106 protein-coding genes, 1 pseudogene and 1 riboswitch (2 of these 108 cut by a window edge) are annotated in these 115,343 nt (G+C 70.2%); of the genes and pseudogenes, 36 read left to right on the forward strand and 71 right to left on the reverse strand.

Annotated elements, in window-relative coordinates; all coding sequences use genetic code 11:
- From Aco04nite_RS21570 to Aco04nite_RS21590, 5 genes are all read left to right on the forward strand, one after another.
- Positions 1–437, forward strand: partial view of a response regulator transcription factor gene (locus Aco04nite_RS21570; protein ID WP_203834652.1) — the 3' portion only. The gene continues 247 nt to the left of window position 1, outside the view; only the last 437 of its 684 coding nucleotides appear in the window; the start codon falls outside the window, past its left edge; it ends in the stop codon at positions 435–437.
- On the forward strand, positions 434–1,705 hold the full coding sequence (locus Aco04nite_RS21575) for a sensor histidine kinase (RefSeq protein ID WP_212999055.1): 1,272 nt from the start codon (positions 434–436) through the stop codon (positions 1,703–1,705). The genes Aco04nite_RS21570 and Aco04nite_RS21575 overlap by 4 nt, the downstream gene beginning before the upstream one ends.
- A gap of 77 nt (positions 1,706–1,782) precedes the next feature.
- Entirely contained in the window at positions 1,783–2,454 is a 672-nt protein-coding gene (locus tag Aco04nite_RS21580) for a PepSY domain-containing protein (protein ID WP_212999056.1), read from the forward strand.
- Between the two features lie 382 nt (positions 2,455–2,836).
- The gene (locus Aco04nite_RS21585; RefSeq protein ID WP_212999057.1) at positions 2,837–4,660 is read left to right on the forward strand and encodes an AMP-dependent synthetase/ligase; all 1,824 of its coding nucleotides are present in this window, start codon (positions 2,837–2,839) and stop codon (positions 4,658–4,660) included.
- A gap of 84 nt (positions 4,661–4,744) precedes the next feature.
- Positions 4,745–5,512 (forward strand): lipase family alpha/beta hydrolase, encoded by a 768-nt coding sequence (locus tag Aco04nite_RS21590; RefSeq protein ID WP_244876171.1) that lies wholly within the window; start codon positions 4,745–4,747, stop codon positions 5,510–5,512.
- Here the strand turns inward: Aco04nite_RS21590 and Aco04nite_RS21595 are convergent, their stop codons facing one another.
- From Aco04nite_RS21595 to yczR, 4 genes are all read right to left on the reverse strand, one after another.
- Positions 5,513–6,250: an oxidoreductase dimerization domain-containing protein gene (locus Aco04nite_RS21595; RefSeq protein WP_244876172.1), complete on the reverse strand. Its 738-nt coding sequence runs from the start codon at positions 6,248–6,250 to the stop codon at positions 5,513–5,515.
- Positions 6,251–6,511: 261 nt separating this feature from the next.
- Complete coding sequence (locus tag Aco04nite_RS21600; RefSeq protein WP_212999059.1) at positions 6,512–6,823, reverse strand: pyridoxamine 5'-phosphate oxidase family protein; 312 nt, start codon at positions 6,821–6,823, stop codon at positions 6,512–6,514.
- A gap of 12 nt (positions 6,824–6,835) precedes the next feature.
- The gene (locus Aco04nite_RS21605; RefSeq protein WP_212999060.1) at positions 6,836–7,600 is read right to left on the reverse strand and encodes an MBL fold metallo-hydrolase; all 765 of its coding nucleotides are present in this window, start codon (positions 7,598–7,600) and stop codon (positions 6,836–6,838) included.
- A complete protein-coding gene (yczR, locus tag Aco04nite_RS21610; RefSeq protein WP_212999061.1) occupies positions 7,600–9,060 on the reverse strand; it encodes a MocR-like transcription factor YczR in 1,461 nt (486 codons plus the stop codon). Before yczR ends, Aco04nite_RS21605 begins: the two co-directional genes overlap by 1 nt.
- Before the next feature lie 60 nt (positions 9,061–9,120).
- Between yczR and yczE the strand changes: the two genes are divergently transcribed.
- The 4 genes from yczE to Aco04nite_RS21630 all read left to right on the forward strand — a co-directional run bounded on the left by yczE (position 9,121) and on the right by Aco04nite_RS21630 (position 12,240).
- Positions 9,121–9,744, forward strand: a complete 624-nt coding sequence (yczE, locus tag Aco04nite_RS21615) for a membrane protein YczE (RefSeq protein ID WP_212999062.1) — start codon at positions 9,121–9,123, stop codon at positions 9,742–9,744.
- A gap of 126 nt (positions 9,745–9,870) precedes the next feature.
- Positions 9,871–10,299: a hypothetical protein gene (locus tag Aco04nite_RS21620; protein WP_212999063.1), complete on the forward strand. Its 429-nt coding sequence runs from the start codon at positions 9,871–9,873 to the stop codon at positions 10,297–10,299.
- Between the two features lie 68 nt (positions 10,300–10,367).
- Positions 10,368–11,768 carry a ferredoxin reductase family protein gene (locus Aco04nite_RS21625; RefSeq protein WP_212999064.1) on the forward strand — a complete coding sequence of 467 codons (1,401 nt, stop codon included), beginning with the start codon at positions 10,368–10,370 and terminating at the stop codon, positions 11,766–11,768.
- Positions 11,769–11,778: 10 nt separating this feature from the next.
- Positions 11,779–12,240: an FMN-binding protein gene (locus Aco04nite_RS21630; protein ID WP_212999065.1), complete on the forward strand. Its 462-nt coding sequence runs from the start codon at positions 11,779–11,781 to the stop codon at positions 12,238–12,240.
- 163 nt (positions 12,241–12,403) lie between these two features.
- Here Aco04nite_RS21630 and Aco04nite_RS21635 read toward each other — a convergent pair whose 3' ends face one another.
- Genes Aco04nite_RS21635 through hisD form a run of 9 tightly spaced genes read right to left on the reverse strand, consistent with a single transcriptional unit; the run spans position 12,404 to position 18,547 of the window.
- A complete protein-coding gene (locus Aco04nite_RS21635; protein WP_212999066.1) occupies positions 12,404–12,868 on the reverse strand; it encodes a hypothetical protein in 465 nt (154 codons plus the stop codon).
- 25 nt (positions 12,869–12,893) lie between these two features.
- The gene (gene hisF / locus Aco04nite_RS21640) at positions 12,894–13,655 is read right to left on the reverse strand and encodes an imidazole glycerol phosphate synthase subunit HisF (protein ID WP_212999067.1); all 762 of its coding nucleotides are present in this window, start codon (positions 13,653–13,655) and stop codon (positions 12,894–12,896) included.
- Entirely contained in the window at positions 13,652–14,380 is a 729-nt protein-coding gene (gene priA, locus Aco04nite_RS21645) for a bifunctional 1-(5-phosphoribosyl)-5-((5-phosphoribosylamino)methylideneamino)imidazole-4-carboxamide isomerase/phosphoribosylanthranilate isomerase PriA (protein ID WP_212999068.1), read from the reverse strand. The genes hisF and priA overlap by 4 nt, the downstream gene beginning before the upstream one ends.
- Before the next feature lie 24 nt (positions 14,381–14,404).
- Positions 14,405–14,719, reverse strand: coding sequence for a hypothetical protein (locus Aco04nite_RS21650; RefSeq protein ID WP_212999069.1), 315 nt, complete (start codon positions 14,717–14,719; stop codon positions 14,405–14,407).
- A gap of 10 nt (positions 14,720–14,729) precedes the next feature.
- Positions 14,730–15,350 carry an imidazole glycerol phosphate synthase subunit HisH gene (gene hisH, locus Aco04nite_RS21655; protein WP_212999070.1) on the reverse strand — a complete coding sequence of 207 codons (621 nt, stop codon included), beginning with the start codon at positions 15,348–15,350 and terminating at the stop codon, positions 14,730–14,732.
- On the reverse strand, positions 15,347–15,514 hold the full coding sequence (locus Aco04nite_RS21660; RefSeq protein WP_203834669.1) for a CG2302 family histidine operon protein: 168 nt from the start codon (positions 15,512–15,514) through the stop codon (positions 15,347–15,349). Before Aco04nite_RS21660 ends, hisH begins: the two co-directional genes overlap by 4 nt.
- Positions 15,511–16,122, reverse strand: a complete 612-nt coding sequence (gene hisB / locus Aco04nite_RS21665; RefSeq protein WP_203834670.1) for an imidazoleglycerol-phosphate dehydratase HisB — start codon at positions 16,120–16,122, stop codon at positions 15,511–15,513. Before hisB ends, Aco04nite_RS21660 begins: the two co-directional genes overlap by 4 nt.
- Positions 16,119–17,210, reverse strand: coding sequence for a histidinol-phosphate transaminase (locus Aco04nite_RS21670; RefSeq protein WP_212999071.1), 1,092 nt, complete (start codon positions 17,208–17,210; stop codon positions 16,119–16,121). The genes hisB and Aco04nite_RS21670 overlap by 4 nt, the downstream gene beginning before the upstream one ends.
- Positions 17,207–18,547 (reverse strand): histidinol dehydrogenase, encoded by a 1,341-nt coding sequence (gene hisD, locus Aco04nite_RS21675; RefSeq protein WP_212999072.1) that lies wholly within the window; start codon positions 18,545–18,547, stop codon positions 17,207–17,209. Before hisD ends, Aco04nite_RS21670 begins: the two co-directional genes overlap by 4 nt.
- A gap of 148 nt (positions 18,548–18,695) precedes the next feature.
- On the opposite strand from hisD, the gene Aco04nite_RS21680 reads away from it, so the two are divergent.
- Complete coding sequence (locus Aco04nite_RS21680) at positions 18,696–19,421, forward strand: LON peptidase substrate-binding domain-containing protein (RefSeq protein WP_212999073.1); 726 nt, start codon at positions 18,696–18,698, stop codon at positions 19,419–19,421.
- Here the strand turns inward: Aco04nite_RS21680 and Aco04nite_RS21685 are convergent.
- The 7 genes from Aco04nite_RS21685 to Aco04nite_RS21715 form a co-directional block, all read right to left on the reverse strand.
- Positions 19,336–20,115 (reverse strand): hypothetical protein, encoded by a 780-nt coding sequence (locus Aco04nite_RS21685; RefSeq protein ID WP_244876173.1) that lies wholly within the window; start codon positions 20,113–20,115, stop codon positions 19,336–19,338. The two genes, Aco04nite_RS21680 and Aco04nite_RS21685, sit on opposite strands and share 86 nt — an antisense overlap.
- A 64-nt stretch (positions 20,116–20,179) precedes the next feature.
- Positions 20,180–23,710, reverse strand: coding sequence for a DNA polymerase III subunit alpha (dnaE, locus tag Aco04nite_RS21690; protein WP_212999074.1), 3,531 nt, complete (start codon positions 23,708–23,710; stop codon positions 20,180–20,182).
- Between the two features lie 82 nt (positions 23,711–23,792).
- On the reverse strand, positions 23,793–25,025 hold the full coding sequence (locus Aco04nite_RS21695) for a MinD/ParA family ATP-binding protein (RefSeq protein WP_438874930.1): 1,233 nt from the start codon (positions 25,023–25,025) through the stop codon (positions 23,793–23,795).
- A 917-nt stretch (positions 25,026–25,942) separates the two neighbouring features.
- On the reverse strand, positions 25,943–26,968 hold the full coding sequence (locus Aco04nite_RS21700) for a RodZ family helix-turn-helix domain-containing protein (protein ID WP_212999076.1): 1,026 nt from the start codon (positions 26,966–26,968) through the stop codon (positions 25,943–25,945).
- A gap of 72 nt (positions 26,969–27,040) precedes the next feature.
- A complete protein-coding gene (locus Aco04nite_RS21705; protein WP_212999077.1) occupies positions 27,041–27,967 on the reverse strand; it encodes an RluA family pseudouridine synthase in 927 nt (308 codons plus the stop codon).
- Entirely contained in the window at positions 27,964–28,536 is a 573-nt protein-coding gene (gene lspA / locus Aco04nite_RS21710; RefSeq protein WP_244876174.1) for a signal peptidase II, read from the reverse strand. The genes Aco04nite_RS21705 and lspA overlap by 4 nt, the downstream gene beginning before the upstream one ends.
- Positions 28,537–28,553: 17 nt before the next feature.
- Positions 28,554–28,955 (reverse strand): TraR/DksA family transcriptional regulator, encoded by a 402-nt coding sequence (locus Aco04nite_RS21715; RefSeq protein ID WP_212999078.1) that lies wholly within the window; start codon positions 28,953–28,955, stop codon positions 28,554–28,556.
- 915 nt (positions 28,956–29,870) lie between these two features.
- Between Aco04nite_RS21715 and Aco04nite_RS21720 the strand changes: the two genes are divergently transcribed.
- Complete coding sequence (locus Aco04nite_RS21720) at positions 29,871–30,257, forward strand: MerR family transcriptional regulator (RefSeq protein WP_212999079.1); 387 nt, start codon at positions 29,871–29,873, stop codon at positions 30,255–30,257.
- Positions 30,258–30,364: 107 nt separating this feature from the next.
- A complete protein-coding gene (locus Aco04nite_RS21725) occupies positions 30,365–31,288 on the forward strand; it encodes an NADP-dependent oxidoreductase (RefSeq protein ID WP_212999080.1) in 924 nt (307 codons plus the stop codon).
- 8 nt (positions 31,289–31,296) lie between these two features.
- On the opposite strand, the gene Aco04nite_RS21730 is transcribed toward Aco04nite_RS21725, so the two are convergent.
- The 20 genes from Aco04nite_RS21730 to Aco04nite_RS21825 form a co-directional block, all read right to left on the reverse strand.
- Positions 31,297–32,808 carry a potassium/proton antiporter gene (locus Aco04nite_RS21730; protein WP_212999081.1) on the reverse strand — a complete coding sequence of 504 codons (1,512 nt, stop codon included), beginning with the start codon at positions 32,806–32,808 and terminating at the stop codon, positions 31,297–31,299.
- Positions 32,805–33,068 (reverse strand): DUF167 domain-containing protein, encoded by a 264-nt coding sequence (locus Aco04nite_RS21735; protein WP_244876175.1) that lies wholly within the window; start codon positions 33,066–33,068, stop codon positions 32,805–32,807. The genes Aco04nite_RS21730 and Aco04nite_RS21735 overlap by 4 nt, the downstream gene beginning before the upstream one ends.
- A 275-nt stretch (positions 33,069–33,343) precedes the next feature.
- Entirely contained in the window at positions 33,344–34,678 is a 1,335-nt protein-coding gene (locus tag Aco04nite_RS21740; protein WP_212999179.1) for a hypothetical protein, read from the reverse strand.
- 61 nt (positions 34,679–34,739) lie between these two features.
- The gene (locus Aco04nite_RS21745) at positions 34,740–35,558 is read right to left on the reverse strand and encodes a DivIVA domain-containing protein (protein WP_203834680.1); all 819 of its coding nucleotides are present in this window, start codon (positions 35,556–35,558) and stop codon (positions 34,740–34,742) included.
- Between the two features lie 58 nt (positions 35,559–35,616).
- Positions 35,617–35,922 carry a YggT family protein gene (locus tag Aco04nite_RS21750; protein WP_203834681.1) on the reverse strand — a complete coding sequence of 102 codons (306 nt, stop codon included), beginning with the start codon at positions 35,920–35,922 and terminating at the stop codon, positions 35,617–35,619.
- Between the two features lie 57 nt (positions 35,923–35,979).
- Positions 35,980–36,681, reverse strand: coding sequence for a cell division protein SepF (locus Aco04nite_RS21755; RefSeq protein ID WP_212999083.1), 702 nt, complete (start codon positions 36,679–36,681; stop codon positions 35,980–35,982).
- A 248-nt stretch (positions 36,682–36,929) separates the two neighbouring features.
- Complete coding sequence (locus Aco04nite_RS21760) at positions 36,930–37,640, reverse strand: YggS family pyridoxal phosphate-dependent enzyme (protein WP_212999084.1); 711 nt, start codon at positions 37,638–37,640, stop codon at positions 36,930–36,932.
- A 3-nt stretch (positions 37,641–37,643) separates the two neighbouring features.
- On the reverse strand, positions 37,644–38,783 hold the full coding sequence (gene ftsZ, locus Aco04nite_RS21765) for a cell division protein FtsZ (protein ID WP_203834684.1): 1,140 nt from the start codon (positions 38,781–38,783) through the stop codon (positions 37,644–37,646).
- A 308-nt stretch (positions 38,784–39,091) separates the two neighbouring features.
- A complete protein-coding gene (locus Aco04nite_RS21770) occupies positions 39,092–39,859 on the reverse strand; it encodes a cell division protein FtsQ/DivIB (RefSeq protein WP_212999085.1) in 768 nt (255 codons plus the stop codon).
- Between the two features lie 29 nt (positions 39,860–39,888).
- On the reverse strand, positions 39,889–41,307 hold the full coding sequence (gene murC / locus Aco04nite_RS21775; RefSeq protein ID WP_212999086.1) for a UDP-N-acetylmuramate--L-alanine ligase: 1,419 nt from the start codon (positions 41,305–41,307) through the stop codon (positions 39,889–39,891).
- Positions 41,308–41,341: 34 nt separating this feature from the next.
- Positions 41,342–42,448 (reverse strand): undecaprenyldiphospho-muramoylpentapeptide beta-N-acetylglucosaminyltransferase, encoded by a 1,107-nt coding sequence (murG, locus tag Aco04nite_RS21780; RefSeq protein WP_212999087.1) that lies wholly within the window; start codon positions 42,446–42,448, stop codon positions 41,342–41,344.
- A 59-nt stretch (positions 42,449–42,507) separates the two neighbouring features.
- On the reverse strand, positions 42,508–43,839 hold the full coding sequence (locus Aco04nite_RS21785) for an FtsW/RodA/SpoVE family cell cycle protein (RefSeq protein ID WP_244876192.1): 1,332 nt from the start codon (positions 43,837–43,839) through the stop codon (positions 42,508–42,510).
- A gap of 225 nt (positions 43,840–44,064) precedes the next feature.
- Entirely contained in the window at positions 44,065–45,162 is a 1,098-nt protein-coding gene (gene mraY / locus Aco04nite_RS21790) for a phospho-N-acetylmuramoyl-pentapeptide-transferase (protein WP_203834689.1), read from the reverse strand.
- On the reverse strand, positions 45,159–46,553 hold the full coding sequence (locus Aco04nite_RS21795; RefSeq protein WP_212999089.1) for a UDP-N-acetylmuramoyl-tripeptide--D-alanyl-D-alanine ligase: 1,395 nt from the start codon (positions 46,551–46,553) through the stop codon (positions 45,159–45,161). The genes mraY and Aco04nite_RS21795 overlap by 4 nt, the downstream gene beginning before the upstream one ends.
- Positions 46,550–48,052 (reverse strand): UDP-N-acetylmuramoyl-L-alanyl-D-glutamate--2,6-diaminopimelate ligase, encoded by a 1,503-nt coding sequence (locus Aco04nite_RS21800; protein ID WP_212999090.1) that lies wholly within the window; start codon positions 48,050–48,052, stop codon positions 46,550–46,552. Before Aco04nite_RS21800 ends, Aco04nite_RS21795 begins: the two co-directional genes overlap by 4 nt.
- 55 nt (positions 48,053–48,107) lie before the next feature.
- Positions 48,108–50,351, reverse strand: coding sequence for a peptidoglycan D,D-transpeptidase FtsI family protein (locus Aco04nite_RS21805; protein WP_438874931.1), 2,244 nt, complete (start codon positions 50,349–50,351; stop codon positions 48,108–48,110).
- A 264-nt stretch (positions 50,352–50,615) separates the two neighbouring features.
- Positions 50,616–51,200, reverse strand: coding sequence for a cell division protein FtsL (ftsL, locus tag Aco04nite_RS21810; protein ID WP_308161659.1), 585 nt, complete (start codon positions 51,198–51,200; stop codon positions 50,616–50,618).
- Positions 51,201–51,226: 26 nt separating this feature from the next.
- On the reverse strand, positions 51,227–52,276 hold the full coding sequence (gene rsmH / locus Aco04nite_RS21815) for a 16S rRNA (cytosine(1402)-N(4))-methyltransferase RsmH (protein WP_212999092.1): 1,050 nt from the start codon (positions 52,274–52,276) through the stop codon (positions 51,227–51,229).
- A 244-nt stretch (positions 52,277–52,520) separates the two neighbouring features.
- Positions 52,521–52,952 (reverse strand): division/cell wall cluster transcriptional repressor MraZ, encoded by a 432-nt coding sequence (gene mraZ / locus Aco04nite_RS21820; protein ID WP_203834695.1) that lies wholly within the window; start codon positions 52,950–52,952, stop codon positions 52,521–52,523.
- 513 nt (positions 52,953–53,465) lie between these two features.
- The gene (locus tag Aco04nite_RS21825; protein WP_244876177.1) at positions 53,466–54,173 is read right to left on the reverse strand and encodes a C40 family peptidase; all 708 of its coding nucleotides are present in this window, start codon (positions 54,171–54,173) and stop codon (positions 53,466–53,468) included.
- A 135-nt stretch (positions 54,174–54,308) separates the two neighbouring features.
- Positions 54,309–54,478, reverse strand: a riboswitch (cyclic di-AMP (ydaO/yuaA leader).
- Between the two features lie 469 nt (positions 54,479–54,947).
- On the opposite strand from Aco04nite_RS21825, the gene Aco04nite_RS21830 reads away from it, so the two are divergent.
- Genes Aco04nite_RS21830 through Aco04nite_RS21840 form a run of 3 tightly spaced genes read left to right on the forward strand, consistent with a single transcriptional unit; the run spans position 54,948 to position 57,683 of the window.
- Positions 54,948–56,168: a MurT ligase domain-containing protein gene (locus Aco04nite_RS21830; protein WP_212999169.1), complete on the forward strand. Its 1,221-nt coding sequence runs from the start codon at positions 54,948–54,950 to the stop codon at positions 56,166–56,168.
- Entirely contained in the window at positions 56,158–56,874 is a 717-nt protein-coding gene (locus Aco04nite_RS21835) for a type 1 glutamine amidotransferase (RefSeq protein ID WP_203834697.1), read from the forward strand. The genes Aco04nite_RS21830 and Aco04nite_RS21835 overlap by 11 nt, the downstream gene beginning before the upstream one ends.
- Before the next feature lie 38 nt (positions 56,875–56,912).
- Complete coding sequence (locus Aco04nite_RS21840) at positions 56,913–57,683, forward strand: TVP38/TMEM64 family protein (protein ID WP_212999094.1); 771 nt, start codon at positions 56,913–56,915, stop codon at positions 57,681–57,683.
- Positions 57,684–59,064: 1,381 nt separating this feature from the next.
- Here Aco04nite_RS21840 and aroA read toward each other — a convergent pair.
- Positions 59,065–60,321 (reverse strand): 3-phosphoshikimate 1-carboxyvinyltransferase, encoded by a 1,257-nt coding sequence (aroA, locus tag Aco04nite_RS21845; protein ID WP_244876178.1) that lies wholly within the window; start codon positions 60,319–60,321, stop codon positions 59,065–59,067.
- 61 nt (positions 60,322–60,382) lie between these two features.
- Complete coding sequence (leuS, locus tag Aco04nite_RS21850; RefSeq protein WP_212999095.1) at positions 60,383–63,196, reverse strand: leucine--tRNA ligase; 2,814 nt, start codon at positions 63,194–63,196, stop codon at positions 60,383–60,385.
- Positions 63,197–63,556: 360 nt separating this feature from the next.
- Here leuS and Aco04nite_RS21855 point away from each other — a divergent pair, with 360 nt between their 5' ends.
- From Aco04nite_RS21855 to Aco04nite_RS21865, 3 genes are read left to right on the forward strand one after another with little or no spacing between them, the layout of a single operon-like run.
- Positions 63,557–64,606, forward strand: coding sequence for an AAA family ATPase (locus Aco04nite_RS21855; RefSeq protein WP_203834708.1), 1,050 nt, complete (start codon positions 63,557–63,559; stop codon positions 64,604–64,606).
- 1 nt (position 64,607) lies between these two features.
- On the forward strand, positions 64,608–65,900 hold the full coding sequence (locus Aco04nite_RS21860) for a DUF58 domain-containing protein (RefSeq protein ID WP_212999096.1): 1,293 nt from the start codon (positions 64,608–64,610) through the stop codon (positions 65,898–65,900).
- A gap of 16 nt (positions 65,901–65,916) precedes the next feature.
- Complete coding sequence (locus tag Aco04nite_RS21865; protein WP_212999097.1) at positions 65,917–68,382, forward strand: transglutaminase TgpA family protein; 2,466 nt, start codon at positions 65,917–65,919, stop codon at positions 68,380–68,382.
- A 17-nt stretch (positions 68,383–68,399) separates the two neighbouring features.
- Here the strand turns inward: Aco04nite_RS21865 and Aco04nite_RS21870 are convergent, their stop codons facing one another.
- Positions 68,400–68,762 carry a MerR family transcriptional regulator gene (locus tag Aco04nite_RS21870; protein ID WP_212999098.1) on the reverse strand — a complete coding sequence of 121 codons (363 nt, stop codon included), beginning with the start codon at positions 68,760–68,762 and terminating at the stop codon, positions 68,400–68,402.
- Positions 68,763–68,802: 40 nt separating this feature from the next.
- Here Aco04nite_RS21870 and Aco04nite_RS21875 point away from each other — a divergent pair, with 40 nt between their 5' ends.
- Positions 68,803–69,852 (forward strand): alkene reductase, encoded by a 1,050-nt coding sequence (locus Aco04nite_RS21875; protein WP_212999099.1) that lies wholly within the window; start codon positions 68,803–68,805, stop codon positions 69,850–69,852.
- A gap of 373 nt (positions 69,853–70,225) precedes the next feature.
- Here the strand turns inward: Aco04nite_RS21875 and Aco04nite_RS21880 are convergent, their stop codons facing one another.
- From Aco04nite_RS21880 to Aco04nite_RS21930, 11 genes are all read right to left on the reverse strand, one after another.
- Positions 70,226–70,612, reverse strand: a complete 387-nt coding sequence (locus Aco04nite_RS21880) for an SCO2097 family morphological protein (protein WP_203834713.1) — start codon at positions 70,610–70,612, stop codon at positions 70,226–70,228.
- Between the two features lie 93 nt (positions 70,613–70,705).
- Positions 70,706–72,001, reverse strand: a complete 1,296-nt coding sequence (locus tag Aco04nite_RS21885; RefSeq protein WP_212999100.1) for a DNA polymerase IV — start codon at positions 71,999–72,001, stop codon at positions 70,706–70,708.
- Positions 72,002–72,064: 63 nt separating this feature from the next.
- A complete protein-coding gene (locus Aco04nite_RS21890) occupies positions 72,065–73,204 on the reverse strand; it encodes an alkaline phosphatase family protein (protein ID WP_212999101.1) in 1,140 nt (379 codons plus the stop codon).
- Positions 73,201–73,947, reverse strand: coding sequence for a methyltransferase domain-containing protein (locus Aco04nite_RS21895; RefSeq protein WP_212999102.1), 747 nt, complete (start codon positions 73,945–73,947; stop codon positions 73,201–73,203). Before Aco04nite_RS21895 ends, Aco04nite_RS21890 begins: the two co-directional genes overlap by 4 nt.
- Positions 73,948–74,032: 85 nt before the next feature.
- Positions 74,033–77,299, reverse strand: a complete 3,267-nt coding sequence (locus Aco04nite_RS21900; protein ID WP_212999103.1) for a S8 family serine peptidase — start codon at positions 77,297–77,299, stop codon at positions 74,033–74,035.
- 100 nt (positions 77,300–77,399) lie between these two features.
- Positions 77,400–77,798 carry an SSI family serine proteinase inhibitor gene (locus Aco04nite_RS21905; protein WP_212999104.1) on the reverse strand — a complete coding sequence of 133 codons (399 nt, stop codon included), beginning with the start codon at positions 77,796–77,798 and terminating at the stop codon, positions 77,400–77,402.
- Between the two features lie 42 nt (positions 77,799–77,840).
- Positions 77,841–81,179 (reverse strand): error-prone DNA polymerase, encoded by a 3,339-nt coding sequence (locus Aco04nite_RS21910; protein WP_212999105.1) that lies wholly within the window; start codon positions 81,177–81,179, stop codon positions 77,841–77,843.
- A gap of 9 nt (positions 81,180–81,188) precedes the next feature.
- The gene (locus tag Aco04nite_RS21915) at positions 81,189–82,808 is read right to left on the reverse strand and encodes a DNA polymerase Y family protein (protein WP_244876179.1); all 1,620 of its coding nucleotides are present in this window, start codon (positions 82,806–82,808) and stop codon (positions 81,189–81,191) included.
- Positions 82,805–83,737, reverse strand: a complete 933-nt coding sequence (gene imuA' / locus Aco04nite_RS21920) for a DnaE2-dependent mutagenesis accessory factor ImuA' (RefSeq protein ID WP_438874929.1) — start codon at positions 83,735–83,737, stop codon at positions 82,805–82,807. The genes Aco04nite_RS21915 and imuA' overlap by 4 nt, the downstream gene beginning before the upstream one ends.
- 139 nt (positions 83,738–83,876) lie before the next feature.
- Positions 83,877–84,335, reverse strand: a complete 459-nt coding sequence (locus Aco04nite_RS21925; RefSeq protein WP_212999106.1) for an SAV_6107 family HEPN domain-containing protein — start codon at positions 84,333–84,335, stop codon at positions 83,877–83,879.
- Positions 84,336–85,201: 866 nt separating this feature from the next.
- Complete coding sequence (locus tag Aco04nite_RS21930) at positions 85,202–85,816, reverse strand: TetR/AcrR family transcriptional regulator (protein ID WP_212999107.1); 615 nt, start codon at positions 85,814–85,816, stop codon at positions 85,202–85,204.
- 169 nt (positions 85,817–85,985) lie between these two features.
- Here Aco04nite_RS21930 and Aco04nite_RS21935 point away from each other — a divergent pair, with 169 nt between their 5' ends.
- A complete protein-coding gene (locus Aco04nite_RS21935) occupies positions 85,986–86,672 on the forward strand; it encodes an SDR family NAD(P)-dependent oxidoreductase (RefSeq protein WP_212999108.1) in 687 nt (228 codons plus the stop codon).
- Positions 86,673–86,682: 10 nt separating this feature from the next.
- On the opposite strand, the gene Aco04nite_RS21940 is transcribed toward Aco04nite_RS21935, so the two are convergent.
- The 4 genes and pseudogenes from Aco04nite_RS21940 to Aco04nite_RS48995 form a co-directional block, all read right to left on the reverse strand.
- Positions 86,683–87,084 carry an arsenate reductase ArsC gene (locus Aco04nite_RS21940; RefSeq protein WP_212999109.1) on the reverse strand — a complete coding sequence of 134 codons (402 nt, stop codon included), beginning with the start codon at positions 87,082–87,084 and terminating at the stop codon, positions 86,683–86,685.
- Positions 87,077–88,186 carry an ACR3 family arsenite efflux transporter gene (gene arsB, locus Aco04nite_RS21945; protein ID WP_212999110.1) on the reverse strand — a complete coding sequence of 370 codons (1,110 nt, stop codon included), beginning with the start codon at positions 88,184–88,186 and terminating at the stop codon, positions 87,077–87,079. Before arsB ends, Aco04nite_RS21940 begins: the two co-directional genes overlap by 8 nt.
- Positions 88,187–88,189: 3 nt before the next feature.
- Positions 88,190–88,585 carry an ArsR/SmtB family transcription factor gene (locus Aco04nite_RS48990; protein ID WP_308161660.1) on the reverse strand — a complete coding sequence of 132 codons (396 nt, stop codon included), beginning with the start codon at positions 88,583–88,585 and terminating at the stop codon, positions 88,190–88,192.
- Positions 88,586–88,942 (reverse strand): annotated as a pseudogene (locus Aco04nite_RS48995) (ArsR/SmtB family transcription factor); the annotation flags it as partial. It lies immediately after the preceding gene.
- A 114-nt stretch (positions 88,943–89,056) separates the two neighbouring features.
- On the opposite strand from Aco04nite_RS48995, the gene Aco04nite_RS21955 reads away from it, so the two are divergent.
- Together Aco04nite_RS21955 and Aco04nite_RS21960 are read left to right on the forward strand one after the other, a co-directional pair.
- On the forward strand, positions 89,057–90,328 hold the full coding sequence (locus Aco04nite_RS21955) for an NAD(P)-binding domain-containing protein (RefSeq protein ID WP_212999112.1): 1,272 nt from the start codon (positions 89,057–89,059) through the stop codon (positions 90,326–90,328).
- Positions 90,329–90,449: 121 nt separating this feature from the next.
- On the forward strand, positions 90,450–91,256 hold the full coding sequence (locus tag Aco04nite_RS21960) for a sulfite exporter TauE/SafE family protein (protein ID WP_212999113.1): 807 nt from the start codon (positions 90,450–90,452) through the stop codon (positions 91,254–91,256).
- A 53-nt stretch (positions 91,257–91,309) separates the two neighbouring features.
- On the opposite strand, the gene Aco04nite_RS21965 is transcribed toward Aco04nite_RS21960, so the two are convergent.
- A complete protein-coding gene (locus tag Aco04nite_RS21965; protein WP_212999114.1) occupies positions 91,310–92,266 on the reverse strand; it encodes an alpha/beta hydrolase in 957 nt (318 codons plus the stop codon).
- A gap of 131 nt (positions 92,267–92,397) precedes the next feature.
- Positions 92,398–93,159, reverse strand: a complete 762-nt coding sequence (gene budC / locus Aco04nite_RS21970) for a meso-2,3-butanediol dehydrogenase (protein ID WP_212999115.1) — start codon at positions 93,157–93,159, stop codon at positions 92,398–92,400.
- A 117-nt stretch (positions 93,160–93,276) separates the two neighbouring features.
- Between budC and Aco04nite_RS21975 the strand changes: the two genes are divergently transcribed.
- The gene (locus tag Aco04nite_RS21975) at positions 93,277–93,843 is read left to right on the forward strand and encodes a TetR/AcrR family transcriptional regulator (RefSeq protein ID WP_244876181.1); all 567 of its coding nucleotides are present in this window, start codon (positions 93,277–93,279) and stop codon (positions 93,841–93,843) included.
- Positions 93,844–93,865: 22 nt separating this feature from the next.
- Here the strand turns inward: Aco04nite_RS21975 and Aco04nite_RS21980 are convergent, their stop codons facing one another.
- From Aco04nite_RS21980 to Aco04nite_RS21990, 3 genes are all read right to left on the reverse strand, one after another.
- A complete protein-coding gene (locus tag Aco04nite_RS21980; RefSeq protein ID WP_212999116.1) occupies positions 93,866–95,137 on the reverse strand; it encodes an HNH endonuclease signature motif containing protein in 1,272 nt (423 codons plus the stop codon).
- A gap of 87 nt (positions 95,138–95,224) precedes the next feature.
- Positions 95,225–96,436 (reverse strand): hypothetical protein, encoded by a 1,212-nt coding sequence (locus Aco04nite_RS21985; RefSeq protein WP_212999117.1) that lies wholly within the window; start codon positions 96,434–96,436, stop codon positions 95,225–95,227.
- Entirely contained in the window at positions 96,433–96,948 is a 516-nt protein-coding gene (locus tag Aco04nite_RS21990; RefSeq protein WP_212999118.1) for a SigE family RNA polymerase sigma factor, read from the reverse strand. The genes Aco04nite_RS21985 and Aco04nite_RS21990 overlap by 4 nt, the downstream gene beginning before the upstream one ends.
- 216 nt (positions 96,949–97,164) lie before the next feature.
- Between Aco04nite_RS21990 and helR the strand changes: the two genes are divergently transcribed.
- From helR to Aco04nite_RS22025, 8 genes are read left to right on the forward strand one after another with little or no spacing between them, the layout of a single operon-like run.
- Complete coding sequence (gene helR / locus Aco04nite_RS21995) at positions 97,165–99,285, forward strand: RNA polymerase recycling motor ATPase HelR (protein ID WP_244876195.1); 2,121 nt, start codon at positions 97,165–97,167, stop codon at positions 99,283–99,285.
- Between the two features lie 17 nt (positions 99,286–99,302).
- Complete coding sequence (gene soxR / locus Aco04nite_RS22000) at positions 99,303–99,755, forward strand: redox-sensitive transcriptional activator SoxR (RefSeq protein ID WP_212999120.1); 453 nt, start codon at positions 99,303–99,305, stop codon at positions 99,753–99,755.
- 33 nt (positions 99,756–99,788) lie between these two features.
- Entirely contained in the window at positions 99,789–100,307 is a 519-nt protein-coding gene (locus Aco04nite_RS22005; RefSeq protein WP_244876182.1) for a flavin reductase family protein, read from the forward strand.
- Complete coding sequence (gene sodN / locus Aco04nite_RS22010; protein ID WP_212999121.1) at positions 100,307–100,711, forward strand: superoxide dismutase, Ni; 405 nt, start codon at positions 100,307–100,309, stop codon at positions 100,709–100,711. Before Aco04nite_RS22005 ends, sodN begins: the two co-directional genes overlap by 1 nt.
- Before the next feature lie 16 nt (positions 100,712–100,727).
- A complete protein-coding gene (locus tag Aco04nite_RS49000; RefSeq protein ID WP_244876183.1) occupies positions 100,728–100,961 on the forward strand; it encodes a hypothetical protein in 234 nt (77 codons plus the stop codon).
- A complete protein-coding gene (locus Aco04nite_RS22015) occupies positions 100,916–101,794 on the forward strand; it encodes a radical SAM protein (RefSeq protein WP_244876184.1) in 879 nt (292 codons plus the stop codon). The genes Aco04nite_RS49000 and Aco04nite_RS22015 overlap by 46 nt, the downstream gene beginning before the upstream one ends.
- Positions 101,795–101,813: 19 nt before the next feature.
- Positions 101,814–102,722 (forward strand): SCO6745 family protein, encoded by a 909-nt coding sequence (locus tag Aco04nite_RS22020; RefSeq protein WP_212999122.1) that lies wholly within the window; start codon positions 101,814–101,816, stop codon positions 102,720–102,722.
- Complete coding sequence (locus Aco04nite_RS22025; protein ID WP_212999123.1) at positions 102,719–103,342, forward strand: GNAT family N-acetyltransferase; 624 nt, start codon at positions 102,719–102,721, stop codon at positions 103,340–103,342. The genes Aco04nite_RS22020 and Aco04nite_RS22025 overlap by 4 nt, the downstream gene beginning before the upstream one ends.
- Here Aco04nite_RS22025 and Aco04nite_RS22030 read toward each other — a convergent pair.
- The 3 genes from Aco04nite_RS22030 to Aco04nite_RS22040 are packed head-to-tail and all read right to left on the reverse strand — an operon-like array spanning position 103,339 to position 105,886.
- A complete protein-coding gene (locus Aco04nite_RS22030; RefSeq protein ID WP_212999124.1) occupies positions 103,339–104,202 on the reverse strand; it encodes a hypothetical protein in 864 nt (287 codons plus the stop codon). The two genes, Aco04nite_RS22025 and Aco04nite_RS22030, sit on opposite strands and share 4 nt — an antisense overlap.
- An 18-nt stretch (positions 104,203–104,220) precedes the next feature.
- A complete protein-coding gene (locus Aco04nite_RS22035) occupies positions 104,221–105,045 on the reverse strand; it encodes a DUF72 domain-containing protein (protein ID WP_498370766.1) in 825 nt (274 codons plus the stop codon).
- A 10-nt stretch (positions 105,046–105,055) separates the two neighbouring features.
- Entirely contained in the window at positions 105,056–105,886 is an 831-nt protein-coding gene (locus tag Aco04nite_RS22040) for an alpha/beta hydrolase (RefSeq protein WP_212999125.1), read from the reverse strand.
- A gap of 62 nt (positions 105,887–105,948) precedes the next feature.
- Between Aco04nite_RS22040 and Aco04nite_RS22045 the strand changes: the two genes are divergently transcribed.
- A complete protein-coding gene (locus Aco04nite_RS22045) occupies positions 105,949–106,278 on the forward strand; it encodes a winged helix-turn-helix transcriptional regulator (protein ID WP_203834740.1) in 330 nt (109 codons plus the stop codon).
- A 7-nt stretch (positions 106,279–106,285) separates the two neighbouring features.
- Here Aco04nite_RS22045 and Aco04nite_RS22050 read toward each other — a convergent pair whose 3' ends face one another.
- Positions 106,286–106,879, reverse strand: a complete 594-nt coding sequence (locus Aco04nite_RS22050; RefSeq protein WP_212999126.1) for a hypothetical protein — start codon at positions 106,877–106,879, stop codon at positions 106,286–106,288.
- Between the two features lie 137 nt (positions 106,880–107,016).
- On the opposite strand from Aco04nite_RS22050, the gene Aco04nite_RS22055 reads away from it, so the two are divergent.
- Both Aco04nite_RS22055 and Aco04nite_RS22060 read left to right on the forward strand, forming a co-directional pair.
- Positions 107,017–107,616, forward strand: a complete 600-nt coding sequence (locus tag Aco04nite_RS22055; protein WP_212999127.1) for a TetR/AcrR family transcriptional regulator — start codon at positions 107,017–107,019, stop codon at positions 107,614–107,616.
- A 2-nt stretch (positions 107,617–107,618) separates the two neighbouring features.
- Complete coding sequence (locus Aco04nite_RS22060; RefSeq protein WP_212999128.1) at positions 107,619–108,776, forward strand: epoxide hydrolase family protein; 1,158 nt, start codon at positions 107,619–107,621, stop codon at positions 108,774–108,776.
- Here the strand turns inward: Aco04nite_RS22060 and Aco04nite_RS22065 are convergent.
- Genes Aco04nite_RS22065 through Aco04nite_RS22075 form a run of 3 tightly spaced genes read right to left on the reverse strand, consistent with a single transcriptional unit; the run spans position 108,760 to position 111,552 of the window.
- Complete coding sequence (locus Aco04nite_RS22065; protein WP_212999129.1) at positions 108,760–109,191, reverse strand: DUF5959 family protein; 432 nt, start codon at positions 109,189–109,191, stop codon at positions 108,760–108,762. The genes Aco04nite_RS22060 and Aco04nite_RS22065 overlap by 17 nt on opposite strands.
- Positions 109,192–109,239: 48 nt before the next feature.
- The gene (locus Aco04nite_RS22070; protein ID WP_212999130.1) at positions 109,240–109,527 is read right to left on the reverse strand and encodes a type II toxin-antitoxin system Phd/YefM family antitoxin; all 288 of its coding nucleotides are present in this window, start codon (positions 109,525–109,527) and stop codon (positions 109,240–109,242) included.
- 57 nt (positions 109,528–109,584) lie between these two features.
- Complete coding sequence (locus tag Aco04nite_RS22075; RefSeq protein ID WP_212999131.1) at positions 109,585–111,552, reverse strand: APC family permease; 1,968 nt, start codon at positions 111,550–111,552, stop codon at positions 109,585–109,587.
- Positions 111,553–111,611: 59 nt separating this feature from the next.
- Between Aco04nite_RS22075 and Aco04nite_RS22080 the strand changes: the two genes are divergently transcribed.
- A complete protein-coding gene (locus Aco04nite_RS22080; protein ID WP_244876185.1) occupies positions 111,612–112,421 on the forward strand; it encodes an SDR family NAD(P)-dependent oxidoreductase in 810 nt (269 codons plus the stop codon).
- 102 nt (positions 112,422–112,523) lie between these two features.
- Complete coding sequence (locus Aco04nite_RS22085) at positions 112,524–113,861, forward strand: ferredoxin reductase family protein (RefSeq protein WP_212999133.1); 1,338 nt, start codon at positions 112,524–112,526, stop codon at positions 113,859–113,861.
- Between the two features lie 61 nt (positions 113,862–113,922).
- Here the strand turns inward: Aco04nite_RS22085 and Aco04nite_RS22090 are convergent, their stop codons facing one another.
- Positions 113,923–115,343: the 3' portion of an AfsR/SARP family transcriptional regulator gene (locus tag Aco04nite_RS22090; RefSeq protein ID WP_212999134.1), read on the reverse strand. 1,309 nt of this gene lie beyond the right edge of the window; 1,421 of the gene's 2,730 nt are visible here — the last part of the coding sequence; its start codon lies beyond the right edge, outside the window; its stop codon occupies positions 113,923–113,925.

The following is a 115,343-nucleotide window of genomic DNA, read 5'->3' on the forward strand; positions in this document are numbered from 1 at the left end:
ACGAGGCTGAGATCGTGCGGGTGCTGGATGCCGGGGCGGACGACTATCTGGTGAAGCCGTTCACCGCTGCTCAGCTGGATGCGCGGGTGCGGGCGGTGCTGCGGCGAGGGGCATCCGGGGGTGCTGAGCCGGTCGCGCTGAGCGTGGGCGGGTTGCGGATCGATCAGGGGGCGCGGACGGCGAGCCTGGACGGGCGGTCGCTGGATCTGACCCCGCGGGAGTTCGACCTTCTCCATCATCTGGCGACGAGGGCTGGGCAGGTGGTGAGCAAGCGGGAGCTGCTGAGCGAGGTGTGGCAGGTTCCGTACGGCGGCGCCGACAAGACCGTCGACGTGCACCTGTCGTGGTTGCGGCGCAAGCTCGGGGAGACCGCGCAGGAGCCGCGCTATCTGCACACGGTGCGGGGTGTGGGCGTACGACTGAGTGAGCCGGCGTGAGACGGCGGCTGACCCTGCTGGTCGCCGCGACGACGGTGCTGGTGCTGATCGCGTTCCTGGTGCCGCTGGCAATCCTGGTCCGGCAGGCGGCCGCGGACAAGGCGGTGAGCCAGGCGACCGTCGTGCTGCAGACGATCGTGCCGCTGGTCGGCAACAACCCGGACGATCAGCTGTCCCTCTCATTGCAGGGCCAGCCCGTACCGGTCAGCGTTTTCACCCCGTCCGGCGCGGTCCTCGGCGAACCGGCCGAGCAGACCCCGGCGGTACGCCTCGCAGCATCGAACCTGCTCGCGTTCACGGTCGCGACCGGTTCCGGGCGGGAGATCGTCGCACCCGTAGCGATCAGCGGCCGGGGCGTCTACGTGGTCCGGACCGTCGTCCCGGACGCCGACCTGACCCGGGGCGTGGCACGGTCATGGCTGGTACTGGCCGGCCTGGGCCTGACGCTGGTACTACTCGGCCTCGCAGTCGCGGACCGGCTCGCCCGCACCCTCGTCGCCCCGATCGCCGACCTCTCCGCCGTCTCGCACCGCTTGGCCCGCGCCGAACTCTCCGCGAGGGCGTCTCCGTCCGGCCCGCCCGAGGTCCGCGAGGTCGCCGGCGCCCTGAACCATCTGGCCGGGCGGATCCAGGACCTGCTGCGTGAGGAACGGGAACAGGTCGCTGACATCTCGCACCGGCTGCGTACCCCGCTCACCGCCCTGCGGCTCGAGGTGGAATCGCTGCGCGACCCCGGCGAGGCAGGGCGGGTGGCAGCCGCGGCGGACAGCATCGAACGTGCCGTCACGCTGGTCATCCAGCAGGCCCGCCGCCGAGGCGGCGAACGAAAATCCTGCGACGCCACGACTGTGGTCGCCGACCGGGTCGCTTTCTGGACCGTCCTGGCCGAGGACACCGATCGATTGGTACGCCAGGAGCTGCCGGACAATCCCCTCCTGGTCGCCCTCCCCGCGGACGAACTGGCCGCCGCGCTCGACGCCCTGCTCGGCAACGTGTTCGCCCACACCCCCGACGGCACCGCCCTCGCAGTAACGCTGCGCCCACACCCCAGCGGCGGCGCAACCCTCACTGTGAGCGACGAGGGCCCCGGCTTCCCCGCGCAGGCCCTGCTCCGCGGCGCCTCAGGCAGCGGCTCGACGGGCCTCGGCCTGGACATCGCCCGCCGCGCCGCGGAAACGGGCGGCGGCTCCCTGCAGGTCCTCACGGCACCCACCGGAGGAGCCCTCGTACGCATGGACCTGGCCGCCGCACCCTTAACCGAGCCTTAGGGATCACACAGCGCGCCCATATCCTGAACAGCGCAATCCTTCTGGTTGTCAGCACAGGACGACACCCGGAGGACCACATGATCAAGCTCCGCACCGCTTCCGCCCTCGCCGTAGGCGCAGTCGCCGCCCTCGCCATCGGAGGCGCCGCCCTAGCCGCAGACGGAGCCGACGACAGCAACTCGGTCCCTCTCCTCCCCAACGGCGACGTCATCACCCCATCGCCCACCGTCACCGACGACTCAGCCTCGCCGTCGCCCTCCGTAATCGACGATTCCGCCTCGCCCTCACCTTCCGTCACGGATGACTCCACCAGCGCGTCACCGTCGGACTCAGCGTCACCTACGTCCTCGGCCTCGGCCTCGGCGTCGGCTTCGACTTCGACTTCGACTTCGGCCAGTTCCGCCGGGGCGATCAGCATCAACACGGCGAAGGCCATCGCGATCAAGGCCGCCGGCGGTGGCTACGTGGAAAGCGTCGAACGGGAGACCGAGCACGGCCGCGCAGTCTGGGACGTCGACGTCATCGTCGGCAACGTCGAACACGACATCGACGTCGACCGGACCACCGGCGCGGTCCTGCGCCACCGCACCTCCGGCTCCGGCAACGGTTCCGGCTCCGGCAACTCGGGCAAGAGCAGCTCCAGCAGCCACGACCATGGCCGCCACGGCTCGGACGACAACGGCTCGGACGACAAGAGCGGCCACGGGTCGGACGACAAGGGCGGCCACGGGCACGGCTCCGACGACTGACAGCCGGTAACCAGCCGGCTGACGACTGACGGCCGGGCAGCAAGCCGGCCGGCGGCGAGCGGGCTGGCGACTGATCGAGTGGCGGATGGCGGGTGCACGTCGGGCGTACTGCGGAAAAGACGATGCCCGGGCCGACCAGCCCGGGCATCGTCCTCTTTCTTGGGGGAGAAAGCTTGAGGTGTGGACGAGCGTAGGGCAACAGATCGACGCGTATCCATATCGGTTGATCCATATCGGCAACTGTTAAACAACTTTTCGGTTGGCGGGAACAGGTTCGGTAGAATTCAAGGAGGCGGGGTGGTCTGGTGGTCTGGACCACAGGGCAATACTCTGCGGTAACACGGCTGTTACTTCCCCCACAAGACGCAAAGAGGCGGCGCCGATGGCTCTCGAGGTTCCCTACCGCTCAATCCCGGACATGCTGCTCCGACGGGTCGGAGCGACGCCGGATGCCAGGGCGTTCGCCGTTCCGACCGCGGACGACACCGGCATCACGTGGCTGACGTGGGCGCAGATCGGGGACCGGGCCAAGGCTGTTGCCGCGGGGCTCGCCGGGCTCGGCGTCGGCCTTGAGGACCGCGTTTCCATTCTTTCCGGCACGCGCATCGAGTGGGTCCTCGCCGACCTGGGCGTCAACCTCGCCGGCGGGGCGACGACCACGGTCTACCCGACCACGGAGCCCGAGGATGCGGCGTACATCGTCGCCGACTCGGGTTCCAAGGTGCTCATCGCCGAGAACCCGAAGCAGGCGCTCAAGCTCTCCGGCGTCGAGACCTCGCTGACCCACATCGTGGTCATCGACGGGCTCGCCGACGCCTCGGCGCAGCCGCCCCAGCTCACCCTCGCCGAGCTCGAGGAGCGCGGCCGCGCGGCGCTGGCCGACAACCCCGGGCTGATCGAGGCGATCGCCGAGGGCATCGGCCCCGACAACATCGCCACGCTGATCTACACGTCGGGCACCACCGGGCGGCCCAAGGGTGTGGAGCTGACGCACGGTGGCTGGTGCTGGCAGGGCGTCGCGCAGGCCGGGGTGGGGCTGTTCGAGCCCACGGACCTGCAGTTCCTCTGGCTGCCGCTGTCCCACTCGTTCGGCAAGTCGCTGACCTGCGGCATCATCCATGTCGGCGTCCCGACCTACATCGACGGCCGGGTCGACAAGCTCGTCGACATGCTCGCGGTGGTCAAGCCGACCCTGATGTGCGGCGCCCCGCGCATCTTCGAGAAGGTCTACAACAAGACGGTCACCACGGCTACCGGCGACGGCGGCGTCAAGGCCAAGATCTTCCACTGGGCGGTCGCCACCGGCAAGCGCAAGGTCGCCCTGGAGCAGGAGGGCAAGCCGGTCCCGGCCGGCCTCAAGGCGCAGTATGCCGTCGCTGAGAAGCTCGTCTTCTCCAAGCTGCAACAGCGCCTCGGCGGCCGGATGCGCGCCCTGGTCTCCGGCTCGGCCCCGCTGAGCCGCGACATCGCCGAGTTCTTCGCCGCGGCCAACCTGGCGATCATGGAGGGCTACGGCCTCACCGAGGCCAGCGCCGCCGACTTCTGCAACCGGCACGGCAAAATCAAGATCGGCTCGGTCGGCCCCGGCCTCGGCGACCTCGAGTGCAAGATCGACACCGACGGCGAGATCCTGCTCCGCGGCAAACCGGTCATGCGCGGCTACCACAACCTGCCCAAGGAAACCGCCGAGGCCTTCACCGAGGACGGCTTCCTGCGCACCGGCGACATCGGCGAACTCGACTCAGACGGCTACCTGCGCGTTACCGACCGCAAGAAGGACCTGGTCAAGACGTCCGGCGGTAAGTACATCGCACCGTCGGCGATCGAGGGCATGTTCAAGGCGGTCTGCCCGTACACGTCGCAGGCGGTCGTGGTCGGCCAGGCCCGCAACTTCGTCACCATGCTGATCAGCCTCGACGAGGAAGCCATCGCCTCCTGGGCCACCGGCGGACCCCTCGCCGGCAAGCCCTACGAGGAGATCGTCACCGCCCCCGAGACCGAGAAGATGGTCGCGGCCTACATCGAAGAGCTGAACACCAAGCTCAACCGCTGGGAGACGGTGAAGAAGTTCGCCATCCTCCCCCGCGACCTCAGCATCGAACACGGCGAGGTCACCCCGTCGATGAAGGTCAAGCGTCGCAGCGTCGAGGCCAACTTCGCCGAGCACATCGAGAAGATGTACGCGGGCTCGCTCGCCCAGCTCTGAACGCTCACCTCCGATCGGCCGGCCCTCGTGGCCGGCCGATCGTCTTTCCCCGCCCGGCAAACGGGCCCGGCGCGATGATGAGGTGTGACTCGCGGGCGCTGGATCGGGATCGGCGCCGCTCTGGGTGTACTCATGGTGCTCGTGGGTCTGGTGGTGTCGGTGTTGTCCCGGACCGAAGACTCCTCGCCGCGGCCGGATCAGGCGGCTCCCGGCACCGTGTTGCTCGTTCCCGGCTACGGCGGTAGCACGAGTGCGCTGAGCCGGTTGGCCGTGACGTTGCGGGCCGCGGGCCGGGAGGCCAAGGTGGTGACGCTGCCCGGTGACGGGACCGGTGATCTGCTGGCTTCCGCTGACACCCTGGAGGTGGCCGTGCGGGCGGAGTTGAGTCACGGGTCGCCTTCCGTTGACGTGGTCGGGTATTCGGCCGGGGGCGTGGTAGCGCGTCTGTGGGTGCAACGGCACGAGGGCGCAACTGTGGCCCGCCGGATCGTCACGCTCGGGTCGCCGTTGCACGGGACGCGGCTCGCAAGACTCGGGGCGGCGCTGGCCCCGGGTTCGTGCCCCGCGGCGTGCCGTCAACTCGCCCCGGACAGCGACCTGCTCAAGGAGATCGACGGTGACGACCTCCCGTCCGGGCTGCCGTGGCTGTCCCTCTGGACCGAGAACGACGAGACAGTCCAGCCCCCGGACTCCGCGCGCCTCGACGGCGCGGTGAACCTGGCCGTGCAGAGCCTCTGTCCCGGCGTCGTGGTCTCCCACAGCGAGCTGCCGACCAACTCGATCGTGTCGGCCCTGGTCGTGCAGGCCCTGGAGGAAACCACGTTGATGACGCCGGAAGCGTGCCCGGCCTGATCAGCCCGGCCGCCCGTACTCCTCCAGCAGCCGCAGCCAGATCTCGCTGATCGTCGGATAGGCCGGCACGGCGTGCCACAACCGGGCGAGTGGCACCTCGCCCACGATCGCGACGGTCGCGGCCTGCAGCAACTCGGCGACATCCGGTCCGACGACGGTAAACCCGAGCAGCACCTGTCGGTCCTCGTCGACGACCATCCGGGCGTGGCCCTGGTAGCCGTCGGCGTGCAGGGCAGCTCCAGCAATCGAACCCACCTCGTAGTCGACCGACCGGATCCGGTGCCCGGCTTGCTCGGCCGCCGCCGCGGTCAGACCGACCGACGCCACCTCCGGGTCGGTGAACACCACCTGTGGCACCGCTTGGTGATCGGCCGTCGCCACGTGCGCGCCCCACGGCTCGTCCTGGACCGGCCTGCCCAATGCTCGCGCGACGATCACGTCGCCGGCCGCCCGCGCCTGGTATTTGCCCTGGTGCGTGAGCAGGGCGCGATGATTGACGTCGCCGGCCGCGTACAGCCATCCGTCCGGGACGTCAGAAACCCGCAAGGTGTCGTCGACCTCGAGCCACCCGCCAGGCTTCAACCCCGCGGTTTCCAGACCGAGATCCCCCGTGCGCGGAACCCGGCCAACCGCGACCAGCAACTCGTCCGTCTCGACCGTCTGCCCGTCGCCGAGGGTGATCCGCACAGCCCCCGCCCGCTCGACCGACACCACGTCGCGCTGACGACGTTCGACCACGACGACATCGTTCTCGCTGCCCTCCGTGCGGGCGCCAACGGTTTTCTGAGCAAGACCGTGAGCCCGGTGGAGCTTCTCAACGGGATCACCGAAGTGGTCGGTGGTGGTGGCACGGGCGTAACGCCGGGCCACGTGTCACGACAGCCAGCTGCCGTCGCGCATGACGGTGCGGCCGGGGATCTCGTCGGCCTCGCGCCAGGCCTGGATCCGGCGTGGTTCCAGAACCAGGAAGACGTAGGGGTCGCCGCTGCGGCGCGGATCCTAGTCGCCTGCGGCGACGTAGCCTTCGCCCACCCAGGCGGGCGCGGCCGTTACCGCGTGCATCGCCTGGAGCACCGCGTCGATCATCACGACGTCGCGAGTGCCGCCCAGGGCGAGCCTCGGGTTGTGCATCGCTCGGGCAGTGCGGGAGGTGCCTTCGGTCGCCAGGACGATGCGGTCACGGAGCCACGCCAGGGTGAGCGGCACCAGATGGGGACCGTGCTCGTCGGCGGTCGCCACCCAGGCGTCGGCGACCGGGGCCGTCAGCTTGGCGAGCACGTCGGCCTTGCGCTGGGAGAGCGTACGGATCATGCGGTGATTCTCCTACACCGCTCGAACCTCGCCGGGAAAACGACTTCCAGCCGCAGCGACAGCAATAGCGGCAGCGGTGACAGCGGTGTCGGTGGTGACAGCGGCCGCAGCGACGGCGGCCGCGGGGTCGGTGCCGGGCCAGAGGTGGGTGAGCAGGAGTTCACCCACGCCGGCTTCGGCGGCCTGCCGTCCAGCTTGGACGGCACTCGTCAGGTATGCCCGCGAGTCCAGCGGCACCTCGTCGACGTACGTGGCCTCGGCGATCAGGACGTCCGCGTCGCGGGCCAGCCGCACGACGTCCGAGGTCGGGCCGCTGTCCCCGGTGTAGGCGAGCGTGGTGCCGGCCGCGGTGAGCCGGATGCCCGCGTTCGGCACCCAGTGGGGCAGCAGCCGGGTTTCGGCCCGGAACGGTCCGACCTCGAAGTCGGCGGTGACGGCCCGCAGCTCGTACGAGTCGTCGAGCATGCCCGGCCGATCCAGCGCGAGCACCGCGTCGAGTGCTCCCGGCAGCGAATACACCGGCAGCGGGCGGGCGCGGGCGGTGCCGAGGGAGCGGGCTCGGAGCAGCGGGTTGAGGTCGGCGCAGTGATCGGGGTGGCTGTGGCTGATGAAGACCGCGTCGACGTCCTCGGCAGGTAGGAGTGCGAGCAACCGGGGCAGCGTCGCGTAGCCGAGGTCGAGCAGCAGCCGGAAACCGTCGTGCTCGACCAGGAACCCGCTGCATGCCTGGCCGGCGGCGGGCCAGGCACCGCACGCGCCGAGCGTGGTCAGCCGCATCAGACCGTGACGGCGGGTGTGCGCCAATCACGGCGTGGGGTCCGGTCGAGGTCGTAACGCACCGAGGCGATGCGGCGGATCGCTTCGGTGAGGTCGTCGGGGGCGATCGCGTAGGGAAGGCGGACGAAGCGTTCGAGCGTGCCGTCCAGACCGAAGCGTGGTCCGGGCGCGAGCCGGACGCCCACCTCTTCGGCTGCCCGGGCGAGGGCGCTGGAGATCGGGCCGTCGAGTTCGGCCCACAGCATGACGCCGCCCGAGGGCCGGAAGAACTGCCACTCCGGGAGGTGCTCGCGCACGGCCTCGATCAGGACGTCGCGGCGGATGGCCAGTTGCGCTCGGCGGGCCGCGACGATGGCGGGGGCGTCGCGCAGGAGGCGGACGGCGACGAGTTGTTCCAGCACCGGGCTGCCCATGTCGACGCCGACGCGCAGGGCGGCGAGGCGTTGCACGAGCGGGGCGGAGGCGCGCACCCAGCCGATCCGGATGCCACCCCAGTAGGCCTTGCTCATGCCGCCGATCGAGACGACGCGGGAGTGCCGGTCGAAGACGGCGACGGGTGGGGGCATCTCGGTGCCGTCCAGCGGGAGGTCCACGAAGGACTCGTCGACGACCAGTTCCGTGCCGGTCGTGTGGGCGGCCGCGACCAGGCGCTCGCGCAGGTCGGCAGGCATCAGGTGGCCGGTGGGATTCTGGAATTCCGGGATCAGGTACGCAAGCCGGGGCCGGGTCTGGCGCAGGGCCCCCAGCAGCAGGTCGGCGTCCCATCCGGTGCGCGGGTCGAGCCCGTGGGTGCTGATCCGGGCGCGCCGGGCTGCGAGGGCCGCCAGCGCGTTGGGGTAGGTCGGCGACTCGACCAGCACGGGTGCGCCCGCCGGGACCGAGAGGCGCAGGACGAGGTCGAGCGCCTGCTGCGTACCACTCGTGATCAGAACTTGCTCGGGGCTGGTCGGCACGCCGCGCGCGGTGTATCCCTCGGCGACGGCTTCGCGCAGCTCCCCCAGCCCGGCCGGGTGGTAGCCCGCGCTGCCCAGGAAGCGCGGCAGGTCCTCGGCGGCGGCACGGGCGGCGGGCACCAGCTCGACCGGTGCCGCCAGCGCTGCCACGCCCAGGTCGATCATGTCGATGCCGAGGTCGTCGACGGGGGTCCAGAGCCCGGAAGTGGCCACCCGGTGGCCGTTGGGCAGGGTGGTCCAGCTTCCGGCGCCGCGCCGGCTGGTCAGATGGCCGCTCTCCCGCAGGCTCCGGTAGGCGGCGGTGACGGTGGTGCGACTCACGCTCAGCGACTCGGCGAGCTCTCTTTCCGCAGGCAGGCGTACGCCCAGTGGTAAGCGCCCGTCGCTCAGCAGACCCCGGACGGCGCCCGCGAGCGCGGCGTAGTCGGGGCTGCGGTGCCGGCCGGGCAGCGAGTGCCACTGGCCGAGCAACCGGGCCAATTGGCCTCCCCGGACCGAGGTTGTCACAGCCACCTCCGGCGAATTGGCTCTATCCGAGACCCTGGATTGGCCCTCAGAGTGGCACTTATGAGGGATCTTGGCAACCACGTCCGGCGGGTCACGCAGCTCTTCACGGGCCTGGCCCTCTACGGGATGAGCATGGCCTTCATGGTGGAGTCCGGCCTCGGCCTCAACCCGTGGGACGTCTTCCACCAGGGGCTGTCGAAGACCACCGGGCTCAGCTTCGGCTGGGTGGTCCTGCTCACCGGCATCCCCGTGCTGCTGCTCTGGATCCCGCTGCGCCAGCGCCCCAGCTTCGGCACGATCGCCAACCTGGTCGTGATCGGCTTCGTGGCGGACGGCACGCTGGGCGTCCTGAACCCCGGCGAAGGCCTGGCGATGCGGATCACCTACCTCGTGGGCGGCATCCTGCTCAACGGCGCGGCGACCGCGATGTACATCGGTGCCCGGTTCGGCCCGGGGCCCCGCGACGGCCTGATGACCGGAATTGTGAACCGCTTCCCGCGCCTGTCGATCCGCCTCGTGCGGACCAGCATCGAGGTGCTGGTGCTCGGGGTCGGCTTCCTGCTCGGCGGCACGGCGGGGTTCGGGACCATCGCTTACGCCCTGGCGATCGGCCCGCTGGTGCAGCTCTTCATGCCGCTCTTCGCGATCAAGGAACGGCGCGCGGAGTCCGTACCAGTCTCCTGATTGGACGGTCCTCGCACAATCCCCCCGTCCCACCTCGGGCGAAATGTCCATCCCGCCGGACACAGCTCGGTGATCATCCCGACACAATCGCTTTCGGCTGCGCCGCACACGCGGCATCATGACGACATGGGGGCTGGCGGCTGGCACTGGAACGATGCATGGATCTTCGTGTCCACCGTCATCGCCGAACGCCTGGAACGAGATCGGGCGCTGCACGCCGCTCTGCCGGTCACCGGCGCGAGCCTGGCGGATGTCCTGGCCGCGGCCGACTTCCTGCATCACAGCATCCCCAGCCGCACCGAGCTCGAGGAAGCGCTGCGCCGTCTCGCCGGCGCGGGCCTGCTCACCATCGACGACGACATCGTCGAAGTCGCCCCGGCCGGCGAACAACTGTGGCGAACCAGGCCGTTCAGCGGCCTGTCCTCCGCCGTGGTCACGCTCCAGACTCAGCTGAACAGGGCCGCCACCCCGGGCGAGTCGGAATGGAAACTGGCCGAGGCCACCTACACGGCCGCCGTTCGCGAATACTCCCACCGCCTCGCCGACGGACGCTGACGATCTTCTTATCGAACGCTTAGGCAAGCACCCCTGGTCGTTTGTGAATGACGACCGATAGTGGATGCATGACCACCGATGCCGTTCGCTCGCACCGGCCGGCAGTGCAGGACCGGGCACCGGCACCTCCCTGGCGGGCGGACGCGGGCGGGCTCTCCGCGCTGACCAGCCTGCTGATCGTGGTGGCGCTGTGGGTGGGCAACCGCGGCATCCAGCAGACCGTGGCGGGCGGCCCGGACACCCTCACCGCGCTCGGCCGGCTCACCGGGCTGCTCGCCGCCGACCTGCTGCTCCTGCAGGTGCTGCTGATGGCCCGCGTCCCGCTGGTGGAACGGGCCTTCGGCCAGGACAGGCTCGCCCGCTGGCACCGCTGGACGGGCTTCACGTCGTTCCATCTGATGCTCGCCCACATCGTGCTGATCACGCTCGGCTACGCGGGCTCCGAGCACACCGGGATCCTGGGCGAGCTGTGGGACCTGATCGTCACCTATCCCGGGATGCTGCTGGCCCTGGCGGGCACGGCACTACTGATCATGGTGGTGGTCACGTCGATACGCGCGGCCCGGCGACGGTTGCGCTACGAGTCATGGCACCTTTTGCATCTGTACGCGTACCTCGGCGTCGGCCTGGCCCTGCCGCACCAGCTCTGGACCGGCGCCGATTTCCTCAGCTCACCCGTCGCGACGGCGTACTGGTGGACGCTGTACGCCGTGTCGGCCGGCGCGGTCGTCGTCTGCCGGCTGGGCCTGCCGGCGTGGCGCAACTGGCGGCACCGGCTGGTGGTGGTCCGGGTGGCGACGGAGGGTCCCGGTCTCACCTCGGTCTACCTGCACGGCCGTGACCTGCCGAAACTCCCGGCCCGCGCGGGTCAGTTCTTTCAGTGGCGCTTCCTCGACGGCCCCGGCTGGAGCCGCTCGCACCCGTACTCGCTGTCGGCCACCCCGCACGGCGACCTGCTGCGGATCACCGTGAAGGATCTCGGCGACGGAAGCGCACGCGTCGCCGCTCTGCGCCCCGGCACCCGGGCCCTGATCGAAGGCCCTTACGGCACACTCACCGGCGAGACGTACCACGGTGGTCAGGTCGTCCTGCTGGCCTGCGGCATCGGCATCACCCCGCTGCTGGCACTGCTGGGCGACCTTCCGTACGCGCCGGGCCAGGCCACCCTGCTGTACCGCGCCCGCACCGAGACCGACCTGGCGTTCCGCAGCGAACTGGACTGGTTCGCCGCGAACCGGGGAGTCCGGATCGTGCCACTGCTCGGCCCGCGCGCCGACCGGGTCTCCTGGCTGCCCGCCACCCTCGCCGACCACGAGGACGGCACGGCCCTCGCCACGATCGTCCCGGGCATCGCCACCGCCCACGTCTACGTCTGCGGCCCCGACGAATGGACCCACGCGGCACGCGCCGCCGCCCGCAGCGCCGGGGTGCCCGCCGAGCGCCTGCACACCGAACTCTTCTCCTGGTAAGGAACGCTCGATGCGACGGATAAGCCTGTGGTTGTTCTCGACGGTGGCCGCCCTGGTGCTGCTGTTCAGCTACCGCACCAGCACCGGCGACGCCGCCCCGGCCACCCCGGTCGCCGCCGCGGCCCCGGTCGTCCCCACCACGGCACCGGCACCCGAACCCAGCGGTACGAGCAGCGCTTCAGGCAGTGGTGCTTCCAAGACCTACACCGGTTCGGTCGCGCAGACCCAGTGGGGCCCGGTCCAGGTCGCCATCACCGTCGTCAACGGCAAGATCACCGACGTCCAGGTCCCCGTCTACCCCAACGGCAACCACCGCGACGAGGAGATCAACGCCCGCGCCCTCCCGGTCCTCACCCAGGAAACCCTGGCCGCCCAGAACGCCGCCATCGACACGGTCAGCGGCGCCACCGTCACCACCAACGGCTACCTGGAGTCACTCCAAGCCGCCCTCGACGCGGCACATCTGTCCTGAACTGCCAACCTGGCAACACGTCGCATAAGCAACTTGCGATCCCGCATCCGCAGGACTAACTTTGTTACTGCTCGACCATCTCTCGTCAGGAGAATTCAGATGGTCCTGCTGAACCACTGAACGGCCTGCGATGCTTCTGCATCACAGGCCGTTTCTGGTCTGGTCACACCTTCCGGCACCCGCAGACCCGCTCCCGGTCATGCAGGTGGTCCGGATACCAATCCCACATGAAGCTCCGATCCGGCTGCTGCGCCTGGTTCTGGAAAGCACAGTGCGCCGCGAGATCAGCAACCTGGATGAACTGGCTGACTGAGGAATCCTGCACCCAGCCGTCCTCCACGATGGCCCGGGTCTGCAACGGGAGACGCCGATGCTCCTCGCTGGCCGCCGGATCCGGGTTTCTCGGAGAGCCGTCCATCACCACGATGCCGACGTCCCCTTCTGCCGCCAGGGATCTGTCCAGGGTTTCGAGGTAGTGCCGGTAGGCATCACGCTTGTTCGCGGTCTCAGCAGCAACGGTGCATACCTGGATTCCGGGCATGCTTCCGATTGTCTGCAGGGCCTTACGAGCCCATTCGCGGCGATACCCCACCACATTGTTGATGCTGTCGCCACGGCCGTCCAGCACAGGATCCTGTGCTGGCTGACCCTTATCAGCGGACCGGGTTGCCGGCCTCGCGGAGGCTGTTCTTGACCTCGCCGATCGTGAGTTCGCCGAAGTGGAAAACGCTCGCCGCGAGCACAGCGTCCGCCCCCGCCGAGACCGCGGGAGCGAAGTGCTCGATTTTTCCCGCGCCGCCGCTGGCGATGACCGGGATGTCGACCACCGCGCGGACGGCGGTGATGAGTTCCAGGTCGAAGCCGGCCTTGGTGCCGTCGGCGTCCATGGAGTTGAGCAGGATCTCGCCCGCGCCCAGCTCGGCCACCTGCCGGGCCCATTCGACCGCGTCCAGCCCCGCGCTCTTGCGGCCGCCGTGGGTGGTGACTTCCCAGCCGCTGTCGTGGCCGGGTGAGCGGCGTACGTCGAGCGACAGCACGAGGACCTGGTTGCCGAAACGGTCGGCGATCTCCGAGATCAACGCAGGCCGGCTGATAGCCGCGGTGTTCACACCCACCTTGTCGGCGCCGGCGCGCAGCAGCGTGTCGACGTTCTCCACCGAGCGGACACCGCCACCCACGGTCAAGGGAATGAAGACCGATTCGGCCGTACGCCGGACGACGTCGAGCATCGTGCCGCGGTCGTCGGAGGAGGCGGTGACGTCGAGGAAGGTGAGTTCGTCGGCGCCGGCCGCGTCGTAGGCGGCGCCGAGCTCGACCGGGTCGCCCGCGTCGCGCAAGTTGAGGAAGTTGACGCCCTTGACGACCCGGCCGGCGTGGACGTCGAGGCAGGGGATCACGCGGACGGCGACCGTCATGACTGCTCCCGCAGCGCGGCCAGGGCCTCGGCGACCGTGAAGGCGCCCGCGTAGAGCGCCTTGCCCGCGATGACGCCCTCGACACCGGCCGATTCGAGGGTGGTCAGGGCGCGCAGGTCGTCCAGGGTGGAGACGCCGCCGCTGGCGATGACCGGGGCCGGGGTGTGGGCGCAGACCTCGCGGAGCAGGTCGAGGTTCGGGCCCTTCATGGTGCCGTCCTTGGTGATGTCCGTGACGACGTAGCGGGCCGCTCCGGCCTTGTCCAGACGCTCGAGCACCTCGTAGAGGTCGCCGCCGTCGCGGGTCCAGCCGCGGGCAGACAGGACCCGGCCGCGCACGTCGAGGCCGATCGCGACGCGGTCGCCGAACTCGCCGCAGATGCGGTCGCACCATTCCGGGTCCTCGAGCGCGGCCGTGCCGATGTTGACCCGGGCCGCGCCGGTGGCCAGGGCCGCGCGCAGGGATTCGTCGTCGCGGATGCCGCCGGAGAGCTCGACCTTCACGTCGAGGCGGGTGACCACCTCGGCGAGCAGGGCCGCGTTGGAGCCACGGCCGAACGCGGCGTCGAGGTCGACGAGGTGCACCCACTCCGCGCCGTCGTTCTGCCAGGCCAGCGCGGCCTCGAGCGGGTCGCCGTAGCTGGTCTCGGAACCGGCGGCGCCCTGGACGAGGCGTACCGCCTGGCCGTCCGCGACGTCGACGGCGGGCAGCAGGGAGAGGGTCACGAGAAAACTCCGATCAGCAACGGTTTACCGGCGGCCGAGAACGACGACGACCACGACCGGCAGGACTAGAACGATCAGGGCGATGAGAACGATCCGCAGGGCGATCTCCGGGACCAGGAACCAGATGAGTCCGGCCGCGACCAGCGGGATCACGACGATCCCGGCCCGCTGCGCCCGGCTGCGGCGGTAGAGCCGCCCCGATCCGCGGCGTTGCGGGGTGAGTTTGCGGACAAGGGCGCGGCGGCTCTGGCGGCGGGACACCCGGCGGGCCCGGGCTGCCTTCTCCCGTTCGAGAACGGCGACCCGCTCAGCCCGGCGCCGGGCCCGTTCCTTGCTCACAGTCCCGCTCTCAAAGCTTGGCGACCCAGTTACGCAGCAGTGCGTACCCGGCGTCGGCGGATTTCTCGGGGTGGAACTGGGCGGCGGACAACGACCCGTGCTCGACGACCGCAGCGAACGGCAGGTCGTGGGTCGCGGTGGTCACCTTGGCGCCGGCTTTCGAGAGCAGAGCCAGATCGGATGCGGCGTACGAGTGAACGAAGTAGAACCGCGTATCCGCCGCCGCCCCGTCGAGCAGCACCGAGCCGTCCGCCGGGGTGACGGTGTTCCACCCCATGTGCGGGATGCGCCGGGCGGTCAGCTTGGTGACCACCCCGGGAAGCAGGCCGATCCCCCGCGTCTCGACGCCGTGCTCGACGCCCGACTCGAACAGGATCTGCATGCCGACGCAGATGCCGAGCACCGGTTTGCCGGCCGCGACCCGGGCGGCGATGACCGGCGCCGCGCCGAGCTCGTCGATGCCGGCCATGCACGCCGCGTAGGCACCGACCCCGGGCACGACCAGGCCGTCCGCTGCCTCGGCCGCGGCCAGGTCGTCGGTCACGGTGACATTCACCCCGGTACGCGCGACAGCGCGCTCGGCCGACCGTAGGTTGCCCGATCCGTAGTCGAGAATCACCACGCCGGTCATGAGTCACCCGGGATCAGCCACAGCACGCCACCGGCCAGCGAGATCAGGGCGAGGACGGCGACGAGCCCGACGGAGAACTTGGTGGCGTCCTGGCGGACCAGGGTGACGACGCCGCCGACCAGCATGCCGGCGAGCCCGAGGAGCAGGACCGGGACGATGCTCACAGGACGCCCTTCGTCGACGGGAGCGCCCCGGCGTTGCGCGGGTCGATCTCGACGGCCTCACGCAGCGCGCGGGAGAACGCCTTGAACTGTGCCTCGACCACGTGGTGGGCGTCGGGGCGGCCGCCGGGGCGGGCCGCGCGCAGCACGTCGACGTGCAGGGTCACCTTGGCGGCGTGCCCGAACGACTCGAAGATGTGCCGGGTCATGCTGGTCGCGTAGACCGGGCCGATGTACGGCGTGAGCTCCGGCTCGTCGTGCACCACATAGGGCCGTCCGGACAGGTCGACGGCGGCCCGCACGAGGACCTCGTCCATCGGGATGGTCGCGGAGCCGTACCGCCGGATCCCGGCCTTGTCACCGAGCGCCCGCGCGAACGCCTCGCCCAGCGCCAGCGCCGTGTCCTCCATCGTGTGATGCGCGTCGATCTCCAGGTCGCCCTCGGTGCGGACGGTGAGGTCGAACCCGCCGTGCTTGGCGAGCTGGTTGAGCATGTGGTCGTAGAAGCCGACGCCGGTGGCGAGGTCACCCTTGCCCGTCCCGTCGAGGTCGATCTCGACGAGCACCTTGGTCTCGTTGGTGACGCGCTCGATACGCGCGGTGCGGCTCACGACTGGATCTCCTCGGCGAGAATCGATGCGGCGGCGGACAGAAAAGCGGTGGTCTCGACGGGGTCGCCGGCGGTGACGCGCAGCCAGCCGGGCAGCCCCACGTCCCGGATCAGCACCCCACGGTCGAGGAACGCCTGCCAGGCGGCCTTCTGGTCGGGCCCGGTGGCGAAGAGTACGAAGTTGGCGTCGCTGTCGGCCACGGCCGTGCCACGCTCGCGGAGCGTAGTGACGATGCGATCACGCTGCTCCTTGATCGCGTCGACGGTCGCGAGCAGAGCGTCACGCTGGGCCAGGGCGGCCCGCGCGGCGGCCTGCGTCAGCGACGACAGGTGATACGGCAGGCGTACGAGCTGAACCGCCTCGATCACCGCGGGGTCGGCGGCGAGATAGCCCAGCCGCCCACCCGCGAAGCCGAACGCCTTGCTCATCGTGCGGGTGACCACCAGGCGGGGGTGGCCGGGGAGCAGCGCGAGCGCCGTCGGGGTGCCGGGGCGGGCGAACTCCGCGTAGGCCTCGTCGACGATCACCATGCCGGGCGCGGTGTCGAGCACGGCGGTGATGACCTCGGGGTCGAGCGCCGTGCCGGTCGGGTTGTTGGGCGAGCAGAGGAACACCACGTCGGGGCGGTGCTCCTCGATCTCGGCGACGGCGGCGGCCGGGGTGAGCCCGAAGTCGGGGCCACGGAGCGCACCGATCCAGCGCGAGCCGACACCGGCGGCGAGCAGCGGGTGCATCGAATACGACGGGCCGAAGCCGAGCGCCGTGCGGCCGGGACCCGCGAACGCCTGGAGCAGCTGCTGCTGGACCTCGTTGGAGCCGTTGGCCGCCCACACTCCGGCGGCGGTGAGCCCGTGCCCGAGGTAGTCGGCGAGGTCGGTGCGCAGCGCCACCGCGTCCCGGTCGGGGTAGCGGTTGAGGTCACGCAGCTCGGCCTGCACCGCCTTGGCGATGGCGTCCACCACGGCGTCGGGCACCGGATACGAATTCTCGTTGGTGTTGAGCCGCACGGCGACGTCGAGCTGCGGGGCGCCGTAGGCGGACTTCCCCCGCAGATCGTCCCGCAGGGGAAGATCGTCGAGAGTCGTCACGACACGTCACCGGAGAATCGGGCGGTCACGGCCTGGCCGTGGCCGGGCAGGTCCTCGGCGTTGGCGAGCGCGACCACGTGCGGCGCCGACGCGCGCAGGGCAGCCTCGTCGTACTCGATGACGTGGATGCCGCGCAGGAAGGACTGCACCGACAGGCCGGACGAGTGCCGGGCGCAGCCGGCGGTGGGCAGCACGTGGTTGGAGCCGGCCGCATAGTCACCCAGCGAGACCGGCGAATAGGCGCCGACGAAGATGGCGCCGGCGTTGCGGACCCGCATGGCGAGCTCACGGGCGCCGCGGGTCTGGATCTCGAGGTGCTCGGCCGCGTAGTCGTCGACGACGGCGAGCCCCTGCTCGAGATCGTCGACCAGGACGATGCCGGACTGCTTGCCGGCGAGCGACTCGCGCACCCGGGACTCGTGCTTGGTCGCGGCGACCTGCACCACGAGCTGGGCGTCGACCGCGTCGGCGAGCGCCGGCGAGTCGGTGACCAGCACGCTCGCGGCGAGCGGGTCGTGCTCGGCCTGGCTGATCAGGTCGGCGGCGACGTGCACCGGCGAGGCGCTGTCGTCGGCCAGGATCGCGATCTCGGTCGGGCCGGCCTCGGCGTCGATGCCGACCGTGCCCTGCAGCAGCCGCTTCGCCGCGGTCACCCAGATGTTGCCCGGCCCGGTGATCACGTCGACCGGTGCGCAGTGCTCGAAGCCGTCGCCGGGGGTGTCGGCTGCGTCGCGGCCCCGGCTGCCGTAGCCGAGCATGGCGATGGCCTGGGCACCGCCGACGCCGTAGACCTCGGTGATGCCGAGCAGCGCGCAGGCGCCGAGGATCGTCGGGTCGGGCAGGCCGCCGTTCGACGGCTGCGGCGGGCTCGCCACGACCAGCGACGGCACGCCGGCCTCCTGGGCGGGCACGACGTTCATGACCACCGTGGAGGCGAGGGCCGCCAGGCCACCGGGGACGTAGAGCCCGACCCGGGACACCGGCACCCACCGCTCGGTGACCGTGCCACCGGGCACGACCTGGGTGGTGACGTCGGTGCGGCGCTGGTCGGCGTGCACCTTGCGGGCCCGCTCGATGGCGACCAGCAGCGCGGCGCGGACATCGGGGTCGAGGGTCTTCTCCGCCGCGGTGATGGCCTCGGCGGGAACGCGCAGGCGCTCCAGGCGTACCCCGTCGAATCTCTCGGTGGCCTCCCGGATCGCCGCGTAACCATGATCACGCACCGCCTCCACGACGGGCCTGATCTTCTCGACCGCCTGAGCGACGTCGAGCTGGGCGCGGGGCAGCAGACCGCGCGGGTCCCGGCGGGAACCGCGCAGGTCGATCCGGTTCAACACGCCGCCAAGTCTAGGCTGCGGGTCCGACAGCTTCCTGCCCCGGTCCAGGCAGTGGGAACCGCCACTATCCCGGCCAAAAGGCAGGCCGGGTAAAAGATCACCGTCCCGGAGCACGCGCGGAGGACAATCCTGCCGATACGCTCGACCCGTGGGCGCGATTCTCCCGGTTTTCCCGCTGGGCACGGTGCTCTTCCCCGGCCTGGTGCTGCCCTTGCACATCTTCGAGGAGCGGTATCGCACGCTCGTGCGCGACCTGGTCGCCACGACCGACGACGATCCGCACGAGTTCGGCGTGGTCACCATGCGCCAGGGGCTCGAGGTGCCGATCGGCTTCGAGTCCGAAAGCGGTGACGGCGACGGCGAGCCACCCGACGGGCCGCCGGTCGACGCCGCCCAGCTCTACGACGTGGGTTGCACGGCGGAGCTGCGCCAGGTGACCGAGCTGCCGGACGGGCGCTTCGACATCGTCACCGTGGGGCGGCGGCGGTTCCGGCTGCTGAGCATCGCGGCGGACACCCAGCCCTATCTCACGGCCGAGGTGGAGTGGCTGCCCGACGAGGAGCCCGGCGACCCGATCGCGGGGCTGCTCGCGCCGCGGGTGCTGGCGGCCTTCCGCACCTACCTGGACCTGCTGCGTCCCGACTCGGAGGTGCTCGACCAGGTGCCGGAGGACCCGACCGTGCTGTCGCACCTGATCGCGGCGACGGCCCAGCTCACCACCGACGAGCGGCACGACCTGCTGGCCGCGCCCGACACCGCCACCCGGCTGCGCGCCGAGCTGCGGCTGCTCAACCGCGAGGCGGGTCTGCTGGCGAGGGTGCGTGCGGTTCCGGTGCCGTTGTCGGATCTTGCCCGTCCGGTGAGCCCGAACTAGCCCCTTCCGAAGCCCGGAACTGCTCTTCCTGCTCCGCGGCCGCGGCCCGGTGATCCAGGTCGTGGCCGTAACCGGGCTTCGCGCCGGGCAGGTCGAGGTCGGGATCGTTGGACCAGCCGGCCAGCAGCGTCGTCACGATCACGGCGGCGAACGCCGTGACCAGCAACGCCCCGTGCGCGTGCAGGTCCGGCGGCTCGCCGTAGTGGTCGCCTGCGGCCGACGCCTGCTGCCAGTCGTTCCAGGCGCCGCGCCCGATCAGCCGGCCGACCTGCCACATGGCCAGCGACGACACGAGCCCGCCGAGGACCACGCCGACCAGGATCGCCGGTCCGCGGTCGCGGCGCAGCACCAGCCAGGCCGCGATCGACGCGACCAGGCCGAAGACGAAGCTGATGATCGTGAACCAGCCGTCGGAGGCGATGTACTCCTCCGGCGACGGGTCGTTGACCACGATGCCGTTGGTGCCCGCGTTGACCACCGGCACGGTCGGCGCGAGCCAGGACCAGAGCAGGCCGAGCAGCGCACCGAGCGCTGCCATGGCCACCACGATCAACACCGTGACCAGCACCGTACGCCGCCACGGCCGCCGCACCCGGGCAGGCTCCCGGGGCAGCGTCTCCGCGACGGGCTCTTCCGCGACCGGCGGCGGCCCGTAGAGATAGACGGGTTCCGGCTCCTGGTGGTTCGGGTTCACGCCCCGATCCTGCCAGGTCGTCCTGTGCCTTCGCTGCGGACCTGTTCCACGGGTGCGCCGGCCATCAGAGCACCGCCGACGGGCCGAGGATCATCTTCAGGTCGGCGCGCAGCGCGGGCGTCGGCGCGACCTTGAAGCCACCGAGCCGCATCACCGTCTTGCGGCTGCCGTTCAGCAGGTGGACGTGCACCTCGGCGTCGCCGGGATGGCTCACCAGGATCTCCTTGAGCTCGGAGACCAGCGGCGGCGTGCACCGGGTGATCGGCATGGTCAGCGTGACCGGCTTGGTGTCGGGGTTGTGGGTCACATCGGGCATCGACATGTCCATCGCCATGATCCGCGGGGTGTCGTCCCGGCGGTCGATGCGACCCTTGACCACGACGATTGCGTCCTCGGCGATGTACTGCCCGATGACCTCGTAGGTGTTGGGGAAGAACAGCGCCTCCACCCCGCCGGCGAGGTCCTCCAGGGTCGCGGACGCCCACGCCCGGCCCTGCTTGGTGATCCGTCGCTGCACCCCGGTGAGGATGCCCGCGAGCGTGACGACCTGCCCGTCCGGGACCGAGCCCTCCTCGTTGAGCGCCGCGATCGTGGTGTCGGCGGCCTGGTGGAGCATCTGCTCCAGCCCGGCGAGGGGGTGGTCGGAGACGTAGAGGCCGAGCATCTCGCGCTCGAAGGCGAGCTTGTCGCGCTTGTCCCACTCGCTGTCGCCGATGGTCGGCATCGCCACGGTCGCCGCGCTGTTGGTGTCGTCGCCCAGCGAGCCGAACAGGTCGAACTGACCCGCGGCCTCCTTGCGCTTCACGTCCGCGAACGCGTCGATGGCCTCAGCGTGCACCGCGAGCAGGGCCTTACGGGTGTGCCCCAACGAGTCGAACGCCCCGGCCTTGATCAGCGATTCGATGGTCCGCTTGTTGCAGACCACCGCGTCGACCTTGGACAGGAAGTCGTAGAAGTCCCTGTACTCGGTTTTCTCCACCCGGCAGCGGGCGATGGACTCCACGACGTTCGCGCCGACGTTACGCACCGCACCGAGCCCGAAGCGGATGTCGGTGCCGACCGGGGTGAACGGGCCGGAGGACTGGTTGACGTCGGGCGGCAGAACCTGGATGCCCATGCGCCGGCACTCGGCCAGATACATCGCCATCTTGTCCTTGTCGTCGCCGACGGACGTCAGCAGACCACCCATGTACTCGGCGGGGTAGTGCGCCTTGAGGTACGCCGTCCAGTACGACACCAGGCCGTACGCGGCGGAGTGTGCCTTGTTGAACGCGTAGCCGGCGAACGGGACCAGGACGTCCCACACCGCCTGGGTCGCCTCGTCGGAGTAGCCGTTGGCGCGGCAGCCGTCCCGGAACGGGATGAACTCCTTGTCGAGGATCTCCTTCTTCTTCTTACCCATGGCCCGGCGCAGCAGGTCGGCCTGGCCCAGCGAGTAGCCCGCGAGGATCTGCGCGGCACGCTGCACCTGCTCCTGATAGACGATCAGGCCGTACGTCGGGGCGAGGATCTCCTCGAGGGGTTTCTCCAGCTCCGGGTGGATCGGGCTGATCTCCTGGAGACCGTTCTTGCGCAGCGCGTAGTTGGTGTGCGAGTCGACACCCATCGGACCCGGCCGGTACAGCGCCAGGACCGCGGAGATGTCCTCGAAGTTGTCAGGCTTCATCAGGCGCAGCAGCGAGCGCATGGGGCCACCGTCGAGCTGGAACACGCCCAGGGTGTCGCCGCGGGCCAGCAGGTCGTACGCCTTCTGATCGCTCAGCGGCAGCCCGAGCAGATCCAGGTCGAGGCCGTGGTTGAGCTTGATGTTCTTGACCGCGTCATCGATGATCGTCAGGTTTCGCAGGCCCAGGAAGTCCATCTTGAGCAGGCCCAGACCCTCGCAGGTCGGGTAGTCGAACTGCGTGATGATCGCCCCGTCGGCGTCGCGGCGCGAGAGCGGGATGTGGTCGATGATCGGCTCGGCGCTCATGATGACGCCGGCCGCGTGCACACCCGTCTGGCGGATCAGGCCCTCGATGCCCCGCGCGGTGTCGATGACCTTCTTGACGTCGGGGTTCTGCTCGTAGAGGGTCCGGACCTCGCCGGCCTCGCCGTAGCGCTTGTCGTCCTTGTTGAAGATGCCGCCGAGCGTGATGCCCTTGCCCATGACGTCCGGGGGCATGGCCTTGGTGATCTGGTCGCCCACCGCGTAGGGGAAGCCGAGGACCCGGGCCGAGTCCTTGATCGCGGCCTTCGCCTTGATCGTGCCGAACGTCGCGATCTGCGCGACCTTGTCCTCGCCCCACCGGTCGGTGACGTAACGGATGACCTCGCCGCGCCGGCGCTCGTCGAAGTCGATGTCGACGTCGGGCATCGAGATGCGCTCGGGGTTGAGGAACCGTTCGAAGATCAGGCCGTGCGGCAGCGGATCAAGGTCGGTGATGCCCATGGCGTACGCGATGAGCGAACCCGCCGCCGAACCGCGGCCCGGTCCCACCGCGATGCCGTTGCGCTTCGACCACTGGATGAAGTCGGCGACCACGAGGAAGTACGACGGGAACCCCATCGAGACGATGATCCCGAGTTCGTACTCGGCCTGCTTGATGTGCAGCTCCGGGATGCCGTCCGGGTAGCGCCGGTGCAGCCCCTCGTAGGCGACGTGCCGGAAATACTCCTCCTCGGAGTAACCGTCCGGGATGGGGAAGCGGGGCATCAGGTTCTTGAACGTGAACATGCCCTCGATGTCGACCCGCTCCGCCACCAGCAGCGTGTTGCGGCAACCCTCGAGCCACGCGTCGGAGGAGTCGACCGCGCGCATCTGGTCGGCGGACTTCACGAAGTAGCCGGCGCCGTCGAAACGGAACCGGTTGGGGTCGGCGACGTTGCTGCCGGTCTGCACACAGAGCAGCACGTCGTGCGCCGCGGCCTGGGCCTCGTGGGTGTAGTGCGAGTCGTTGGTCACCAGCGGCGGGATGTCGAGGATCTGGCCGATCTTGAGCAGGTCGTCGCGGACCCGCTTCTCGATCGACAGGCCGTGGTCCATGATCTCGAGGAAGTAGTTCTCCTTGCCGAGAGCTTCCTGGTATTTCGCCGCCGACGCGAGCGCCTCGTCGAACTGGCCCAGCCGCAGCCGGGTCTGCACGGCGCCGGACGGGCAACCGGTCGTCCCCATGATGCCCTCGGCATGCTCCGCGATGATGTCGAAGTCCATCCGCGGGTACTTACCGAGCTGACCCTCGATCGACGCCCGTGAGTTGAGCCGGAACAGGTTCTTCAGCCCCACCGCGTTACGCGCCCACATGGTCATGTGGGTGTAGGCACCGCTGCCGGAGACGTCGTCGCTCTTCTGCTCCGGCCGACCCCACTTGACGCGCTTCTTGTGCAGCCGCGACTCGGGCGCCAGATAGGCCTCGACCCCGATCACCGGGGTCACCCCGGCGTCCTTGGCCTGCTGGTAGAAGTCGAACGCACCGTGCATGTTGCCGTGGTCGGTGATCGCCGCGGCGGGCATGCCGAGTCGTTTCGCTTCGGCCAGCACCTCCTTGATCCGGGCGGCTCCGTCGAGCATCGAATACTCGGTGTGCACGTGCAGGTGCACGAACGAGTCAGACACCCAGGGCCCCCTTACTCCCGCGGCTAAACCAACTTCGGCAGCCTAGTCCGGGAGGGCCACGGGTGGCACCGCTGACACCCGCCTATTCGGCGAATGGCTCGATCATCACAGATGCGGCGCGCAGCCATGCCTGTTTTGTCTCCGGCTGGAGCACTCCGTATTCGATCGATGACCCGACTTCCAGCGCCGGGTCGTAGGGCACGACAGCCACGGCACGCGTACGCGTAGCGAAGTGCTTTGCCAGATCATCGAGCAACGGCAGCTTCCCCGGCGACGGGCACGAGATCAGCGTCACCGCGTTGGCGACGAGCTCCTCCATCCCGGTCTCGTTCAGCACGTCGAGCATCCAGTCGGCGGTGAACGCGGCATCCTCGCGGGGCACCGTCGTCACCACGAGCTGGTCGGCACTCTGCATCACGGTCTGCCAGTTGACGCTCTCGACGTTGTTACCGGTGTCCACACAGATCACGTCATGCGTACGCCGCAGCAGATCCATCACCCGCCGCACCGTGCTCTGATCGAGGCGCTGCGCGAACCGGGGATTCTCCTCACCCGCCAGCACGTCGTAGGACCCGTCCGAGGCGTGCCGCAGATACCCGTCGAAGAACTGCATCAGGTCGTTGCCGTGCATGTTCTCGATCTCGATCAGGTCACCGACCAGATGCCGGATCGTCCGCGCATGCCGCGCACTGCCGGCGCGCAACCCGAGGGTCCCCCGCAGCTCGTTGTCGTCCCAGGCGAGCACACCCCGCCCGCGGACACTACCGATGGTCGCCGCCGCGAGCACCGTCGCCGTGGTCTTGTGCACGCCACCCTTGGGGTTCGCGAACGCCAGCACCCGCGGCTTGCCGAGCTTGCGGCGCAGCACGGAGACCGCACGGTCCTGCGGATCCGACCGGGTCTGCCGCCACTCGATGCGCGCCGGGGCCGGCGAGGTCGGGTTCGGAGCGGCCGGAGCCTGCTGAGGCATCTGCGGGGCCGGCATCGAGGGCTGAGGCCGCTGCACCGGTGCCACCGGCGGCTGGCCCGGCGGGCTCTGCAACGGCTGACCGGGCGGGCTCAGCAACGGCTGCGGAGGCGGAGCCAGCAGCGACTGCGCCTGCAACGGCGGCAACGCCGCAAACCCCTGCCCCTGACCCGGCAAACCCTGACCCGGCAAACCCTGACCCGGCGACCCATGACTCTGAGACGGGGGCTGCGATGACGGGCCCTGCGGCGAGGTAGGACTCTGCAGCGACGAGGGCGGCGGCATGACCGAGGCCGAGCCGACCGAAGCAGCACCCCGCGGCGGGGTGACCTCATCGGGACGACCCATCGGCGGCGGCACCGAGCGGGTGGCCGGGTTGAAGAAACTGTGCGGCTCGATCTCCGGCCGCGCCTGGAACCCCTCGCCGATCCGCGACTGCCGCCGCGCGTCGAGCGGACCGGCCGACGGACGCGCCTCGCCCCACTCCTGCCCGCGCTCCGGCAAACCGCCCCTGTCGGGCAAACCACCTCTGTCGGGCATGGTGCCCCGCTCAGGCATAGCGGTCCGCTCAGACAAAACGCCACGATCCGGCAAGCCGCCCCGCTCGGGCAGCCCGCCCCGCTCGGGCAAGCCGCCACGGTCCGGCATCAGCGGAGGCAGCGGCTGCCTGTCCCCGCGACGTTCCGGGGAAAGCCCCTGGCCCATCGGCTGACCCGGGCTCTGACCCAGCGACTCGGAAGCCCCCAGCCGTTCCCCGAGACTCGCGCGGCCGGGCCGGCGGTCCAGCGGGTTGACCGGCGGGAGCGGCGGCGGGTTGTACTGCTGAGGCTGCTCGCGCACGCGGGGATCGAGCGGGTTGAACGGCCGCCCGGGGCGGTTGGGCAGGGGCTGGGCGGCCTGACGGCGAGCCTCGGCCTCCTGCTCCTGTTCTTCCTCGCGGACTTCCTGGTCGGTTCGCGCGCCATGGCGAGCCCGGTCGAGCAGCGCCCGCCAACGCGGGGCTGGTTCCGCAGGCCGGCCCCAGCCGGTCTCGGTCCCGTCCACGGCTCGTCCTCCCCAACCCCAGTTCGACGATTGTCGATCTTGTCTCGTTCAGCGGGTCCCCGTCGCCCTGCAACAGGCTACGGACGCCAACCCTATTCGGGCCACACCTACGGTCGGCAAATACGCGCGCTGTTGATCACCTGTCGGCACAACGCGCCCGCACGTGCATCAGCCCGTCGCAAAGGCTCGGTCGCCGGCACAGCGGTGTGCCGACGGAAGTCCTAACGCCCGGAGGCTCCCCGGGATGCTCCTGAACTCGCGGACTGCTGGTCAGGGGCGGGACCGGTAGGCGACGCGGAGGTAACGGCAGCGCTCTCCTCCGGTGCCGCGGCAGAAGGGTCGGCCCCCGTGCCGGGACCGTCCGGTGAGGGCGATGTCACACGTGCCCCGGTCGATGAGGGTAGTGGCGCCGGGCTTTGCGGGGCAACAGCCGTTGAGCGTGAAGGTACCGGCCCGGACGGCTCGTCGTCATCGGGAACCGTCGTTGTCTGTTCGGGCAGCACCGGCCGGAATTCCGTCCGGTCGAGCTGCCTGACCTCGGGCGCCGGGTCGACGACGCGGACCTCGGCCCGGCCGGCGATGCGGTCCAGCACGGCGGGCCCCGCCCGCACCACGGCGGCGAAGACACAGGCACAGTGCGCGCGGAAGGCCGCGGCCTCGGCGGCGGCGATCTGAGCGGCATTGTCGTACGCCTGCCGCACCCGGAGCTCGTTCGTACCGTCGCCTTCGAGCTCGCCGCTGAGCTTGCGATAGTCGGCCTGCTCCTGGTCACGGGCGAGCGCGGCGTTGAGCATCCCGGCGACCACGTCCTGCGGCATCCGGTAGACGGGGATCTTGACGACCTGGGTACGCACACCGGGGAGCGGCGCCCGCGCGTACACCTGGGCCACCGCGGAGTCCCCGAGCACACCGAGCAGTTTGTCGGGCCCCAGATAGCCGGTGAGGCTCACCAGCGCCCAGGTGTCCCCGGCGGACGGCGGGCCGGCCGACGGGAACATCGCCCCGAGCTCACCCCGGCTCGACCGCAGGTAGCCGGAGACGGACTGACCGTCGACGACCCCGACCCGGACGACGTCGCCGACGGGGCTCTCCACCTCGGGGCCGCGGTCGGTGATCATGACAACGGTGACCAGGAGCGCGGCCGACGCGGCGAGGGCGAGCCCGGTCATCAGGCGCAGCCGCAGCGGCCCCGCACCGGCACGGCCGCGTGCGAGCGGTGGTGGCATCATGCGGTCCCCGGGCCACATGGAGCTTCCCCCTCAGCTTCCTCGCCGGATTCAGCGAGCCGCGTCAGCGGCGGCTGGACGCCGGCTGCGTCGTCAGCTCGCGTCGCTGAGCACGTCGAGCGCGTACTTAAGGTCGTCAGGGTAGTCGCTGACGAACCGCACCTCGGCCTGCGTCCGCGGGTGCAGGAACGCCAGCTCCTTGGCGTGCAGCCACTGCCGGCCGAGGTTCAGCCGGGCGGCGAGCGTAGGGTCCGCACCATACGTGAGATCGCCCACGCACGGGTGCCGCATGGCGGAGAAATGGACCCGGATCTGATGGGTACGCCCGGTCTCCAGCTTCACGTCGATCAGGCTCGCCGATCGGAACGCCTCGAGCGTGTCGTAGTGCGTCACGCTGGGCTTTCCGTCCGACATGACCGCGAACTTGTAGTCGGCGGTCGGGTGCCGGTCGATCGGCGCGTCGATCGTTCCGCGCAGCGGATCGAGATGTCCCTGAACGATCGCGTGGTAGCGCTTGTCGACCTCACGCTCCTTGAATGCCCGCTTCAGGGCGCTGTATGCCATTTCACTCTTGGCAACAACCATCAGCCCGGTGGTGCCGACGTCGAGCCGGTGCACGACGCCCTGCCGGTCGTCCGCGCCGCTGGTGGCGACGTTCTGCCCCATCGCGGCCAGACCACCGATCACGGTCGGCCCGGTCCACCCTGGGCTCGGGTGCGCGGCGACGCCGACGGGCTTGTCGACCACCACGATGTCGTCGTCGCTGTAGATGATCTTCATGCCGTGCACGGGCTCGGGCTTCACCACCACCGCGGTGACCGGCGCCGGGAGGGTGACCTCGAGCCACGCCCCCGCCGAGACCTTGTCGGACTTGGGCCGCGGGGAGCCGTCGACCAGCGCGTCGCCGGCCTCGACCAGGGACGCGGCCGCGGTGCGGGACAGGCCGAACAGCCGCGACACGGCCTGGTCGAGACGCATGCCGTCCAGACCGTCCGGTACGGGCAGCGAACGCGCGCTCATGATTCTGATTCCTGCTTCTTGTTCTTGGGGGCGGGCCGGGACCCGTCACGCTGGCGCCCGGTGAGCTCCAGCAACACGGCGAGCACAACCCCGACACTCAGACACGCGTCGGCGATGTTGAAGACGGCAAAATACTGGGCGTACGGCCCGAAGAGGCTGATCATGTCGACCACATGGCCCTGGAACACCCCGGGAGCCCGGAACAACCGGTCGCCGAGGTTACCGAGCGCGCCGCCGAGCACGAGCCCGAGTGCCAGCGCCCACGGCACCGAGCGCAGCCGGGTGCCCATCCAGCCGATCCAGCCGATGACGAGCAGGGTGACCAGCGGGAACACCCAGGTGTACCCACTGCCCAGGCTGAACGCCGCACCACTGTTACGCAGCAGCGACAGATACACCAGGCCGCCGAGGATCCGGACCGGCTCGCCCTCGGTGAGCCCCTCCGTGGACAGGTGCTTGACGAGCTGGTCGACCAGAACGGCGACCAGCGCGGTGATGCCGAGAACCGCAACGGCCCGGCCCGAGAACAGGGGCCGGGTTTTCTCCTCCCCCGCGGCTTCTTCGCGCACGGGAGCCTCGTCGGCGTTCAGCGTCGTTCCTCCAACTGCTTACAGGACACACAGCGGGTCGCGACGGGGAAAGCCGCCAGCCGCTCAACAGGGATGGCGTTACCGCACCGCTCACACCAACCGTAGTTGCCCTCACCGAGCCGCTCGATGGCGCGTTCCACCTGTGTGACCCGCTCCAGCAGATTGTTCGCCAGAGTGATCTCCTGCTCACGCTCGAGCGTCTTGGTGCCGGTATCCGCCTGATCGTCGCCCGCGGAATCCTCGAGCCGCTCCCGCTGCATCACGGTGAGCTCGGTGAGCGAGTGGTCGTACTCCGCCTGCAACTCGTCCCGGCGCTCGGTCAGCGCCAGCCGGATCTGCTCGGTCTCCTCCGCGCTGCGGGACCTTTCGGGTGCGGTCTTCCCCGGTGCCTTGGCCATTGCTCGCTCCCCTGGGCCGCGCCGGGGCGCGGCAAACTCGGCGGTCTTGAGGTCTGTCCCCCTGCGGCTGCGTGGTCGCGGTCCCCACCGCCCCCGCAGCTGTCCGGCCGCGCCCCCACGCGATCCGCGCACACCCCACGTGCACAAACGGCGCAGCAATCATCCGCCGCGCACTCCAGAGGCTCGCAAGGATACGGAACGTGAAGACCAGCGACAACACGGCACACCGCCCCCCGCCCCACCCAACCCCAACAAATCCCCCCACCCCACCGTCAAATACCCGACCCGCCCACCCAACCCCTCACCCCACCCAGCCACTCGCCCTGCCACTCACCCCACCCAGCCACTCGCCCCACCCGGTCACTCTGCCCGGCCAGTCACTCGCCCCACCCGGCCACTCGGCCCCGGCCAGTCACTCGGCCCCGGCCAGTCACTCATTCCACCCGGCCACTCGACCCCACCCGGCCACTCGGCCCTGGCCAGTCACTCGGCCCCGGCCGACACCACCCCGCCCCCACCCGGCTGCCAACCAACCCGATCACTCACCCCGCCGGGCACTCGCCCTGGCCGACACCCGCTCCTGGGCCGCCCGGCCGCCGGCCAACCCGGCCGCGCCCGCCCAGCCGCTCACCCTGCCCGGCCACTCACCCCATACCGACCACTCACCCGGGCCGACACCCGCCTCCCGCCCCACCCCGCCGCTCGGCCCCACCCCGCCGCTCGGCCCCGCAGGCTGCCGGGCTGCCGGGCTGCCGCCATTTAGGTTGTGTGCAATTAAGTTGCACACAACTTAATTGCACACAACCTAATTCCCCGCTCAGCCAGCGCAGGCGCGCTCTCCGAACGCCGCGGCTGCGTGCCCGTCCAGGAAAACCGCGGCCTGAGCCCCGAACCCCGCGGGCGTAGGCTTTTCGGATGCGGATCGGCGAGCTGTCCAGACGCACGGGCGTGAGTCCCCGCTCGCTGCGGTATTACGAGGAGCAGGGCCTGCTGGGCAGTTCACGCTCCGACGCCGGGCAGCGGCACTACTCCGATGCCGAGATCGAGCGTGTGACCCTGATCCGGCAGCTGTTCGACGCCGGTATGTCCAGCCGGGTGATCGCGTCCGTGCTGCCGTGTGTGGAGACCCCGAGCGACCCTGGCGTGACCGAGTCGGCGTTCGTGACGATGACGCGGGAGCGCGACCGGATCGATGCCGACATTGCGCACCTGGTCGAGACTCGGGCGGCGCTCAACGTGCTGATCGGGATCAACCGTGAGCACTGGGCGAAGATGACGAAGACCCCGGTGCCGTCCGCCTGATGCTGTGACCCGCGCCTCAGGCGGTTGCCCTTTACATCGGTGTCAGCGATGAGGATGGCCGCAGTGCCCGGAACGACCGGGTCGGTCACCCGGGAGGCGGCACGAAGATGGGACAAGCATGGGGTTTCGGCAGGTACGGCGGGCCTGAGGAGCAGGAGTTCTTCGATCGGCCGGATCCGGTGCCCGATCGCGGTGAGGTGCTGATCCGCGTCGACGTGGCCGGCGTGAATCCCCTTGACCACATGGTGCGCTCGGGTCTGGTCCCGGGGCTCGATGGCGGGCGGCCGTTTCCCCTGGTGCTGGGGATGGAGGCGGCGGGGACCGTGCTCGCCCTGGGTGAGGGCGTCGACGGGCTCGAGGTGGGTGACGCGGTCTTCGGCTTCGCGCTCACCGGGGGTGGCACCTATGCCGAGACGACGGTGCTGTCCGCGGCGAACACCGCTCGCATCCCGGACGGGCTGTCGGCGACCGTGGCGGCAACGCTGCCGGTGGCCGGGACGACCGCGGTGGACGCTCTCGACCAGCTCGGCCTCCCGGCCGGTGCCACGGTCCTGGTCAACGGGGTCGGGGGCGGGGTCGGCCTCCTCGTCGCCCGGCTGGCCGCCGGGCGCGAGTTGCGGGTGATCGGCACCGGGAGTGCCGCCAAGCGCGAGTCCGCCGAGGCTGTCGGGGTGCGGTTCATCGACTACACCGCCGGGGACGTCGTCGCCGCGGCACGCGAGCTGGTTCCGGACGGCTTCGACGGGATCGTCGACCTGGTCGGCGGCACCTCGCTGCGGGCGGTCGCCCCACTGGCCAAGGATCCGCGCAATGTCATCGCCGTGGGTGACATGTCTGTGCCCGATATCGGGGGGCGTTTCGTCGAGCGGCGCCTCGACCGCGAGAACCTCGAGCGGGCCGCCCGGCTGGCCCTCGACGGGGTCCTCACGCCCGTGATCACCGCGGTCCATCCCCTCTCCGACGCTCCGGCCGCCCTCGCCACCGTCGAGAGCGGTCACCCCTCGGGCAAGGTCATCATCAAGGTGACCTGAGTACGCGGTCAGGTGCGATCGGCGCCGTCCTCGCCGAACCAGCGGGCGAGGCGGCCCCGGCGGCTGACGGCGCGCAGCCTGCGTTCGGCGACGTCCCGGACGTCATTGGTGGCGACGATCAGGATGCTGTCACCCGTACGCAGCCGTGTGTCCGGACCTGGCACGAAGCCCGCGCCGTCCCGCACGACCAGGGTGACCGACGCTCCGACCGGCAGACGCAGCTCGTCGATGTGGACGCCGGCCAGCCGTGACCCCGGTGCGACGTCGATCTGCAGCAGGTCGGCGTGCATGCGTTCGAGCGGGGCGGCCTCGACGTGCACCTCGGCGGCCTCGGCGGGGGCGGTGATCCCCAGCCGGCGGGCGACCGGGGCCAGCGTGCCCGCCTGGACCAGGGTGAAGATGATCACGAGGACGAAGACGGCGTTGAACAGGCCGTCGGCGCCCGGGGTGGCGCTGGAGAGGGGGATGGTGGCCAGGACGATCGGTACGGCGCCGCGCAGCCCGGCCCACGACAGGAACGCCTGCCCCCGCCAGCCGAGGCCGCGGTCGGCGCGTACGGCGAGGGCCGAGATCCACACCGAGAGCGGGCGGGCCAGCAGCACCAGGACGACGCCGACGATCAGGGCCGGGCCGACCGCGGAGGCCAGTTCGCCCGGGGACACCAGCAGGCCGAGCAGCACGAACAGGCCGATCTGTGCGACCCAGGCGAGGCCGTCCGCGAATCCGAGGATCGCCCGGCGGTGCGGGAGGCGGCCGTTGCCCAGGACCACGCCCGCCGCGTAGACGGCCAGGAATCCGGAGGCGTGCAGGACCGCGCCCACGGCGTAGGCGAGGACTGTCAGCCCGACGGCGGCGATCGGGTACAGCCCCGCGGACGGTAACGCTGCGTGCTTCAGCAGCCAACGTCCTGCCGCACCGACGGCCAGGCCTACCAGGGCGCCCGCGCTCAGCTCGTACGAGACGATGAGCAGCTCGTACCACCAGGGGTGACCGGACGTGGTGGTGGCCGACAGCAGGACGACCAGCAGGACCACCGGGGCGTCGTTCATGCCGGACTCGGCCTCGAGCGTCGCGACCAGCCTCGGTGGCAGCCGCAGGCGGCGCAGCGTCGCGAAGACGGCAGCGGCGTCGGTCGAGGAGAGCACCGCGCCGTAGAGCAGGGCGAGCCGCCAGTCGAGCCCGAGCAGGAAGTGCACGACCGCGCCGACAACAGCGACGCTCACCGCCACCCCGAGCGTCGACAGGGTCGCGGAAAGGCCCAGGACCGGCCGCAGGGTGGTCCAGCGGGCGGTCAGCCCACCCTCGGCGATGATCATGATCAGGGCGCAGAAGCCGAGGGTACGCGTGAGCTCGGCATCGTCGAACCGGATACCGAGCCCGGACTCCCCGATGACCATGCCGATCAGCAGGTAGACGAGCAGACTGGGCAACCCGAGCCGGGTGGAGAGCCGCACCGCACCGACGGCGACCAGCAGCACACCCGCGCCGAGCAGCAGGGCGAGGTCGAGCCCACCGCTCACGAGGAGCCGTCTCGCAGCCCGGCAACCACCCGGTCGACGTCCCCGGTCACCGTGAAGACCTTGTCCCGGCTGGTCGCTCCGATCTTCAGCGTCACCGCGGCGGCCTTCACCCCCAGCGCGGCGGCCAATGCGCGCCGCACGGCTTCAGTGGCCTTCCCGTCGACCGCGGGAGCCCCGACCGCCACGATCAGCGCGGGCCCGTGCGGCCCCTCATAGAGCCCACCCACATGGGTACGCCCGGAGCCCGGCCGCACCCGCACAGCGACCGAAACCCCGGTCCGGCTCAGCTCAGCGGACCGGGACCGACCGGCAGATCGAGCCGGGCGGGCTGGTTCAGCGCGGGCGGGATCGGCGGTGGAGGGGGTCTCGGGGCGGGAGGGGCGCCTCTTGGCCATGACCCATTGTCCCGATCTTCGATTTTACGGCGCAGCGGGGCCGACCCACAACGGTGGGTTATCGGCCCCGCGAACACAGCGTCAAGAAGATGCCCGGACACTCAGTAACCACCACCGAACAGCGGGTGACACCGGGTGTGTCAGGGGCGGGCGGCAGCAGCGACCAGGTGGTCCACCGGACGGCAGATACCGCACGGGCTGAAACCGAGTTCGACCGCTTCCCCGACCGGGAGGGCCTCGGTGGCCTTGCCGGTCACGAACGGGCAGTCCGCCAGGTGGTAGCGGGGGCGCCCGTCGACGACCAGCACCTCCGCCTCGAGCCGGGCCACCCGCACCGCGTCGGCGGGACGTACGGCCTGGGGCAGCGGCTCGTCGTCGGGGTCTTCCGGATCAGGGTCACCGAACTCGCCGGCATCCACCGCACCCGGCTCCCGCACGCCCTCCACTCCCGCGGTAGACGCACCCGCCTCGCCAGCCGCAGCCGCCGGAGCAGCCTCACCAGCCGCCACGGAGCCGACAGCCGCATCCCCCGAGCCCGAGCCCGAAGAACCCGTGGCCGAGGCCGAAGCGGGAGCCGGTTCCTCCTCGTCCAGCGCGGAACCGTGGGCCGGTTTCGAGGTGCTGGATGAGGAGGCGCTGGATGAGGCTGTACTGGATGAGGCTGTACTGGATGAGGCTGGGCTGGATGAGGCTGGGGCTGCCGGTGGGGGGTCGGCGGGATCGTCGCGCCGCCAGGAGTCGTCGTCCTGGGTGCGGGCGCTGCCGATGACCGAGGCCGCCTGGTCGTAGTCCGGGGAGTCCGTGGCCCTGCGGCCGGCGCGGGTCGCGTCCGTGCCCGAGTACGGGGTGCGATCCGCGTCGGCTTTCTTGTCCGCACCGGGCTCGGCCGGCGGATCGGCCGGCGGCTCGTCGCGGACCGGGTCCGGCTCGTGCAGCCCGGCCCCAGAAGTGCCGGCCCCAGAAGTGCCGGCCCCGCGGGAACTCGGCTCATGGCTGCCGGGCTCGCTGGTGCCGGGCTTGCTGGTGCCGGGCTTGCTCGTGCCGGGCTCGCTGGTGGCGGGCTCGGCGTGGAGGGCCTCGTCGGGGCGTACCCGCTGGGTGTGGTCCTCGTGGGGGCGGGTGGTGCCGGTCAGGTTCGTCTCGGCGTCGCGCTGACCCGCGGCGTAGGCGATGGCCTGGTCCGGTTCGTTGCGGTCGGGAAAAGCTGAGTCCGGGGGGCCGCCGCGGAAGACTTCGGTCCGGGAGGAGGCCGGAGCGCCGGCATAGGCGGGCTCGGGGTGGCGGTCGGCGAGGAGGGGCTCGCCGGGTGCCGGGCGGCCGCGCGCGGTGTTCTGGCGGGCGCCGATGACCAGGGCGACCGCGGCCAGGAGACTGGCCACGATCGAGCTGATCAGCAGGCTGCTCGAGCCGGCGGTGAGGCCGAGGACGAGCAGGGTTACGGCGACGAGGATGAGTAGGAGGCTCGCATAGATCATGACTCATCCCCGCCGCAGTGGAGGAACAGGTGAACGCAGCCGAGAGGGGTGACGCCGGGCCTCAGCGGCCCGTCTCGATCGAGTTGGCGCGGCTGCCGCCGTACGAGCCGGCGAGGCCCGCGGCGGCGAGGCCACCTGAACCACCGACGGCGCGCTGGGCGTCGGCACGGGAGAGTTCGGTCTCCAGTCCCTGGCCACGGCCGTCGAGGTCGCGCAGCTGGCTCTCGAGGTAAGCCTTCAGGCGCGTGCGGTACTCGCGCTCGAACTGCTTGAGCTCCTCGATGTGCTTCTGCAGGGCCGAGCGCTTCGCGTCCAGGCCGCCCATGGCTTCCTGGTGACGCTGGCGCGCGTCCCGCTCGAGGGCGTCGGCCTTGGCCCGCGCCTCCCGGGTGACCTCTTCCGCCTTGGAACGGGCGTCGGAGAGAAGCTTGTCGGCCTCGCGGCGCGCGTCGGAGACGTGGTCGTCCGCCGTGCGCTGGGCCATCATGAGGACGCGCAGTGCCTGCTGCTCGCCGTCACCGCCCGTGGAGGAAGGGGCGCTTGCGGCCGGGCCCTGCGCGCGGACCTGCTCGAGCTCAGCCTGCATCTGGCGGGCTGCCTGCTCGGCGGCGGACTTGTCGCGCTGGACACGGTCGAGCTGCGACTTCATGTCGTTGAGCTCGGCAGCCATGCGGGGGTCGGCGCTCGGGCCGGCTGGTGCGCCACCCCGTCCGCCACGCTCCACCTGGGCACGCAGCTCGTTGTTCTCCTCGATCAGACGGGCGAGCTCGCGCTCCACCTCGTCCAGGAAAGCGTCGACCTCCTCCTCGTCATACCCCCGCTTGCCGATGGGGGGTTTCTTGAAGGCGACGTTGTGCACGTCGGCCGGGGTCAGCGGCATCGAAACTCCTCGGGTCAGTTGCGGCCGCGTGGGGCGGAGCCGATCGGGTCGTCCTCGGTCAGGAGACCGACCTGATCAGCTGCGCTAACACGAAGTTCAAAAGCACGAACAGGATAACCAGCAGGACCAGGGACGCCAGGTCCAAACTCACGGTACCAATTCGAAGCGGTGGGATCACACGCCTCAACGCCTTGAGGGGTGGATCAGTGACGCTCCACACCGACTCCAATGCCGCCGAGGCTCCGCGTCCCGGCTGCCAGCGGCGCCCGTACTGCAGCACCGCACCCAGCACGAACCGGGCCAGCAGCGTCAGGAAGAAGACGTAGACCAAGAGATAGATGATCTGCAACACGATCGACAGCACTTCAGGCGGGTCCCTCGTTAGGGGTCAACTCTGCTCGTTCGGGGCACCCGGGGCGGGTCAGCCCTGGGTGAAGAAGCCGCCCTCAGCGATCTTGGCCTTGTCCTCGGCGGTGACCTGGACGTTGGCCGGTGAGAGCAGGAATACCCGGTTGGTCACCCGCTCGATCGTACCGCGCAGGCCGAACGCGAGTCCGGCCGCGAAGTCGACCAGGCGGCGAGCGTCACTCTCGTCCATCTCGGTGAGATTGATGATGACCGGTACGCCGTCGCGGAAGTGCTCGCCGATGGTCCGCGCCTCGCGATAGGTGGTGGGGTGCAGCGTCGTGATCTGGTAACGCTGCTCCTCCTCGGCCGGCCGCTGGTGCACCTGGGTCTGCGGTGCGAGCGCCAGATTTTCCCGGGTGGAGTAGGCCTGCTCGCTCGCCGCCGCGGGTGGCCTGGTGATGGAGCGCACGCTGGCACGCTCGCCACGGTCGTGGTCGTGATCGTCGCGGTCGAGTGCCGCGGCGGCACGCTCGAGGCGGCCGCTGCCCCGGTCGGACTGGCGGGCCCGCGGGAGCGCGGGTGCCTCGTCGACGTCGTCCTCGTCGTCCGCGTACTCGTCGGCGTAGCGGTAACCGGTGTCACGGTCCCGCTCCCGATCGCGGTCACGATCCCGGTCCCGATCGCGGTAACCGCCGTCGCGATAGCCCCGGTCGTCGTACTGGTCGTCCTCTTCGACGAGCCCGAGCCACACGCCCGCCTTGCGAAGTGCGCTCATGTGATCACCAGACCCTCTGCGCCGAACCGCTCGTCCATGCCCCCACCTCCGTCACTGTGCGCCTCGCACCCCCTGCGAGTCGCGTCCCCCCTTGCACGGATTCCGCGATCTTCAAACATCTCGACCCCGGCGCCCGCTGAACGACACTGCGTCGTCGGACGCGAAGGCCGGTCCACCAGGGCGAACCCGGAGGCCGGAAGCACGTCGCGAATGAACAACACGTATGTAGTTTGCTGCCCGCCGCAAGGCTACCGCAGCGTGTTTCGCATCCCGAGCAAAGAAGTACCGATCCTTACGTGTGTCGCTCCGTGCGCCACAGCTGCTTCGAGGTCGCCGCTCATGCCCGCCGAGACGACCGTCGCGTCCGGATGATCGGCGCGCAGCCGTGCGGCGATATCGGCGAGTGCGCCGAAGGCCTTCGACGGCTCCCATTCGCGGGGAGCGACGGCCATCACTCCACCGAGCCGCAGCCCCTCGGCCCCGGCCACGAAATCGGCGAGCTCCCACAGGTCACCGCCCGGGTCAGCGCCCCCTCGCGCGGTGTCCCCGTCGATGCTGACCTGCAACAACACCTCGAGCGGGCGGTCGCGGAGCCGCTGAGCCGCCGAGTCGAGAGCGGAGGCGAGCCGCACGGAGTCCACGGACTCGACGACATCGGCGTACGTGACGACTGAGCGCGCCTTGTTGCGCTGCAGCTGGCCGACGAAGTGCCAGCGAACCGCGGCGTCCTCGGCGGAAACCGAAGCGGCCTTGGCCGCGGCTTCCTGATCTTTGTTCTCCCCCACGTCCGTCACTCCGAGCGCGGCGAGGTGCACCACGTCGGAGGCGGGGTACGTCTTGGTGATCGCGACCAGGGACACGCTGCCCGGGTCGCGATCGGCCGCGACGCAGGCGCGCACGATCCGCTCACGCACCTCCGTCAGGGAGGCGGCGAGCTCATCGCGGCGCGACTGCGGCAATCGTCAGGAACCGTTCTTCAGGAAGTCGGGCACGTCGACGTCGTCGAAGAGCACCCGGCGCGGCGGCGGGGTCGTGGCCGCCGGCTGGTTCGAGGACTGGCTGACCGGCGCGGGCACGCTGGGCGTGGACGCGGGCGGCGAGGACGGCTGCGGGACGACCTTGCGGGCCGGCGCCTCGGTCGGCTTGTACGAGGGGGTGCCCCCGTCGAAGCCGGCGGCGATCACGGTGACCCGGACCTCGTCACCCAGCGCGTCGTCGATGACCGCGCCGAAGATGATGTTGGCGTCGGGGTGCGCCGCGTCGGTGACTAGCTGCGCCGCGTCGTTGATCTCGAACAGGCCCAGGTCGGAGCCGCCGGCGATGGAGAGCAGCACGCCGCGGGCGCCGTCCATGCTCTGCTCCAGCAGCGGGCTGGAGATCGCCTTCTCGGCCGCCTCGACCGCACGGTTGTCGCCACGGGCGCTACCGATGCCCATGAGGGCGCTGCCGGCGCCGCTCATGACGCTCTTGACGTCGGCGAAGTCCAGGTTGATCAGACCCGGGGTCGTGATCAGGTCGGTGATGCCCTGGACGCCGGAGAGCAGCACCTGGTCGGCCTGGCGGAAGGCGTCCATCATGCTGATGCCGCGGTCGCCGAGCGCGAGCAGCCGGTCGTTCGGGATCACGATGAGCGTGTCGCACTGGTTGCGCAACTCGTCGATGCCCTGCTCGGCCTGGACCTGGCGGCGCTTGCCCTCGAACGAGAACGGCCGGGTGACCACGCCGATGGTGAGCGCACCGAGCTTGCGGGCGATGTTGGCGACGACGGGTGCGCCACCGGTGCCGGTGCCGCCGCCCTCGCCGCAGGTCACGAACACCATGTCGGCGCCCTTGAGGACCTCTTCGATCTCGTCGCGGTGGTCCTCGGCGGCGTTCTTGCCGACCTCGGGCTGCGCGCCGGCGCCGAGGCCCCGGGTGAGCTCCCGGCCGACGTCGAGCTTGACGTCGGCATCGGACATCAGCAGGGCCTGGGCATCGGTGTTGATCGCGATGAACTCGACTCCCTTGAGTCCCACCTCGATCATGCGGTTGACGGCATTGACGCCGCCACCGCCGATTCCCACGACCTTGATCACCGCGAGATAGTTGTGCGGAGGTGTCATCGGGTTCAGCCTTCCCTTCCAGGGTTTTCGGACGTCGAGGGCCCCAGCGGTCCCGATGGAACCGCCTTCAGCGTCCGCTCTCCGTACAAGGGAGGGCGAGGAAACCCTCACCCTCTACTAGAGGCTTAGAGTTATGTCAACTACTCAACCTCAATGGGCAACGTAAGCGGACGTGTCGCCCGATCCAAGGACCAACGCGGCGTGTCGGCGTCCGCTTACGTGGCGAGTATCCGACTCAGCCGTAACCTAGGACAGAATGTGCCGTTTGGCGCACTCTGTCCGGTTGGCGGCGGCCACCGGACCCCGGATCAGCGAATCGTCACCACAGTGGGCGCGCTCACATCGATCGTGTCCCCCTCGCGCTTCAGCAGTGCCGTGGCGACCTGCGCCTTGGTCTCGCTCTGGGTCTCGTCGCCCCAGATGATCTTCCTGCCCTTGCGCAACCCCAGCTCCACCTGGGCCGGCGCCGGCACCGAGATCGAGAGCACCTGCTCGCGCAGCTCGTCGGTGAGCGAGCCGAGCACGACCAGCGCGGAGCGGGTGTTGATGTCCTTCGGACCGGGCCGGGCGAGGTTCGCCACCGGCATCCCCGACGGCCGTTCGGCGACCGTCCGGAACGCGACCCCCGCCGCGTCGATCAGCGAGAATTCCTGGCCGACGGGTACGGCAGCCACAGCCGTACGCTCCACGACCTGCACCTCCACGGTGGCGGGCCACGAGCGCGACACGATCGCCCGCTCGACGGCCGGCAGCGCCTGCACCCGGCCCCGGATGGCGTCCAGGTCCACCCGGGCGAGGGGCTCGTTCATGCGTACGGCGGCAGCGTCCTCGACCTGCGACGGCTCGAGCGTGTCCGTGCCGACCACCTGCACCGCGCGCACGCCCAGCACGGACGTCGCGTAGACCATCCAGGTCAGCCCGCCGAGCACCAGCACCACACCGAGCGCGACGGCCCAGGGCAGCGCGGCACGCATCCGGCGTTGCCGGGCGCGCGCCATGAACCGCCGCACCGACGGTGGCACTGCGTCGGTATCCGCGCGCACCAGCCGCCAGTTACGGCCGCCCCCGTCAGTCATCCGGCCCCCCGGTCAGCGATATGGACAGGTCAGCTCTCGGAGAGGGCCACCAGCAGCTCGTCACCCATCAGCGAGATCGGCGGCGCGCCCATGGTGACGACCACGTCGCCCGGCCGGCTGCGCCGCACCACCTCGGCGGGCACGTCCTCCCAGGACGGCACGAAGATCTTGTGCTCGTCGCCGAGTTCGATCGCCGCGGTCAGCGCGACGCCGCCCTCGCCGGGCCCGCGGGTCTCCCCCGGCCCGAAGACCTCCATCACGATCACCTCGTCGGCGATCGCCAGCCCCTCGGCCAGCTCGGCCTGCAGGTCCCGGGTGCGATAGACGCGGTACGGCTGGAAGACCACGACCAGCCGCCCGTCGCCGGCCACCTCACGCAGGGTGCGCAGCGCGGCCTTGACCGAGGTCGGGTGGTACGCGTACTCGTCGTAGACGCGCACGCCCGCGACCGTGCCCTTGCGCTCGAAGCGGCGCCGGACTCCCGGGAACGACGCGAGCGCCTCGGTGATCTTGTCGAGCGGCAGGCCAAGCCGCAGCGCGGTCAGCACGGCGGCGGCGCTGTTCAGCCCCATGAGCCGCCCGGGCAGCGCCAGCACGATCTCGCCGAGCGGCTTGCCGTCGAGCCAGCCCTGGTAGCGGACACCCTGAACGGAGGTGACGACGTCGGTGATGCGGAGGTCGGCGCCTTCGCTCTCGCCGTACGTGTAGACGGTCCTGCCCTTGGCCCTGAGCCCGGCGATGAGCTCCTGGACGCCCTCGTCGTCGGCGCAGGTGACCACGAAGCCGTCGGGATCGGTGAGCTCGGCGAACTCCAGGAAGCCGGCCTTGAGCCCGTCGAGGTCGCCCCAGTTGTTGAGGTGGTCGCCCTCGATGTTGGTGATGATCGCGACGTGCGGCCGGTAGATGAGGAACGACTTGTCGTGCTCGTCGGCCTCCGCCACGAAGTAGGAACCGGAGCCGTGGTGGCCGTTGGAGCCGGCCGCGGAGATCTCGCCGCCGATCACGAACGACGGGTCCTCTCCGGCGTGCTGCAGGACCACGGTCATGATCGACGTGGTGGTCGTCTTGCCGTGCGTGCCGGCCACCGCGATCGTCCTGCGGCCGGTCATCGCGGCGGCGAGCGCCTCCGAGCGGTGCAGGATCCGCAGCCCCCGGCGGCGGGCCTCGGCAAGCTCGACGTGCTCGAACGGGATCGCGGTGGAGTAGACGACCGTGTCGACGCCGTCGAGGTTCGACGCCTCGTGGGTCATGTGCACCGTGCCGCCGAGCGCGCGCAGCGCGGCCAGCGTGGGCCATTCGCGCAGCTCGCTGCCGGAGACCGGGATGCCCCGGGTGAGCAGCAGGCGGGCCAGGCCACCCATGCCGACGCCACCGATGCCGATGAGGTGCACCGCGCCGAGGTCCTCGGCGGTCGTCCCGCCGGCCGGCTTCAGGTCCGCCGTGTTCACTGAGTCTCTCCCCACCTAGAAAATCCAAAGATCGTCATCGGGCAACCGCTTCGCAGACGAAGTCCAGCAGCGCCTCGTCGCCGTCACGGCGGCCGTACGCCCCCGCGGCGGCGCCCATCGTCGCGAGCCGCTGCGGGTCGCGGGCGAGCGGGATGATCGTCCGCTCGATCCACTCCGGTGTCAGCTCGGCATTGTCCACGAGCAGGCCGCCGCCGGACTCGACGACGGGCAGCGCGTTGCGCTTCTGTTCCTGGTTGCTGTGCGGATAGGGCACGTAGACGGCGGGCATGCCGATCGCCGTCGTCTCCGCAACCGTGATCGCGCCGCCGCGGCACAGCATCAGGTCCGCGGCGGCATAACCGAGCTGCATGTCCGAGAGGTACGGCACCACCTCGTAGGGCACCGGCAGGTCGCTGGGCACCTCGAACGGGTCGTTGCGCCCGCCCTGCACGTGCAGCACCTGGATGCCCGCGTGGGCGAGCTTCTTCGCCGCGCCGGCGACCGCGAGGTTGATCGACCGGGCGCCGGACGAGCCGCCGGAGACGAAGAGCACCGGCAGGTCGGGGCGCAGGCCGAAGTGGGCGAGCGCCTGCGGGCGCAGGGCCGCGCGGTCCATCCGGGCGATAGCCGTACGCAGCGGCACGCCGACCACCTTGGCATCGCGCAACGACTCGGCGGCAGCCGGCTGGCCCGGGAAGCCGACCGCGATGTTCTTCGTGAACCGCATGCCCATCCGGTTGGCCACACCCGGGGGGACGTTCACCTCGTGGATGACGATGGGCAGCTCACGCCGCCACGCCGCCAGATAGGCGGGGACCGACACGTAGCCACCGAAGCCGACCACCACGTCCGCCTTGACCTCGTCGAGGATCAGGCCGGCCGCGTGCGCGGACCTGTACATCCGGTCCGGGGTGCGCAGCAGGTTCAGGTTGACCGAACGCGGGAGCTGGAACGCCGGGATGACCCGCAGGTCGTACCCCGCCGGCGGGATGAGCTCGTTCTCCATGCCCTTGGGGCTGCCGAGGGTGGTGATCCGCACCTCGGGGAAGTGCCGGCGCAACGCATCGGCGAAGGCGAGCAGCGGATAGATGTGACCGCCTGTGCCTCCCCCGGCGAGCACGACCGACCGCAGCGTACCCATCACCTGCTCCTAACCCGTCCGACCGCCCCGCCCGACCGCCCTCAGAAGGACCGAGGACGCTATCTCCCCCGCGGTGCCCGGTTGCCCGGTCGTTGGGCAGATGGGCGCGACGGACCCGGCCGCCGCGGCGGGGGGAGCGGCGGCAGCGGGGCCCAGACTAGCCGTACCCATCGCGACGACGGACGGGCGTGCAGGGCCCGAGCGGCGTCGGGCTCCGCGCGGGCGCACGAGGCCAGGATGCCGAGCGCCGCCATGGTGACGGTGAGTGCGCTGCCACCTGCGGAGATGAGCGGGAGCGGCACACCGGTCAGCGGGATCAGGCCGATCACACCGCCCATGTTGATGACCGCCTGGGCGACGAGCCAGGTCGTGATCGCCGTCGCGGCCAGCCGGCGCCACGGGTCCTCGACCCGGCGCGCGATCCGGAAACCGGTGTAGGCGAGCACGGCGAACAGCACCGCGATCACCATGCAGCCGACCACGCCGAGCTCCTCGGCGACCACGGCGTAGATGAAGTCGTTGTCGGCGGCCGGCAGCCAGTTCCACTTGAGTGCACCCTTGCCGAGGCCGACGCCGAACCAGCCGCCCTCGTAGATGGCCGACCGGGCCTGCAGGATCTGATAGCAGAGGTCGAGCGCGCAGTCCTTCGGGGTGTCCAGCCACATCGTGATGCGCAGCAGCCGGTAGTTGGGCTGGCCGGTGGCGCCGGAGCCCGCTCCCCGGGAGGCCGCCGCGATCAGCAGCCCGATGCCGGCGAGGCCGAGGACGCCGAGCGCCCCGAAGACCCGCAGCCGCACCCCCGCCGCCCACAGCAGGCCGATGATGAGGGACAGCACCACGAGCATGGTGCCGAGGTCGTTGTAGCCGACCATCACGAACAGCAGGCCGACGGCGGGGAACAGCGGCATCGACAACTCACGCCAGTACCCCAGTGCCGCGCCCTTGCGGGCGATGATGTCGGCGCCCCAGAGCACCACGCCGAACTTCACGAACTCGGCGGGCTGCAGGCCGACGGGGCCGATGTAGAGCCAGAGCAGGTCACCGGTCAGCGGGCCGAGCGAGACGGAGCCGTCGCCCGGGTCCACGGCGAGCACACCGAGCGAACCGAGCCCGCCCAGCAGGTCGAGCACACCGAGCAGCACGACCGCGACGCCGAGGACGTAGACGCCGAGGAAGCGCAGGGTGCCCGCGGGCAGCCGCTGGCACACCCAGAAGCCCACCAGGCCCAGCACGGCGAAGATCAGCTGGCTGCGGACCGCGCTGAAGGCGTTGCCGTTCGCGGCGTACGCCTGGACGCTGGTCGCCGAGAACACCATGGTCAGGCCAATGAGCAGCAGCAGACCCGAGCTGGCGATCAGCAGGTAGTACGACGAGAGCGGCCGCGCCAGCATCCCGTGCACGGCCGGCAGCAGCTGCTGACTGAGCGACTTCGGGCGGACCGGTGCGGGCGCCGGCTGCACGGTGGCAGCCGGCGACACGGTGACCGTGGTCCGCGACTCGCGCTTGTCCTCCGCCATGCCCACCATCATGGTGGCGCGACACGCCAGCCCCGGGATGCGGAGCAGGCGTGTCGGAAGAGATCTATCCCTCTTTGACCCATGCCCTCTTGAAGCTCGCTAGCCCATGATCGCGAGGAAGTCGCTGTAGAACAGGCCGAGACCGATGGCCACACAGATGCCGGCCACGATCCAGAACCGCACCACGATGTTGACCTCGCTCCACCCGGCGAGCTCGAAGTGGTGCTGCAGCGGCGACATCCGGAAGACGCGCTTACCCGTGGTCTTGAACGAGATGATCTGGATGACGACCGACATCGTGATGATGACGAAGAGGCCACCGATGATGATCGACAGCAGCGTGGTGCGGGTTGCCATCGCCAGGCCGCCGATGAGGCCGCCGAGCCCGAGCGCGCCGGTGTCACCCATGAAGATCCGCGCCGGCGAGGTGTTCCACCACAGGAAGCCCACACAGGCCCCCGCCGCGGCCGCCGCGATCAACGCGACCTCCAGGGGATCTCGCACCTCGTAGCAGTAGCTGCCGGCGTAGTTGTTGTCACCGCACCAATGCCGGTACTGCCAGAAGCCGATCAGCGCGTACGAGCCGAGCACCAGGATCGACGCGCCCGTCGCGAGACCGTCGAGGCCGTCGGTCAGGTTCACGCCGTTGGACATCGACATGATCACGAAGACGAAGACGATGACCGAGCCGACCTTGCCGACGTCGAGGAAGCTGATGTCGCGGATGAACGAGATGTGCTCGCTCGCCACGGTCTGCCCGTTGGTGCTGGGCACGTAGAGCGCCGCGACGCCGAGGCCACCACCGACCAGGAGCTGGCCGAGCAGCTTGCCCTTCGCGCTCAGGCCGCCCGAGTTGCGCTTGCGGACCTTGAGGAAGTCGTCCAGGAAGCCGACCGCGCCGCAGAAGACGAACAGGCCCAGCAGCACCAGCGCCGTCATGGTCGGTTTGACCTGGGCGATCTGGGCCTCGGGCAGCGTGGTCAGGGCGAGGTGCCCGGCAACGTAGGCGAGAACGGTGGCGATGATGAACGCCACCCCGCCCATCGTCGGCGTGCCCTTCTTGCTCTGGTGGGACGCCGGGCCCAGGGTACGGATCGGCTGCCCGGCCTTCAGCGCGGCGAACACACGGATGGCGACCGGCGTGCCGAACAACGAGATGATGAACGCGACCGCAGCCGCGACGATTACTGCCCTCACGGGCTGACCTCCCCAGTGACCGTGCCCGCGCGCAGCGCGTCGGCCACCTTCCACGTCCGGTACCGCGAACCCTTGACCAGCACGACATCTCCCGGGCGCAGGTCGCCCGTCACCGCCAGGATCGCCTCGGCCTGATCGGCCGCCGCGATCGACTCACCCTTCCATTCCGGTACGCCCGCGGCCCCGTCGAGCACCGCCGCCGCCTCGGCCACCGCGACGAGCCGGTGCACCCCCAGCTCCGCGGCGAGCCGCCCGACCTCCTCGTGCCCGGCCACCTCCTGATCGCCCAGCTCGGCCATGTAACCCAGCACCGCGATCGTGCGGCCGCCCGCCCCCATGGCGGTCAGCGCGCGCAGGGCGGCGGCCGTCGACGAGGGGTTGGCGTTGTACGAGTCGTCGATCAGCGTGACGCCGTCCGCCCGCTCCACGACGTCCATCCGGCGGCTCGAGCGGATGCCGACCTCGCCCAGCGCCTCGGCGACGGCGGCGACCGGCATCCCGGCATCCAGCGCGATCGCCGCGGCGACCAGCGTGTTGGACACCTGGTGGCGGCCGGTGACGGCGAGCTGCACCGGGGCGCTTCCCGAGCCGGTGACCAGCTCGTACGCCGCCCGGCCCCGGGAATCCAGGGTCACGTGCTCCGCGCGTACCGTCGAAGCCTCTGATTCTCCGGCCAGGACCACCCGGGCGGCCGTGCGGGACGCCATGGCCGCCACCAGCGGGTCGTCGGCGTTGAGCACCGCGACACCGTCGGCGGGCAGGCTCTCGACCAGCTCCCCCTTGGCCTGGGCGGTGCCCTCCTTCGACCCGAACTCGCCGATGTGCGCCGCGCCGATGTTCAGCACGGCACCGATGCGGGGCGCCGCGATCCCGGCCAGGTAGGCGATGTGCCCGATCCCGCGGGCGCCCATCTCCAGCACCAGGAACCGCGTCTCCGGGGTGGCCTTGAGCACCGTGCACGGGAAACCGAGCTCGTTGTTGGGTGACCCGGCCGGCGCCACGGTCTCCCCGAGCCGCGCGAGCAGCTGCCCGATGTAGTCCTTGGTCGTGGTCTTGCCCGACGAACCGGTCAGGCCCACGACGGTCAGCTCCGGCAGCCGGCCCACGACCTCGTGGGCGAGCTTGGCCAGCGCCGCGAGCTGCTCCTCGACCACGACCCCGGGCTGACCCGTGTCGCGGGTGCCGAGGACCGCGGCGGCACCGGCGGCGATCGCGGTGGCGGCGTAGTCGTGGCCGTCGACGTTCTCGCCCTCGAACGCGACGAACAGGCCCTGCGGCATCGGTGCCCGCGAGTCGTACTCGACCGGTCCGGAGACGATCAGGGCAGGGTCGGCGTTGACGAGACGTCCACCGGTGATCGTGGCGATCTCGTCCAGGGTCATGCGGATCAAGCGGCACCGTCCTGTCGCGCGGTCAGCGCGGCGGCCAGCTCGATCCGGTCGTCGAACGGCAGCACCTCGCCGTTCACCTCCTGGCCGCTCTCGTGTCCCTTGCCGAGCACGGCCACGACGTCGCCCGCAGCGGCCAGCCGGACCGCCTCGTCGATGGCGGCCCGGCGGCCCGCCACTTCAATGATCTTGGAGGCCGCGGCGGCTTGTTCAGCGCCCTGACGGACGGCTTTGCGCACCACGGCGGGGTCCTCGGTGCGCGGGTTGTCGTCGGTGACCACCACGACGTCGGAACCGCGAGCGGCGGCGGCACCCATCAGCGGGCGCTTGCCGGTGTCGCGGTCGCCGCCGGCGCCGATCACGCAGATCAGCCGACCGCCGCGGGCGGTCGCCAGGTCGCGCAGGGCGAGCAGCGCGGCCACGATCGCGTCGGGCTTGTGCGCGTAGTCGACGACACCGAGGACGTCGCCGGGGGCCTCGACCCGCTCGAGCCGTCCGGGAACCCCCGGGCACGCCGCGATGCCGTCAGCGGCGATCTGGGGGTCGATGCCGACGGCCACGAGACTCGCCAGGGCCAGGAGCGCGTTGGCGACGTTGTGCCGGCCGGGCAGCGCCACTCCCGCGTCGATGTCGCCGACCTTGAACGTCTGGCCCGCACCGTCGACCCTGATGTCCGACGCCGACCACGTCGCCGAGGTGTCGCCGTTCGCCGAGTAGCTGACCGTGGCCGGCTTGAACAGCGGCTTGAGCGCCGGGTCGTCGGCGTTGAGGACCTCGACGGCGCTGCGGCCGTCGAAGAGCTTGGCCTTCGCCGCGAAGTAGTCGTCCACGTCGGTGTGGAAGTCGAGGTGGTCCATGCCGAAGTTGGTGTAGCCGCCGACGGCGAAGCGCACCCCGCCGACACGGCCCAGGGCCAGCGCGTGGCTGGACACCTCCATGACCACGGCGGTGACGCCGCGCTCGAGGGCGGTGGCGAGGATCGCGTGCAGGTCGGTGGCCTCGGGCGTGGTCCGCGCACTCTTGACCACGAGATCGCCGAGGCGCGTCTCGACCGTGCCGATCAGCCCGGTCGTCAGCCCGGCCGCCTGCAACCCCGATTCCACGAGGTACGCGGTGGACGTCTTGCCCGCCGTCCCGGTGAGCCCGATGACGGTGAGCCGCGCCGAGGGATCGCCGTAGATCGCCGAGGCGGCCACCCCGAGCACGGCCCGCGGATCCGCGACGACTACCACGGGTAGTCCCGCGGAAGCGGCGAGTTCACTCCCTGCGGGGTCGGTCAGCACGGCGACGGCACCGGCCTCCGCGGCGGCGGACGTGAACTCCGCACCGTGCCTGCGGGCGCCCGGCAACGCGGCGTAGAGATCGCCCGGACGCACCTCGCCACTGGCGTGCGTAACCCCGGTGATCAGGGCATCCGTGGCAGTCGGGGCAGCCTCTAGCAGGGCCGCGAGGTCGACCAGCCGATAGGGCTGGACAGTCTGGGGACGGGGAATGCCGGACACGGCGTCAGACCCTACCCGGTAATGCCCGGACCGCTACCAACGCCATCCGGGCGCCTTAATCCTTCCAGTCGAACTTGGGCGCGGGGGAACCGGACGGTGGCACACGGTAGTGCAGCAACGCCGCGGACATCATTTTGCTGAACGCCGGGGCCGCCACGTCGCCACCCGTCCCGTTCGGGACGTCGGCGAAGACGCCGATGACGAACCGGGGCGCCTCAGCCGGTGCCATGCCGATGAAAGAACCCGCGTTGTGGCTGGTGTACTGCCCGTCGACCAGCAGCTTGCCGGTGCCCGTCTTTCCCGCGATCCGGTAGCCGTCGACCTTGGCCTTGGTCCCGGTGGCACCCTTGGCGTCGACGACAGCCTCCATCATCTCGCGCAGCTCCTGGGCGACACCCGGGCTGAGGACCTCATGGGTCTCCGGGGGCGCCGTCGGGGTGACCTTGCCGTCCTTGCCCGAGACCGTCGCCTTGATCAGGTGCGGCTGGATGTAGACGCCGTCGTTCGCGATCGCGGCATACCCGGCCGCCATCTGCAGCAGGGTCGCGTCGACGCTGTGGCCGATCGGCACGGAGCCGTACGCGGAGCCGCTCCACTCGCTCGGCTCGAGCAGCCGCCCGGAGGACTCACCGGGCATGCCCTCGTCGGTCGCGCGGCCCAGCCCGAACTTCTGCTGGTACTCGTAGAGCTTCTCCTTGCCCAGCTTCTGGCCGATCTGGATCGTGCCGATGTTCGAGGAGTACGCGAGGATCTGCGCGACGGTCAGCTTGGTGCCCCGGGCGAAGTTGTGCGTGTCCGTGAACGGGACCCCGCCGAGCATCAGCGCGCCCCCGACCGGGATCTGCGTCTCGGGGGTGATGACCCCCTCCTGCAGCGCCGCGCCGATGGTGAACGCCTTGTGCGTCGAACCCGGGTCGGTGATGACGCTGGAGACCGCGTCGTCGCGCTCGGTCCACTTGTAGTCGAACGGCTTCTGCGCGTTGTACGTCGGGTAGCTCGCCTGCGCCAGCACCTCGCCGGTCTTGATGTCGATCACGACGGCACCGGCCACCGTGGCGTTGACGTCCTCCATGTACTGACTGAGGTAGCGCTGCACCTCGAACTGCAGGTCACGGTCGATGGTGAGCTGCACCGACGAGCCCGGCGCGGCCGGCGTCTCGCGGTTGTAGCCGCCGGGGATCTCCTTGTTGAGCTTGCCCTGGCCCCGCTCGTAGACCTTCTTGCCGTCGGTGCCGCGCAGCAGGTTGTTGTACCGGGCCTCGATGCCCTCCAGGCCGGTGTGGTCCGCGCCGGTGAAGCCGATGAGGTTGGCGGCCAGGTCGGCGCCGGGCACGTCGCGCCGCTCGTCGCGGTCGGAGCCGATGCCGGGCAGGTCGAGCTTGTCGATCCGGTTGGCCACCGCGATGTCGACGCCGCGCGCGAGATATTCGAAACGCGACTCGCCGCCGCCGGGCCGCTTCTTCTTCGCCATCAGCTGGACGAGGGTGGACTCGGGCACGCCCAGCAGCGGCGACAGCTGGGTCGCCACCTGCTGCGGGTTCACGACCAGCGTGGGGTCGGCATAGACGAACCGGGCCTCGACACTATGCGCGAGCACCTTGCCGGAACGGTCGAGGATGCTGCCGCGCGGCGCCGGAAGCACCAACTCGGTGAGCCGTTTCTCGCGCTGCTTCAGCAGGCTCTCCGCCTCAGCAGGCGAGTCCATCACCTGCAGCACGACGAGGCGCACTCCGATGGAGACGAAGAGCACCAGCGCGAGCACGGTGCCCAGGCGCAGCCGCCTGGTGCTGTTGGCCAGCTTCGGGGGCTCGGCCGGGACGCTCGGCGCCGGCCTGCGGTTGGCCGGGCGGGTCCGGACAGTACGCGGGTCAAGGCGCGACTCGGACCGTTCCGTACGCGCTCCCGGGCGTTCCGTACGTGCTACCGGGCGGCCCGACCGCGTCTCGGACCGTACGCCGCGCGTCTCGGAGCGGGCCTGCGTGCCGCGGCGCGGGTTGGCCGTGGCCCTGGTGCGCCCGGCTCCCGCGGTCGTGCGTGTCGGCTGGCTGCGGCCGCGCTCCGGCGTACGGCGCTGCTGGCGTTCCCCGTCCTCGGCGGGCCCCCGCCGTCCCTCGGCGGTCCCTTTTCTGCCGTCGACGGTGCGACCTCTGCCCTCGGCCTTCGCCGCGGTGGTCCGGCGGCGGGGCTCCGGTTCGGTCTCCTCCGATCGCGCGCGGCTGCGGCGCTGCGGTGGCGGCTCGGTGTCCTCGTCGCGGCGCCGGTCCCCCCGGGCCGGGCGTCCACCATCGAGGACCTGCAGCGACGGGCGGAACGGGTCGCCGTTACGGCCGGCCCGCGGGTTACGGGTGCGCTGGTCGCTCTCCCGGACGGTCCGGCCCCGCGGGGTGTACGCCCGCGCGTCCCCGATCCCGCCGAAGCCCCTGCCCCGCTCGTCCTGGCCCCGCTCGTCCTGGCCGTCGCCCTCGGGCTCGGGGCTGCCCTTACCCGCCTTACCCGCAGAAGAGCCGCGCCGGGGCTCCTGGCCCCGGCGCGGCGGCGTACCGTCCGCACGCGGCGTCATGCGTTACTGCCCGGCAACCGTGCTGGGCGCCGCCTTCTTCGCCGCGTCGGCCGCGGCAGCGGTGTCCTCGGGAGTCTGGGCGGTCACCGACTGCTGGCCCCGGCCCGGCGTCGGCACCCCGAAGATCTTGCCGTCGGGCAGCCGGATGTACGCGGGCGAGTCCGCCTTGACCAGGCCGAGCCGCTTGGCGGCCGCGTCCAGGCTGCCCGGCATCTCGTTCCGGTCGATCTCGCTCTGCAGCGCCTGCTGCTGAGCGTCCAGTGTCGACTGCTGCTTCTGCAGCGAGTCCAGCTTGAACGAATTCTCCGCCGTCTTCGTGTTGATCAGCAGGATGCCCAGCACCCCGGCGACGACGATCCCGACCACCAGTGCGATGAACGGCGCGCGCGGCGCGTTGATCGGCATCGGCGGCGCGACCCGCAGGCGCGGCGACGAAACCTCACCCCGCTGCTGCTGGTCGGCGTCGAGCTTCAGCGCTGAGGTGCCCCGGACCGGGAACTGTCGCTCCCCCGCGGCACCGCTCGATGCCTTACGTCCCTTGTCCTGCTGGCTCGCGGTCCGGCCCCCCGACCGCGGCGCCCTGCCCATGCGCTCGCTCAATGCCCCTCCCCCTTCTACCGTGCCCCCGGGCGTGCTCGCCCTCGTCCCCCATGTGCCGGCATCCGGGCCCGTTCGCGGGCGGCACCCGGTGCCTGGCCGTGCTCGTCGATCCGTTCCGCCGCGCGCAGCTTCACCGAAGCCGCTCGCGGGTTCTCCGCCACTTCCTCGTCCGTCGGCGGTTCCGACCCGCGGGTCAGCAACCGCACACTGGGACCGCTGCCGGGAAGCTCGACCGGCAGGTCGATCGGTCCGGTGCTGCGGGCCCTCTCGACCAGGGCCCGCTTGACGATCCGGTCCTCCAAGGAGTGGTACGACATGACTACAAGTCGCCCTCGGGGCGCGAGCAGGTCCAAAGCGGACGGCATCGCGGACTCGAGGGCGGTGAGCTCCCCGTTTACCGCAATGCGCAGTGCCTGAAACGTTCTTTTCGCGGGATTACCACCCGTTCGCCGTGCGGCGGCGGGGATAGCGTCCCTGACCAGGTCGGCGAGGCGCGACGACGAGACGATCCGCTCCTTCGCGCGCTGCTTGACGATCGCCGAGACCACGCGGGTCGCGAACTTCTCCTCGCCGTACACCCGCAGGATCCGGACGAGCTCGCCCGGCTCGTAGCCGTTGACGACCTCCTCCGCGGTGATCCCCGTGGACTGGTCCATGCGCATGTCGAGCGGTGCGTCCTTCGAGTAGGCGAAGCCGCGGTCCGCCTCGTCCAGCTGCAACGAGGACACACCCAGGTCCATCAGCCCGCTGTGGAACACCGGCAGGCCCAGCTCGCGGAGCACGTGCGGCAACTCGTCGAAGACCGCGTGCACCAGATGGGTACGCCCGTCGAAACGCGCCAGCCGGTGCCGTGCGTGGGCGAGCGCCTCGAGGTCACGGTCGAGCCCGACCAGCGTCACCCCCGGATGGCGCTCCAGCACGGCCTCGGCGTGCCCGCCCAGTCCCAGCGTGAAGTCGACGTGCACGGCGCCGGACAACTCCAGCGCGGGGGCCAGCAGCTCGAGACAACGCTCGAGCAGCACCGGCACGTGCGTGCCGCGCAGCTCCCCCATGTCGACCCCCATAGCCCCAGCTCTTTCCACGTGTCACCCGGCTGGCGAAGTATCCGCTACCGAGGCAGGTATTCGTCCGTTCGTCTTTCCGTACCGCCAGATCCCCATCCGCTCGTGCCCGTTTGCCGTTCGGGCGCGCCCTCTGGACACACGCCTGGCACCGGGGAAGAGGCGCCAGGAGCGGGAGCGGCTGGAGATCTCGCAGTACGGCGGCAGCGACGTCCGGACCGAATCGCTCGGCCGGCAGATGCCACGCCTACAGTCCGCCGGGCAGCACCCCCTCCTCGATGTCGGCGAAGTCGTCCTCGCTCGCCGAGAGGTACTGCTCCCAGGACTGCTTGTCCCAGATCTCCACCCGGGTGCTCGCCCCGATCACCACCAGCTCACGATCGAGGGCCGCATACTCCCGCAGGTGCGCCGGGATGGTGACCCGGCCCTGCTTGTCGGGGATCTCGTCGTGCGCGCTGGCGAAGAACACCCGGCTGTAGGCCCGGGCGGGCTTGTTCGTGACGGGCTGGTCCCGGAGCTGTCCCGCGATGCGCTGGAACTCCGGCATCGGGAACACGTACAGACAACGTTCCTGCCCCTTGGTGATCACGACACCTCCCGCCAGCTCGTCCCGGAACTTCGCCGGAAGGATCAGCCGGCCCTTGTCATCCAGGCGGGGGGTGTGCGTGCCGAGGAACATCGGCCAACCCCCTGCCCATCCGGCGGTTTCGCGGACCGCCCCGGTGTCTCGGGCCGGCAGGTCCGTCGCGGCCTGCCACTGCGCTCCACTCTACTCCACTTCCCTCCACCCGCAACCGGAATCGGGCCGTCCGCGAGCCTGATTCGCAGACGAAAGCGCACGTCAGAAGCGGTGGGGGCGCGGTGGAGGGCCGAGCGCCCGCGACCATGGTCCACTTTCCGACAAGCCGCCCAGGTGGGCACGAAACTCCATCGAAAACGGGCGTTCCGCCGCCCCGTGGAGGGCACCGGGGAGAGAAGTGGAGGAAGATGAGGTAGACCACTCCGGGCGGATGAATTTTCGCCACTCGCGGGTCTCCGCGCGCATGCACACGCGCGCACGCGTACGCGCGCGAGCGCGCTCCCGCAAGCGCGTGCACGCGCGCTCGCGCGAGGGGGAAACGACAGCGGGGCGCGACCCATATCGGGTCGCGCCCCACGGAACTGTCCTGTGCCGCTACATCGGGAGCTGTCGTCAGGCGGCGAGGCGCCGTACGACGTAGTTGCTGCTCCAGATCTTGTGCTTGCCGACCCGGGCACCGCTGTGCGGCGAGTCGTAGATGTAGCCACCACCGGCGTAGATGCCCGCGTGGTAGCCGTACGAGCCCGACCGGAACACGATCAGGTCGCCGACCTGCTTGTTGCTCTTGCTGACGGCCTTGCCGTACTTCTGCTGCGAGTTCGCCTTGTGCGGCAGGCTCTTGCCGACCGCCTTCTTGTAGACGTACTTGGTGAAGCCCGAGCAGTCGAAGCGGCTGGGACCGGTGGCGCCGTACTTGTAGAGCGCGCCCTTGTGCTTCTTGGCCTCGGCCAGGATCTTGGCGCCCTTGGACACCGCGGTCTTCTTGACCGTGATCTTGACCGCGCCGGTCGCACCGGAGGTCACGCCGGTGGTACCGCTGAACGTCGTGCGGTACCAGGCGGTTCCGCCGGGCTTGGTGGTGAAGGTGACCGATCCAGCGGAGTTGTTCCCCTTGACCTGCCACGTCTTCCAGGTTTTGCCGCCCACCAGGGTCTGGAGGCGTACCGAACCGCTGACGAGCTTCTTGCCCGTCCTCGGGTCGATGAGCTTGGTCGTCACCTTGATGGTGGTTCCCTTTTTCACCGACCGGCTCGTGTAGGAGACGGTCAGCTTGGGCTTGACCTTCGCGGCTGCCGCCGAGACCACAGGAGCTGCGGTCACGGGAGCGGCTGCGGAGGCTGCCGACGGCGCGATCAGCTGACCGGCACAGAGGCAGAGACCCAGGGAGAGAGCGGCGGTACCGGTGCCGACGGAGATGCGACGGCCACGGGTAGCGGTGCTTTCGTGCACGGTAGAGAAATCCCTCCGGCACACCTGCGAGGTTAGCTGTCGGATTCGGGCGGGAACTGCGCCCGGCCGCAGGTTCGCGGCTTCACCCCAAGGTCCACGAGCCGGCGTCGGCTCGTACTACGGACCGGATCTGGGTCCCCCGTCCCTGCCCCCGCATGCCTCGGTCGGTCGATCAGGTTCTCTGGTCGCGCCGTACGGACCGGGGCAGGGCTCGGTGTGATCCGTTCGGTGCGAGCGGTGGGCGAATGCTCACCGGCCTGACCTTGGTACCTGAAATTCCTGTCGATTGCAGGGTCGTCGATCGCTACTCTCCGTGGTTGGCACGGTGACTCATGTCCGGTTTGTTATTTCCACGTGACAAATGCCGCTACCGCTCGCGCATATACGATTACGCAGAGCCGAAGGTTACGGGTGAATCAGAACACACAAAAAGCCGCACCAACGCCGATCATGGGCGCGTCGCAGGTCGGGCGAATGCCATCTCAAACACCCCTACCGGCGCTAATGCACCGCCGGACGACCGATGCTGATCATCCTTTTGGCGGATCATCGATGGCTGTCTTCCCACCCAGGCCCCGGCACGTCATGCGACCACTCGACGTAGTGTCCGTTTCCGGTACCCTCGTCGCCGTGACGGACGGGAAAATGCCCATGCGGGCCAAGGTCGCGAGCTCCGTCTCGCGCACAGCGGCCGCGCTCTCGCGAGCAGCGGGACGCGGCGACGGCTCCGTGATCGGGGGCTGGATCGGCCTCAAGATCGACCCCGACCTCCTGCGGAACCTCGCGTCGGGCCGGGCCATCGCGCTCGTCTCCGGCACCAACGGCAAGACCACCACCACCAGGTTCACGGCCGCCGCGCTCGGCGTCCTCGGGCCGGTGGCCACCAACTCCTTCGGCGCCAACATGCCCACCGGGCACACCTCGGCGCTGGCCCGGGCGGGCGCCACCCCGTTCGCGGTCCTCGAGGTCGACGAGCACTACCTGGCGCGGGTCATCGACGAGACCACGCCACGCGTCGTCGCGCTGCTCAACCTCTCCCGCGACCAGCTCGACCGGGCCAAGGAGGTGGCGATGATGGCGCAGATGTGGCGCACCGCACTCGCCGCCCACCCCGACATGCACGTGGTCGCCAACGCCGACGATCCGATGGTGGTCTGGTCCGCCGTCAACGCCGCGCACGTCGTCTGGTTCAGCGCCGGCCAGCGCTGGATGGACGACTCCTGGGTCTGCCCGGAGTGCGGCTCCCCCATCAACCGCGCCCAGGGCGACTGGTGGTGCACCGGTTGCAGCCTGCGCCGCCCGGTCGCCCAGTGGCGCGTCGAGGAGGACGGAGTTGTCGACCCCAAGGGTGACTGGCACCTGGTCAAACTCCAGCTCCCGGGGCACGTCAACGTGGGCAACGCCGCCACCGCCCTCGCCGTGGCGGCCGAGTTCGGGGTCCGCCCGATCGAGGCCGTCCCCCGCCTGGCGAGCGTCGCCTCCGTCGCCGGCCGCTACGCGCAGGTCGACCGGGACGGCCGCAACATCCGGCTGCTCCTGGCGAAGAACCCCGCCAGCTGGCTCGAGGCCTTCGACATGGCCGAGGTCGCCCCGACACTGCTCTCCATCAACGCACGGGACCCCGACGGATTCGACACGTCCTGGCTCTACGACGTGGACTTCTCCCCGCTGCGTGGACGCCAGGTCTTCATCACCGGTGACCGTGCGTACGACCTTGCCGTACGCCTCGAAGTGAACTCTGTGGCCTTCCGGCACGTGCATACATTTGACGAGGCAGTCCAGGCCACACCGCCGGGGCGCCTCGAAGTGATCGCCAACTACACGGCGTTCCAGGACATCCGAGCGGAGTTGGACCGTGTCAACTGAGAGCACCCTGCGCATCGTCTGGATCTACCCAGACCTGCTCTCGACGTACGGCGACCGCGGCAACATGCTCATCCTGGCCCGCCGTGCAGCCCTGCGGAACATCCCCGTGGAGACCTACGAGGTCCGCTCCGACCAGCAGATGCCCACGACCGCGGACATCTACCTGATCGGCGGAGGCGAGGACGGCCCCCAGGCGCTCGCCTCCCAGCGCCTCATCGCCGACGGCGGCCTGCACCGCGCGGTCAACCAGGGCGCGGCCGTCCTGGCCGTCTGCGCGGGTTACCAGCTCTTCGGTGGCTCGTTCTTCGCCAAGGGTGCCCAGTGCCGCGGGCTAGACTTGCTGGACATCAACTCCGACCGGGGCGAGACCCGCGCCGTCGGTGAGGTCCGGGGCGACATCGACCCCCGCCTGGGCCTGCCCCCACTGACCGGCTTCGAGAACCACGGCGGCCGCACCCACCTCGGCCCCGGCGTCGCACCACTCGCACGAGTCACAGCCGGCATCGGGAATGACGGGCAGACCGAGGGCGCTTGGAACGGCAAGATCCTCGGAACGTACGCCCACGGCCCCGCACTCGCTCGCAACCCAGCTATAGCCGATCTGCTACTGCGCTGGGCGATCGGCGCGGATAGTCTTGCACCTCTCGACGACACCTGGCCCGAGCGGCTGAGGGGCGAGAGACTCGCCGCAGCAAGCGCCGTGTAAACGCACTTACACCGACGAGACCTTAGGGGAACCACTGCATGACTGACATCCTGATCGCCCCGCGGGGCATCGAAACCCCCGCCACGGACCCTCAGGTCAGCCAGCACCCCACCCCGGTCGAATCGAACGCCCCCGCGACCTGGCGCCACCGCCTGGTCCGCTTCGGCATCCTCGGCGCCGTCGTCACCGCCCTCGGCGTGGCAGCGATGGTCCTCCCCCTGCAGTCGATCGCCCACTCGGTCCTGGCCCTCGGCCCGGCCGCCGCCGTCGCGGTAGCCGTGGTCGGCGGCCTGCTCCTCTCGGTCCTGGTCCCCCGCACGGCCATCACCCTGGCCTGCGGGGCCCTCCTCGGCCCCGCCACCGGCGCCGCCACCGCCCTCGCCGCCGCCATCATCGCCGCCGTAGCGACCTACTACGCGGGCCGCTGGGCCGGCCGAGGCGCCCTGGGCAGCAAAAACGGCGGCCGCATGGAACGCCTCGACGGCTGGCTCAACCGCCGCGGCCTCTCCGCCGTCCTCCTCGTCCGCTTCCTCCCCCTGGCCCCCTTCGGCCTCATCGGCTACGCCTACGGCACCACCTCGGTCTGCCGCAAGCGCTACCTCCTCGGCACCACCATCGCCTCCATCCCCTCAGCCATCTCCTACGCCGTCATCGGCGCCGCAGTGGCCTCCCCGGGCTCCATGAACCCCCTGACCCTTGCCCCGGCCGCAATCGGCATCACCCTGACGACAACAATCGTCTACCGCTGGCGCCGCGCCGCGAAGCGCACCGCCGCCACCAACCTCACCCCGGCCGCCATCACCGCCTGACCCCCGGCACTGCCTCTGGTAGGCGGCCGTAGAGCCCTGACACTCGGCTCCGGCCGCCGCTCAGACGCTCGGCCCTACCTGCCGGCCCTTTGCGATAGCTTTGGGATCCGGCCCTGGCTCTGACGCTCGGCCCGGACTCTGACGCCCGGCCCGGACTCTGACGCTCGGCCCTGAGGCCTTTGGCTTTGGCGTGCGGAGCGCGGCGTGGCCTTGAGCGTGGCTCTGGCCTAGGCGGGGCTCTGGACGCTCTCGGCCTCTTGCCTCTTGCCTCTTGGCTCTTGGCTTGGCTCTGGCCATGGCTCGGGAGCTATGACGCTCGGCCCCGGCTATGTCCTGGCACAGACGCCCGGGTCCGGCGCCCGGCTCCGGTCTCATTCCGGCCCACCCACTCGATCTCCCGCTTCTCCTCGGCCCGTAGCCACCAGGCTGCGGGCCGAACACATTCCCGCGCCCGCCAACGAGGCAACCCAGCCAGCCGCAGGACACTTCAACCACCCACAACAGGTCAACCAACCGCAACAGGTCAGCCGCCCACAATCAGGTCAGCCGCGCACCACAGGTCAGCCAGCAGGACGAAGGCTCAGCAGCAGGACCGAAGGCTCGCCATCCGGCGATTAGCCAGCCGGGCGAGGAGTGAGCCAGCCGGACCAGGAGCGAGTCAGCCGGGCGGGCAACCGCTCAACTATCCGGCGACAAGTCAGTAAGCCGGGCGAGGGGTCAGCCGGGCGGACGAAGAGTCCCGGCGAACGAAGGATGCCGGGCGGACGACAACTCAACCACTCACATGTCAGATCAACCGCCCGCACACCAGTCAGCTACCCACACGTCAGGTCAGGAGACCGCACGATAGAGCCGGCCAGCCGGCCAGCCGACGGGCCGACCAGCCGAAGGGCCGAGGGCCGAAGGGCCGATCGGCGGGCGACCGGCGGGCGGCTGGCGGGCGACCGGCGGGCGATCAGGCGGCAGGGCGATCAGGCGGCCGGGATGTTCACCACAGTGGGCGCGGGCTGACTGATGGTGAGGAAGTCGTGACTCGGGCTGTCGCGGGAGGTCGAATGGTGTGGCGAATGCGGCTCCGGTGCAACATCCTGCGACAGATGCGGTCAAATGCGGGACATTATTTTTTCGCCGATTACATATCTACTTTCTCGCGCGTCACTGTAAGGGCTGACCTGCTCGCAGAACGTGAGAAGCAACCAAGCTGGCTGAAGCGGACGGTAGGACGGCTGGCAGGCAGCACACGGAGCGGCAGGCAGCGGCAGCGGCAGCGGCAAGCAGGCGGGCAGCAGACGGGCAGCAAGCAGACGGGCGGGCAAGCAGGTAGGCGGGCGAGCAGGGCGGGCAGGCAGGCAGGACAGGCAGGACAGGCAGGCGGGTCAGGTCAGGTCAGGGCGGCCAGGTCGGTGAAGTAGTTGGGGTAGGTCTTGGCTACGCAGGTGGGGTCTTCGATTTCGATGCCTGGGGAGCGTAGGCCGAGCAGGGAGAGGCTCATGGCCATGCGGTGGTCCTCGTAGGTGGCGAAGCGGGTGGGGCGAGGGAGGCCGGGGATGATGGTGAAGCCGTCTTCGTCCTCGGTGGCGTCGATGCCGGCGCGGCGGAGTTCGGTGACCACTGCGGCGACGCGGTTGGTTTCCTTGCCGCGGATGAAGCCGATGCCTCGGACCCGGGTGGGGGAGTCGGCGTAGACCGCTACCGCTGCCAGTGTTTGGGCGGTGTCTGAGATGTCGGCCATGTCGACGTCCACGCCGTGGAGGCGGCCCGATGAGGTGACCGTCATGGAGTTGGGGGTTCGGGTGACGGTTGCGCCCATCTGTGCCAGCACGTCGGCGAAGGCCACGTCGCCCTGCAGGCTGTTGGTACCCAGGCCGGATACCGTGACTCGGCCGCCTGCGACGGCGGCGGCGCCGAGGAAGTAGGAGGCGGCGCTGGCGTCGGGTTCGATCGCGTAGGCGGTCGGGGTGTAGGCGCCCGCCGTGACGTCGAGGTCGGTGACCTGCGCGCCGAAGGCGATCATGACGGCTCTGGTCATCTCGACGTACGGGACCGAGACCAGGGGCGACGTCAGCGACACGGAGAGGCCGTCGCGCATCAACGGGGCGGCCATCAGGAGGCCGGACAGGAATTGGCTGGAGATGTGGCCGCTGACCTCGACCTTGCCGCCGTGCAGGGGGCCGCGGACGGCAGCGGGGAGGTAGCCGGGCTCGCCGAGCTCCTCGACCTGGGCGCCGACCTCGCGGAGTGCGTCCAGGATCGGGCCGAACGGGCGGGCGCGGAGCTGGGGGGTGCCGTCGACGACGGTGCGGGTGTTGAGCAGCGCCGCGGCGGGGAGGATGAAGCGGGACGTGGTGCCGGACTGGCGGGCGTCGATCAGGCCCGCGGTGGTGGCGGTTGAGGGATCGATTCCGGCCACTGTGAGCGTACGGTTATCCGGATCTTGATCGATGCGGGCGCCGAGCGCAGTGACCGCGCCCATCATCGCCTGGGTGTCGTCGGCGAAGAGGGCGCCGGTCAGCGTCGAGGTGCCCGGGGCGAGTGCGGCGCAGATGAGGGCGCGGTTGGTGATGCTCTTGGAGCCGGGCGGGCGCACCGTGGCGTCGAGCGGCGAGGTCAGCGGGGTCAGTGGCAGCACGTCAGGCACCACGGCATTGTGCAGCAGAAAGGGCCCGCAGCCACGGGCCCTTTCTACCAGTTGGGACAAATCAGACGACGACGCTGACCAGCTTGCCCTTGACCACGATCACCTTGCGGGGTTCGCGACCGGCCAGGATGTCGGCGACGGCGGCCAGGGCCGCTGCGCGTACGGCATCCTCGGTCGTGTCCGGTGCGACCTCGACCCGGCCCTTGACCTTGCCGTTTACCTGCACCGGATAGGTGATCGACTCGGCGACGAGCTGGGCCGGATCGGCGACCGGGAAGTCGGCGTACGCCAGGGTGTCGTCGTGGCCCAGTTTGCGCCACAGCTCCTCGGCCAGGTGGGGGGCGAACGGGCTCATCATCAGGACCAGCGGCTCGACGGCCTCGCGGGAGACCGCAGGCAGCGGGGTCAGCGCGTTGGTCAGCTCGATCAGCTTGGCGATGGCGGTGTTGAAGCGCAGTTCCTCCATGTCGCCGCGGACGCCGTCGATGACGCGGTGCAGCACGCGGCGGGTCTTGGCGTCCAGCTCGGTGTCGCCGACCCGGATCGCGCCGCTGTCCTCGTCGACGACCAGGCGGTAGGCGCGCTGCAGGAAGCGCTGCGAGCCGATCACCGCGCGGGTGTCCCAGGGGCGGGAGGCGTCCAGCGGGCCCATCGCCATCTCGTAGACCCGGAACGTGTCGGCGCCGTACTGCTCCGCCATCTCGTCCGGGGTGACGACGTTGCGCAGGGACTTGCCCATCTTGCCGTACTCCCGGGCGACCTCCTCGTCACCGTGGAACCACTTGCCGTCGCGCTCGACGACCTCGCTCGCCTCGACGGGGAAGCCGCGCGCGTCACGGTAGGCGTACGCCTGGATGTAGCCCTGGTTGTACAGCTTGCGGAACGGCTCGAACGAGGACACGTGGCCCAGGTCGAACAGCACCTTGTGCCAGAAGCGGGCGTACAGCAGGTGCAGGACGGCGTGCTCGACACCGCCGACGTACAGGTCGACGCCGCCCGGGTCGCCCTCGCCGCGCGGGCCCATCCAGTAAGCCTCGTTCGCCGGGTCGACCAGCTTGTCGCTGTTGGCGGGGTCCAGGTAGCGCAGCTCGTACCAGCAGGAGCCGGCCCACTGCGGCATGGTGTTGGTCTCGCGGGTGTACGTCTTCAGCCCGTCGCCCAGGTCCAGCTCGACCTGCACCCAGTCCTTCTTGCGGCTCAGCGGCGTCTCGGGCTCACTCTCCGCGTCGTTCGGATCGAACGTACGCGGGGAGAAGTCGTCGACGTCGGGCAGCTCGACGGGCAGCATGGACTCGGGCACGGCGATCGGCAGGCCGGTCTCGTCGTACACGATCGGGAACGGCTCGCCCCAGTAGCGCTGCCGGCTGAACAGCCAGTCGCGCAGGCGGTACGTGGTGGCGCCCTTGCCGTGGCCCTGCTCCTCCAGCCAGCTGATCATCGTGGCCTTCGCGTCGGTGACGCCCAGGCCGTTCAGGAAATCGGAATTGATCGCCGCGCCCTCACCGGTGTAGACGCCCTCGTGGTCCGCGGGGGTCTCGATGGTGCGGATGACCGGCAGGTCGAACGTCTGCGCGAAGTCCCAGTCCCGCTCGTCGTGTCCGGGGACCGCCATGATCGCGCCGGTGCCGTACCCGGCCAGCACGTAGTCGGCGATGAACACGGGCACCTTGGCGCCGTTGACGGGGTTGGTGGCGTACGCCCCGGTGAAGACGCCGGTCTTGACCTTGCCCTCGGCGGTGCGCTCTTCCTCGGTCTTGGCAGCGGCCTGAGCGCGGTACGCGGCGACGGCGGCCTCGGGCGTCGGGTGCCCACCGGTCCACACGTCCTTGGTGCCCGCGGGCCACGCGCCCGGCACCACGGTGTCGACCAGTTCGTGCTCCGGGGCCAGCACCATGTAGGTCGCGCCGAACAGGGTGTCGGGGCGGGTGGTGAACACCTGGACGGTGTCGTCGCCGTCCATCGGGAAGCCGACGTGCGCACCTCGCGAGCGGCCGATCCAGAACCGCTGCATCTGCTTGACCGGCTCGGGCCAGTCCAGCACGTCCAGATCCTCGACCAGGCGGTCACCGTACGCGGTGATGCGCATCTTCCACTGCCTCAGCGACCGCTTGAACACGGGGAAGTTGCCGCGCTCGCTGCGCCCGTCCGGCGTGACCTCCTCGTTGGCCAACACGGTGCCCAGGCCGGGGCACCAGTTGACGGGGGCCTCGCTGACGTAGGCCAGCCGGTGCCCGTCGATCAGCTCGCGCCGCTCCGTTCCGGACATTTCGGACCACGGCTTCTCGGCGGTGCGAGCGCCTTCTTCGAACTCGGTGACCAGCTCGGCGATCGGGCGCGCCCTGCGCAGCTCCGGGTCGAACCACGAGTTGAAGACCTGCAGGAAGATCCACTGGGTCCAGCGGTAGTACTCCGGGTCCGTGGTGGAGAAGGAGCGCCGCTCGTCGTACGCCATCCCCAGCCGCCGCAGCTGCCCCCTGTACCGCTCGACGTTCGCCTCGGTGGTGGTGCGCGGGTGGGTGCCGGTCTGCACGGCGTACTGCTCGGCGGGCAGGCCGAACGCGTCGAAGCCCATCGGGTGCAGCACGTTGAACCCGGTCATCCGCTTGAAGCGGGTGTAGGAGTCGGTGCCGATGTAGCCGAGCGGGTGCCCGACGTGCAGGCCGGAGCCCGACGGGTAGGGGAACATGTCCTGCACGTGCAGCTTCGGCGCACCGGCGCGCGGGTGCGACGGGTCGGCCAGGTCACCGGCCGGGTTCGGTGCGTGGAAGGTGCCGTTCTCCGCCCAGAACTGCTGCCAGCGTGGCTCGATCTCGTTGGCCATCGCGGCTGTGTAGCGGAACGCCGGCACGTCCGCCGCGGTCTCGGACTCGCTCATCGTCACCATCTCGTTCGCGTTTTTCGGGCTCGGCTTCTCGGACACAAAAAAGCCCCCTTCACATGAGGGGGCGCCACGCGGCTTCTGGAAGACCGCGCGGCTAGCTAAGAAGCAGAAAGGCACAAGCCATGCGCAGATGATACCCGTACGCCCACCGCGCTCGCGACCGGTATCGGTGTGCCCCAGTTCGTCGCCAATTCGATATGCGTGTCCAGTTGACTACGTCACGTGTGCATGTTTAAGGCGGGGTCGGCTGGTTGCTGTGACCGGGCTAACCTGTGGGGTAACGGGCGGCGAGCCCTTCGGTTTCCTTTCGGCGTAGCCACGTAGGAAGGAGCTTGAACGACATGGAGGAGGCCCGTGACAACCCCCACCTGGGATGAACCCGGCGGACCGCTGACGAACGATGAGTTCCGTGCCGCGACCGACGCCATCATCGCGAACATCGAACACGTCATCGAAGGCAAAGGCGCGACGGTGCGACTGGCGCTCGCCGTCATGCTCGCCGAGGGTCATCTGCTCATCGAGGACGTACCCGGCGTCGGCAAGACCATGCTGGCCAAGGCGCTGGCCCGGTCCATCGACTGTTCGGTACGGCGCATCCAGTTCACGCCGGACCTGCTGCCCAGCGACGTGACCGGGGTGAGCGTCTACAACCAGGAGACGCGCGACTTCGAGTTCAAGCCGGGCGCGGTCTTCGCGAACCTGGTGGTCGGTGACGAGATCAACCGGGCCTCGCCGAAGACCCAGTCCGCGCTGCTCGAGTGCATGGAGGAGCGGCAGGTAACCGTCGACGGCACCACGTACGAGCTGCAGGCGCCGTTCATGGTCATCGCGACGCAGAACCCCATCGAGATGGAGGGGACCTACCCGCTGCCCGAGGCGCAGCGCGACCGGTTCACCGCCCGCATCGCGATGGGCTACCCCGATCCGCGGGCCGAGCTCGCGATGCTCAACAGCCACGGCGCCGTCGACCCGCTGAACGCCCTGCGCGCGGTCGCGGACGCCTCGCTCGTGCGCCGGCTCATCGCCACCGTGCGTGAGGTGCACGCCGCCGAGGCCGTCCAGCAGTACGCCATCGCGCTGGTCAACGCCACCCGTGAGGCCCCCGAGATCCGGCTCGGCGCCTCGCCCCGGTCGACGCTGCAGCTGCTGCGCACGGCCAAGGCGATCGCCGCCCTCGAAGGCCGCGACTACGTCCTGCCCGACGACCTGCAGGCCCTGGCCGTGCCGGTGATGGCCCACCGGATCATCCCGACCGCGGACGCCCAGCTCAACCGGCGTACCACCGACACGATCATCTCGGAGATCGTGCACCGGCTCCCGCTGCCGCACGACCGGGCCCGCAATCCGTACGACACCCGCGCCAACGGCGACGGACGCGCACAGTACGAGTCGCGGGGCCGCTGACATGCGGGAGGCTATGCGGGGGCTCACCACCCGCGGCCGGTCGTTCCTCGCCGCTGCCATGGCCGCCGCCGTCTCGGCGTTCATCCTCGGCGAGAAGGACCTGCTGAGGGTCGCGATCCTGCTCGCGGCGCTGCCCCTGCTGGCCGCCGCCTACGTCGGGCGCAGCCGGTACAAGCTGGCCTGCACCCGGTCGCTCGAGCCCGGCCGCGCGCCGGTCGGCTCCAGCGCCCGGGTGATCCTGCGCCTGCAGAACCTGTCCCGGCTGCCCACCGGCACGCTGCTGCTCGAGGACCGCCTGCCGTACGCATTGGGCAGCCGCCCCCGGGTGGTGCTCGAACGCCTCGGCGCGCACATGGCGAGCTCGGTGGCGTACACCGTGCGCGCCGACGTCCGCGGTCGTTACCCGGTCGGCCCGCTGGTGATCCGGCTGACCGACCCGTTCGGGCTCTGCGAGCTGACCCGGTCGTTCCCGAGCGTCGACAAGCTCACCGTCATCCCGCAGGTGGTGGCGCTCCCCACGGTGCGCCTCGCCGGGGAGTACGCCGGCACCGGCGACAGCCGCGCCCGTTCCGTGGCGGTGCACGGCGAGGACGACGCGGCCACCCGCGAATACCGGCGCGGGGACGACCTGCGCCGCGTGCACTGGCGGTCGACCGCTCGCACCGGCGAGCTCATGGTCCGCCGCGAGGAGCAGCCCTGGGAGTCGCGGGCGACGGTCGTGCTCGACACCCGGCTCTACGCGCATCGTGGCGAGGGCCCGACGGCCAGCTTCGAATGGGCCGTCTCGGCGGCCGCCAGCATCGCGGTCCACCTGCGGCACGCGGGTTACAAGCTACGCCTGGTCACCGGCACGGGTATCGACCTCGACGCCGGTGAGATGGGCGGCGAGGGCGCGGTGCTCGACACCCTCGCCGACGTGAAACTGACCCAGGAGGGCGACATCTCGACGCTCGTCGAGACGGTCCGGCGCCGCTCCGACGGAGGTCTCGTGATCGGCCTGTTCGGCTCGCTCACCCCGGCCGAGGCCGAGGTGCTCAGCGGGCTGCGCGGCAACGGCGCGACCTGCATCGGGTTCGTCATCGACAGCTCCACCTGGGTGAACATGACACCCGCCGACCGGCAGGACGCCGATCGCCAGCACGCCGCGACCTCCCTGGGGATGGTCCGTGGCGGCTGGCGTTCGCTGCCGGTGGCACACGGCGACTCGCTGGCGGCGCTGTGGCCGTCCGCCGCGCGAGGCTCGCAGGGATTCGCCTACCGCGCGGCCATGGCCGAGACCGTGGCGGGCATGTGATGACGGGAGTTGCTCTGTGACCGGCCGACGACGACTCGGGCTGGTGGCGGCCGCGGCGAGCCTGCTGGCGGCCGCTCCACTCTCCGCGATCTTCGAGACGTGGACCTGGCTGCTGCAGTGCATCCTGACGGTGGGGCTGGTCGCGGGCGCGGCGGTGCTCACCCGGACGCTGCGCTTCCCGACCTGGGCGCAGGCCGCGGGCATGGTGCTGGTCCTGCTGCTGACGCTGACGTGGATCTTCCCCAGCCACGAGGAGCTGCTCGGGCTGATCCCGACGCCCGCCACGTTCAACCACTTCGCCGAGCTGTTCTCGGAGGCGGGGAACGACACCCGGGCGTACGGCGTACCGGTCCCCAACCGCGACGGACTGCTGTTCATCGCGGCGCTCGGCATCGGCGCGGTGGCCATCGTGGTCGACATGCTGACCGTGGTCGCCCGGCGCCCCGCGCTGGCGGGCCTGCCGATGCTGGCGATCTACTCCGTGCCCGTCGCCGTCTACATCGACAGCGTCCCGGTCATCCCCTTCATCGTCGCGTCGATCGGCTACCTCTGGCTGCTCGTCGCCGACAACGTCGACCGGGTGCGCCGCTTCGGCCGGCGCTTCACCGGCGACGGGCGTGACGTGGACGTCTGGGAGCCCTCCCCGCTCGCCGCGGCCGGTCGCCGGCTCGCCGTGATCGGCGTCGCCGCCGCCGTGGTCCTCCCGCTGATCGTCCCGGGCCTCAACACCGGCCTGCTCAACCAGCTCACCCAGGTGGGTACGGGCGGCGGTGGCACCGGCACGGGCCCCGGCAACGGGCGCATCGACCTGAGCGCCACGCTCTCCGGGTTCCTCAACACGACCGAGACGATCCCGTACGTCAAGGTCACCACGGACGAGACCGACCCGTTCTACCTGCGGTTCGGCGTCGCCGACGCGCTCAACAAGGACGGTTTCAAGGCTCGTACGCCCACCGGCCGGCCGATCTCGAACGGTCTGACGAGCCCGCAGGACAACCCGAAGACCGACGGCGGCGATTACCAGCGCTACCACGCCGATGTCGAGGTCACGAACGACTTCACCCAGTCCCTCGCCCCGATCTACAGCTCCACGGTCTCGATGGACGGGCTGGACGGCTCCTGGGCGTACGACCAGAGCTCGCAGGTGATCTTCTCCAACCGGACCAACGTCCGCGGCAAGAAGTATTCCTTCGACTACGTTCGCGCGAAGTACACGCCGGACGAGCTGCGCCAGGCCGAGCCCCTTCCCAGCGACGACCCGAACATCGTCCAGTTCACCACCGTCCCCGCCGATCCCACGGTCGAGGCCCTGGTGCAGAAGCTGGTCAAGAACAAGGACACCCCGTACGACAAGGTCATGGCGCTGTACAAGTACTTCTCCAAGGAGAACGGCTTCACGTACAGCCTGACCGCGGCGGGCCCGAACGGCGACGTGTCCGCCATCGACAACTTCCTCAAGTCCAAGTCGGGCTACTGCCAGCAGTACGCCGCGTCGCTGGCCTGGATGGTGCGCGAGGCCGGCATCCCGGCGCGGGTGGCGTTCGGCTTCACCAAGGGCGACACCCGCGACGGCAAGGCGTACGTCCTGACCAACCGCAACGCCCACGCCTGGACCGAGGTCTACCTGGACGGCTTCGGCTGGATCCCGTTCGACGCCACCCCGGCGGCGAGCGTGGCCGGCTCCTCCCGCTCGGCCTGGGCCCCGGACACCGACCAGGTCGAGACGCCCAGCGCCAGCTCCTCGGCGACGGCGGCACCGGGCGCGGCCAGCTCCGCGAACGCGAGCACCGCACCCGGCGCCGGCAAGGACGTCGACGCGGGCGGCTCCGTCACCGGCGACGCGGCCACCGGCTCGGGCTTCTCCACCACCGCCGTACTGATCACCGCGCTGATCGCCCTGCTCATCGCGCTCCTCCTGGTTCCCGCCCTGCGCCGGATCCTGGTCCGCAAACGCAGACACGAGGCCACCGTCCCGGCCGTGGCCGCGGCGTCGGCGGGCCCCGCACCCCCGGGCACCTTCGACGTCGTCGTGACCACCGAGGCGGTCCAGGCCCGCGAGGACGCCCACGCGGCCTGGGACGAGCTCGTCGACACGATGCTCGACTACCGGGTGCAGGTCGACCCGACGGAGACCCCGCGGCACACGGCCCAGCGCCTGATCCACGAGGCCGACCTGCGAAATTCCGACGCCGCCGAGGCCGCCGTCCTGCTGGGCACGGCCGAGGAACGAGCCCGCTACGCCCGCCAGCCCATGCGCGGCGCCGCCCTCACCACGGCCCTCGCCCAGGTCCGCAAGGGCATCGCGGCAACCTCCACCCGCCGCACCCGCATCACCGCGGTCCTGCTGCCCCCCTCGGTGATGCTGCGCTGGCGGCTGGCCATCGGCGAGGCCTCCACCACGGGAATGACCGGCATCAGCCGCCTCCGCGACGTCCTGATCCGCTTCAGCCCCCGCCGCCTCCTGGCCAACCGCGCCCGCTAGATGAGCCGGCCCGGTCGCTACTGCAGCGGCCGGGCCGCTTCGATCACCTCGTCGAGCACGTCGCGGGAGCGCTGCAGCGCGGCGATCTGCCCGTCTATCCGGGCACGCTCCACCAGGAGACTGGAGACCAGCCTCCCGTCCGCGACGTCGGCCGGCCCGCCATCGGCGTCCCGCATGCAGGGCAGCAGCTCCGCGATCTTCCCGCTGCACAGCCCCGCGGTGAAGAGCTCCTGGATGTGCACCACGCGGTCGACGGCGCTCTCGGCATACTCGCGATGCCCGCCGGGCGTACGCTCCGCGGTCAGCAGCCCCTGCTGTTCGTAGTAGCGAAGTGACCGCTCACTCACCGCGGTCCGCCGGGCCAGCTCACCAATCCGCATGCTTGATTCTGACACTGATGTCACGTTCTACGGTACGCCCATGACCCTCTTCGAGCCGTTCCCGCTGGGCCCCACCACGCTCACCAACCGCCTGGTCATGGCCCCGATGACCCGCAACCGGGCCGCCGCCGACGGCACCGCCACCCCGCTGATGGCGCAGTACTACGCCCAGCGCGCCACGGCCGGCCTGATCATCGCCGAAGCCGCCACCCCGTCGCTGACCGGCCGCACCTACCCGAACACCGCCGGCATCCACACCGACGCCCAGGAAGCCGCCTGGCGAACCGTCACCAGCGCGGTCGCCGCCCCCATGTTCCTGCAACTCCAGCACGGCGGCCGGGTCGGCCACCCCACAACCAGCGGCCGTACGCCCCTGGCCCCGTCCCCGATACCCCTCCCCGACCCGATCCACACCCCCGCCGGCCGCGAACCCGCCGTAACCCCGCGCGAGATGACCACCGCGGACATCCGCACCACGATCGACGACTTCGCCGCGGCGGCAACCCGGGCCCGGTCGGCGGGCTTCGCCGGCGTCGAGGTCCACAGCGCCAACGGCTACCTGCTGCACCAGTTCCTCGCCCCGAACACCAACCAGCGCACGGACGCGTACGGATCAGATAGGTCCCGGTTCGTCCTGGAGGTCCTCGACGCGGTCAGCGACGCGATCGGCCCGGACCGCGTCGGCCTGCGAATCTCCCCCGGCAACACCGTCAACGGCATCCTCGACGACGAGACTCTCTATCCCCATCTGGTGCGCGAAGCGGCCCGGCGAAACCCGGCCTACCTGCACATCGCGCTGGCCGTCCCGGAATCCCCGCTGTTTGCCCAGCTCCGCGCGGCCTGGCCCGGCACCCTGATCGCCAACCCGCTCCTCCCCCAGGGCCGCATCCCCGCGGACGGCGGCCGGCACGCCGCCGAGCGGTTGCTGGCCGCCGGAGCGGACCTGATCGCTCTGGGCCGCCCGTTCCTGGCCAACCCCGACCTGGTCAACCGCCTGCAAACCGCCGCCCCCATCACCCAGCCCCAGGACAGATACCTGATGTACGTGGGAGGCCCCCGCGGCTACACCGACTACCCCACCCATCAATGATCAGGCGCAACCCGTCAGCGCCCGAAAGTAGGGTCGATGCGGAACCATGGAAGCCCGGCAACGATCAGCGTGACATCCCGCAGCGTCCGGGCACGATTCAGCCGATCCGTCATGACGCCACCCTGCGGATGCGTGACGAACTGGAGCCGTACCGCCTCGCACACCATCCAGTAGGCCCGCTCCCGCTGCCGCCGATTGACGTCGGCGGTCCGGAGGCGCCAGTGCCGGCGTAGGAAGGATCCGCCTGGTGCACATAGCAAGGAGCGGAGCCTCCTAGGGGCTCCGCTGAGGCTGCCGCTCAGGATCGGCGGCAGCCGAGTACGGCGATGGCGGCCGGCCTGGGGCCGCCAGGGAGTTCGCCGATGGGGCGGTGTTAGCGGTGGCCTTCCGGGCGTTGGCGCCAGCGGTCCTCGAGGCGGTCGAGGAAGCCTCCGCGGCGGGGTTGGCGGGTGCGGCGGGTGGCGGTGCCGCCGACCGCGTGGAGGTCGGGAGCCTGGCCCTTGCGGCGGCTCTGGACGCCGAAGGCGGCGGCGGCCAGCATCACGACGAAGCCGGCCACGCCTAGCGGCGTGCTCTTGCTCACCGTGCCGTAGACAACCAGTGCTAGACCCAGCACGCCCACGAGGACCGCGACGACTAGGCGCCGGCGGGCGTGGAACCGCGGGTCACTGTTGCGCACAGCCGAGGCAAACTTGGGGTCCTCGGCAAGCGACCGCTCGATCTGATCGAACAGCCGCTGCTCGTGCTCCGAGAGCGGCACGGCATATCCTCCCCGGGCGCATGTCCGGCCCCCCGGCGTGAGTGCTGGCGGGCCGATGGTGCGAGACAGCCGACCGGCTGCCTTGCCGCAAGTCTACGAGGGGGTTGGCGGGTCGGAAAGCGGGACGACCGTCGAGTGCGGGTGATTTTCGGTTCTGCGAAGATCGGTTCGTCCCAAAAGACTGGCAGGTCCGACGATGGACCGGCCGAAGCGGGCTGCTACGGCGTCCGCGGCGGCCTCCGCGTCACGCCAGCCGTGCTCGGGTTCTCCCAGCGTGAGCTGCCTGGGAGTGGTCGCCGCGGGGGCGAGACCCTCGACCCGGACGCCGACGAGGCGGATCGGCTCGGCCGGGGCCAGGACCCGGAACAAAGCCCAAACCGTTTCGAAGATCTCGCGCGTCACATCGGTGCTCGAGGGCAGGGTCCGGGAGCGGCTGACCGTCCGGAAGTCCTCCATCCGGATCTTGATCGCCACCGTGCGCCCCACATGACCGCCGGCGCGCAGCCGGGCACCGACCTTTTCGGCGAGGGCGAGCAGGCTGCGCTGAATGGTCGCCGGGTCGGTGACGTCGATGTCGTACGTCATCTCGGCGCCGATCGACTTCTCCTCGTGCTCGGCGACGACGCGGCGGGAGTCACGGCCCCAGGACAGCTCGTGCAGGTGGGCGGCGGAGGCTTCGCCGAGTGACCCGCGCAGCATCCGCAGCGGGGCGCCGGCCAGGTCGCCGACCGTCTTGAGGCCGAGCCGGTGCAGGTGCTCGGCGGCCTTCTCGCCCACGCCCCAGAGCGCGTCGACCGGCAGCGGGTGCAGGAAGTCGAGGACCTGATCGGCCGGTACGACGATCATGCCGTCGGGTTTGGCCCGGGTGGAGCCGAGCTTGGCCACGAACTTGCTGGACGCGACCCCGACCGAGCAGGTCAGCCGCTGCTCGGCGAGAACCCGCTCCCGGATGGCGCGGGCGATCCCGGCGGGACGCCCGAGCAGCCGCTGAGCACCGGCGACGTCGAGGAACGCCTCGTCCAGCGACAACGGCTCGACCAGCGGCGTCACGTCCCGGAAGATCGCCATGACGGCACGCGACGCCTCCGTGTAGGCGGAGAAGTCCGGGGGCAGGAAGATCGCCTGCGGGCAGAGCGCGCGGGCACGAGCGCCCGGCATGGCGCTTCGTACGCCATATCTCCGCGCTTCGTAGCTGGCCGAACTGACCACCCCGCGCGGACCCGCCCCACCGACCACCACGGGCCTGCCCCGCAGCTCGGGCCGCCGCCGCACCTCGACCGACGCGAAGAACGCATCCATGTCGACGTGCAGAATCGTGCACCCCGCATCGTCCGCCTCCGGCCCGAACCGCGGATCAAACCCCCGCCCGATTGCTTGACTGCGCCCCACAATCCCCACCCCCCATGCCGGGGAGAGTAGCGAGGGGGTCTGACAAAACCGGGGAAGCGACGACTAGCGAGGACCCGCGACAAAGCTGAGCAGCGGAACCGTCATCTCGATCGCGGTGAGCGACCCGTGATAGGCGACCAGCTTCGCGACGGAAGGCGGCTCCCACCCCCCTGCGGTCAGCACGGTGGTCCCCAGGCAGGCGACGACCACGTCCCCGATCCGCTCCCGATGCCCGGGCGCCACCGCACCGAACAACCCGGACGCGACAGCCTCCTCCCGAGTCATGACCAGACCGTTTTGTCCAAGAAAGTCACGATAGGCGGCTACAGCACCATCGGCGGCACCGGGTGCGACATACAAGTGCCGCATCCGGGGCTCCCCCGCCACCCCGACAACCCCCGCCGACAACCCCGGATCAGCGGCAAGATCGATCCGCCCGGCATCGGGAATGTTCAGCTGCCCATGATCAGCCGTGACCAACAGCGCGGCCCCGGCCGGCAGTCCCGTGACGAGCCGCGAGATCAGCTTCCCCACCCCGGCGGCGGCATCGATCCACTCCGGCGACCCGACCCCGCTCCCGTGCCCGTGATGATCGAGGTCAGGGTGGTATCCGTAGACGATCCCCGGCTGCGAGAGCGCGCCCAGCATCCCCGCCGACAACGCCTGAGGATCATCGGCCCCGACGAACGAGGTGCCGCGATAGCACGCGACGGTCAGCCCGCTCCCCCGGAACGACGGCTTGGTGACCAGCGTCGACCGCACCCCGGCGGCGCGCGCGAGCTCGAACCGCGTCGGCATCGGCTGCCACGTGGCGGGGTCGGGGTCTTTGCCCCACTGGATGTGGTTCAGCACGCCACCGTCGGGTTTGCGGACGGTGAAGCCGAGGATCCCGTGCTGCCCCGGCGGCGTGCCGGTGCCGAGGGTGGCCAGGCTGACCGGTGTCGTCGACGGAAAACCCGAGGTCAGCGTGCGACCGGCCCACTGCCCCAGGATCGGCGCGTGCAGGGCGGCTTCCTGCATCTGGTACGCCCCGAGCCCGTCGACGAGCAGCACAGCGACCCGGTCGACCCCCTCGAGATCAAGCCCGAGCACATCGGCGGCCCCCGGCACCCCGAGCACCGCGGAGATGCTGGGCAGCAGATCAGCGAGGCTGCCGCTCCCGTACGCGGGCCGGACGATCGTGAACGGGTCGGGAAGTGTCATGGGCGCCGGGCGAAGACGTGCAGCTGAGAGGCGATGTCGCGGAACGGGGGCCGGGAGGCGAGGGCGAGTTCCAGCTCCAGCATCACCTGCGGGTCACCCTCGACGACGGCGGCGGGCAGGAGATCGGCCAGGACGCGTACGCCATGGGTCTCCTCGACCGTGAGCCCCGCCTCGCCGAGCAGCGCCGCGGCGCTGTTCGCGTCGTAACGCCGGCGCACGTTGTCGCGCTGCCCGGCCCGCCCGTCCGGGTCGTTGAGCAGCGCGGACGCCGCGACGAGGTTGCCGTTGAAGGCCCGCCCGAGCACCGCGGCGGCCCGCCCGGCGACGAGCAGGCTGACCGTTCCGCCGGGGCGCAGCGCGGTGTTGATCGCGGCGACCACCTGCGCGGGGTCGTCGACGAACTCGAGGACGGCGTGGCAGAGGATGAGGTCGACGCTGCCCGGCTCGACCAGGCCGGAGAGCGCGTCGCCGTCGCCCTGCACGGCGCGGACCCGGCCGGCCACCCCGGCGTCGGCGGCCCGGCGGGTCAGGGCGGCGAGGGCGTCGGGGCTGGCGTCGACCACGGTGACGGTGTGGCCGAGCTCGGCGAGCGGGACAGCGAAGCCACCGGTGCCGCCGCCCACGTCGAGCACGGTCAGCTCCCGGCCGGCGTGCCGGTCGAGCTCTCGGCGCAGCACGGCCCAGACGGCGGCCGTGCGCACGGTGACGGGCGGTCGGGGGGTACGCGTCGATGCGGTGTCCACGTCGGCAGCGTATCGGCCCCGGGCACGCCGGGTATGACGAGCGGGGGTGTGGCGAGCCTGAGCCCGCCACACCCCTCACTCAGTGTTAGCTGACTGCGTACGCCCGGATGACGGTCTGGGTGACCGCACCCTTCACCGAAGCCCGCAGGGACACGAACCCGGCACCGGCCGGGCTGCGCACCACGGCGACCCGGTCGGCACCCGAGCCGCTGACCGGCACGCGCCGCCAGGTCTTCCCGTCGTCGAACGACGCCTCGACCGTGACCGCGCCGACCCGCGACTTGACCTGCTGGTCGACGTGGACCGGGATCGACAGCGCCCTACCCGCCCGGGCCGTGTTGTGCTCGTCCAGCGCCGGGTTGAACCGGACAGTGGAGAGCGGCAGCCGCACCGGCGCCTCCCCCTCGGTGTGCGCGGACCGGAACGTCCACGTCGCGGCGACACTCGTGGACAGCGTGTGCGGCGCACTGCGCGTCGCGGTCAGCTCGAGGCGGTAGTCACCGGCGGCTGCCGGCACCTCGAACTCGCCCCACTCGGCGTCGGTCGCGGAGACCAGCGTGCCGTTGCGGTAGAGCGCGAGCTTGGCCGAGTCCAGCGTCGAGAAGCCGGGGCGGCCGGGGCCCTCACCGTGCGTGGGCGGCTGGGCGTAGATGGTGTCGCCGACCCGGGTCACGTAGTCATACGGGTAGGAAGGCTTGGCCACGCTGGGTGCGAAGACGGCCTTGTTCCATTCCTGACGGTACGTGTGACCGGCCTTGAACGCCGTCGCCGGCTCGAAGGAGGCGCTGACGTCCACCGGCCAGTCGTCCTCGGTCGCCGGCGGCAGCTCCTGGTAGAAGTCGCCGGCCCACTGCACGCCCTTCTCGGTGTTCACGTATTCGGTGCGCTGGAACGGCAGGTCGAACGGGATGAGCACCGACCAGCCACCGCCGTTGCCGTACTGGGCCGAGTTGCCCTTGACGCCGTACGCCCCGGTTGCCTCGGTCGCGTACTTCGCCTTGAGGGTGGCCAGCTCGCGGGGCTTGACCGTCCTGGTCAGCCCGTCGAACATCACGCCGTCCTTGAACCAGGCGAAGTCATACGTGTACGGGCTGTTGCGCACCGACCCCGCGGCGTCGGGCTTCGCGAACCCGGCGTTGATCGAGCTGCTGAATCCCGCCTCCGGCGTGCGATCGCCGAGCTGCCCGGTGAACACCGGGTAGGTCTCGTCGCCGAGCGCCCCGGCACCGATCCCGTAGTCGTCGCCCCGCCAGTCGGCGCTCGCGGCGAGCAGCGTGGTGAGCGCCTCCGGCTTCGGCTTGGTGATCGCCACGGGCTTGGTGACCCGGGCGTCGATGCTGACCGTGGCGGGCCCGTCGATGGTCCGCCGCGGGTCCGCGAGCAGGGCGGTGTCCACCTCACCGATGAACGAGTAGATGCCGTAGTCGCCCTTGGGCAGCCGCTTCTTGCCGCTGGCGCCGTAGATGTCGTAGAAGGCGAGGGTATCGAGGTTGAAGAAGACCGCGTAGCCGTTCTCGGCGGGGGTGCCGTCGCGGTTGATCATCTCGTAGCCGACGTCGTAGCTCTCCGGCTCGCGGAACACGCCGACCGGGGCCTCGACCTTGAGCCCGCCGGGGCCGGTCGCCGTGAGGTAGCCGCTGTGGAAGCCGTCCGCCACGTCGGCGCTGGTGTCCGCGGTGACCGTGGTCGTCGCGGTGCCACCGGCCGGCACGGTGAGGGTGGTGTCGGCGACGCTGAACACCGCCGCGGGCGCGGAGAGCGCCAGCGTGAGCGTGACCGGGTCGGGCCCGTCGTTGCGGTAGGTCACCGTCTTCGTCTCGGGCTGGTCGTCGTCGTGCGGCCAGAGACCGCCCTGGAAGCTGACCGTGCCCTCCTGGACCGCGACCTGCTGGGTGATCGCGCGGGCCACGTCGACGCGGCCGGCGCCCTGGCCGTACACGTTGACGCCCGCGGTCGGCTTGGCCGCTCCCATGAGGACGGTCTTGCGCTGCTGCGGGCTCCAGCCCGGGTGCTGCTGGGTGAGGATCGCGGCGGCGCCGGCGACGTGCGGCGTCGCCATCGAGGTGCCGGAGAGGCTCGAATACTGCGGGAGCGGCGCGGGGCCACCGATCTGGTCGTGCGCCGCCCGGGCCGCGACGATCTCGACGCCGGGGGCGGTGATCTCGGGCTTGATGGCGTTGTCGCCGATCCGCGGGCCGCGGCTGGAGAAATCGGCGAGCTGGTCGTCGCGGTCCACCGCACCGACCGCGAGGGCCGCGTCGGCGGTGGCGGGCGAGCCGACCGTGGCGTCGCCGCCGGAGTTGCCGGCCGCGATCACGAACAGCGTGCCGAACTGGGCGGTGAGATCGTTGACCGCGGCTTCGAGGGGGTCGATGCCCTCGGTGTCGCCGCCGCCGAGGCTCATGTTGATGACCGGCGCCTTGCCCGCGGCCCAGGACATGCCTGCGAGGATGTCGGACTCCTCGCAGAACTGGTCGCCGCAGACCTTGCCGATGACCAGTTTCGCGCCGGGTGCGACACCGCGGTAGCGGCCGCCCGACGCGGCACCGGTGCCCGCGATGGTCGACGCGACGTGGGTTCCGTGGCCGACCGTGTCGTCGGTGTCGGGCGCGGTGGTGAAGTTCTGCGACTCGGCGATCTGCCCGGCGAGGTCGGGGTGGGTGGCGTCGATGCCCGTGTCGAGGATCGCGACCTTCACGCCGGTGCCGTCGAGCCCTGCCTGCCAGGCCGCCGGCGCACCGATCTGCGGGACGCTGACGTCGAGGCTGATCTTGCGCGTGCCGTCCAGCCAGATGTGCTCGACACCGGCGCTCAGGGCGCGCGCTGACTGCGTACCCGTGGTCAGGGATTTCCAGAGCCCCGCACGGCCCCGCAGGTCGGCACGGACCGCGAGCGCCCCGACCACCGGCAGGTCACGCGTCACCCGCGCGCCTTCGATGGAGGTCGCGGCTTTTGCCTGCTTGTTCTTGCTCTTGGGATACGCGACCAGCAGCGGGAGCTCGTCGGAATAGCCCCCGGCGATCAGTGACGTGACGTCGAAGAGCCGCTGGTCGACGCGACCCGCGCGCAGCAGGGGCAGCGCGTCGGCGGGGATCACGGACCGGCCCTGCTTGGTCTTCGTGCTGATGAAGCGCATCCCGGCACGCCCCGGTCCGGGCTGGACGGAGGTGGCGCCGCTCTTGGTGACCGTGACCCGGTCCCCGGTGATCAGGGTGACCGACGTGCCTTGCCCCGCCGCCGGAGAACCGGCCGGAGACGATGACGCTGGTGCCGCGGAACTTGGTGCGGCGCCCACCAGGGTGCCGGCGGTGACGATGCCCGCTACCAGCGCGGGCAGGGTTGATCGACGCATGCGTCCTCCCCCATGGACCGGGACCGCCCCGGTCACAGGGATAGACGCTTTACGATGAGACGAGGGTTTCGCGTCGTTCTGCAAGAAACCCGACAGAGACTTAGAAAAGCATCAAATCGCTGGTCGCGCGCTCCATCTCGCATCGATTGCCATAGGTTTTCGACCAGTCAACCTTCTTGCCGTGCCACTGACCCTTGACAGTCGCGGTGATCGGTGAGTACTCCATTGTGCACATCGCCCCGGTGGGCTTGATCTTGTCAGGATCGCCGTGCGCCTTGGCGAGCGCCTTGCAGGCCTTGCCCTTCTTCGGATGCGGCCCACCGGCGGGATCGCAGCGCAGGACCACCGCCGCGGCGTACCCCTCGTCGGCCAGATAGCTCACCTCGAGCTCGCTCTGCTTGGGCCGCGCAGGCTCCGCAAACGAAGCCGCAGGCTGCGCGGCCGCGGGCGAGGCGACGCCCAGCACCAGGACCGCCGACAGCACGAGTGTGCGGATCATGACCCGTTCCCCCATCTTCAAAAAGGGACATATACGGTCACGTTACCGGAAATCGCGGGAGGCCGGGGTCACCGGCGGGGTGAGCGCCTCCAGCCGATCCGCCACCAGGTTGAGCACGCCCTCGGACTTCTCCAGCAGCCCCCGCACGACCAGCGCCGAACTGGTCCGGGCCACCCGCCGGTAGCGCAGCCACAGCCCCGGCGAGCAGGTGACGTTGAGCATGCCGGTCTCGTCCTCCAGGTTGATGAACGTGACCCCGCCCGCCGTCGCCGGGCGCTGCCGGTGGGTGACGATGCCACCGACCCGGATCCGCGTGCCGGACTCGACCCGGCCCAGCCGGTTGATCGCCAGCGCACCCCGCCGGTCCAGCTCCCCGCGGATGAACTGCGCCGGGTGCGCGTCCGGGGAGAGCCCGGTCGCCCACACGTCCGCGACCAGCTTGTCCACGTCGCCCATGCCGGGCAGGACCGGTGCGGTGGTGCCGGTGACGGTGCCCGGCAACCGGTCCGGCCGGTCCTGCGCCGCCGCCCCCGCCGCCCAGAGCGCCTCGCGTCGGGAGAGACCGAAACCCGCGAAGGCGTCAGCGGTGGCGAGGGCCTCCAGGTGCGTGGCCGAGCAGCCCGTACGCCGCGCAAGATCCGCCATGTCCCGATACGCGCCGTGCTCGTGCCGCTCCCGCTCGATCGTCTTCGCCAGCTCCTCGCCGAGCGACCGCACGCTGCCCAGCCCCATCCGGACCGCCGGCCCGCCCAGCCCCCACGTGTGCGGTGGTTCGTGTTCGGCCGACCCCCACCGGGTCGACGGGGTGGACTCCAGGACTGCCGCCGCGTCGCTGAGGTTGATGTCCGGGCGGCGCACCTCCACCCCGTGCCGGCGCGCGTCGTCGACCAGCGACTGCGGCGAGTAGAAACCCATCGGCTGCGCGTTGAGCAGGGCCGCGCAGAACGGTGCCGGGTGGTAGCGCTTGAGCCACGCGCTCGCGTACACGAGATAGGCGAAACTCATCGCGTGACTCTCCGGGAATCCATAGTTGGCGAATGCCGAGAGCTTCAGAAACAGGTCGTCGGCGAGTTCTCCGACGATGCCCCGTTCCGCCATCCCCTCGTACAGCCGGCGCTTGATCCGGTCCATCTTCTCGGCGGACCTTTTTGATCCCATCGCGCGGCGCAACTGATCGGCCTCGGACGGGTCGAACCCCGCGACGTCGATGGCGAGCTGCATGAGTTGTTCCTGGAACAGCGGCACGCCCAGGGTTTTCTCCAATGCATTACGCATCAACGGATGCGGGTAGGTGACCGGCTCCAGCTTGTTCTTGCGCCGGATGAACGGGTGCACCGAGCCACCCTGAATCGGCCCCGGCCGGATCAGGGCGACCTCGACGACCAGGTCGTAGAACTCCGATGGTTTCAGCCGTGGCAGCGTCGCCATCTGCGCCCGGCTCTCGACCTGGAAGACACCGACCGAATCGGCCCGGCACAGCATCTCGTAGACCTCGGGATCGTCCAGCCGCATGGTGCCGATATCAAGATCAGATTCGATCATGTCGTACGCGTAGTGCAGCGCCGACAACATCCCGAGCCCCAGCAGGTCGAACTTCACCAACTCGATCGCCGCGCAGTCGTCCTTGTCCCACTGCAGCACCGTGCGGCCCGGCATCCGCCCCCACTCCACCGGGCACACCTCGATGATCGGCCGGTCGCAGATCACCATGCCGCCCGAGTGGATGCCGAGATGCCGCGGGAAACTCTGCACCTGATTGGCGAAGTCGACGACGTGCTCGGGGATGTCCTGCACGTCGAGCGTGGCGACGCTGCCCCACCGGTCGATCTGCTTGCTCCACGCGTCCTGCTGTCCCGGTGAGAACCCGAACGCCTTCGCCATGTCCCGCACCGCCGACCGGGGCCGGTACGAGATCACGTTCGCCACCTGCGCGGTGTGCTCCCGCCCGTACTTGCCGTAGACGTGCTGGATCACCTCCTCGCGCCGGTCCGACTCGATGTCCACGTCGATGTCCGGCGGCCCGTCCCGCTCCGGCGCCAGGAACCGCTCGAACAGCAGGTCGTACTCCACGGCGTCCACATTGGTGATACGCAGCGCGTAACAGACCGCCGAGTTCGCCGCCGAGCCCCGCCCCTGCGCGTAGATCCTGTTGTCCCGGCAGAACTTCACGATGTCGTACACCACGAGGAAGTAGCCCGGGAAGTCCAGCTCCTCGATCATCCGCAGCTCGTGCTCCAGCTGCGCGTACGCCTTCGGATGCGCCTGCGGTGGCCCGTAGCGGTCCTGCGCGCCCCGCATGGTCAGCTCGCGCAGCCAGCTCATCTCGGTGTGCCCCGGCCCGGTCTCGAACGCGGGCAGCCGCGGCGCGACCAGGTTCAGGTCGAACGCCAGGTCCTCGCCGTACATCGCGGCGTTCTCCACCGCACCCGGGTAGGCCGCGAACCGCCGTTTCATCTCGGCGGCGCTGCGCAGGTGCGCCGTCCCGGCGGCGGGCAGCCACCCGTCCATGTCGTCGAGGCTGCGCCGGGCTCGCACGGCGGCCAGCGCGGTCGCCAGCCGGCGCCGGCCCGGGGTCGCGTAGTGCACGTTGCCGGTCGCGACCACTTCGAGGCCCCGGCTGCCGGCCAGCTCGTAGAGCACGTCGTTGCGGTCGTCGTCGTACGGGTCGCCGTGCGCGGTCAGTTCCACCACGACGTTCCCGCGCCCGAACAGATCCACCAGCCGGTCCAGCTCCCGCGCCGCACCGGTCACGCCCTCGGCGGCGAGCGCCCGCGGGACACTGCCCTTGCGGCAGCCGGTCAGCACCAGGACGTGGTCCTTCAGGACTTCCGCGATCTGTTCCAGATCACCGTACGCGGGTTTGCCCTTCTCCTTCCCGTCCAGCTGACCTCGCGAGATCGTCCGGGCCAGGCGCGCGTACCCCTCGGGGCCGTGCGCGAGGGCGAGCAGATGACGGCCCTCGGGATCGGCCTCGCCGTTCTGCGGTTTCGCCAGATCCAGCGACAACTCCGCGCCGAAGATCGTGGGCAGCCCCAGCTCCCGGGCCGCCTGCGAGAACCGCACCACCCCGTAGAACCCGTCGTGATCGGTCACGGCGAGCGCGGTCAGCCCCAGCCGCGCCGCCTCCTCGGCCAGTTCCTCGGGATGGCTCGCGCCGTCGAGGAAGCTGAAGTTGGTGTGGCAGTGCAGCTCCGCGTACTTGTCCTTCGCGGGAGCACGGATGAGCGCAGGCGCCTCGTACGGCTCCCGCTTGCGACTCCACGCCGGCGAGTCCCCGCCGTCCCCGTCCACCGCGAGCGGATCAACAACCCGCAGATGCCGCTTACCGGACAGCGCCCCCTCGAGCTCCCCCCACGACACCCGCGGGTTGTGAAAACTCATCGCTCGTCCTCAGTCATATACCGCTTCGATCGCCCAATGCCCCGCCACGAGCGACAACAGAAAAGCCCGCCCATCCGCCACCGCCACCTGGAACCGCGCCCGCCGCCGCGCCTCCCCCGCCGCCCACCACCGCTCATCCACCGGCCACGGCCCCGCCCACCCCACAATCTCCGCCGGCCCGCCCCCGTCCAGCTGCAGAAACCCGGGCGTCCCGGTCAGCTCGAGCCGCGCACTCACCCCCACCAGCGCCCCACCGGCATCCAGCACCACGACCGGCTCCGGCCGCGGAAGGACCAGCGCGGGCGCGGGCACCGGCAGCCGCCCGGGCCACTGCGGCCCCTGCCCAGCTTCGACCGGCACTTCCTCTTCCCGCACTTCAAGATCAACTGCTGTTACGGGTACGACGTGAGCGCCCGGTCGCGCCGCCACGCGCTCGTCCCCCCACGGGACAAACCGGATCTGGTCGTCGGCGGACCGTCCCCCGCTCGCCACCGCGGTGAGCACCGCCTCGGGCCCGAGCAACCCCTGCACCCGGCTCAGCGCCCGATGCGCCCGCTCCCGTTCGGCCCCCGCGTCCCCCCACAGCCCCGGCTGCAGTCCGAGATGGACGATCACCCCGTCGGGCACCAGCCGCAGCCGGATCAGCCCCGCGGCCGGTTTCGCCGTTTTGTTGCGGGCCGCCCGGTTCAGCCACCCGTCCAGCTGCCACCGCACCCGTTCCGCGATCGCCGCCGCCGTGAGCAGCCCGTCATGGCGCCAGACCCGCTGCAACTCCAGGCCGTCGGCGGTGACAGCCTCGATGCCCAAACGAGTGCAAGCCATCCCGTACGCCGCCAGCCGGTCATGCAACTTCTCCGCCAGCACCCGCCCCGCGAACGCCGCCACGTCGACCCGCTCGAGGGGTTCATCCTCGTAGAACCCGGTCACCTGCAGATCCGGCGGCGGCTCCCGCACCGCCAACGGCCGATGATCGAGCCCCGCCGCGAGCCGATGCGCCAGCGCCCCGTCGAACCCGAACCGGCTCAACACGTCACCCCGAGGAAGCTGAGCAAACCCCCCGAGCGTCCTGATCCCCAGCCGCTTCAACAGATCGGCCAGCTCCGGCCGCTCCAGCGCCTCAACCGCAATCCCCGCCAGAAACTCCTTCGTACGCCCCGCCTCGACAACTTTGCTGTCCCGAGCAGCCAGCCCCGCCGCGAACACCCCCTCGGCGATACCGATCTGGCTTTCCACCCCGCAGGCCTGCGCGATCTGCTCGATGATCCGCTCAGCCGCGAGCTCCTCCCCGCCGAAGTAACGCGCAGGCCCCCGCGCCACCACGGCGCACGCCCCCGGCTGCACCACCTCCACCCCCGCGGCAACCTCCTCCACGGCGGCCACCACCGGCTCGAACGCCCGCGCATCCCGCGCCGGATCATGCTCGACAACGGTCAGCTGCGGGCACCGGCTCTGCGCCTCCCTGCGCCGCAACCCCTTCCGTATCCCCTCAGCCCGAGCCGCCTCCGAACAGGCAACAACCCGATTGGCCCGCAACACGACCACCGCCCCCGCAGCCGAAACCCCCTCCACGATCTCCGCCGCAGCAACCGGCCAATCCGGACACCAGACCAGCAACGTCCGCACACTCACGCCGTCCCCACCACACTCAGCGCCGCCCCCATGGCCTTCGCAGGCACACCCGCCTGCTTGATGGCCGTAGGCACAGCCGCCGGGTTCGTGGCCGCAGGCACAGCCGTTGGGTTCGTGGCCGCAGGCACAGCCGTTGGGTTCGTGGCTGCGGCAGCGGGCACGCCCACCGCCGCGGGCTTCGCGTGGTTCGGCGGCGGGATTCTCGCCACCCCCGACGCCATGGCCGGCATCCACATGGTCAGCTCCTTGGGCCGCCCGGCCGCCCCCCGCCCCCGGGCCACCACGGTGACCTTCCGCCGCCGCAACCGCCCGTGCCCCTCCCCGAGCCCCTCCCAGCGCCCCTGGGTGACCTGCAGGGTGACATCGGCACCGTCCCAGCTCCCGTACGGCACGAGAACACACCCCCGCTGCCGCGCCCGAGCCGCCAACCGCCCGGCCACCCCCGCGGAAACCCGCCCCGGAGCAGCCAGAACAACAACATCGACCCCGTCGATGAGCGCGGCGACCACCGTGGGCCACTCCGGCCCCGGGTTGGGCACGAACGCCAGCCGATCAAGCGCAATCCCGCTCTCCGCCGCAGCCAGCGCCCCCAGCGAGGGAACCCCCACCACGGCACACCACGACCCCGCCCTCGACGCAGCGGAAAGAAGCGCAAGCAGAAGCGAAGCACCCCCGCTCCCCGAAACCTCCCCCACCCAACGCCCCACCCCGCCCAATGCCTGCACGGGACTCGCCGGGACGGGCACCCGACCGGCCCACTCCCGCTCCCCGGCGCCTCCCACGGCGACAGTGCTCCCCCGCCGGAGTCCCCGCCACGGAAGCAGATTCCCCAGCGCCGGAGGAACGGGAAGAATTCGCTGCGTCCCCCCGTCGTCGACGGCCCCCGCAGGCCGGACAAGCTCGGCAAGCGCCGCAGCCCCACCGACCATCCGCCCGGCCATATCCCCGCCCTACTGAACAAACCCACCCAACATGACCTTCAGGCGGAAATCAGCACGCCAGAAAGCAGCCACCCGCACCGCTTCCCACACATCCCGCCGTCGCCGGCGGGCCGGGGTATCGCCGCGGCTAGGCGGCTTCGAGCCGGGGCTGGTACGCCACTCCAAGCGCCGACTGGACCTGAGCCACAAAGCTCTCCGCAGCCATCAGAAGGTCATCTGCCTCCCGCGCGGTCACCACCCGGGGTATCCCCGCCTCGGCCGCCGCGCGCTTGCCGGCTCCCAGCGCGAAATAGGACGCCCACTCCCCGAACTCGGGAGCCACCAGCACCAGCAACGACCACACACTGGTCACCTGATTACGCCGGGTGGGCGCCGCCGGCCGCGCCCGGGCGGCGAGCACAGCAGCCGCGGCCCGCAGAGCGGCAAGATGAGCCGCCGCATACCGAAGCCCGTCCGGCCGGGTCCGTCCCGCCTCCACCAGCCCCCCGTGAGCGATGGCCAGCAACTGGGCAGGAGTCCGGTTGGGAAGAAGATTCGCCGGAACGGTAGGAGCATCCAGCGCCCCGGCCGTAGGAGCATGCGCCATCCCGTAAACCGACGGCCGCCCACTCAGCTCCGCACGAGGAGCCTGGCGAGGCGCCGGCACGGAAGAAATCGGAACGGAGAAGACCGGAACAGCGTCCAGCTCAGCAGGCACGGAAGGGGCAGCAACAGGCCGCCCGACCGCAGAGAGATCAACGGCCATCTGCACAGGCCTGGCGTAATCAGCACGCACCTGAGCAAGCCCGCCGGGCGAGGCAAGGGCAGGGGGCGCGGCAAGGGCAGGTGCGATGGAATCAGCGGCCGGCCGGGCGGGCACGGATGGAACCGCGGCGCCGGACTCCCCGGCAGCGGGCTCCCAGGTGCCTGCCTCCCAGAGAGCGGGCGCAGCAGGTGACACCGGTGGCGGGTTGCTCCCCATGGCTTTCTCCTCGCGTGTGTCGCATCCGACGTGCTGGTCGAATCGATCCGCTGCGGAGGAAGGCACAGCGGGTGCCGGCCGGGTGTGAAGCTTCCCCACACCACACCCGGCCGGGCTTTCGCCGGCGGGTCCGTCGTCCGCTGCCCGGGGGTCGTGGGCGGCGGACGACGGTCCTGCCTGGTGGATGGGCCCGGGCCCGCGAATGCCCGGGACCTGGCGCGGCGCTTCGCGGGCGCCGTGCCGTGGGAGCGTCGCCGCGAAACTCGGCTCCCGGTCGGTCAGCCCGACCGCTCGATCTGCCCGGCGGCTGCCCCGAGGCGCCCGCCTGCGGCGGCCACCGGCTGGAACAGCCGTTCGAACGAATCGAACACTCGTTCTAACTCCTTCAGAGAGTAACACCCCCCTCCGACAAAAAAGCAACGTGCGATCCGTCGCATCGATCAGCCGGAGGTCAGAGGCCAAGAACAGGGCGAGAGCAGGGCGAAGTCGATCTAGCCCCGGGCCGGACCCATGACGGCCCGCAGGGCGATGTCGACCGAGGCCTGCAGATCTTCGCGACTCGCCCCCGCGGCGGCATGAACGGCATGCCCCTCGCTGAGCGTCATCACAAATCGCGCCAGAGCCCGCGCATCCACCCCGTCCGGAAGATCCCCCTCGGCCGCCGCCCGGGACATCCGTTCCCCGAGCGCAGCCTCGGTCTCGGCCCGCCCCGCCGCCAGAACCTCGGAGATGCGCCCGTTCTCCGGCGAACAGGCCAGCCCGCCCTGGATGGAAAGACACCCCGCGGGATGGTCGCCGGCGGTGAGACCGTCAGCACTGGAGCGCAGAAAAGCCTCAATCGCACCGTACGCCGTGGGCTGCGCAAGTGCCGTCCGCACGTTCGCCACCTTGTCCTCGTGGTAGCGAGCGAAGGCACGCCGGAACAACTGCTCCTTGCTGCCGAAAGTGGCATAGAGGCTCGGCCGGTTGATACCCATGGCCCCGGTGAGCGCACTCAGCGACGCGCCCTCGTACCCGTACTGCCAGAAGACCTCCGTGGCCCGGGCAAGAACCGTCTCCTCATCAAAGGCGCGTGGTCGTCCGATGGCAGGCGTCTCGGTGCTCATGACCCCAGCCTACCGCTCGGTACAAATGGTGACCCCGCTCACCAACCGATCGATACAAAACCTGTTACGGTGACGTCCAACCGAACGGTACAAAACAGCGAGCAAGCAGCGCGACCAAGCAGCGCGACCGGCAACGCCGAGCAGCGCGCCCAACAAACTGAGGAGACGCATGACCGTCACACTGATCACCGGCGCCAACAAGGGCATCGGTTTCGAGACCGCCAGACAGCTCCTCGAGCGGGGCCACACCGTCTACATCGGCGCCCGGGACGCCGAGCGCGGCGAGAAGGCAGCGGCGGAACTGGGCGCCCACTGCGTACCCCTCGATGTGACCGATGACGCGTCGGTGAGCAACGCACTGGCAGTTATCGAGTCCGCCGAGGGCCGGCTCGACGTCCTGGTGCACAACGCGGGCATCCTCGCGGACGGCCCCGTCGACGGACCGGCGGCCCTACGGGCGTTCGACACCAACGCGGTGGGCATCGTCCGGGTGACCGAGGCGGCCCTGCCCCTGCTCCGGAAGTCCTCGAACCCGACGGTGGTCACGGTGTCGAGCAGCATGGGATCTTTCTGGGCGGTCACCAACCCCGGACGCCCGGAGTCCGGCATGCCCCTGGCGCTCTATGCGGCGTCCAAGGCAGCAGCCACCATGCTCACCGTCCAGTACGCCAAATCCCAGCCCGGCATCAAGTTCAACGCCGTCGAGCCCGGCACCACCGCCACCGACATGACCGCCGCCTTCGGCATCGGCCGCCCGGTGACGGAGAGCGCCAAGGTCGTCGTACGCCTGGCCACCCTCGACGCGGACGGCCCGACCGGCACCCTGCAGGACGAGCTCGGCACCCTGAACTGGTGAGCCCCGCGAGTCAGGGGATCAGATCCGCCAGGAGCGCCTCGATACGGGCTCTGATCTCGTCGCGGATCGGGCGCACGGACTCGACGCCCCTGCCCGCCGGGTCGTCGAGCTTCCAGTCCTCATAACGCTTGCCGGGAAAATACGGGCACGCGTCGCCGCAGCCCATGGTGACGATGACGTCGGACGACTGCACGGTGTCGTACTCGAGGATCTTCGGGGTCTGATCCGTGATGTCGATGCCGACCTCCCGCATGACCTCGACGGCCGCGGGGTTGATCCGGTCCGCGGGCTCCGAGCCGGCGGACCGGACCTCGACCCGGTCCCCCGCGAGATGCCGCAGCCACCCGGCGGCCATCTGGGACCGGCCCGCGTTGTGCACGCAGACGAACAGAACGCTGGGCTTGTCAGACATGCGCTTCCTCCTGGTGGAGACGGGGAGCGTGGGTGGCGAAGAACCGGCGGCGCAGCGCGAGACTCACATAGACCAGGGCGACGAGGACCGGGACCTCGATGAGCGGACCGACGACCCCGGCGAGCGCCTGGCCGCTGGTCACCCCGAACGTGCCGATCGCGACCGCGATGGCGAGCTCGAAGTTGTTGCCCGCCGCGGTGAACGCGAGCGTGGTCGTACGTTCATAACCCAGCCCGATGGCCCTGCCGAGCGCATACGAGCCACCCCACATCAGCGCGAAGTACGCCAGCAGCGGCACCGCGATCAGCACCACGTCCCACGGCCGGCCGGTGATCGCGTCGCCCTGCAGCGCGAACAGGATGACGATCGTGAACAGCAGCCCGTACAACGCGATCGGCCCGATCTTCGGCAGGACGCGGCCCTCGTACCAACTGCGGCCCCTGATCCTCTCCCCGAAGCGGCGGGTGAGAAACCCGGCCAGCAGCGGGACGCCGAGGAAGAGGAGCACGTTGCGGGCGATGTCCCAGCCGGAGACCCGCAGCCCCGCATCCGGCAGCCCCAGCCATCCCGGCAGCACGGTCAGGTAGAACCACCCCAGAACACCGAAGGCGACAACCTGAAAGAGCGAGTTCAGGGCGACGAGTACGGCCGCAGCTTCGCGATCGCCGCAGGCCAGGTCGTTCCAGATGACGACCATGGCGATGCAGCGCGCCAGCCCGACGATGATCAGGCCGGTCCGGTATTCGGCGTGGCCGGCCAGGAAGGTCCAGGCCAGGGCGAACATGAGCGCCGGGCCGACGATCCAGTTGAGGGCCAGCGAGGAGATCAGCAGCCGTTTGTCGCCGGTGACCGCGCCGAGCCGGTCGTAGCGGACCTTGGCCAGCACCGGATACATCATGACGAGCAGGCCCAGCGCGATCGGCAGGGAGATGCCGCCGATCGTCACCGCCTCCAGGGCGGAGTTCAAGCCGGGGATGAGACGTCCCAGCAGGAGCCCGGCGACCATCGCCAGGCCGATCCACCCGGGCAGGAACCGGTCGAGGCGCGACAGCCGCCCGACGACCGCCGGTGAGGCATCGCCGACTGTGGAGGCACTGGTCACGGGTCAGCAGTCCCGGAAGGCGCCGGAGTGGGTCCGCGCGTCGGCTGCCAGGTCAGCGAGGTGCAGGGCGGCACCCTGCAGGGATTCCGGCACGAGCCGGTAGTAGGTGAAGCGTCCCCGCGGCTCGGGCACGACCACACCCGCTTCGCGCAGCTGCTTGAGGTGGCCGGAGACGTTGGGCTGCTTGGCTCCGGTGTCGGCGACCAGATGCGAGGTGGTCGCCGGGCCGGCGGCAAGGATCCGCACGATCTGCGCCCGGAGCGGATCACCCAGCAACCGCACCACATCAGGATTTGCTGATATCAGCGCGCCCTGATGGCTTGCATCGGTCTTCATCGGCATCGCCGGCGTGGGCCGCACCGCGCTGCCATCGTCGCCGCCGGACTCCGGCTCCCGCATCGGGCCCGCGCCCGCGCCCGCGCTCGTCAGCAGATTGCCGAGCAGATCGAGCGCCTCCCGCCGGACCCGGTAATACGCCCAGGTGCCGCGCCGATCCGCGTCGACCAGGCCGGCCTCGCGCAACACCCGCAGATGGTGCGAGATCGTCGCGCCCGTGACCTCGAACGCATCGGTCAGGTCGCAGACGCAGATCTCGGCGGTCGACGCGATCATGGACAGCAGCCGCAACCGGATCGGATCGCTGAGAGCCTTGAACATCGGCGCCAGCTGACCCGCCGACTGCGCGGGCAGCGCCTGCACCCGCAGAGGCGGGCAACAGGCCGCACCCGAAAGGCCGGCGACCGGAAGAGCAGACATGCGCTTAGCTTGACAGTCGTCTAATCATATTGCAAGGTGAGGCGAGTGGTTCGACCAGAATCTAGGTATGCATCAGGCAGTAGTGATCACCCACCATGCGAGGAGATTCGTACGATGAGCGAGACCCCGGACACGGTGGTGGTTGTCGGGGCGGGCCCGGTCGGTCTTGCCGCCGCCGCCCACCTGACCGAGCGCGGCATCGGCTTCGTGCTCCTCGAAGCGGGCGAGCACCCCGCCGCCGCCGTACGGCAGTGGGGTCACGTCCGCCTGTTCTCCCCGTGGCGGTTCAATATCGACGCCGCCGCGGCCCGGCTGCTCACCGGCGCCGGTTGGATACGCCCCGACGACGGCGAGCTGCCCACCGGCGCCCAGCTCGCCGCCGACTACCTGCAGCCCCTCGCCGACCTGCCCGCGATCAAGCCGCACATCCGTTACGGCGCCCGCGTCACCGCCGTCACCCGGCTCGGCCTGGACCGGGTCAGGACGGCCGGCCGTGAGACCACCCCGTTCCTCGTGCGTCTCGCCGACGGCACCGACGTCCTGGCCACCGCGGTCATCGACGCCTCCGGCACCTGGGACCTGCCCAACGTACTGGGCTCCTCCGGCATCCCCGCGCACGGTGAGACCGCCGCTGCCGCCGCCATCGAACCGGCACTGCCCGACGTCCTCGGCCGCGACCGCGACCGTTTCGCCGGCCGCCGGACCCTGGTCGTGGGCGCCGGACATTCCGCGGCGAACACCCTGCTCGCCCTGGCCGACCTCGCCGGACAGGAGCCCGGCACCACCGTCACCTGGGCGATCCGCGCCACCGACCCCACTCGCGCCTACGGCGGCGGCGAAGCTGACGCCCTGCCCGCACGCGGTGCAATCGGCACCCGCCTTCGCGCACACGTCGACCACGGCACGATCACCCTCCTGACGGGCTTCGGCGTCCAGCGCCTGTCCCCGGCCGGCACCAGCATCGAGGTCTCCGACGGGCACCGCACCGTCACCGCCGACCGCATCGTGTCAGCAACCGGCTTCCGCCCCGACCACACCATGGTCAGCGAGCTACGCCTCGACCTGGACCCCATCATGAGCTCCACCCGCCGCCTGGCCCCGCTCATCGACCCGAACGAACACACCTGCGGCACCGTCCCACCGCACGGCGTCGACGAACTGACCCACCCGGAGCCCGGCTACTACGCCATCGGCGCGAAATCCTACGGCCGAGCCCCAACATTCCTCCTGGCCACAGGCTACGAACAGGCCCGCTCAGTAACCGCCGCCCTCACCGGCGACTGGCCGGCCGCCCGCACCGTCCAGCTCAACCTCCCCGAAACCGGCGTCTGCACCAGCAACCCGACCATCACCGACGACACCACCCCCGGCAGCTGCTGCAGCTGAACCCGGCGAGGTCACGTCCCGCCCCGTCGACCTGTCCCGCACCCGCCGCCTCCCGGACCGGACCGGGCCAGGCCAGGCCGGGCCAGGCCGGGCCGGCGTCCCGGTGGCTATGGTGGCGGCCATGATCTCGGTGACCTGGCAGACCGGCGTGGCCGGGTTCGCGGCGGGACTGGTGATCTCGCTGGTCACCGCTCCGGTCGGGGTGTCGGGTGCGGTGTTCCTGCTGCCGGTTCAGCTCAGCGTGCTGCACGTTCCCAACCCGGCGGTCACGCCGACGAATCTGCTGTTCAATGTGGTCGCGGGACCCGGTGCGCTCGCCCGATACCGCCGCGCCGGCGGCCTTACCGGATCACTGGCACGGCTTCTGCTCGCCGGAACCCTGCCCGGGGTGGTTCTCGGCGCCTGCATCCGGGTCTTCGCGATTCCCGGACCCCGCGTCTTCCGCCTTGTTGTGGCCGTCGTGCTGCTGCCTCTCGGGGTCTGGCTCATCGCTCGAGCAGCTCAACCCGGCACCCGGGACCGGCACCCGCTGTCCCGGCGTACCGTCCTCGGTCTCGGCGTAGCGGTCGGCACCATCGGCGGCATCTACGGCATCGGCGGCGGATCCCTGCTCGGCCCGATCCTCGCCGGCCGTGGCACCCCCATGACGATCATCGCCCCGGCGGCCCTGGCCTGCACCTTCCTCACATCGATCGCCGGCGCGCTCACCTACGGCCTGCTCGCGTTCACCACAACCGGCGACATCGCCCCGCACTGGACACTCGGCCTGCTGTGCGGCGCCGGCGGCCTCATCGGTGGCTACCTCGGCGCACGCCTGCAGCCGCGGCTCCCCGAACGCACCCTGCGACTATTGCTCGGCGGCCTGGCCACCGCACTCGCAGTCCTCTACCTCGTCCAGAGCGTCCATCTCGTCCAGAGCGCGGCCTGAGCAACGCCTGAGCGGATCAGCTGCGCAGGCTGTGGCACAAGAAGGTGTGCCAGTCAGCTGCGCAGGTTGCGGCGCAGGAAAGTGTGCCAGGTCTGTTCGAAAGAACGGGTCAGGGCCGACTTCGCGGCAAAACGGTCCCAGGCGTGGAACGCGCGCGCGTACAGATGCAGGTCGACCGGGACGCCCGCGGCGAGTAGCCGGCCGGCGAAGTCGATGCCCTCGTCGCGGAGCAGGTCGAACTGGGCGACCGCGATGAAGGTGTCCGGCAGGCCGGTGAGGTCGGTGGCCCGGCCCGGCGCGGCGTACGGATGGACGTTCTCCCGCCCGCCGAGCACCGCTTCCCAGGCGAGCTGGATGTCCCGGCGAGCGAAGACCACCTCGGCGGCGGGGTCGTGGCTGGACGGTGTGTCGAGACGGTCGTCGAGCATCGGGTAGAGCAGCGACAGCGAACGCGGCTGCCGACCATCGCGGTCCCGCACCATGAGCGCGGTGGCCGCGGCCGGTGCCCCGCCACCGCTGGCACCGGCAAGCCCGATCCGGTCCGGATCGATCCCGTGGTCACCGGCATGAGCAACAAGATATGTGTACGCGAGCCAGCCGTCCTCCGCCGCGCCAGGAGCCGGCGTCTCCGGCGCAAGCCGGTAACCCACAGCGGCCAGCACACAATCAAGATCAAGAGCCAGCCCCGTGTGGTACGCGTCATCGGCGCGAGCATTCTCCCCGAGCACCTGCGCCCCGGCGTGGAACCAGAGCAGCCCCGGGCGTCGAACATGCCCGCCGTCAGCGGGCCGGTACAGCACAACCTCGAGCTCGGTCCCGTCGTCCCGCGCAATCCGCAGCGTCTCGATCACCACCCGGGGATCCGGGGTCACCGGGACCGAATACGCGCGGTGTTGTGCGCGCAGCCCGGGAATGTCGGAGAGTTCGAGCAGCGTGCCGTTGGCCGCCTTGGGCAGGGCCGCAAACGCGGCGGCGAGTTCGGGGTCGAGCGCATCGATGATTCCAGGCATGAGAACGGTCCTTAAACGAGAGAGCTGAAACCGTCAGAAGAGCAAGGGCTGAGGTCATCGGAAGAGCGAGGGCTGAGGCCATCAGAAGTAGCCAGGGCTGAGGCCATCAGAAGTAGCCAGGGCTGAGGCCATCAGAAGAGGGAGGGCTGGCCGCTGCCGGCGGTGATGCCGCCGTCGACGGGCAGGATGGTGCCGGTGATGAAGCGGGCGTCGGTGGAGGCCAGGAAGCTGACCGCGGCGGCGACGTCGGCCGGGGTGCTGAAGCCGGCGAGGGCGCGCCGCTCGTTGAAGCGTTCGATCATGTCCGCGTACGTGTCGGCCAGTTCTTCCGGGCCGGTGAGCGACGGGGCGACGGTGTTGACCCGGATGCCGTACTGGCCGAGGTCGAAGGCGAGGCCGCGGGTGAAGTTCACGACCGCGCCCTTGGCCGCGTTGTAGGCGGTGAGCCGGCGGTCGCCGCCGAGCCCGGAGGCGGAGGCGATCTGCACGATGTTGCCGCGGCTCTCCTTCAGGTACGGCAGGGCCGCCTGCGCACCGAAGAAGCAGCTGTCGACGTCCGTGCTCATGATCAGCCGCCAGTCGGCGAGGGTGGTCTCGGCGAACTCCCTGGCGAGTCCGAGGCCGGCGTTGGACACCAGGACGTCGATGCCGCCGAACCGGGCCGCGCCGGCGTCGATCATCGCCCGCACCTCGTCCTGGCTGGTGACGTCGGTGGCGACGGCGAGCGCGCGGTCGCCGCCGAGCTCGGCAGCGAGGGCGTCCAGCCGGTCCTTGCGCCGTGCCGCGAGGACGAGATTCGCCCCTTCGGCCGCAAACCGGCGGGCGATGCCGTCGCCGATGCCGGAACTCGCTCCGGTGACGACGACCGTCCTGCCGAGGAAACGCTGTTCCATGGGGGCCTTCTTTTCGTCAGTAACTGACACAACGTTATGTCAGAAACTGACGGTACAACGAGTCAGTCACTGACGCAACGAAACGTCAGTGACTGACTTTTGTGCTAGGGTCGGTTTGTGCCACGCAATGGTGAAGAGGTGCGGCTACGGCTGCAGGAGGCCGCGCTGGAGCTGTACCTGGAGCGGGGCTACGACAAGACCACGACCGGCGACATCGCCGCGCGCGCCGGCGTCACCGAGCGGACGTTCTTCCGCCACTTCACCGACAAGCGCGAGGTCTTCTTCGACGGCCAGGCCGAGCTGCTCACCCTGCTCACCGAGGCCGTCGCCGCAGTGCCGGCCGGCACCAGACCGCTACCCACCCTGCGGGCCGCCTTCCACGAGGCCGTGCCGCTGATCGAGCGGAACCTCCCGGTCACCGAGCGCCGCTACCCGGTCATCATGGCAACGCCGGCGCTACAGGAACGAGCGCTGGCCAAGCACGCGGCACTGGTCGGCGCCCTCACCGAAGCCCTCCAGGCCCGGGGCATCACCGACGATCTCGCCGCACTGTGCGCTCAGGTGGGAATGGACACCTACGCGATCGCCGTCCGCCGCTGGGGCGCCGACCGCACGCACGACCTCCACACCCACCTCGACCAGGCCTTCACCGACCTCCGCCTGGCCTCCAACGCCCTCAAGTAGCGGCAGGCGGGCGCGGCCGGATCTACTGGCGTTGGTGGTATTGGTTGCGGCAGGGTTTCTGATACGGGTCGACGTCCGGTGGCGGAATGAAGTCCGGACGCCGGTCAGGTCCGAACCGGATCCGCCAGCCCGCCCCCGGATCATGCAGAACCTTGTGGTGCCGCACACACAACAGCACCATATTGTCCACATTCGTAGGGCCACCATCCGCCCAGAACCAGACATGATGCGCCTCCGTCCACCGCGGCGGCCGATCACAGCCTGGAAACCCACAACCACGATCACGCAAATGCAGAACACGACGCAACGCCCCCGAAGCCAGACGCCGACGACGGCCGGCATTGAGGACCTGCCCCTGACCACCCAGAACCACAGGCAGAACCCGGGCATCACAGGCCAGGCGCCGCACCGTCTCAGGCGACACCCGCACCCCGGTATCGGTCGTCCCGACACCCAGCGTCTGAGCCAGCGGGTCATAGGCGACCGACACCGACAGTTGCGGCGGCTCACCACCATCGACGGGCAGCTCGGCAGTCCGCAACACCACCCGGCAAACCTCCGTCAGCGCGTCAGCACGCTGCTGCGCCGGAGTCCGCTTGTCATCCGGACTCGGCACACACAACGGATGCAAGGCAGCCTGCACCACTGCGGCGTCTTCAAGACCTAAAGCACCGGACAACCGGACCATGCCATTGACCGGCAACGACATCGTGAACCCACGCCGGGGACGAACACGAGCCTCCTGCCGGGCCAGAGCAGCCGCCCCAGCCTGATCAGCGACCCCCGGCGCGACATGCTCGAGGATCCGCTCCCCCACACGACGCAACTGATAAGCAGGAAACTCCCCCGCCATATCCAGCAGAGCAGTCTCGGCCAGCTCCACAATCGCGTACGTATCCACCGCCCCATCAGTCTGAGCAAGATCATCCGGCAGAGCATCAAGAGTCTCCACGATCACCGCAGCCTGACGCAGATCAACACGACCATCAAGAACAGCCTGCCCGAGCACCGGACGCTGCAACACCTCAGCATGAGCAACAAGCTCCCGAGCCGGTTGCGGATCAACCAGCAACAGCGAACGCAACCAGCCCTTCGCGTTGCGGTACCCCTGAGCTTCGGGGATACCCCGACTGCAGGCCTGACGGACCAGCCGCGCCTGCAGCACCGTGGCGACCTGCGCAAGATGATGCGCAGCGTGCAGCATCCCCGTCACATCATGATCGGACAACGGCCACAAAGGAGCAGCGGCAAGCTCCGCCGCCCCCTTGCTCAACCGCTCCAACTCCGCCAACATGAGACCCAGAATAGAACACACGTACGATAACCTACGAGCTCCGGAGAGACTGGAATCCGACACTGGAAACCGGGGGCCGCGCGAGACTCAGTCGCAGGTCCAGGTCACGGCGCGGCCGCTGTTCCGGTCGCCCTTCTGGGTGAAGATGTAGATGCTGCCGGTTACGGTTCTGCCGTCGTCGCTGATACCGAGGACACCGAGGAGGCCGTCCACCGGGGCCCGGCCGAGGGGGCGAGCCACGCCGTTGACGTACACGTACGTCTTCGCGTCGTCGTACAGGCCGATCATGCTTCCTTCGCCGCCCGCCACCTGCGGTGCGCCGAACTGGGCGGGCAGTTCCTCGGATTTTCCGGTGACGACGTTGTAGCGGAAGCCGGTGACGAAGCCCTGGCCGGGGACGGTGTCCGAGCCCACGGCCCAGCCGTTCGCGATCCCGGTCAGGGAACGCTCGTCGCGCCCGGCCGGTGCGGGCAGTTCCCGGACGCTTCCGTCGGGCAGCCACAGCGCCGCCTTCGTCGATCCGCCGCCCTGGAGGTAGCCGATGACGGTGCCGCTCTCGTCCATGCCGTCCGCCCCGCCGGCGTAGTAGCCGTCCGGCAGTGCCAGCTTGGTGGGCTCGGCGTCGGGGCGCTGCCAGACGACCGCCGAGCCGGGTTGCTGCGAGCCCGCGATCCGGCCGTTGTCGGTGATCGCTACGGCGACTCCGTTGCCGCCTTTGAGCGCGGTCAACGACCCGTCCGCGTAGACGTACGGCGTGGTCCGGCCCGAAGCGGAGGTGATGGTGACCACGAACTCGCCCTTGCCGTTCAGCGCGTAGCTCGCGTCCGTGAACGTGGGCAGCGTGACCTCGGAGACCTTCGCGCCGCTCCGCCACACGACCGCTTTCACCTTGCCGCCGCTGCTCTTCTGCTCCTCCAGCACGTACCGGCCGGTGTGATCCACGGCGTACACCATGGTGGTCGGTCCTGGCAGGAATGCGCTGCGGCATTCGGCGCCGACCGGGGCGGGTGACCGGCTCGGCGCGGGTGCAGAGGCGCCGGGAGAGGGGGCGCCGGGAGAGGGGAAGCTCGGAGAGGACATGGGTACGCCACTCGGGTGCGCCGTGTTCCGCACGGAGACCGCCGTCCCCGCACCCACCGCCGCCACGGCCACCACCGCCAGCGCCGTGGTGCCCCAGGTGCGGGTCCTGCGTCGCCGATCGCCGGCCCGGATGATCTCCGTGAGGTCGAGCCGCTGCGCGCCGACGGGCTCGCCGGCCAGCGGGCCGAGCAGGGCGCGGGCGTCGTCGTTGTTGCTCATCGGGCTCCCTTCAGGGTCATTTCCGGCCGGCGGGTGCCGAGGATCTTGCGCAGGGCGGAGAGGGCGTGGCTGGTCTGCGATTTGACGGTTCCTTCGGAGCAGTCGAGCAGCATGGCGACGTCCGCGACGCTGCGATCGCACAGGAAGCGCAGCACCAGTACGGCCTGCTGGCCGGGGGTGAGCCGGGACAGCGCCGCGCGCAGCACCTGCTTCTCCTCCACGCCGGAGCCGGATTCGGGCAGGTCGGGGGCGGTGGCACCGAACAGCCGCACCTTCCACCAGCCGCGCCGCCGCTCGTTGATGAAGGTCCGCACGAGGATCCGCTGCACGTACGCGTCGACGTTGTCCGCGCGCGACACCAGCCGCCACTTGGAGTAGACGGTGGTCAGCGCCTCCTGCACCAGGTCATCGGCCTGATGGGTGTCGCCGCAGAGCAGGTACGCCGAGCGTCTCAGCGGCACCGCCCGCCCGCGGACGTAGGCGGCAAACCCCTCCGGGTCCGCGTCAGTCATCTGTACTCCCGTCGCATGTCACGAACCACCGACGCGATCCGCCGCGAATCGGTTGTGGCAAACGAAGAGATTTTTCAAAGAGCCGGAGGTGTACGCACTCCTCGCCCTTTCTAACGTATATCGCACCCCCGGGCTTGTGGCAAGACCCGGGTCATGCCGCAGAATCGTCGTTCGAAGCCGAAAATCTACGCAAATGGGAGCCCGCCCGTGGCCGATGTGACGACCAGCGCGTTCGATCTGCCCGACAACGCCAAGGCCGACCCGAGGCTGATCACCCGCGACGAGCACCACTTCGCGGCGATCGCCGCGAGCATGCGCGAGCGTGTGGCCGAGTTGTCCGAGCGGCTCGACGCCGAGCGGAAGGCGCCCGGTGGCACGGGTCAGCAGGCGATGGACCGGGACATGGAGGTGCACCGGCTGACCGCGCGGCTGCGTACCCTGCGGCGTTTCGGTCTTGATCTGTGCCTGGGCCACATGATCGGCCAAGAAGATCCAGAGCCGGTGTACGTCGGGCGTCTCGGGCTGACCGACAACGCGGGCCGGCACCTGTTGCTCGACTGGCGCTCGCCCGCGGCCGAGCCGTTCTTCGGGGCGACCCACGCGAACCCGATGGGGCTGGCGAGCCGCCGCCGTTACCGCTGGACCCGCGGCCGGATCACCGACTACTGGGACGAGGTCTTCACCGCGGACGGGTTCGAGGGGCACGCGGCAGCGCTCGACGACCAGTCCGCGTTCATCGCCAGCCTCGGCAGCAACCGGTCGGCGCGGATGCGTGACGTGCTGGGCACCATCCAGGCCGATCAGGACGCCATCATCCGGGCGGGGTCGAGCGGGGCGCTCGTCGTCGACGGCGGGCCCGGCACGGGGAAAACCGTTGTCGCGCTGCACCGTACGGCGTACCTGCTGTATTCCGATCCCCGGCTCGGCCCGCGCAGGGGCGGGGTGCTGTTCGTCGGCCCGCACCAGCCGTACCTGAACTATGTCGCCGATGTGCTGCCCAGTCTCGGCGAGGAGGACGTGCAGACCTGCACCCTGCGGGACCTCGTGGCGCAGGGTGCCGCAGCGGCAGACGAGAAGGATCCGGAGGTGGCCCGGCTCAAGTCGTCCGCGGACCTTGTCAAGGCGATCGAGGCGGCCGTCCGGTTCTACGAGGAGCCACCCGCGAAGGGAATGACGGTCTCCACGGACTGGTCCGAGGTACGCCTGACCGCCGCCGACTGGGCCGAGGCGTTCGACACCCCGTCGCCCGGCACCGCGCACAACGAGGCCCGCGACCAGGTGTGGGACGAGCTGATCGCGATCCTGATGGACAAGTACGACGGCGACGAGCGGGAACTGCGCGGCAACGAGGAACTGCTCGGCGCGTTCAACCGGGCGTGGCCGCTGATCGACGCCGCCGACCTCGTCGCGGACCTGTGGTCGGTGCCTGCCTACCTGCGTAAATGCGCGCCCTGGCTCAGCCCCGAGGACGTACGCACCCTGCAGCGCGCCGACCCCCAGGCCTGGACCGTGCCGGACCTCCCCCTGCTGGACGCTGCCCGGCAACGGCTCGGCGATCCCGAGGTGTCCCGGCGACGGCGCCGGCAGGACGCCGCCGTCGCCGCCGAACGCGCGCGGATGTCCCGGGTCGTCGACGACCTGCTCGCCGTGGAGGTCGACGGCGAGGACGAGCTGACGATGATGCACGGGATGCTGCGCGGCAGCGACATCCAGGGCTCGATGGTGGACGAGGCGGCACTGCGGACGACCAGCCCGGATCTGCTCGCCGGGCCGTTCGCGCACGTCGTCGTGGACGAGGCGCAGGAGCTGACCGACGCGGAGTGGCAGATGCTGCTGCTGCGCTGCCCGTCACGCAGTTTCACCATCGTCGGGGACCGCGCCCAGGCCCGGCACGGGTTCACGGAGTCGTGGCGCGAGCGGCTGGAACGGATCGGGCTGGACCGGGTCGAGCTGGCGACGCTGAGCATCAACTACCGCACGCCCGCGGAGATCATGGCGGAGGCCGAACCCGTCATCCGGGCGGCGCTTCCCGACGCCAACGTGCCGATCTCCATCAGGAACAGTGGGCTTCCCGTCGTACACACATCGGTGTCGGCATTGAGCTCGATCCTCGAGTCCTGGCTGGCCACGCACGCGGAGGGAGTCGCCTGCGTGATCGGTGCAGCCGGCGGCGAGGACACCGCCCGGGTCCGGTACCTGACCCCCGAACTGTCGAAGGGGCTCGAGTTCGACCTGGTCGTCCTCGTCGACCCGAAGCGGTACGGAGCCGTCGACCGCTACGTAGCGATGACCCGGGCGACGCAACAGCTGATCATCCTTGATCTCAACCAAGGTTGAGGTTCTATCGTGCGCGGATGGATCCGGAGGACCGTCTCACTGTCGGCGAGGTCATGCACCGCACGGGGGTGTCGGCGTCGGCCCTGCGCTTCTACGAGGCCAAGGGGCTGATCACCGCCGAGCGCAACGGTGGCAACCAGCGTCTCTACCCCCGGCACATGCTGCGGCGCATCTCGCTGATCCTGGTCGCCAAGCGGCTCGGCATCCATCTCACCAGCGTCGCCGAGATCTTCGCCACCCTGCCCGCGGACAGCGCGCCGACCCAGGAGGAGTGGCAGCGCGTCTCGCGGGCCTGGAAGGGCGAGCTGGAGGGCCGGCGGCGCTACATCGAGAACCTGGAACACCAGCTCACGAGCTGTATCGGCTGCGGCTGCCTCTCCATGAAGTCGTGCGCGCTGATGAACCCCGAGGACGGTCTCGGCCGCCGCGGCCAGGGCCCGGTCCGATTGGAGGAAGCAAGTCGCTGTTGACTTCAAGCGCCGTTGAAGTTTTACCGTCAACCCGTGGATCACGTCATGGACGACATCGGCGAGCGGCTCAAGGGTGCCTTCCGCAGGTACCCGACGGGCGTGGCAGTCATCAGCGCGGCCTCCCCTGCGGGCCCGGTGGGCCTGACGGCATCCAGTGTCGCGTCGGTGTCGGTCAGTCCCCCGGCGCTGTCGTTCTCCGTCATGGGCACCCCGTCGGCGCGGGCACTGCTACAGGCAGCAAGCTTCGTCGTGCACCTGCTGGGTCCGAAACACGCGGCTCTGGCAGGGGATTTTGCGCGTACGGGTGGAGCGCGCTTCACTCCCGAACAAGGCTGGAGCACGTTGCCGTCAGGAGAACCGATCCTGCCCGACGCGCTCGCCGCCATGCGGGTCGCGCCGTTGCAGCTCGTGCCCGTCGGCGACTCGACGATCGTGGTCGCGCAAGTGCTCGACGTGTTCCACGGACCGGAGGACGGCCGACTCGTCCACCATGCCCGAGAGTTCATCACGTTGCCCTTCACCACGTTGACCCCGGAAAGAACAGGATCCTGATGCGTACGTCACGCTTCTTCCGCCCGCGCACCGTCGTGAGCGCCCACTGCGATCTGCCCTGTGGCGTCTACGACCCGGCGCAGGCCCGCATCGAGGCCGAGTCGGTCAAGGCGATCGCCCAGAAGTACCAGGCCAGCACCGACCCGGAGTTCCGGACCCGGGCGCTGATCATCAAGGAGCAGCGCTCCGAGCTGGTCAAGCATCACCTGTGGGTGCTGTGGACCGACTACTTCAAGGCCCCGCACTTCGAGAAGTACCCTCAGTTGAACGGCCTCTTCAACGAGGCGACCAAGCTGGCCGGCGCCGGCGGGGCGAAGGGCTCCGTGGACCCGGCCGTGGCGGAGAACCTGCTGGGCAAGATCGAGGAGATCTCGAAGATCTTCTGGGAAACCAAGCAGGCGTAACCCGAGGAGTCGTTACATGCAGCGCACCGAGCTCGTCGAAGGCCTGATGGGTCGTTTCCCCCACGTCCCGCGCGAAGCGGTCATCAAGGAGGACCTGCTGCGCGGCGGGCTGGCCTTCGACGACTCGGCGTTGACCGACAACGAGCACGGCGACGTGAAGCCGAAGTCGTACTTCATCTTCTGCTGTCCAACGGCAAGCAGGTCATGGAGGTCGCCCCGACGATCCAGTGGGGCTATCTCATCTACCTGACGGCGTTCCGCGTCTGCCAGTACTTCGGCGCCAAAGAGGAGTGCCAGTACTGCGACATCAACCACAACTGGCGCCAGCACAAGGCAGCCGGCCGCCCGTACACCGGCGTCAAGCCCGTCGACGAGATCCTGGAAGCCCTGGAGATCATCGACAAGTACGACACCGCGAAGACGTCCCAGGCGTACACGCTGACCGGCGGCAGCATCACCTCGCACGTCGGCGGCAAGACCGAGGCTGACTTCTACGGCCAGTACGCCCAGGCGATCGAGGAGCGTTTCCCCGGACGCTGGATCGGCAAGGTCGTCGCCCAGGCGCTGCCCCGCGCCGACGTGCAACGCTTCCACGACTACGGGATCCGCATCTACCACCCCAATTACGAGGTGTGGGACAAGAAGCTCTTCGAGCTCTACTGCCCGGGCAAGGAAAGGTACGTCGGCCGCGAGGAGTGGCACCGCCGCATCCTCGAATCCGCCGAAGTCTTCGGCCCCCGCAACGTCATCCCCAACTTCGTCGCCGGCGTCGAGATGGCCGCCCCGCACGGCTTCACCACCGTCGACGAGGCGATCGACTCCACCGCCGAAGGCCTGCAGTACTTCATGTCGCGGGGCATCACGCCCCGCTTCACCACCTGGTGCCCGGAGCCGACCACGCCGCTCGGCAAGGCCAACCCGGAGGGCGCGCCGCTCGAATACCACGTCCGGCTGCTGGAGGTCTACCGCGCGACCATGGAGGCTAACGGCCTGTCCAGCCCGCCCGGATACGGCCCGGCCGGCCCCGGCAACGCCGTCTTCTCCGTCAGCTCCTTCATGGACAGTCTTACGCCGGCCACCTGATGGCACTAGCATCTTTACGATGACTAGTTCACTGCCGCGCAAGATGTGGATGCTGCTCGAACCGGTACACGCCCTGCTCTACTACGCCCCCGAGGCCGGTGCGGAGGCGGCCGCGGAGGGATACGACCCGGCGGACCGTTGGCAGAGTTACTTCGCGTGGCGGGCGGCGCCGCTCGGGGCAGCCGGGCCGGGGCTGGTCACGGCCTCGTTCTACAGCTTCTCGCCCGCGAAGGTCGCGCGGTATGTGCCCGCCACCTGGGAGGTCGCGTCTGCCGGGGAGGCGCTGGCGAGCAGGTTGCGGGCAGTGGACAGCTCTCTGCGTACGGTGTGGGGCGAAGAGATCGGCAGCGCGGCACTGGCGGAAGCCGCGAAGCTGGCCCGCACCGCCGCCGAGGCCTGCGTCACCACCGGCCGGGTCCTGGCCGCCGCCAACCAGGACCTGCCCTGGCCCGACGAGCCCCACCTCGCGCTCTGGCAGGCATCCATGGTCCTGCGCGAGCACCGCGGCGACGGCCACGTGGCAGCCCTGCTCACGGCGGGTCTCGACGGCTGCGAGTCGCTGGTGTCGTTCGCGGCGATCGGCGCGGCCCCGGTGACGACGTTCGGCAGCCGGGAGTGGACCCCGGAGGAATGGCAGGCCGCCACCGAACGGCTCACCGCGCGGGGCTGGCTCAACCCGGACGGCACCGCCACCCCGCTCGCCCACGAGACCCGCGCCGAGATCGAGCGGACAACCGACGCCCTGGCCGAGTCGCCGTGGGAAGCCCTCGGCCCCGAAGCCACCCGCCGCCTCGTCACCCTCACCGCCCCACTGACCACCACCATCGTCAAGGCCGGCATTCTCCCCGGCGTCTCCACCCTGGGCATCCGGCCCCCGAAAACAGGGCAGCCCTCGCCTGCGGAGCGGCCCCCGGCGGCAGAGCTGTGACCGCGGATCTGATGGCGGGCTGGGCCCGGGGGTGGGCGGTGTCGCGCGGCGCCCCGGCGCCGGTGCCGCGGGCGGGCGGCTGGTTCATCCCGACCGGAGTCCCCGGCGAGGCAGCCCGCTACCTGCTGCACGACAGCGCCGACGTCCCCCGGGTGACCGGCACCGAGGTCCAGCCGCACACCTGGATCAAGGTGAGCGCCGCCCCCGACGACGTCCTCCCGCACCTGCCGGCAGGCTGGGAACGCCGCCACGACGGGCACCTGATGCACCGCCGGCTCGGCGACTCGCCTTCCGCGCCCCTGACCGAGGGTTACACCGCGCGACTCGACGACACCGGCACCGGTGCGGTCAAGGTCGTCATCCGGGAGAGCGACGGCGAGGTCGCCGCGAAAGCTCAGGCCGGCATCGCCGCCCCGATCGTGGTCTTCGACCGGGTCGAGACGCTCCCCGCCCACCAACGCCGCGGCCTCGGCCGCGCCGCGATGACCCTGCTCACCACCCACGTCGCCACGAGAGCGAGCGCGGGCATCCTCGTCGCCACCGACGAGGGCCGCGCCCTCTACGAAACCCTCGGCTGGATCACCGCTTCCCCCGTGACCGTCATCGAATACGTACCTTAGGCCGGGTGCAGGTTAGCCCAGGTGCGAGCTGTCGGGGCCGCGCCGGCCCATTCCTCCAGCAGGGTGCGGGCGTCGTCCTGCGTCGCGCCGAGGAAAAGCCGCTGCTCGTTGGCGTAGTCGCGGCTCTCCTGGCGGATCGAGGATTCGCTGCAGCAGGTGCAGAGGTCGACCCGGCTCGCCAAAATCTCGATGCCGAGGCTGCGCCGGGAGAACGCGACCTGCAGATCGTGCAGATCGGCCGGTTGGTCGGCGTTCACCAGCACCGACAGGGTGGCGAGCGGCGATTCCTCGGCAAGCACGAGCTCGTCGAAGACCGGGACGGTCAGATCGCCGGTCGTCCGCTCACCATTGGGGGCGCCGTCGTGCACGACCACCTCACCGAAGCGGCGGGAGGGGTCGAACGGCACACTGATCACCCGGGCGCGCGTCGGGCAGAGCCGCAGCGCCCACACCACCTCGCCCACGTCCCGCAACCGCACGCAGGTCGGCCCGAAGTCCTCGTTGATCGGCCCGCTGCCGGGCGGCACCGACAGGCCGTAACCGTCCCAGCAGTCACGCGCCGTCGCCCAGTCACCCAGAATGGTGGCCACGGTCCCGAGATTCCAGAACGCGGGCTCCTCGGCTCCCCTGCGCACGTGCGTGACCGCGATCTTTCCCGTCTCGTACGCGCGAGGCCAGTCCCGGGCGAACTTGTACGCGAGCGCGGCGTCGAACCACGTGGCGGCAGCCATCTCCCCCGTCAACGACGGCGCGGCCGTGGCCAGTAACTCCCCGGCCAGCGGCCAGTCCTCGGCCTCGAAGGCCGTGTAGGCCCGCCCCATCGTTTCCCTGACCGCTGCCGACATTCCCCGCGAGAACATGCGCGGGAAAATAACACCTCAGAAAAGCGTCGTCGGCTCGGGCAGGGTGGGTTCGGGCAACGGTTCCAGATTTGGTACGCGAGCGCGGACCTCGTCGTGGAAACGCCGGGCCAGCGCGGGGGCGTCGACGTTGTCGGGGGTGTGCATGAACATCGTCGGGGAGCGGCCCTCGCGCAGCCATTGCGCGATGGCGGTGACCCAGGGCTGCCAGCCCTCGACCGTGCGCTCGACCGAGTCGCGGCCCAGATAGCGAACGATCGGGTGGTCGGTCAGAGCGACGTCCCGTAACGGCATTCGCGGTTTCTTCGTCCACGCGTCACGTTCGGCGTCGCTCGTCGGCGGGGTCCGGAAGAACGCGGTGGTGTCGAAGGGGACCCATTCGGCGCGGACCGGGGCGAGGACGTTCTCGAGGGGCGCCGGGGTGTCGAAGAAGGTGCGGTCGCGGACCTCCACGGCGTACCGGTAAATGCTGGGGAGCCTGCGCAGGAAACGGCCGAGAGTGTCGACGTCAGCGGGGGTGAACGAACCCGGCAGTTGGACCCAGAGCGCGTGCACCCGCGGGCCGAGCGGTTCGATGGCATCGAGGAACGCCCGCATCTCGGTTTCGCAATTCGCGAGCCGCAGGGTGTGCGTAACGGTCTTCGGCAGCTTGACCACGAACCGGAAATCGGGGTCCGTCTGCCCCGCCCACGACGCCGCCGTCTCCCGTGACGGCGTCGCGTAGAACGTGGTGTTCCCCTCGACCGCGTTGCACCATTGCGCGTAGGACCGTAACCGTTCCTGCGGCTCCGAGAACTGCCACGCCTTGTGGGTCCACATCGCGCATCCGACATGCAAACGCATGCCTGGAAATTTACAGGTGGCGGTGCAGGAACTCCGCGGCGGCGTCAGCGGCCTCAGTCACGAAGGGCTCGTTGTCGTAGAGGTCGATGTGCTGCTCGGCGTCCAGCCAGCGGATCTCTTTGGGACCCGTGGCCTGCTGATATGCGGCTTCGGCGAGCTCCGGGGAGCAGTAGTCGTCGGTCCGCCCGTGCACGATCAGCAGGGGCGTCGCGGCGAGCAGCGGGGCCGCGCCGAGGGCGTCGAAGGTCATCAGCGAATGCAGCGAGCCGTACGTCACCCGGTTCTCCCAATGCTCCGCCGCTGACCGGGAGGTGCCGTAGTACGCGTACGGTTCGGCACCTCCCATCGCCGCGGGCCCACCATCCGGCGCGACCGCGGGCAACTCCTCGTCGTAGCGTTCGATGAAGGAACGGATTGCCTGCCGGTAACCGTCCGGATCGCCCGCACTGAACCGGGCCGGGCTGTTGTAGGCGCCCGCGATCCCGGCCACGGCCCCGATTCGCGGATCGGTCGCCGCGGCCCGCAACGCATATCCGCCGCCGAGACAGACACCGACGATCCCGATCCGGTCGGTGTATTCCCCGAGCAGGCCGACCGCGGCGCGCAGGTCGGCGAGTTTGCCCTGACTGTCCTCGTGAGCACGGCGTCCGCCGCTCTCCCCGAACCCCCGATGGTCAAAGGCCAAAGTGGTCAGTCCCGCGTCGTTCAGCCTTTTCGCGTACGTTCCGGCGACCTGTTTCTTCACTCCGGTGAACGGGCCGGTGAGGACAACGGCCTTGTCCCCGGCCCGTTGCAGATCGCCGGCCAGTGTGATGCCGTCGGCGGTAAAAGTAACGTCCATGGCGTCGACGCTAGGGCGTTCGCGGGACGACGGACAGAAGGCACTTCGCGGTACCCTTCGGCATGTCGTTGCGGGTTCCGGACGTGCTCGAAGAAAGCTGCTCGACGCGCCAGGCGCTCGAACGGCTCGCGTCGAAATGGCGGGTCCTGCTCCTCTACGCGCTGATGGACGGCCCGCAACGCCCCGCTCAGCTGCGCCGGCGGGTCGCGGGCATCACCCAGAAGGTCCTCACCGAAACCCTGCGCGGCATGGAGAGCGATGGCCTGGTCGAGCGCCGGGTCCTCAAGGAAACACCCCCGCAGCACGTCGAATACTCGCTGACCGAGCTGGGCCGCACCCTGGAGAAGCCGCTCGCCGCGATCTGCGAATGGGCGGCCTCCCCAGCATCGTGAGCCGCGATCAGCTCCGCAGCTTGGTCATGGTCGCGGCGACCACCGGGGGCAGCAGTTCGGAGTCGGCCGGGTCGGGTTCCCCGAAGAGCGTCCCGATCATGATCGTGATGTAGAGATTGCCGTCCCACGCCGCCATGTGCGGTCCGGTCAGCTCATCAACGTACGAGTACGCGCCGGTGCCCAGGCCGGGAATGTCGGTCAGCGTGCTGTTCTTGGCCTCGGCCTTCTTGAACCCGTCGAACATGATGTTCGCGATGGGCTCCTGGTAGACCTCCATCTGGATCATCACGGTGTGGTTCTTGTACGCCAGCGTGCACGACGCCATGGTCGACAGCTTCGTCGTGGTGACGTCCTCGCGCTGAATCTTGCGATTTGTCAGCTTCGCATCCATCGCGGTCGTGTCGGCGCCGTCGCACGCCTTCTTCGGCGCCCGGTAAACGGCAGCCACGGCAGGCGCACTGGACTGCGTCGCCGCGCTGCTCGCCGAACTGCTCGCCGGGCTGCTCTGCGCCTCTTCCGCCGCGCCACCACAGGCAGTCGCACAGATCAATGTCATGGCCGCGATCGCGACGCTCTTCCTGATATCCCCGTTGAATCGCATCGAAGAAGTCTCATACAAGCCATCAACGCTGGTCAGCCCCGGGGTACACCGCCGTGTCACGGGCCACCCCGGGTGCGTGCAGCGGTCATCTCGCGCTTGCCGCTGCCGACTTGTGAACTGTACAGTACCGTTCACATATGGAGGTGGTCATGGAACCGGCGAAGTCCTCGTCGCGTGGCCCGGCCCGCGAGCAGGCGATCCTGAACGCCGCGGTGGCCCTGGTCGCGGAGATCGGTTATGAGCGGGTCACCGTCGATGCGATCGCGGCCCGGGCCCGCGCGTCCAAGGCGACGATGTACCGCAAGTGGCCGGGCAAGGCCGAGCTGGTCGCGGATGCCCTGCGCCGGCACGCCGAGGGTGGTGTCACCGAGCTGCCCGACACCGGCAGCCTGCGAGGTGACCTCGTCGCCGTCGTGAGTGCCATCGCCGCGACGTTCGACGGGTCCGACGGCGGCCCGTCGCTGCTCGCGCTGGTCGAGGCGATCCGCGCTGACCCGGACCTGCGCGACATCGTCCGCGGTCAGATCGATGAACGCAGCCGGCAGGACGGGGAGACCATCTGCCGCCGGGCCGTCACCCGCGGCGAAGCGGTCGACGGGACCCGGGGCCCCGCGGTGGTCGGGCTGACGGTCGCCCACCTGTTCCTGCGCACGATGCTCGGCGGCGCGCCACCCGCCCCGGACGAGCAGGAAGCCTTCGTCGACCAGATCCTGCTTCCACTGATCTCCAAGGGGTAGCCATGTCCGCGACCATAGAACCGTTCACCCTCCACGTCCCCGACGAGGACCTCGCCGATCTGCACCGGCGCCTCGACGCCGTGCGCTGGCCGGCGGGCAGCACCGTCGACGACACCAGCCAGGGCCCGACGCGGGACAAGCTGCAGGCGCTCGTCGAGCACTGGCGCGACAAGTACGACTGGCGCGCCTGCGAGGCGCAGCTCAACGCGCTCGGTCAGTACCGCACCACGATCGACGGCCTCGACATCGACTTCCTGCACATCCGCTCGCCCGAGCCCGGGGCACTGCCGCTGATCATGACGCACGGCTGGCCCGGCTCGGTCCTCGAATTCCGCAAGGTGATCGGCCCGCTGACCGACCCGGCCGCCCACGGTGGCGACCCCCGCGACGCCTTCCACCTGGTCATTCCGACGCTGCCCGGTTTCGGTTTCTCCGCGAAGCCCGCGGAGACCGGCTGGACCCCCGGCCGGATCGCCGACGCCTGGATCACCCTGATGGACCGCCTCGGTTACGACAGGTGGGGCGCTCAGGGCGGCGACCTGGGCTGCGCGGTCACCGACGAGATCGCCCGCCGCGCCCCCGCGGGCCTGACCGGGATGCATCTCAACTTCGCGATGTTCGGCCCCACCCCGGACGAGATCGCCGACGCCACCCCGGACGAACAGGCCATGCTGGCCAGCGCGAAATACTTCTGGGACAACCTTTCCGGGTACGCGAAACAGCAGTCGACGCGCCCCCAGACGATCGGCTATTCCCTCGCCGACTCCCCCGTAGGACAGGCCGCCTGGATCTACGCCATGCTCCAGGACACGTGCGGCACCCCCGGCAACGCCGAGGCCACGTTCACGCTCGACGAGATGCTCGACGACATCATGCTCTACTGGCTGCCCAACTCCGGCGCCTCAACAGCCCGCATGTACTGGGAAATGACCCGCTCGAACTGGTCCGCCCCGGCCACCGTCGACGCCCCGGCCACCGTCCCCACCGGCTTCACCATGTCCCCGAAGGAGCACGTGCGAAAGTCCCGCCGCTGGCTCGAACGCCGCTACAGCACCATCGTCCACTTCGACGAACTCCCCGCCGGCGGCCACTTCACCGCCCTCGAACAACCCGAAGGCTTCACCGCCGCCGTCCGCGCCACCTTCACCCACCTCCGCTGACAAAACGATAGGTGGCCAGCACCGCCGCGAGGTGCTCACGTTGCGCGCCGACCCAGTCGTCCGGCAGCGCGACCGGGACCACGACGGTCACCATCGAGACGAATTCGTCCTCGACCTCGACATCCGGGCAGTCGCGGGTGCCGTGCAGCCGGATCCGGATCGCGGGTCCACGACCGTTCCCCAACCACATGGCGTCGTCCCCCGCCGCCAGCTGGTCGAGGAAGACAGCCAGGGACTGGAGGTTGGCGGGCCAGATCGCCAGGTCGGAGCTGCCCCGCACGAAGGGTGACTCCACCACGATCCGGGCGGCCAGCGCCTTCGGCCATCTCGGGTGCGGCCCGCTGACCTCGACCCGGACGGCGTTGCCATCCTCGTCGGCCAGGGAGAGCAGTGGCAGCGGTCCCTGTTCCGGCATGGTCGGATCCTGCCAGAGCCGCACCCGTTGCGTCCGAGCTGGGCCAGGTCAGCGGATCGGCGGTGTTCGGTCCTGGGCGGCCAGGCCCAGGTCCTGGCTGACGACCTGCGGGGTCGAAGGGCCACCGCCGGCCACGCCGCCGCCGAGACGGACGATCTGGGCCGGGGGCTGGGCGGCGTCGAGCTCTTCGAGACGGGCCAGGTCCTCGGCGGAGATCAGCGCGGCGATGGGTTTGCCGTGGCGGGTGATCACGATGCGCTCGCTGGCGTAGACCGCTCGGTTGATCAGGTCCGCGAAGGCGGCGCGGGCCTGGGTAACCGGAACTTTGTAGTCCATGCCATGGAAATGTACTGCCCCGCTCAGCCGCCGGCCCCGGACGGCCACGGGGTGTCGTCAGCCTCCCACGTGGATGCCGGGGCGGCGGGCGGGATCAGGTTCGGTGCGGCGGAGGATTTCGCGGACGACCGGGGCGGTGTCGCCCCGGCCCAGAAGCAGATAGCGGAAGAGGTGGACCAGGGGGCTGCCTTCGGCCCACTCGAAATAGCACTGGGGGCGTACGCCGGCCGCGTCGCGCAGGGCGAGCAGGATCGCGGCGATGGCGTTCGGGGCGGCCGGGCTCTGGGCGCGCAGGACGTGGTAGCCCTGGACGTCGACGCCATGGACGACCAGGACGTTGCTGAAGCTGGACGGGTCGACGACCTCGATCTCGAGGAAGATGATGTCGGCGCCGGTCGGGACGGGGTTCATGCCGCGCTGTTCGCGTTCCTTGGCGTAGTACTCCGCTTGGTCGCCGGCCTCGCGGCGGTTGGTGACGATGTTGAGCTCGCCGTCGTAGGCGATCGAGGCGGCGATGTGGTCGCGGGCCAGCTCGTCGAACTCGATGCGGTCGGCGCGCAGCTCGGTGGTGCGGGTGACGCGGGAGATCAACGAGACCACGATGATGCCGGCGATGAAGACGCCGGAGATGGCGATGCCGTCCGGCTTTTCGATGATGTTGTCGCCCAGGGCGTACAGAAGGATCAGGGTGAGGGTGGTGAAGCCCGCAGCCGCGCCGCGTTGCCGGCGGCGGAACGCGGAGATCGCGACGGCGACGGCACCGGAGACCATCATGGCCAGGATGCCGGTCGCATATGCCCCGGCCTGCGCGTTGACGTCGGCGCCGAACGCGATGGTGATGCCGACGCTGATCGCGGTGTAGACGAGCACGACCGGGCGCACCGCGCGGGCCCATTCCGGTGCCATGCCGTAACCGGGCAGGTAACGGGGCACGATGTTGATCAGGCCTGCCATCGCGGACGCGCCCGCGAACCAGAGGATCAGGACGCTGCTGATGTCGTAGGTCGTGCCGAAGACCTCGCCGAGCTTGTCGTGCGCGAGGTAGGCCAGCGCCCGCCCGTTGGCCGCGCCGCCGGGCTCGAACTCCTCGTGCGGGATCAGCACGGTGGTGACGAAGCTGGTGAGCAGCAGGTAGACGCTCATGATCAGCGCCGCCACGGTGAGCAGCTTGCGGGTGTTGCGGATGCGGGACTCGCGGCGCTCCTCCGCGGTCTTCCCCGTGCTGGCGATCAACGGCATCATGCTGACGCCGGTCTCGAAGCCGGAGAGGCCGAGCACCAGGGCGGGAAACGCCAGTAACGCCGACGAGACCGTGCCGAACCCGCCCGCGGAGACGCCGTGCAGCCACGTCGAGAACGCGTCCGGGACTGTGAACACGTCGATCAGCCCGACGACCGTGATCACCGCGTTGAGCCCGAGGAAGATCACCACGAGCGGGATGGCGACCTTCACGGCCTCGCTGAAACCGAGCAGGAACACGAAGCCCAGGATCAGCAGCAGCACGACGGTGATCAGCACCGCGTGCCCGTGCAGGACACCGGGCAGGTAGGGGTTCTCCGACATGTGCACGGTGGCGTCCGCGGCGGACAGCGTGATCGTGATGATCCACGAGGTGGCGACAAAGCCGAGCAGCACGAGGACGAACAGCTTGCCGTACCAGAAGGGCAGCAGGTCCTCGAGCATCGCGACCGAGCCCTGGCCGTTGGGGCTCTCCCGGGCGACCCTGCGATACATGGGGAGCATGCCGAGCAGGGTCAGCGCGACGATCAGCAGCGTGGCCAGCGGTGACAGTGCCCCGGCGGCGAGCGCCGCGATGGCCGGCAGGTAGGACAGGGTGGAGAAGTAGTCGACGCCGGTCAGCGCCATGACCTTCCACCACGGCTGCTGGTGGCCCGCGGTCTCGGGCGACTCCGGCCCCACGGGCTGGACGCGGTTGGCCAGCAGCCAGCGGGTGACCCGGTGGGCGGGTGCGGGTGCCGGGTCCGGCATCGCCACGGAATGCGGCACTTCGATCTGGGAGCTCATCGGTTGACAGAATGCACCATGGGTACGACACCTGCATCAGCGAGCGAAGGACAGGTCATATGCGCACCATCGTGATCACGGGCGCGAGCTCCGGCGTGGGCCTGGCGGCGGCGAAGCAACTGGCCGCGATGGGTGACCAGATCGTTGCCGTGGGCCGCGATCCCCGCCGGCTGGGCGCGGCGATGGCCGAGATCCGCAAGGCCGCGACCGGCCCCGAGCCCGACGAGGTCAGGGCCGACTTCGAAACCCTCGAGGACGTACGGTTGGTAGCTGAGCACGTACTCAGCGCGTACGAAAAGATTGACGTCCTGGCGAACAATGCTGGCGGCATGCTGGGGTCTTATCGAGTGACCCCGGACGGCTTCGAAGCGACCGCGCAGAGCAACCACCTGGCGCCCTTCCTGCTCGCGAACCTCCTGCGTGAGCGGCTCAGTGGCGGCCGCATCATCGGCACCTCCTCGGACGCGCACCGCCGTGCCCGCGTCGACCCGGACGACTTCACCGGCGACCCGCAAGCCTGGAGCGCGTGGCGGGCCTACGGCGCGGCCAAGGGCGAGAACATCCTGTTCGCGGCGGAGGCGGCCCGCCGCTGGCCGGACATCCTGTCGGTCTCGTTCCACCCGGGCCTGGTCCGCACGAACTTCGGCGCCGACCCCGCAACCCGCCTGGTCTACAAGATCTGGCCGTTCCTGATCACCGCCCAGAAGGCGGGCGCACTGCTGACCTGGCTCGCGACGGCCCCGGCGAACGAACTGACGACCGGCGCCTACTACGTCGGCCGCAAGGTCACCGAACCACGACAGTGGGTCACCGACCCGGAGCTCGCCGCCCGCCTCTGGACCTCGAGCGCACAGGCGGTCAACTTGTAGGAGACCGCTGCCGACCACCCCCGATAACCATTAACGGCCCCGGGCATTACCTTCTTCACTCACCCCTGCCACCAGCGCTTTTGTCTTTGTAGGTTGACGCGCATGCTCCCCCGCGTCAACCCGACCCCACGCTGGTGGTCCGGCGCCGCGGGCCTGGCCGCGACCTCGAGCCTGCTCGTCGTCACGGCATTGTGGGCCACCAATCTCGGCGACTCCTGGACCGGTGCCGCCGGCCGGCTAGCGGCGCTCTGGTCGGCGGACCTCCTGCTCATCCAGGTCGTCCTCATGGCGCGCATCCCGATGATCGAACGCGCTTTCGGCCAGGACACCCTCGCCCGCCGGCACCGCTGGACCGGCTTCGCGTCGTTCCATCTGCTGCTCATCCACATTGTCCTGGCGACTTACTCCTACGCGGCGGGCGGCTCACTCTTCGCCCAGTTCGCGTCATTCATCGCCGATTACCCCGGAATGCTGCTCGCGCTGGGCGGAACGGTCGCGCTCATCCTGGTGGTCATCACATCAGTACGCACGGCACGTCGCCGCTTGCGCTACGAGTCCTGGCATCTACTGCACCTGTACGCGTACCTCGGCGTCGCACTCGCCCTACCGCACCAGATCTGGACCGGCACGGACTTCATCGCCAATCCGCTCGCGCGAGCATATTGGTGGAGCTTGTACGCCCTCGCCGCTTCCAGCGTCGTGGTGTTCCGCGTTCTCCGACCGTTGTGGCGAACCCTGCGGCACCGTCTCGTGGTCGATCACATCGTCCCGGAAGCGCACGGCCTGGTCTCGGTCTATCTGCGGGGCCGAGCCCTGGAACGCCTCCCGGTCCGCGCCGGCCAGTTCTTCGTATGGCGCTTCCTGGACGGGCCAGGATGGACGCGCGGCAATCCGTTCTCCCTCTCAGGCCCACCGAACGGCAACCAGCTCCGGATCACGGTGAAGCAACTGGGTGACGGCAGCTCCCGGGTCGCGCACCTTTCCCCGGGCACATCGGTGCTGATCGAGGGCCCCTACGGCCGTTTGACCGCGGAGTCCTATAGGGGCGGCCCGGTAACGATGCTGGCCTGCGGGGTGGGCATCACGCCATTGCTCGCGCTGCTGTGGGATCTCCCCTACGGCCAGGGCCAGGCCACGCTGATCTACCGAGCGCGGGAGGCCTCCGAAGTCGCCTTCCTCGACGAAATCGAATGGCTCGCAGCCCAACGCGGCGTCCGCCTGGTCCCGCTGATCGGACCCCGCGCCCGCTCCGGCTCGTGGCTCCCTGCCGAATACGCGGACTATTCAGATGCCGAAGCGCTGCGTGTCCTGTCGCCGGACATCACCCGCCACGACCTCTACCTCTGCGGCCCGGACCCCTGGACGGACGCGGTCCGCTCGGCGGCCCGAACAGCCGGCGTCCCCTCCGCCCAGGTCCACCGCGAACGGTTCGGCTGGTAGAGATGCGCCGAATCGTTTTATGGCTGCTGTCCACAGTCGTGATAGTCGTGCTGCTCTTCAGCTACCGCACCTCAACAGGCCCGTCATCTTCTTCCGCACCCTGGACGCCACGGCCTTCTGAGCCGTCGTCGAGCAAGGATTCGCATTGATCGGCGGCATGATGGTCACCCAGCCGCCGGAACAGCGCCCCCGCCTCGTTCAGTGACCGGACCGCGCCGGTGTGATCGCCGGTGGCCAGGGAGAGCCTGCCGGACAGCATCGTGGCGACGGCCCGCCAGCGCAGGTCGGGACCGGTCCGGAGCACCAGCAGGGCGCGACTGAGCGACATCCGTGCCTGGTCGTGATGTGCCTGCCTCAGCTGCACCTCACCCAACCGGGCCAGCGCTCGGGCACCCTCCAGCGCGGTGTGCTCGCGGTCGTCGACCTCGACGGCGGCACCGAGCAACGCCGCAGCTTCGGCGAGCCGCCCGAGCCGGGCCTGGATGCTCCCGAGGATGCGTAACGCGACGGCCTCGTTCACCGGATCGGGGACAGACCGGTAGAGCCGCAGCGTTTCGGACGCCACCGGAACGGCCTCCTCGTTGCGGCCGGAGACGGCGAGCACCTCGGCCAGACCCGACAACGCGCTGGCCGCTCCCTGGACATTCCCGGCCGCGGTGAACAGGCGGTGACTTTCGCGGGCATCGTCGTGGCCGCGTGCCAGCCAGTCCGGGTCATCGTCCATCAGGTACATCCCGACGGCCAGATCGGCGCGCCCGTCCAGGGCCACGGCGTGCGTCGAGTCGTCGCCCTCGCTCAGCTCGACGGCCTCGTTGTAGCGGTGGTACGCCGCCGCCCACTCGCCCAGATACCGCTCCCGTTCCGCCCGGGTCATCAGGACGTGCGCGCGGGCCGCCGGGTCGCCGAGTCGTTCGGCGGCAATGCCCGCGGCGTGGACAAGGTGTCCCCAGTCGTCGACGGCACCGGTCAGATACAACACCGGCCCGGCTACCTCGACCAGTCGCCAGCAGAGCTCGTCCAGCTCGGCACGGACCGCGCCGGTCACCGCGCCGCGCAGATTCGGGCCTTCAGCCCGGTACCAGTCCCAGGCGGAGACCCGCAGCGCCGGACCGGCGCCCGGCTCACCCGGCCCGATCGGGCCGGCGACCCGCCGCACCTCGGTGAGCATGTCCTCGAGCAGCAGGCGCTGGGCAGCCGGCCACCGCTCGGCCGGCAGATGCGCGGCGTAGGCCAGGACCAGCGGCCGGAACAGGTAGCGGCCACCGCCCGCGACGATCAGCCGCGCCCGGTCCAGACCGGCCAGGATCGTGCCGGCCTCGACCGGCGTGGTGCCCAGCATCGCCGCTGCCCGATCGACGGTCACCGAGACGGCCTGCATCCGGCCGGTCAGGGCGAGCAGTTCCTGCTGCGGGCCCGGCAGGTCCCGGCGGCTGTACTCGAACACGCCGTAGCCCGCCTGGCTGCGCAGTTCCCGCCGCCGCC

This window comes from Winogradskya consettensis (assembly GCF_018332715.1).
In the GTDB taxonomy this organism is placed as follows: Bacteria; Actinomycetota; Actinomycetes; order Mycobacteriales; family Micromonosporaceae; genus Actinoplanes; species Actinoplanes consettensis.

Coding starts and splice junctions, on each gene's coding strand:
- Aco04nite_RS21580 (WP_212999056.1), top strand. CDS start 1,783: ATGATCAAGCTCCGCACCGCTTCCGCCCTCGCCGTAGGCGCAGTCGCC.
- Aco04nite_RS21585 (WP_212999057.1), top strand. CDS start 2,837: ATGGCTCTCGAGGTTCCCTACCGCTCAATCCCGGACATGCTGCTCCGA.
- Aco04nite_RS21600 (WP_212999059.1), bottom strand. CDS start 6,823: ATGATCCGTACGCTCTCCCAGCGCAAGGCCGACGTGCTCGCCAAGCTG.
- Aco04nite_RS21605 (WP_212999060.1), bottom strand. CDS start 7,600: ATGCGGCTGACCACGCTCGGCGCGTGCGGTGCCTGGCCCGCCGCCGGC.
- yczE (WP_212999062.1), top strand. CDS start 9,121: ATGAGGGATCTTGGCAACCACGTCCGGCGGGTCACGCAGCTCTTCACG.
- Aco04nite_RS21620 (WP_212999063.1), top strand. CDS start 9,871: ATGGGGGCTGGCGGCTGGCACTGGAACGATGCATGGATCTTCGTGTCC.
- Aco04nite_RS21625 (WP_212999064.1), top strand. CDS start 10,368: ATGACCACCGATGCCGTTCGCTCGCACCGGCCGGCAGTGCAGGACCGG.
- Aco04nite_RS21630 (WP_212999065.1), top strand. CDS start 11,779: ATGCGACGGATAAGCCTGTGGTTGTTCTCGACGGTGGCCGCCCTGGTG.
- hisF (WP_212999067.1), bottom strand. CDS start 13,655: ATGACGGTCGCCGTCCGCGTGATCCCCTGCCTCGACGTCCACGCCGGC.
- hisH (WP_212999070.1), bottom strand. CDS start 15,350: ATGACCGGCGTGGTGATTCTCGACTACGGATCGGGCAACCTACGGTCG.
- Aco04nite_RS21695 (WP_438874930.1), bottom strand. CDS start 25,025: ATGGGTCGTCCCGATGAGGTCACCCCGCCGCGGGGTGCTGCTTCGGTC.
- Aco04nite_RS21700 (WP_212999076.1), bottom strand. CDS start 26,968: ATGTGGCCCGGGGACCGCATGATGCCACCACCGCTCGCACGCGGCCGT.
- Aco04nite_RS21705 (WP_212999077.1), bottom strand. CDS start 27,967: ATGAGCGCGCGTTCGCTGCCCGTACCGGACGGTCTGGACGGCATGCGT.
- Aco04nite_RS21715 (WP_212999078.1), bottom strand. CDS start 28,955: ATGGCCAAGGCACCGGGGAAGACCGCACCCGAAAGGTCCCGCAGCGCG.
- Aco04nite_RS21720 (WP_212999079.1), top strand. CDS start 29,871: ATGCGGATCGGCGAGCTGTCCAGACGCACGGGCGTGAGTCCCCGCTCG.
- Aco04nite_RS21725 (WP_212999080.1), top strand. CDS start 30,365: ATGGGACAAGCATGGGGTTTCGGCAGGTACGGCGGGCCTGAGGAGCAG.
- Aco04nite_RS21740 (WP_212999179.1), bottom strand. CDS start 34,678: ATGATCTATGCGAGCCTCCTACTCATCCTCGTCGCCGTAACCCTGCTC.
- Aco04nite_RS21745 (WP_203834680.1), bottom strand. CDS start 35,558: ATGCCGCTGACCCCGGCCGACGTGCACAACGTCGCCTTCAAGAAACCC.
- Aco04nite_RS21755 (WP_212999083.1), bottom strand. CDS start 36,681: ATGAGCGCACTTCGCAAGGCGGGCGTGTGGCTCGGGCTCGTCGAAGAG.
- ftsZ (WP_203834684.1), bottom strand. CDS start 38,783: ATGACACCTCCGCACAACTATCTCGCGGTGATCAAGGTCGTGGGAATC.
- Aco04nite_RS21770 (WP_212999085.1), bottom strand. CDS start 39,859: ATGACTGACGGGGGCGGCCGTAACTGGCGGCTGGTGCGCGCGGATACC.
- murG (WP_212999087.1), bottom strand. CDS start 42,448: ATGGGTACGCTGCGGTCGGTCGTGCTCGCCGGGGGAGGCACAGGCGGT.
- Aco04nite_RS21785 (WP_244876192.1), bottom strand. CDS start 43,839: ATGCTGGCGCGGCCGCTCTCGTCGTACTACCTGCTGATCGCCAGCTCG.
- ftsL (WP_308161659.1), bottom strand. CDS start 51,200: ATGGGCAGGGCGCCGCGGTCGGGGGGCCGGACCGCGAGCCAGCAGGAC.
- rsmH (WP_212999092.1), bottom strand. CDS start 52,276: ATGGGGGTCGACATGGGGGAGCTGCGCGGCACGCACGTGCCGGTGCTG.
- mraZ (WP_203834695.1), bottom strand. CDS start 52,952: ATGTTCCTCGGCACGCACACCCCCCGCCTGGATGACAAGGGCCGGCTG.
- Aco04nite_RS21830 (WP_212999169.1), top strand. CDS start 54,948: ATGCCCATGCGGGCCAAGGTCGCGAGCTCCGTCTCGCGCACAGCGGCC.
- Aco04nite_RS21840 (WP_212999094.1), top strand. CDS start 56,913: ATGACTGACATCCTGATCGCCCCGCGGGGCATCGAAACCCCCGCCACG.
- leuS (WP_212999095.1), bottom strand. CDS start 63,196: ATGAGCGAGTCCGAGACCGCGGCGGACGTGCCGGCGTTCCGCTACACA.
- Aco04nite_RS21860 (WP_212999096.1), top strand. CDS start 64,608: ATGCGGGAGGCTATGCGGGGGCTCACCACCCGCGGCCGGTCGTTCCTC.
- Aco04nite_RS21870 (WP_212999098.1), bottom strand. CDS start 68,762: ATGCGGATTGGTGAGCTGGCCCGGCGGACCGCGGTGAGTGAGCGGTCA.
- Aco04nite_RS21875 (WP_212999099.1), top strand. CDS start 68,803: ATGACCCTCTTCGAGCCGTTCCCGCTGGGCCCCACCACGCTCACCAAC.
- Aco04nite_RS21890 (WP_212999101.1), bottom strand. CDS start 73,204: ATGACACTTCCCGACCCGTTCACGATCGTCCGGCCCGCGTACGGGAGC.
- Aco04nite_RS21900 (WP_212999103.1), bottom strand. CDS start 77,299: ATGCGTCGATCAACCCTGCCCGCGCTGGTAGCGGGCATCGTCACCGCC.
- Aco04nite_RS21905 (WP_212999104.1), bottom strand. CDS start 77,798: ATGATCCGCACACTCGTGCTGTCGGCGGTCCTGGTGCTGGGCGTCGCC.
- Aco04nite_RS21910 (WP_212999105.1), bottom strand. CDS start 81,179: ATGAGTTTTCACAACCCGCGGGTGTCGTGGGGGGAGCTCGAGGGGGCG.
- imuA' (WP_438874929.1), bottom strand. CDS start 83,737: ATGGTCGGTGGGGCTGCGGCGCTTGCCGAGCTTGTCCGGCCTGCGGGG.
- Aco04nite_RS21925 (WP_212999106.1), bottom strand. CDS start 84,335: ATGGCGCATGCTCCTACGGCCGGGGCGCTGGATGCTCCTACCGTTCCG.
- Aco04nite_RS21930 (WP_212999107.1), bottom strand. CDS start 85,816: ATGAGCACCGAGACGCCTGCCATCGGACGACCACGCGCCTTTGATGAG.
- Aco04nite_RS21935 (WP_212999108.1), top strand. CDS start 85,986: ATGACCGTCACACTGATCACCGGCGCCAACAAGGGCATCGGTTTCGAG.
- Aco04nite_RS21940 (WP_212999109.1), bottom strand. CDS start 87,084: ATGTCTGACAAGCCCAGCGTTCTGTTCGTCTGCGTGCACAACGCGGGC.
- Aco04nite_RS48990 (WP_308161660.1), bottom strand. CDS start 88,585: ATGCGGGAGCCGGAGTCCGGCGGCGACGATGGCAGCGCGGTGCGGCCC.
- Aco04nite_RS21955 (WP_212999112.1), top strand. CDS start 89,057: ATGAGCGAGACCCCGGACACGGTGGTGGTTGTCGGGGCGGGCCCGGTC.
- Aco04nite_RS21960 (WP_212999113.1), top strand. CDS start 90,450: ATGATCTCGGTGACCTGGCAGACCGGCGTGGCCGGGTTCGCGGCGGGA.
- Aco04nite_RS21965 (WP_212999114.1), bottom strand. CDS start 92,266: ATGCCTGGAATCATCGATGCGCTCGACCCCGAACTCGCCGCCGCGTTT.
- budC (WP_212999115.1), bottom strand. CDS start 93,159: ATGGAACAGCGTTTCCTCGGCAGGACGGTCGTCGTCACCGGAGCGAGT.
- Aco04nite_RS21980 (WP_212999116.1), bottom strand. CDS start 95,137: ATGTTGGCGGAGTTGGAGCGGTTGAGCAAGGGGGCGGCGGAGCTTGCC.
- Aco04nite_RS21985 (WP_212999117.1), bottom strand. CDS start 96,436: ATGAGCAACAACGACGACGCCCGCGCCCTGCTCGGCCCGCTGGCCGGC.
- Aco04nite_RS21990 (WP_212999118.1), bottom strand. CDS start 96,948: ATGACTGACGCGGACCCGGAGGGGTTTGCCGCCTACGTCCGCGGGCGG.
- soxR (WP_212999120.1), top strand. CDS start 99,303: ATGGATCCGGAGGACCGTCTCACTGTCGGCGAGGTCATGCACCGCACG.
- sodN (WP_212999121.1), top strand. CDS start 100,307: ATGCGTACGTCACGCTTCTTCCGCCCGCGCACCGTCGTGAGCGCCCAC.
- Aco04nite_RS49000 (WP_244876183.1), top strand. CDS start 100,728: ATGCAGCGCACCGAGCTCGTCGAAGGCCTGATGGGTCGTTTCCCCCAC.
- Aco04nite_RS22015 (WP_244876184.1), top strand. CDS start 100,916: ATGGAGGTCGCCCCGACGATCCAGTGGGGCTATCTCATCTACCTGACG.
- Aco04nite_RS22020 (WP_212999122.1), top strand. CDS start 101,814: ATGACTAGTTCACTGCCGCGCAAGATGTGGATGCTGCTCGAACCGGTA.
- Aco04nite_RS22030 (WP_212999124.1), bottom strand. CDS start 104,202: ATGTTCTCGCGGGGAATGTCGGCAGCGGTCAGGGAAACGATGGGGCGG.
- Aco04nite_RS22035 (WP_498370766.1), bottom strand. CDS start 105,045: ATGCGTTTGCATGTCGGATGCGCGATGTGGACCCACAAGGCGTGGCAG.
- Aco04nite_RS22040 (WP_212999125.1), bottom strand. CDS start 105,886: ATGGACGTTACTTTTACCGCCGACGGCATCACACTGGCCGGCGATCTG.
- Aco04nite_RS22045 (WP_203834740.1), top strand. CDS start 105,949: ATGTCGTTGCGGGTTCCGGACGTGCTCGAAGAAAGCTGCTCGACGCGC.
- Aco04nite_RS22050 (WP_212999126.1), bottom strand. CDS start 106,879: ATGCGATTCAACGGGGATATCAGGAAGAGCGTCGCGATCGCGGCCATG.
- Aco04nite_RS22055 (WP_212999127.1), top strand. CDS start 107,017: ATGGAGGTGGTCATGGAACCGGCGAAGTCCTCGTCGCGTGGCCCGGCC.
- Aco04nite_RS22060 (WP_212999128.1), top strand. CDS start 107,619: ATGTCCGCGACCATAGAACCGTTCACCCTCCACGTCCCCGACGAGGAC.
- Aco04nite_RS22065 (WP_212999129.1), bottom strand. CDS start 109,191: ATGCCGGAACAGGGACCGCTGCCACTGCTCTCCCTGGCCGACGAGGAT.
- Aco04nite_RS22070 (WP_212999130.1), bottom strand. CDS start 109,527: ATGGACTACAAAGTTCCGGTTACCCAGGCCCGCGCCGCCTTCGCGGAC.
- Aco04nite_RS22075 (WP_212999131.1), bottom strand. CDS start 111,552: ATGAGCTCCCAGATCGAAGTGCCGCATTCCGTGGCGATGCCGGACCCG.
- Aco04nite_RS22080 (WP_244876185.1), top strand. CDS start 111,612: ATGCGCACCATCGTGATCACGGGCGCGAGCTCCGGCGTGGGCCTGGCG.
- Aco04nite_RS22085 (WP_212999133.1), top strand. CDS start 112,524: ATGCTCCCCCGCGTCAACCCGACCCCACGCTGGTGGTCCGGCGCCGCG.